The organism is Bacillus pretiosus, from assembly GCF_052947655.1.
The window spans coordinates 4,177,748-4,293,090 of record NZ_CM129593.1 but is presented as its reverse complement, the minus strand read 5'-3'; the positions used below and the strand labels follow the sequence as shown (position 1 = coordinate 4,293,090).

The following is a 115,343-nucleotide window of genomic DNA, read 5'->3' as shown; positions in this document are numbered from 1 at the left end:
AAATGGTAGTGAAAATAAGAATTATAAAAAAACTCTTGTCATTATTTTAAAACTATGTAAATATAGGTGTCAAGACAGTTGAAAAGTGTAAAGTAGGAGGCAACAATTATGCCAAGTGCAGATGTCTTAATTATTGGAAGTGGCGTTGCGGCACTTCGTGTTGCGAAAGAGATTTGTCACGAAAAGAATGTGATTATTATCACAAAGGAAACAAATCGTAATAATAATACATATTTAGCGCAAGGTGGAATTGCCGCAGCAGTTGCAACATATGACAATCCAAATGATCATTTTGAAGATACGTTAGTAGCAGGATGTCATTATAACAATGAAGATGTGGTCCGTTATTTAGTCGAGGAAGGACCGAAAGAAATGAATAATCTCATTGAAAATGGAATGAAATTTGATGGAGATGAAACGGGTCCTCATCTTGGAAAAGAAGGCGCACATCGAAAGCGTCGTATTTTACATGCAGGTGGCGATGCAACAGGAAAGAATTTATTAGAGCATTTCATTCAAGAAGTAGCTCCGCACGTTACGGTAGTGGAACAGGAAATGGTGCTCGATTTTATTATAGAAAATGATAAATGTGTTGGAGTTTTAACAAGAACTAGTGAAGGGAAGTTGAAGCGTTACGTTGCAGATTATACGGTGTTAGCAACAGGTGGGATTGGCGGTTTATACGCCTTTACTTCTAACGATAAGACAATTACGGGTGATGGACTTGCGATGGTGTACCGCGCAGGCGGGGAGCTCGTAGATTTAGAGTTTGTACAGTTTCATCCAACAATGTTATACGCGAACGGGCGATGCTGCGGCCTCGTCTCTGAAGCTGTCCGTGGTGAAGGAGCTGTCCTTATGAATGGAAAAGGGCAGCGTTTTATGATGAATATACACCCTGATCACGATCTCGCACCACGTGATGTAGTAGCAAGAGCGATTCATGAGCAGCTTTTGGCGGGTGAACAAGTGTATTTGAATATCGAGTCTATTCAAAATTTCGAAGGACGTTTTCCGACTGTATCATCATTGTGTGAAAAGAATGGTGTCGATATAAATGAAAAACGCATTCCAGTCGTACCCGGTGCTCATTTTCATATGGGCGGCGTGAAAACGAACTGTGATGGGGAGACGTCCATTCCAAATTTATATGCGGTCGGTGAAGTAGCTTGTAATGGTGTTCATGGAGCAAATAGATTAGCAAGTAATTCATTATTAGAAGGTCTTGTGTTTGGAAAAAGAATAGGACAACATATTTTAACGAAAGCGACAAAAGAAAGCTGGAACAACGTGGCTGGGAAGGAAAAGAAGTTTATCGTTCTGAATCATTTGCCGGCGAAAGAAGAAATACAAGAATGCATGATGAAATATGTTGGGATTGTGCGAACAGAGAAAAGTTTATCTTATGCAAAGAGATGGCTTAGTAAGTACGGTGTTCGAAATATGATATTACAACATGATGCTCTTACAAATGAAGAGATAACGCTTATTAATATGTTAACAGCCTGTGAGCTTATAGTCGTGTCAGCTTTGCAAAGAGAAGAAAGTATTGGTGGCCATTATCGAAGTGACTATCCAGATAGAAATAGCGTAAAAAAAGAGATCGTTCGAGTGAAAAGAAAACTACAACTTGTGTGATGAAGGGAAGAGGGGCTCTATGAACACGATAAAAGTGAAAGAAGCATTAAATCGATTTTTTCTAGAAGATATAGGAGAAAGAGATGTAACATCTCAGCTTATTTTTCCAGACAATTTACTTTCAAAAGGAACGTTTCTTGCGAAGGATACAGGTGTCTTTGCGGGGCGTTTAGTAATTGAAGAAGGATTTAAATTAATTGATGAAAAAATTGAAGTGGAGCTTCATAAAAAAGATGGAGATCTTGTAGAAAAGGGCGAAATAATAGCAACTGCGCAAGGACCAATTGCTTCGTTATTGACGGCAGAGCGCGTTATATTAAACGTTATCCAGCGTATGAGCGGGATAGCTACGATGACACATAAAGCTGTTCTTGCTTTAGATAGCGGCCATACACGTATTTGCGATACGCGAAAAACGATGCCAGGGCTACGCATGTTTGATAAGTATGCAGTCGTGTGCGGAGGCGGATTTAATCACCGTTTCGGTTTATATGACGGTGTCATGATTAAAGACAATCATATTACTTTTGCTGGTTCTATTACGAAAGCTGTTACATCGGTGAAAGAAAAATTAGGACATATGGTGAAAGTAGAAGTGGAAACAGAAACGGAGGAGCAAGTGAGAGAGGCTGTAGCTGCTGGTGCAGATATTATTATGTTTGATAACCGTACGCCAGATGAGATCCGGGAGTTTTCAAAGATTGTACCAAGTGCCATCGTTACGGAAGCATCAGGAGGCATTACAATTGAAGATTTATCGAAATATGGAAAAACAGGGGTCGATTATATTTCACTTGGAGCGTTAACACATTCAGTGAAAGCACTTGATATTAGTTTCAATATTGAGGCGTAAGGAAAGTGGCTTAGAGGGGGAGAAAGGAATATGCGTATTTTAGAAAAAGTGCAACCGATTGAAACGATGTTACCAGAGCGTTATTACACGATGACAACAGAAGAAATGGAAAAGCGTGTTCGTGAAATTAAAGAAAAAATGGGGAAAACACTATTTATTCCAGGACATCATTACCAAAAAGATGAAGTGGTACAATTTTCTGATGCAGCAGGAGATTCACTTCAGCTTGCACAAGTTGCAGCGAGCAATAAAGAAGCGAAATATATTGTATTTTGCGGTGTACACTTTATGGCAGAAACAGCAGATATGTTAACGACAGATGATCAAATCGTTATTTTGCCAGATATGCGTGCAGGTTGTTCGATGGCAGATATGGCAGATATTGAACAAACAGAAAGGGCATGGAAAGAGCTCGCAAAATTATTTGGAGATACGATGATTCCGTTAACATATGTTAACTCTACAGCTGCAATTAAAGCGTTTTGTGGTCGTAATGGCGGAGCAACAGTAACTTCTTCTAATGCAAAACAAATGGTGTCTTGGGCGTTTACACAAAAAGAGCGTCTTGTCTTTTTACCGGATCAACATTTAGGAAGAAATACAGCTTACGATTTAGGTATCCCATTAGATAAAATGGCAGTATGGGACCCACATACAGATTCATTAGAGTACGATGGAGATATAGAAGAAATTCAAGTGATTTTATGGAAAGGGCATTGTTCGGTTCATCAAAACTTTACAGTGAAAAACATTGAGAACGTACGGAAAAATCATCCGGATATGAATATTATTGTACATCCAGAATGTTGCTATGAGGTCGTTGATGCTTCGGATTACGCAGGATCAACGAAATATATTATTGATATGATTGAAGCAGCGCCACCTGGAAGTAAATGGGCAATTGGTACAGAGATGAATTTAGTGAACCGAATTATTCAGCAACATCCAGATAAAGAGATTGTTTCACTTAATCCATTTATGTGTCCGTGTTTAACGATGAATCGAATTGATCTGCCGCACTTATTATGGGTGCTTGAAACGGTAGAAAGAGGAGAAGAAATTAACGTTATTAGCGTAGATAAACAAGTGACTGAAGAAGCGGTTCTTGCATTAAATCGTATGTTAGAGCGTGTGTAAAGCAACGGTATTTCTGTTGCTTTTTTTCATGCATATAATCATAACAAGAACAAAATGGGCATACATTGTTTTGAAGAAATCATTGTGATTTTCTTATGCTTATTCCACTTCTAATGATATTGAAAATCGAAGAAGTGATACAAGTGAAAAGAAGTTAGCGTTATTTAGAAAGGGTTACTTCATGAGATTTGTTACTTATAGATAAGTTATACAGGAGGGGGAAAATTTGAAAATTCATATCGTGCAAAAAGGGGATACCCTTTGGAAAATTGCGAAAAAGTACGGAGTAGATTTTGATACGTTGAAAAATACAAATACACAACTTAGTAATCCAGATTTAATCATGCCAGGTATGAAAATTAAAGTACCATCAAACAGCGTTCACGTGAAACAACATGCTGGAGCAGGTTCATCACCTCCAAAACAATACGTAAAAGAAGTACAACAAAAAGAATTTGCAGCAACGCCAACTCCGCTTGGAATAGAGGATGAGGAAGAAGTTACGTATCAATCAGCGCCGATTACACAGCAACCTGCTATGCAACAAACACAAAAAGAAGTGCAAGTAAAACCACAGAAGGAAGTGCAAGTAAAACCACAGAAGGAAATGCAAGTGAAACCACAGAAGGAAATGCAAGTGAAACCACAAAAAGAGGTACAGGTAAAACCACAGAAGGAAATGCAAGTGAAACCGCAAAAAGAAGTGCAGGTAAAGCCACAAAAAGAGGTGCAAAAAGAAAAGCCAATTCAAATAGAAAAACCAGTTGAAAAACCGTCTGTTATTCAAAAACCAACTGTTATAGAAAAACAAAAACCAGCAGAAAAAGAAAACACAAAGTTTTCGGTAAATGTATTACCACAGCCGCCGCAACCACCAATAAAAGCAAAAAAAGAATATAAAATTTCAGATGTAATTAAAAAAGGAAGTGAGTTAATTGCTCCTCAAATTACTAAAATGAAACCTAATAACATCATTTCTCCGCAAACGAAAAAAGATAATATCGTGTCACCGCAAGTAAAGAAAGAAAATGTAGGAAATATCGTGTCACCACAAGTAAAGAAAGAAAACATAGGAAATATCGTGTCACCGCAAGTAAAGAAAGAAAACATAGGAAATATCGTGTCACCGCAAGTAAAGAAAGAAAATATAGGAAATATCGTGTCACCGCAAGTAAAGAAAGAAAATGTAGGAAATATCGTGTCACCGCAAGTAAAGAAAGAAAATGTAGGAAATATCGTGTCACCGCAAGTGAAGAAAGAAAATGTAGGGAATATCGTGTCACCAAATGTAACGAAAGAGAATGTAGTTATTCCACAAGTAATACCGCCAAATATTCAAATGCCAAACATCATGCCAATGTTGGATAATAATCAACCACCAAATATAATGCCAATCATGGATAATAACCCAATACCAAACATCATGCCGATCATGGATAACAATCAAATGCCGAATATGATGCCAATCATGGATAACAACCAAATGCCAAATATGATGCCAATCATGGATAATAATCAAATGCCGAATATGATGCCGATAATGGATAACAATCAAATGCCAAATATGATGCCGATAATGGATAACAATCAAATGCCAAATATGATGCCAATCATGGATAACAATCAAATGCCAAATATGATGCCAATCATGGATAACAATCAAATGCCAAATATGATGCCAATCATGGATAACAATCAAATGCCAAATATGATGCCAATCATGGATAACAATCAAATGCCAAACATGATGCCAATCATGGATAACAATCAAATGCCAAATATGATGCCAATCATGGATAACAATCAAATGCCGAATATGATGCCGATAATGGATAATAATCAACCACCGAATATGATGCCATATCAAATACCATACCAACAGCCTATGATGCCGCCAAATCCGTATTATCAACAACAAAATCCATATCAAATGCCATATCAGCAAGGGGCACCGTTTGGACCGCAATATACGTCTATGCCAAATCTAAATATGATGCCAATGGATAATAATATGCCACCGCTCGTGCAAGGAGAGGAAGATTGTGGATGCGGAGGAGAGAGTAGGCTATATAGTCCGCAACCTGGAGGACCACAATACGCGAATCCTTTATATTATCAACCAACTCAATCGGCATATGCGCCACAGCCAGGAACGATGTATTATCAACCAGATCCACCAAATGTATTTGGGGAGCCGGTTTCAGAAGAAGAGGACGAAGAGGAAGTTTAAAAAAGGCGGGATTATTCCCGCCTTTTTTGTATGTAGAGTCGTTCTGAAAATGGAAGATTTACATCAAATGTTAGAAAATCCCCAGTGAAATATTAACAGTGTAAAAACCTTCTCTGTTACTCATCATAAGAGGGAGCTTTTCAGAAGAGAAGTTCATTCTAACAGAGGGGGTTTTTGTATTGAATACGAAAGTAAAAGTGATTGCTGCTTCTTTGTTAGTTACCAGTGCATTAGCTGCATGTGGTACACCAAAAGATAACAATGCAATGGATGGACGTAACTACAACTATAAGCATACATCTTATAATGATACACACCAGTATCGTGATAATGTAGCGCGTAATGATCGCTATACAGATTATGTAACATATAGAAATGGTCGTAACGATACAGGATATAACAATTATTACCGCGATGTAAATTACAACGGACAAATTGCTAATCCGCATCCAACTCGTAATATTACAATGAACAATTCATACATTAACAATGATGGTAAAACAGCTGAAAGAATAACGAATCGTGTGAAACGTATGAATAACGTAGACCGCGTGTCTACAGTTGTATATGGAAACGATGTAGCGATTGCAGTAAAACCACGTAATACAGTGACAAATGAAACGGCGATGGCGAACGAAATTCGTCAAGCGGTTTCAAATGAAGTTGGAAACAGAAACGTATATGTTTCTGTAAGAAATGATATGTTTACTCGTGTCGATGCAATGAGTACACGCCTACGTAATGGTACAGTTACAAACGATTTTAATCGTGATATAGGGAATATGTTCCGAGACATTCGTTACGGTTTAACTGGTACTATGCGATAGCAAAACAAAAGAGGAAGGGGTAGCCCTTCCTCTTTATTCATCGTTGTCGTGTAAACGACGTTTTTTAATGAAATAACTAATGGAATAAGAAATTAAAAAGCATATAAAGAAAATACTACCTGTTAGAATAGCCTCAAAGAGAGGTCTTTCTGGACTGAAAATGATATAAATAATGGCTATAATAGTTCCTGCAATAAGAGAGCGTAAAATAATTTTGTAATAAGGAGTTAACTTTATATCCTTTTCGCCTTCTTCTACATCGATAGAAACGCTTAACTGTAAATAACTAAGTACGATACTTGTAAGGATAAATAATAACCATAATGGAGATTTCGTAGCTTGATCCATTCCTTCAGTGAATCCGATATATCCTAAAATGCCAATTATACCAAGCGATTGAAAAAGAAAGGCAATACGTATGTTTTTTAATGTTTTCAGAATGAGACGTTCATCCTTTATTTTTTTCACAATATCCATCTCCTGTTTATTATGATTTCGCTATTATATTAATTGTAACATATATATTGCATTTATCAATTTATAATTTACACGAAGTTCGTTTGAGTAAAAGAGGAAATAAAATATTTTTATAAACATGTTGCACTTATACTTTATTAATGTTATATTAGCAAAGCGATGAGCTAATTTACGTAAGACGAGAGATATGCTTAAGTGCTAAACACGCGAATGTGGTCGCCTGGTCTCTCGCCGTAAACGCATCAAGACGCCTGCTTTGCAGGCGTCTTTCATTTTATATAAAAACAAATGCTAATGCAGATAAAGATAAAACTTTATCTGCATTTTTTTATTTTCGAGAGAAATGTAATATGGTCATTTATATGGATAAAACCTCCATTTCCGGAAAAACTACTAATGAAAGTTTGATCTTGCCTAAAAGAGGTGAACGGAAATGAAATGGATACTGATTACGATGCAAGCTTTCGTTATGATGTTTTGTTTCGTTTATGAAACGAATGTGAAGGCGGAAGGGCCAGTACCAGAAGTAACAGAAAAAGAGCCTGAAGTTACAATTTTATTAGAGCGAATGTATGTTGATGGAGAAGTAAGTGAGGAAATCTTTACAGAAAAAGTAGCGGACTTAGAAAAGTTTTTACAGCAGTATAAAGAATGGCAGCTCGTTGATCGTGATGATGTACAAATTGTATTACAAAAGAAAGTTGATGATATTTCTCCGTTATTAAAGACGAGCGGTTATTTTGGTGTGTCAGAGGAAGGAATATTACAAATTTTCAAAGGTGTACCGAAAAGTGATAATGCGATTCATTCCTTCTTTCAAATTGATATGAAAAAGCTTGAGAGCTATGAGCGTGCGAAGTTGAAGCGTGGTATTCGTATTAAATCAAAAGAAGGTTTTGTGAAGACGATTGAAAAAATGAAGCAATACGCAGTGCAAAATAAGAAAAAAAGCAGCTCATGGTGAGCTGCTTTTTTTACTTGTTTTTATCTAAAATTTGTTTTGCGATTTCATCAATTAGCATATCTTTTCCGATTGGATTGAAAGCTTTCGTATTGAAGATTTCATTTGATACTTCATATACGTGATTGTTTTTAACTGCTTTATTGTCTTTCCAAACGGCACTGTTTTTGTAGTCTTCGTAAACTTTATCAGCTTCGCCGCCAAAGTTTACAATAAACATTTGATCAGGTTGGAATGCAACAAGACCTTCTAACGATACTTGTGCCATCGTTTGTTTTAAATCTGTACCTTTTGTTGCTGGAAGTTTTAAGTCATTAAAGATGATGTCACCGTATCCGAAGCTACCGTATACACGGAAGTTTTGTGGTGTAACTGCGACGAACATAAAGTTCTCATCTTTTGTTTTTTCTTTAATTTTTTTAGAAAAAGAGTCTGCTTTTTTATCGTAGTCTGCAATCCATTTGTCTGCTTTCTTTTCTTCGTCAAATAGTTTACCTACTTCTTTAAACTTACCGCGCCAGTCTTCTAAGTTTGTTTCTAAAACAACTGTTGGTGCAACCTTTTCTAATTGATCATAGATCTTCAATTGACGATTATTTAAAATAATTAAGTCTGGTTTTAATGCAGTAACAGCTTCTAGATCAACTTTAGGTGCCCAGTACCACCCTACTGCTTTTACTCCGTCTAATTTTTCTGTTAAATGATTTTGGATTTTATCTTTATATGTGTTTGCTGTACCAACAGGTTTGTGTCCAAGAAGTAATAATTCTTCTGTTGATCCAGACAGGTCAACAATTCTCTTTGGATTTACTGGAATTGTAGCCTCCCCTTTAGTGTGTTTTACAACTTTTGTTTTCAGTTGTTCTTTCGCTTTCGATTCTTCTTTTTGAGAAGAACAGCCAACGATAGAAAGAACAACTAGCATAATAGTAAATAAAATAAATAGCTTCTGTTTCATCCTGATGTAACCCCTTTAATTAATATTGATAATCATTATCGGCTTCTGTATATTAAGGTGCTTCATACTTTCTGTCAATGGAAAATAACAGAAGTTTCAAATAGGGAACATTTGTTGGGGTAGTCTCGCTTTTCTATCATTAAATATGTTAAAATGGAATACATGATTTAAGAGGGAGAGATCGTATTTTGTTTGAATATGTTACAGGTTACGTGGAGTATGTAGGACCGGAATATGTCGTAATTGACCATAATGGAATTGGTTATCAAATTTTCACACCAAATCCGTATGTATTTCAAAGAAATAAGCAAGAAATCCGTGTCTATACATATCATTATGTGAGAGAAGATATTATGGCACTTTACGGGTTTAAAACACGTGAAGAGCGTTTATTATTTACAAAGTTGTTAGGTGTGTCTGGTATTGGACCAAAAGGCGCTCTTGCAATTTTAGCGTCTGGTCAAACAGGACAGGTCGTTCAAGCGATTGAACACGAAGACGAGAAGTTTTTAGTGAAGTTCCCGGGCGTCGGAAAGAAAACAGCACGCCAAATGATTTTAGATTTAAAAGGAAAACTAGCTGATGTCGTGCCAGATGCATTTGTTGATTTATTCTCAGACACAGAACGTTTTGATGAGAAGAAAGGTTCATCAGTTGAGCTTGATGAGGCGCTGGAAGCTCTGCGCGCACTTGGATACGCAGAACGAGAAGTTTCTCGCGTTGTACCAGAGTTATTAAAAGAATCATTAACGACGGATCAGTATATTAAAAAGGCACTTAGTCTTTTACTAAATGGTAAGAGGTGAGTATAATGGACGAACGTCTCCTTTCAGGGGAATCTGCATATGAAGATTCGGATTTAGAATATTCATTACGGCCACAGACGCTCCGTCAGTATATTGGCCAAGATAAAGCGAAACATAATTTAGAAGTGTTTATTGAAGCAGCGAAAATGCGTGAAGAAACGTTAGATCATGTGCTTCTATATGGACCACCAGGACTTGGTAAAACGACGCTTGCCAATATTATTGCCAATGAAATGTGCGTAAATGTTAGAACAACTTCAGGTCCAGCAATTGAAAGGCCGGGAGATTTAGCAGCTGTATTAACAGCACTTCAGCCGGGTGATGTATTATTTATTGATGAAATTCATCGTTTGCATAGGTCAATTGAAGAAGTGTTATATCCTGCGATGGAAGATTTTTGCCTTGATATCGTAATTGGAAAAGGGCCATCAGCACGGTCTGTACGTTTAGATTTACCGCCATTTACATTAGTTGGAGCAACGACCCGTGCGGGGGCATTATCAGCGCCGCTTCGTGACCGTTTCGGTGTACTTTCAAGATTAGAGTATTACACAGTAGATCAGCTTTCTGAGATTGTTGAACGTACAGCAGAAGTATTCGAAGTTGAAATTGATTCGTTAGCCGCACTAGAAATTGCAAGACGTGCTCGTGGTACACCTCGTATTGCGAATCGTTTATTACGACGTGTACGAGATTTCGCACAAGTTCGTGGTAACGGAACGGTTACGATGGAAATTACACAAATGGCGTTAGAACTACTGCAAGTAGATAAATTAGGTCTAGATCATATCGATCATAAATTACTGCTTGGTATTATTGAGAAATTCCGTGGTGGCCCAGTCGGGTTAGAAACGGTTTCGGCAACGATTGGAGAAGAATCTCATACGATTGAAGATGTATATGAGCCATATTTATTACAAATTGGCTTTTTACAACGAACGCCAAGAGGCCGAATCGTAACGCCGCTTGCATATGAGCATTTCGGAATGGAGATGCCAAAAGTATGACGGAGATGCCAAAGCTGCTTATTACAGCTGGTATTTTGCTCATTGTTGTTGGATTAGCTTGGAAGTTCATAGGAAGGCTTCCAGGCGATATTTTTGTGAAAAAAGGTAACGTTACCTTTTATTTTCCTATCATTACATGTATTGTGTTAAGTATTGTATTATCTTTTATTATGTATATAATAAATCGATTTAAATAAGAAATAGGTGGATATAGTTATGGATATTAATCTGTTTGATTTTCATTTACCAGAAGAACTTATTGCACAAATCCCATTAGAAGATCGTGAAACATCAAGATTAATGGTGTTAGATCGTGAAACGGGCGATATTGAGCATAAACATTTTACAGACATTCTTTCTTACTTACATGAGGGGGATTGCTTAGTTTTAAATGAAACGAAAGTTATGCCTGCTCGTTTGCACGGTGTGAAAGAAGATACAGGCGCGCACATTGAAGTACTTCTTCTAAAACAAGAAGAAGGCGATAAGTGGGAAACGCTTGTTAAGCCAGCGAAACGTGTAAAAGAAGGAACTGTTATCTCTTTTGGCGAAGGGAAATTAAAAGCAACTTGCATAGGAACTGCAGATCAAGGTGGACGTCATCTTGAATTTTCATATGACGGCATCTTCTATGAAATTTTAGATGAACTTGGGGAAATGCCACTTCCTCCATATATTAAAGAGACGCTAGAAGATCGCGATCGCTATCAAACAGTATATGCGAAAGAAATCGGTTCAGCAGCAGCGCCGACTGCGGGACTTCACTTTACAGAAGAGTTACTGGAGAAGTTAAAACAAAAAGGCGTCGGGTTAGCTTTCATTACACTTCACGTAGGACTTGGAACATTTAGACCAGTTTCTGCAGATACGATTGAAGAACACCATATGCACGCAGAATATTACCATATGTCTGAAGAGACAGCTGCGTTATTAAATCGCGTGAAAGAGAATGGTGGACGTATTATTACGGTAGGTACGACTTCAACTCGTACGTTAGAAACAATTGCGACAGATCATAACGGTAAGCTTTGTGCTGCTTCTGGATGGACAGACATTTTTATGTACCCAGGTTATGAATTTAAAGCAATTGATGGTTTAATTACAAACTTCCATTTACCGAAATCAACATTAATCATGCTTGTAAGTGCATTTGCAAATAGAGATAATGTACTTCATGCTTATAATGAAGCAGTAAAAGAAAAATATCGTTTCTTTAGCTTCGGTGATGCAATGTTCGTTGCATCTCACGCTAAAATGGGAAACAAATAAAAGGAGTAAATTATGACAGCAATTCGTTATGAATTTATTAAAACTTGTAAACAAACAGGTGCCCGTTTAGGACGTGTACATACGCCGCACGGTTCATTTGATACACCAACATTTATGCCAGTTGGTACACTTGCAACAGTTAAGACAATGTCACCAGAAGAATTAAAAGCAATGGATTCTGGCATTATTTTAAGTAATACGTATCATTTATGGCTACGCCCAGGTCACGAAATTATTCGTGAAGCAGGTGGTTTACATAAATTTATGAACTGGGATCGTGCGATCTTAACGGACTCTGGTGGTTTCCAAGTATTCAGTTTAAGTGACTTCCGTCGTATTGAAGAGGAAGGCGTTCACTTCCGTAACCACTTAAATGGAGATAAATTATTCTTATCACCAGAAAAAGCGATGGAAATTCAAAATGCATTAGGATCGGATATTATGATGGCATTTGATGAGTGTCCACCTTTCCCGGCTACTTTTGAATATATGAAGAAATCTGTAGAACGTACAAGCCGCTGGGCAGAACGTTGTTTAAAAGCGCATGAACGTCCACAAGATCAAGGTTTATTCGGTATTGTACAAGGCGGAGAGTTCGAAGAGCTTCGTCGTCAAAGTGCAAAAGACCTTGTTTCAATGGACTTCCCTGGTTACGCTGTAGGTGGTTTATCTGTAGGTGAACCGAAAGATATTATGAACCGTGTACTTGAGTTTACAACACCACTTCTTCCAGATAATAAGCCACGTTACTTAATGGGAGTAGGTTCTCCTGACTCGTTAATCGATGGTGCAATTCGTGGTATTGATATGTTTGACTGCGTACTTCCAACTCGTATCGCTCGAAATGGTACATGTATGACAAGTGAAGGCCGTCTAGTTGTAAAAAATGCGAAATTTGCAAGAGACTTCGGTCCGCTTGATCCAAATTGTGATTGCTATACATGTAAAAATTACTCTCGTGCGTACATTCGTCACTTAATGAAATGTGATGAAACGTTTGGAATTCGTTTAACGTCTTATCACAACCTTCATTTTCTGTTAAACTTAATGGAGCAGGTGAGACAAGCTATTCGTGAAGACCGTCTTGGCGATTTCCGCGAAGAATTCTTTGAACAGTATGGCTTTAATAAACCGAATGCTAAAAACTTCTAATACATAATTTAAAAGGAGGAACAAAAGATGAATCCAGGTATGATGAATATCGTTATGATCGTTGCGATGTTTGCGATTTTCTATTTCTTATTAATTCGCCCGCAACAAAAGCGTCAAAAAGCAGTTGCTCAAATGCAAAATGAGTTAGCAAAAGGTGATGCTATCGTAACAATCGGTGGTTTACACGGTACAATCGAATCAGTAGATGAGACGAAAATCGTTATTAAATCTGGTGGTTCACACTTAACTTTCGATCGTAATGCGATTCGTGAAGTTGTGAAAAACTAATGAGAAAGGCCCTGCATGAAATGTGCAGGGCCTTTTTTAGTTGTTTTGTTTTGACATATTTACCCCGAAAATACCACCGAGTGTACTCGCGCCCATTAATGCTAATTGATAAAGTAACTGGGAGTTCGATAAAGTTTGAGAGAAGCCTAAATAGTTAACTAGAAAAACAAGTATAGCGAATGTAAGACCTGTTGTGAAACCTACTAGCCAACCTTTCCCTTGTGCTTTTTTGCCGGCAGTAAATCCGGATATAAGCATAGATAAAAGAGCTAGTATAAAAATAGTAACGGCTAATGTCTCTTCAGTCATATCTGTAAACTTTAATAAAAGAGCCATAACCATGCTAATAATTGATGCAAAAATTAATAAGGTAATGATACCAAAGCCGATTGCGGTTGATAATTTTTTCGTTCCATCCATTTATACATTCCCCCTTTTTAATACAAGCATATTTTCTTTTTGCCCAAGTTAGACTAGTTTATTTTTTATAGGGGAGTCTATACGTAAAAAAGGAGATGTAGAAATGGAATGGGTATCAATCATTGGCCGGACGATGCTTTTGTATATCATCATATTAATTATTTTTCGTCTTATGGGTAAACGTGAAATTGGAGAGTTAAGTGTATTAGATTTAGTCGTATTCATTATGCTTGGGGAAATGGCTGTAGTCGCAATTGAAAATACCGATAAATCACTTTGGCACCAATTAGTTCCGATGACTTTTCTTATGTGTATACAGATTATTCTGTCAGTCATTTCATTAAAGTTTCAACGATTTCGGCATTTAATAGAAGGTGAGCCGGCTATTCTTGTAAATGCGGGGAAAATTGATGAAAAGAAGATGAGAAAGCAGCGTTATAATATAGATGATTTATTGATGCAATTAAGGGAGCAAGGAGTTGGAGATATCCGAGATGTAGAATACGCTATTTTAGAACCATCTGGGAAGTTATCTGTCTTTCAAAAACAAAAAGGTAAACAGGATACATTGCAGTTTACTCTTCCTCTTATTATTGATGGAGAAATTCAATTGAATCATTTACAAATGATTGAACATACAGACGAATGGCTCATTGGAAAATTAAAAAACTTAGGTTATAACGATATCACACAAATTTTATACTGCAGCTTTCAAAACGGACAATTTTTTGTTGATTTGAAAGAAAACTAGAGGCTTACTATATGAAATAGTAAGCCCGTTTACTTCAAAAATGAAAGTTTTCGAATGATTGGAAGTCGACTCAACTCTTCTTTTCGAATGAGTTTGAAAGTGAAGAGGAGGATAATATAAACGATTGTTGTTAAAGTGATTTCCCATAATGTTTGTACGCCGAGTGAATGAGAGAAAATTATATATTTATGAAGGTAAAAACCGAAAGCGCCTGCAATACCGATAGCAAGTCCGCCGAAAATGTAGTCTTTTGCGTAAATGGTAAATGTAATTTTCTTTAAAACAGTAGCGTAATGAAGGAATGTTACCGTCACTATATTTGCTGCAATTGCAAGGGCAACCCCCATCATTTGAAAATCTGGCCTTGAAGCTAGTACAAAAATAACGATTAATTTCACGATGGCGCCAATAAATGTATTCATCATTGCAGCTCTTGCTAAGTTTAAAGCTTGTAAAACAGAGGTAAGTGGACTTTGAAAGTAATGAAATAAAAAGCAAGGTGCAAGAAGCTGGATAAACGCTGTTGCACTATCCGATCCATACATAAGAGTTAAAATAGGAGAAGCGAATACGTATAATATAACGACTGACCACCCACCAGTAATTAATGAGATCCGAAGAGCTTGTTGGAGGCGGTGTTCCACTAATTTATGCTGTCTTTTAGCCATCGCTTCACTAATAGATGGAACGAGTGCTGTAGAAAGAGCGTATGTAATAAAGGCTGGCAGTGATAGAAGTGGGAATGCATAACCGTTTAATATACCGTATTGCTGGGTTGCGACAGAGGCAGCAACTCCGGCAATCGCTAAGCTTTGCATAACAACGATAGGTTCAAAAAAATATGAAACGGAACCGATTAAACGACTTCCTGTAGTTGGAAGGGCAATATCCATAAGAGAATAAAATGTACCCTTGCTCTCCTTTACAGTAGTGAAAAATCCAGAGCGTATAGATAAATGTTTTTCGCGCTGGAATAAAGTGAGTAAAAATAATAACGATGCAACTTCACCGAGAACGGCTGATAACATAGCGCCAGCTGCAGCATATTCTACACCGTAAGGTAAAAATAACTGAATGCATATAGCGATAATTGTAATGCGGACAACTTGTTCTATAACTTGAGCATAAGCGCTAGGTTTCATATTTTGTTTCCCTTGGAAATAACCGCGTAAAACAGAAGAAACAGCAATAACAGGAACGACAGGTAAAATGGCCATTATTGGATAGTACGTTCGTTCATCAGTTAATAATGTTTTTGCTAAAATAGGTGTGAGGAGCATAATTCCAATTGTTAAAATGATACTAATAACGGATGTAACAGCTAATGATACTGTTAATATTTTTTTAACTCTTTGTTTATCGTTCACAGCTTCCGCTTCTGCTACAAATTTTGCGATTGCGACAGGAAGGCCGATTTGTGTTAATGTAATTGCTAGAATGAATGTAGGAACGGCCATCATATAAAGGCCAACACCTTCTTCCCCTAAAATACGTGCCATTACAATCCGGTTAATAAATCCAAGGATTTTGGTAATAAATCCGGCTATCATTAAAATAAATGCGCCTTTTAAAAAGCTTTGTCTCGTCATGGTCTTCTCCTACCTTCTCAAAATCAGTGGAATGATTTACAATAATTTATATGCACGTATGAGACAAGAATGACAAGCATTTAAGAGAGTGAAGTATGAGCGTGCTCTTGAAAGTAGTTATTGCTGTCCATTAGAGCGGGATTAAAAGCGACTTTTCGTGCTGAAATAAGAAGGAGATGTTTATGTATGTTAGAAAAAGAGGCTTTGGTAGAATCATACCGCGGACAGTTACAAGTCGTTTTAGAAAGCAAAGTAGAAGAGTTTCACATGTTCGGTTATGACCGAGTAACAGATGATGATATTTGGAAGTTTCTTAAAGTGAAGAAGTGGAAAAAAATAAACGGTGATGTTAGATTATATGAATTAGTAAATGATGTATTAAGAGTAAGTACTAATGAATATATGAATTATTTAACTGTTGAAGCATATCAAGCGCCACTTTGGTCATTTGATGAATATGAAAATAAATAACCGACTGCAATTGGTTTGTTCTTCCTTTTGCAGTATAATGATAGGTATTGATAATGAGGAAATAATTATGTCTAAGATTATATATAAAGGGGGTAGTGAAGAGAAAAAATAAATAATGAAAGTGTAGGTATTGTGAAAAACTTACCGACACAGCTAGTGATGAACTAGCAAAATTATAGAAAGGAAGTCTACTAACTAGGCGTATGCACACGTGTAAAAGTAAATCGTAAGAGATTTATTTAAAGTGTTAGTAGCAGAAAGAGGGTACATATGGCAAAGCGTGGTACGAGAATTGCCGCCTTTTTCCTCATCGTTTTATTAATCGGTGGAGTAATTGGTGCGGCAGGAAAAGACATAGCAAAAGGAATTAGTCTAGGACTAGACCTTCGCGGTGGTTTTGAAATTCTATATGAAGTAAAACCAGCCAAAAAAGGTGATAAAATCGATCGAGACGTACTTGTAAGTACAGTAGGCGCTCTTGAAAATCGTGTCAATGTTCTCGGTGTAAGTGAGCCGAACATTCAAATCGAAGGGCAAGATCGAATTCGCGTACAGCTTGCTGGTGTACAAGATCAGCAAAAAGCACGTGAAATGTTATCAACACAAGCGAAATTAACATTCCGTGATGTAGATGACAACCTTCTTATGGACGGAACGGATTTAAAAGGCGGCGGAGCGAAGCAAACATTTGATGAGCAAGGCCGTGCGAGCGTAGGTCTTACACTAAAAAGCGCTGATAAATTCCGTGAAGTAACTGAAAAAATTTCAAAAATGCCACCACCAACGAATTTAATGGTAATTTGGCTTGATTTTGAAGAAGGAAAAGATTCGTATAAAGCAGAATCGGCAAAAAACAATAATCCGAAGTTTTTATCAGCAGCAACAGTAAGCCAAGTGTTTAATCAAGCTGAAGTATCTATCGTAGGTGGAAACTTCACAGTTGAAAGTGCGAAACAACTTTCATCTTTATTAAATGCAGGCGCACTTCCTGTTGATTTAAAAGAAATGTATTCAACATCTGTTGGAGCGAAATTTGGACAACAAGCATTAGAACAAACAATTTTCGCTAGTGCGATCGGTATCGCTCTTATTTTCTTATTTATGCTTGTATTCTACCGTTTACCAGGAATTGTAGCGGTTATTATGTTAGGTTTATACATTTTCGTTACATTACTTGTCTTTAACTGGATGCATGCAGTTCTTACGTTGCCAGGTATTGCGGCGTTAGTGCTCGGGGTAGGTATCGCAGTTGATGCGAATATTATTACGTACGAGAGACTGAAAGAAGAGCTAAAAATTGGTAAGTCAATGATGTCAGCATTTCGTGCGGGTAACCATCGTTCATTAGCAACAATTCTAGATGCGAACATTACGACACTTGCAGCAGCTGGTGTGTTATTTGTTTATGGTAATAGCTCTGTAAAAGGATTCGCAACAAGTTTAATCGTAAGTATTTTAGTTGGTTTCGTTACGAACGTATTCGGTACTCGTTTCTTACTAGGATTACTTGTAAAGAGCCGTTACTTCGATAAAAAACCAGCATACTTTGGTGTGAAACAAAAGGATATTATTCCATTAACAAAAGGTGTAGTACATCCACCGACAAGATTTGATCGTATTAACTTTGTAAATATCGGTCATAAATTCCTTGTTTTCTCGATTGTAGTTGTAATTGCAGGTGCAATTATTTTACCAATTTTCAAATTGAATCTTGGTATTGATTTTGCGAGTGGTACACGTATCGACTTGCAATCAAAACAATCAGTTACTGTATCAGATGTTCATAAAGATTTTAAAGAATTGAACATTGATGTGAAGGAAGAAAATATTGTACCTACTGGAGATGACAATAAAGGTTTCGCCGTTCGTACTTTAGGTGTTCTATCAAAAGATGAAATTGCGAAAACAAAAACATTCTTCCATGATAAATACGGTACAGATCCAAACGTAAGTACAGTTTCACCGACAATCGGTAAAGAGATTGCACGAAATGCATTTATCGCAGTATTAATTGCTTCTGCGGTTATCATTTTATACGTAAGTATTCGATTCCGATTTACGTACGCATTATCTGCAGTGCTTGCATTATTACATGATGCGTTCGTTATGATTGTTATATTTAGTATTTTCCAATTAGAGGTAGACTTAACGTTTATCGCTGCGGTATTAACAATCATCGGTTATTCTATTAATGACTCGATTGTTACATTTGATAGAAACCGTGAATTATACAAACAGAAAAAACGAGTTCGCGATATAAAAGACTTAGAAGAAATCGTAAATGCAAGTATTCGCCAAACGCTTGGTCGTTCAATTAACACCGTATTAACAGTGTTATTCCCAGTAATTGCGTTACTTATCTTCGGTAGTGAGTCACTACGTAACTTCTCGTTTGCGTTACTTGTTGGATTAGTTGTAGGTACGTACTCTTCTGTTTTCGTTGCTTCTCAAATTTGGTTAATGCTTGAAAACCGTCGTTTGAAAAAGGGTAAAAACAAGAAAAAGGTTGAGAAAGTAGAATCTGAACCGCAAGTATAAAAAAGATGATGTCTCTTTATGAGGCATCTCTTTTTTCGTTTGTGGATACAATAAGATAGCAACTTTTTAATAGAAGGGATATGGAAAAAATTGGTGTTGTTATCGCTGTTTTTGTTACAATAAAAAGATAGGTTAAGAAAAGAAGGGATTTTAATTATGGAAAAAGATGAACGTTTTAAACAGGCCGAGTTTGGTGCTATTGTTGGGATCGTTGGTAATATTATATTAGCGATTGTAAAGGCGGTAATTGGTTATATTGGGAACAGTAAAGCGCTATTAGCGGATGCCGTGCATTCTGCATCAGATGTAATTGGTTCGCTAGCTGTATTGTTTGGATTGCGAGCAGCGAAGCAACCGCCCGATGAAGATCATCCGTACGGTCATGGTAAAGCGGAATCGATTTCAGCAATTATTGTTGCAGTATTATTATTTATTGTGGGAATCGAGATAGCGATTTCGTCTATAAAAGCTTTTTCGCAGGAACTAGAACCACCGAAGGGAATTACGATTTTTGCTGTTGTTCTTTCAATTATCGTGAAAGAAGGAATGTTTCAATATAAATTCCGATTAGGGAAGAGGGTAAATAGTGATGCAATTATTGCGAATGCATATGAACATCGTTCGGATGTATTTTCTTCAATTGCAGCTTTAATCGGTATTTGTGCAGCGATTATTGGTGGTAAGTTCGGGTTAGATTGGCTTGTATATGCCGATCCAATTGCAGGATTATTTGTTTCACTTCTTGTTGCAAAAATGGCATGGAGTATTGGGGCAGAAGCAATTCATGCAACGCTTGATCATGTTCTTCATGAGGAAGATGTTGTTCCGCTTAGAGAAGCAGTACTTCAAATAGACGGTGTGAAAAAAATCGGTTCTTTATATGCAAGGGAGCATGGTCATTACGTTATTGTCGATATTAAAGTTTCTGTAGATCCATACATTACTGTAGAAGAAGGGCACCGCATTGGAAAGCATGTGAAAGAAACGCTTATGGAACAAGATAACGTACAAAATGTGTTTGTACATATAAATCCGTATTCTCCAAATTAAACATTATTAACATTTTAGTATATAGATATTGCAGCGTAGTTTGCATTATATTGTCACCCCTTAATCTGTCTTGTATAATGAACAGGTTAAGGGGTGATTTCGTGTTACAACCGAAGACGCGTTGGAAAGAAAAAGAATATAATGACGAGCGAGTGAGTGAATTAGCAAGTAAATTAAAATTATCACCACTTGTCGTTTCGTTATTCCTCGGTAGAGGACTAGATACAGAAGATAAGATTTTAGATTTTTTAAATACAGAAAATCAAGAATTTCATGATCCATTTTTATTAGAAGGAATGGATAGAACGGTAGAACGTGTCAATAAGGCGATTCAAAATGGAGAGCAAATATTAATATTTGGTGACTACGATGCGGACGGAGTAAGTAGTACGACTGTGTTATATCTTGCTTTGCAAGAATTAGGTGCAAATGTAGAATTTTATATCCCAAACCGTTTCACAGAAGGTTATGGACCAAACGAAGAAGCATTTCGTTGGGCGCATAGCGCAGGATTCTCACTAATTATTACTGTCGATACTGGTATCGCAGCAGTACATGAAGCGAAGGTAGCGAAGGAGCTTGGAATAGATCTTATTATTACAGATCACCATGAGCCACCACCAGAATTGCCAGAAGCACTTGCGATTATTCATCCGAAATTAGATGGCGGTGTATATCCGTTTCACTATTTAGCTGGTGTAGGTGTTGCATTTAAAGTTGCACATGCACTACTAGGTCGTGTACCAGAACATTTATTAGAAATTGCAGTAATTGGTACAGTAGCCGATTTAGTGTCACTTCATGGTGAGAATAGATTGCTAGTGAAGCGCGGTTTAAAACATATGCGCATGACGAAAAATATCGGACTAAAGGCGCTATTTAAAGTTGCTAACGTTTCGCAAAGTGAAATTACAGAAGAGAGCATTGGATTCTCACTCGCACCGCGTATTAATGCAGTTGGCCGTTTAGAAGATGCTACGCCGGCTGTACATCTTTTATTATCAGATGATCCAGAAGAAGCGAAAGAGCTAGCTGAAGAAATTGATGAGCTGAATAAACTGCGAAAAGATATTGTAAAGCAAATTACAGAAGAAGCTATCGCTGAAGTGGAAAATAATTTCCCCCCAGAAGACAATAAAGTACTAGTACTGGCAAAAGAAGGCTGGAATCCAGGTGTAATTGGAATTGTCGCATCTAAATTAGTGGAACGTTTTTATCGTCCAACGATTGTATTATGCATTGATCCTGTAAAAGAAACAGCAAAAGGTTCAGCACGTAGTATTGCAGGATTTGATTTGTTTGCAAACTTGTCAGATTGTAGAGAGTTATTGCCACACTTCGGAGGGCATCCGATGGCAGCGGGAATGACGCTACATATGAATGATGTAGATGAATTGCGCCGCCGCTTAAATGAACAAGCAGAGGTAATTTTAACAGAAGAAGATTTTATTCCAATTACAGCTGTTGATGTCTTTTGTAAAGTGGAGGATGTAACACTGGCAGCAATTGAAGACATGCAAAAGTTAGCGCCATTTGGTGTTGGAAATCCAAAACCGCGTATTGCAGTGAAGGATGCAGAGTTAGAAAGTATTCGTGCAATCGGATCAGATGGCTCTCATTTGAAAATGGCTCTTCGCGATGGACAAGCGATACTGGATACAATCGGATTTGGATTTGGTGCGTATGCGAAAGAAATTTCTCCAGTTGCAAAGGTATCTGTAATAGGGGAAGCATCTATCAATGAATGGAATAATTTTAAGAAGCCGCAATTAATGGTACAAGATATTGCTGTAGAGGCGTGGCAATTATTTGATTGGCGTAGTATGCGTAACGTAGAAGCGAATGTATCAGAACTTCCGAAAGAAAAAATAACGATGGTGTATTTTTCTGAAGAGGTATTGAATAAATTTTCTTTAGAAGACTTTAAAGAGCATATAATGCATGCATCAGAAGTAACTCATTTAGACGATCAATACATCGTGTTACTTGATTTGCCAAAAGGAACAGATGAATTACGAGATTTATTTAAAGTGGGGTTCCCGTCGCGAATTTATACGCTATTTTATCAAGAGAATAATCATTTATTTAGTACTGTTCCAACGAGGGAACATTTTAAATGGTACTATTCGTTCTTGAGCCAAAAAGCACCATTTTCTTTAAGACAATATGGAGAACAACTATGTCGACATAAAGGTTGGTCAAAAGATACAGTAAATTTCATGACACAGGTGTTTTTTGAGTTAGAATTTGTTACAATAAAAGATGGCGTCATTTTTATGGCAGACAAAAAACAAAAGCGTGATTTAATTGAATCGAACACATATCGTGAGAAAATGAACCACTTACAATTAGAAAAAGAATTGGTTTATAGCACATATCAGCAACTATATACATGGTTTGAAACGATTCGTAATCATAAAGAAGTAGAACAGTTAGGGTAAAGGATTTGTATTTACAAACCTTTTAGATCTGAGGAGGATTCAGAAATATGGATTTCAAGCAACATATCGCAATTGTACCGGATTATCCAAAAGAAGGTATTGTATTTAAAGACATTACACCGTTAATGAACGATGGTAAAGCATACAAAGCAGCAACAGATGCAATCGTTGAGTATGCAAAGAAAAGAGACATTGACGTTGTAGTAGGGCCAGAAGCACGTGGCTTTATTATCGGTTGCCCAGTTTCTTATGCGTTAGAAGTAGGTTTTGCACCAGTTCGTAAATTAGGGAAATTACCACGTGAAGTAATTACAGTTGATTACGGTAAAGAATATGGTAAAGATGTTTTAACAATCCATAAAGATGCAATTAAGCCAGGTCAACGCGTATTAATTACAGATGATCTATTAGCTACAGGTGGAACAATTGAAGCGACAATTAAGCTAGTTGAAGAACTTGGCGGAGTTGTAGCAGGAATTGCATTCTTAGTAGAGCTTACTTACTTAGATGGTCGTAAAATGTTAGATGGTTACGATGTATTAGTATTAGAAAAATACTAATCACTATATAGGTAAAACTACGGTGATAAAAAGTACCCGTGAATCTCTTGGAGAGGAGCGGGTACTTTTGTATAATTGCACAAAAAAATAAGGTAAAATGTCAGTAAAATCTTTTCCTTTTCACAATTCACAATCATTAGGTTATAATGATAGAATATAATTTATTCTACTTAATTAAGATAAAGTCAATTTTCAATAAAAGGTGATTCGATGGCAAATGAGCAGGTACTAACAGCTGAACAGGTACTCGAGAAAGCAAGTCAATATTTAGCAGATGAAGATATTGAGCTAGTGGCACGTGCCTATGAATATGCACGTGATGCGCATAGCGAACAATACAGAAAATCGGGTGAACCGTACATTATTCATCCAATTCAAGTTGCAGGTATTTTAGTTGATTTACACATGGATCCAGCTACAGTATCAGCAGGTTTCTTACATGATGTAGTGGAAGATACAGAAATTACATTAGAAGATATTGAACGGGAATTTAATAAAGAAATTGCTATGCTTGTCGATGGTGTAACAAAGCTCGGAAAGATTAAATATAAATCTCATGAGCAACAACAAGCAGAAAACCATCGCAAAATGTTTATTGCAATGGCTCAAGATATTCGAGTTATTTTAATTAAACTAGCTGATCGTCTTCATAACATGCGTACATTGAAACATTTGCCTCAAGAGAAGCAGCGTCGCATTGCAAATGAAACGTTAGAAATCTTTGCACCTTTAGCACATAGACTCGGAATTAGTACTATTAAATGGGAGCTAGAGGATACGTCACTTCGCTATTTAAATCCACAGCAATACTATCGTATTGTAAATTTAATGAAGCGTAAACGTGCAGAGCGTGAAGAATATTTAGACGAAGTAATGACTGGTATTCGTGAGAAATTAAAAGAAGTTGCAATTCAACCTGAGATTTCTGGAAGACCAAAGCATATTTACAGTATTTATCGTAAAATGGCACTGCAAAATAAACAGTTCAATGAAATTTACGATTTATTAGCTGTACGTGTCGTTGTAAATAGTATTAAAGATTGTTATGCGGTACTTGGAATTATTCATACGTGCTGGAAGCCGATGCCAGGTCGTTTTAAAGATTATATTGCGATGCCGAAAGCAAATCTATATCAATCTCTTCATACGACTGTAATTGGGCCGAAAGGTGATCCGCTTGAAGTGCAAATTCGTACGAAAGAAATGCATGAGATTGCAGAATTCGGGATCGCGGCGCACTGGGCGTATAAAGAAGGAAAAACAGCAGAAACAACAGGTACATTAGAGAAGAAACTTACATGGTTCCGTCAAATATTAGAATGGCAAAATGAAGCTTCTAATGCAGAAGAGTTTATGGAGTCATTAAAAATTGATTTATTCTCTGACATGGTATTCGTCTTTACACCGAAAGGCGACGTAATGGAATTGCCACTTGGATCTGTTCCGATTGACTTTTCGTATCGTGTCCATTCGGAGATTGGAAATAAAACAATTGGTGCAAAAGTAAACGGCAAAATGGTGACGCTTGATTATAAATTAAAAACTGGTGACATCATTGAAATTTTAACATCGAAACATTCGTATGGGCCAAGTCAAGACTGGGTGAAACTTGCTCAAACATCTCATGCGAAAAACAAAATACGTCAATTCTTTAAGAAGCAACGTAGAGATGAAAATATTGAAAAAGGCCGTGAACTTGTTGAAAAAGAAGTGCGTAGCCTAGAGTATGAGATGAAAGAAGTGTTAGCTCCTGACAATTTAAAACGTGTTGCCGAGAAGTTCAATTTTGCAAATGAAGAAGATATGTTTGCAGCAGTTGGATATAGCGGGATTACAGCGTCGCAAATTGTTACGCGACTAACGGACAAATTCCGTAAGCAACGTGAAGAAGAAGAAATCGTTGAAGTTAAAGAAGTTCGTAAACCGATGAAAATTCGAAAATGGGATTCTGGCGTTAAAGTAAGTGGTGCGGATAATTTATTAATTCGTTTATCAAAATGCTGTAACCCAGTACCAGGTGATGATATCGTTGGGTATATTACGAAAGGCCGAGGTGTATCGATTCACCGCCGTGATTGTGTAAATGTTCATACAGAAGAAGCTATAGAACGTTTATTGGAAGTAGAGTGGGAAGGTAGTCCTGAAAAAGAAATTGAGTATAACGTTGATATTGAAATTTCAGGTTACGATCGCCGTGGCTTATTAAATGAAGTATTACAAGCTGTTACAGAGACGAAAACGTATATTTCGGCAGTTTCTGGTAGAAGTGACCGTAATAAGATGGCGACAATTAATATGTCAATCTCTATTCGTAACTTACAGCACTTGAAAAAAGTAGTAGAACGCATTAAACGTGTTCCAGAAATTTATGCAGTACGACGCATGATGCATTAATAGGGAGTGTAGAAAAGATGAGAGTTGTTTTACAACGATCAAAAGAAGCGTCTGTCACAGTAGACGGTGAGATCGTAGGACAAATTCCGTTCGGTTTAACATTACTAGTTGGCATTACGCATGAAGATACAGAAAAAGATGCAACTTACATTGCAGAAAAAATTGCGAACTTACGTATTTTTGAAGATGAGAGTGGAAAGATGAACCATTCTGTACTTGATGTAGAAGGACAAGTTCTATCAATTTCGCAATTCACATTATACGGAGATTGTCGCAAGGGAAGACGTCCCAACTTTATGGATGCTGCCAAACCTGATTATGCAGAGCGTTTATATGATTTCTTTAATGAGGAAGTTCGTAAGCAAGGATTGCATGTAGAAACAGGGAAGTTCGGAGCAATGATGGATGTTTCTTTAATCAATGATGGTCCGGTGACCTTAATTGTGGATAGTAAATAGTGTTGCTTAAAAAAGAGGGGATTATATAATCCCTTCTTTTTTATACATTGTTGTATGTTTTGTTCATTTATCTCGCTATTTGTGGGAGATCCACTGCCCGTCGAAGCCTGATTAGTGAGGGCTAATAATGAGTGGCGATGGACAAAACCCTTATTCATTAAAGTTTTACTTTATTTGGAATTAATAGCTGTTTCAGTTATGTATAACTCTTTCATCAATATGGAACAATAAAAAGTAAAACATCTATATTGAATGTGAGGGATATACGTATGCGTATGAACGAAAAAGGGCATTCTGTTACAAATGGTGCAAATCAACTGTTTAACGTAAATTTTCATGATTTTATTTCAAAAGAGCAAAACAATACTTCAATGGAACTTGCTTCTGAGTTTGGGATTTCTCTTCAAGATGTAAAGCGTCTAAAGAAGCAGATTGAACGCTCTTAGAGTACTTGACAATCCTACTCAACAAACGTATAGTAATTTTATATTTACATATGAATATAACCGTTGATAGAGAAGAGTAAATGAGACACACATGGAAAGAGAAGAAATGTCTTAGGCTGAAAACATTTTTGCATGATGACTGATTGAATGACACTCTAGAGGTTTCAACTTGAACGGCATATATGCTTAGTAGGGATGAACGCACATTTAAGCGTTATTAAAAAAGTGGAAGCATACGTGCTTCAATTAGGGTGGCACCACGGGTATAATACTCTCGTCCCTACTGTTCAAACAGTAGAGGCGGGAGTTTTTTTATTTTTATTAAGATTAAAACAATTTGAGGAGGAACTGAATATGTCTATTCAAATCCCACGCGGAACGCAAGATATTCTTCCAGGTAGCGTTGAGTTATGGCAGTATATCGAAGGGCAAGCACGCGAAATTTGCCGTCGTTACAACTATAAAGAAATTCGTACACCAATTTTTGAACACACTGAGCTATTTTTACGTGGTGTTGGTGATACGACAGATATCGTACAAAAAGAAATGTACTCATTCCAAGATCGTGGAGAGCGCAGTTTAACATTACGTCCAGAAGGTACTGCACCTGTTGTACGTTCTTACGTTGAAAACAAAATGTTCGGTGATGCAACACAACCAACGAAATTATACTATATTGGTCAAATGTTCCGTTACGAAAGACCACAAGCAGGTCGCTATCGTCAATTCGTACAATTCGGTATTGAAGCAATCGGTAGTAACGATCCTGCGATTGATGCAGAAGTAATTGCACTTGCTGTAGAGTTTTACCGCGGCATGGGCTTAAAAAATATTAAAGTTGTATTAAACAGCTTAGGTGATGCGGCGAGCCGTCAAGCGCACCGTGATGCGTTAATCGCACACTTCGAGCCACGTATCGGTGAGTTCTGTTCTGACTGCCAATCTCGTTTAGAAAAGAATCCTCTTCGTATTTTAGATTGTAAGAAGGACCGTAACCATGAATTAATGGGAACAGCACCATCTATTACAGAATACTTAAACGAAGATTCAGCAGTATACTACGACAAAGTTCAAGAACTATTAACGATGATGGATGTTCCATTTGAAAAAGATCCGAACTTAGTACGTGGTTTAGACTACTACCAACACACTGTTTTTGAAATTATGAGTGAGGCAGAAGGTTTCGGTGCTATCACTACATTAAGCGGTGGTGGACGTTATAACGGGCTTGTACAAGAAATCGGTGGACCAGAAATGCCAGGTATCGGTTTTGCGATGAGTATCGAACGTTTAATTATGGCGCTAAAAGCTGAAAACATCGAATTACCAATTGAACATAGTATTGATTGCTACGTTGTAGCGCTTGGTGAAAAAGCGAAAGACCATGCTGCGAAAGTTGCGTTTGATCTTCGTAAAGCTGGATTATCAGTTGAAAAAGATTATTTAGACCGTAAAATGAAAGCACAATTTAAATCAGCAGATCGTCTAAAGGCGAAATTTGTAGCTGTATTAGGGGAAGATGAGCTAGATAAAGGCATCATTAACTTAAAAGATATGGCAACAGGGGAACAAGAAGAAGTAGCATTAGATGTATTTGCTTCATACGTAGCAGAGAAATTAATATAGGGGGAACTTACAGTGGCTGAAAGAACACATGCATGTGGAAAAGTAACAGTAGAAGCAGTTGGACAAACAGTTCAATTAAAAGGTTGGGTACAAAAACGCCGTGATTTAGGTGGATTAATCTTTATCGACTTACGTGACCGTACAGGTATCGTGCAAGTTGTATTTAACCCAGAAACATCAAAAGAAGCGTTAGAAATAGCAGAAACTATTCGTAGTGAATACGTATTGCACGTAGAAGGTACAGTTGTTGAGCGTGGTGAAGGCGCAATTAATGACAATATGGCAACGGGTCGTATTGAAGTACAAGCAACGAAAGTAAACGTATTAAATGCAGCAAAAACAACGCCAATCATTATTGCTGATGATACAGATGCATCAGAAGATGTGCGTTTAAAATATCGTTATTTAGACTTACGTCGTCCTGCAATGTTTAACACATTCAAAATGCGTCACGACGTAACGAAAACAATTCGTAACTTCTTAGACACAGAAGAGTTCTTAGAAGTGGAAACACCAATTTTAACGAAGAGTACACCAGAAGGAGCTCGTGACTATTTAGTACCAAGTCGTGTACATGATGGTGAATTCTATGCGTTACCACAGTCTCCACAATTATTTAAACAGCTTCTTATGGTCGGCGGATTTGAGCGTTACTATCAAGTAGCACGTTGTTTCCGTGACGAAGATTTACGTGCAGACCGTCAACCAGAATTCACGCAAATCGATATCGAAGCTTCATTCTTAACACAAGATGAAATTTTAGATATGATGGAGCGCATGATGACGAAAGTTATGAAGGATGCAAAAGGTGTAGAAGTGAGTGCACCATTCCCTCGTATGAAATATGCTGATGCAATGGCTCGTTACGGTTCTGATAAGCCAGATACACGCTTTGAAATGGAACTAACAGACCTATCTGAATTTGCAGTAGGTTGTGGTTTTAAAGTATTTACAAGTGCTGTAGAAAGCGGCGGACAAGTAAAAGCAATTAATGCAAAAGGTGCTGCGAGCAAATACTCTCGTAAAGATATCGATGCATTAACTGAATTCGTAAAAGTATACGGTGCAAAAGGTCTAGCTTGGCTTAAAGTGGAAGAGGACGGCTTAAAAGGACCGATTGCGAAATTCTTCGGTGAAGAAGAAGCAAACGCGTTAATGGCTACATTAGAAGCTACTGCTGGCGACTTATTACTATTCGTAGCAGATAAGAAGAGCGTTGTTGCAGATAGCTTAGGTGCACTTCGTTTACGTCTAGGTAAAGAGCTTGAGTTAATTGACGAAAGTAAATTTAACTTCCTATGGGTAACGGATTGGCCACTTCTTGAGTACGATGAAGATGCAGATCGTTACTTCGCAGCTCACCACCCATTCACAATGCCATTCCGTGAAGATGTTGAGTTATTAGAAACGGCACCAGAAAAAGCACGTGCACAAGCATATGACCTTGTATTAAATGGTTATGAGCTTGGCGGTGGATCACTTCGTATTTACGAGCGTGACGTACAAGAAAAAATGTTCAAAGCACTTGGATTCTCACAAGAAGAAGCACAAGAGCAATTCGGATTCTTATTAGAAGCATTCGAATACGGTACTCCACCACACGGTGGTATCGCATTAGGTTTAGACCGTCTTGTTATGTTACTTGCAGGCCGTACGAACCTTCGTGATACAATTGCATTTCCGAAAACAGCAAGCGCAAGCTGCTTATTAACAGAAGCTCCAAGCCCAGTAGCAGAAGCACAGCTTGAAGAGTTAAACTTAAAATTAAGCTTAAAAGAAGAGAAGTAAGAATAAAGTCTAGATGGTTATACTATAGCCGTCTAGACTTTTTTTGAGAGGTTGTTTAAAAAGTCCGGTTTAGATAACTGTCGCATCTCATCGTTACGTATGCTAGTCCGGTGCTCGAGTAGTACTCCTACACTGCGCTCCTCCTAGCATACGTGCCTCGATCTGCTCGGTTCTCTAAATCCTCCTTTTTAAGGGTATATTGAAAGGGTTGTTTAAAAAGTCCGGTTTACACTATGTTTTTATTCTCGAAATATGTATTTTTAGGAATTCTATAACTTTTTCTATACAAATAGTCGGAAAAACGCTAGAATACATGATAGACCATTTTTGTAATAGGAGTGTAGAGCTGAATGTTACATCAATTTTCACGTAATGAATTAGCCTTTGGTAAAGAAGGACTTGAAATATTAAAAAATAGTACAGTCGGTATTTTAGGAATTGGCGGCGTAGGGTCATTTTCGGCAGAGGCGTTAGCACGTTCTGGCGTAGGACGTCTCGTATTAGTCGATAAAGACGTTGTAGATATTACAAACGTAAACCGTCAAATTCACGCGTTAGTATCTACTGTAGGACGTTCAAAAGTAGAATTAATGAAAGAGCGTATCGCAGACATTAATCCAGAGTGTGAAGTAATTGGACTAGAAATGTTTTATACTGATGAAACATATGAAGAGTTCTTCAAACATGGATTGGATTTCGTAGTAGATGCATCTGATACGATTACGTTCAAAATTCATTTAATTAAACAATGCTTACGTCGAAAAATTAAAATTATCTCATGCATGGGTGCAGCAAATAAAATGGACCCAACTCGTTTCCGTATTGCGGACATCTCTAAAACACATACAGATCCAATTGCGAAAGTAATTCGTACGAAGCTTCGTAAAGATGGTATTAAAAAAGGTGTAAAAGTTGTCTTCTCTGACGAAAACCCAATCGTAATTCGTGAAGAAGTACGTAAAGAAATCGTACCAGACGAAAATGCAAAAATTCGTAAAGCGAAATTACCACCTTCATCAAATGCATTCGTACCATCTGTGGCAGGCCTAATCATGGCAAGTCACGTTGTACGTGAACGTATTAAAAACGTTGAAGTGAAGCGTGTAGGGCAAGAATAAAAAGAAAGCATATATCCGTCAAGGGTATATGCTTTTTCTATTATGTTTTAAAGAATTGCATATATTTGCAATACTAATAATTCGAATGTAAGTAATCCTAATAAAGAATAATCGTATTTATCCGACTTATAGGCGGAAGTCTTTTTTAAACTCTTAATGGTAAAAAGGCCTAATATTAGAACGAGAATACCGAGTGTTATTTTGAAGACTATTAATGAAATAGCAACCATCTCCTTTCAAACATATATCTTTATAGTAACATTTAAGTAAGTAATATCCAATTATTCCCTGGTGTTTCCTTGTGTGAACTTGAGGTCTATTGTTGTCAATTTTTTCTATAAATCTATATAATTATATTCACAAATATTATTTTTACCGAAGAAAAAAAGATGCCACACAGTCAGAAACCCCGACTAGGTGACATCCTTTTTAATTTTCTGCAGAATAAATAATATCTAAATTTCCATTTTGATCTGTTTTGAAAATTGGAGCGATCTGTTCCTCTTGTTCTTCAACCGAAACGAGTTTTCGAGCACGGTCCATAATTCTAACAAGCATTGCATAATCTTCTTCGATTGCTTGTTGTTTTTTTGAGAGTACCGCTAATTTTGCTTCCAGTTCATGATTCGTTTTTTTCAAAGTCGTGAGCTGAGCTTGTAATACTTCATTTTCAGTTTGTAACTTTGCGAGTGAAGGGTTGGTATGCTCTAAGTTTTGCAAAAACGAGATGACATGTTGCATTGTAAGATTCTGTTTGTTTGGCATAATATCTTCTGAAAACTCGGCATCAATTACGAGTTGTTTCGTTTGCGTGAAATGCTCTTTTTCTATTTTAGCTTCAGAGCGTTTTAATTCTTTACGTTGTTTTTTTGCAAGTTGCACCGCATCTTCGTAATTCGGTCTTACTTCAGCATTCCATCTAAATCCGCAAGCTGCGGAAGTGCGGTTCAATGTATCGCCGACTTCATCGAATGCTTTTATTTGTGTGCTACCGCTGCGAATATGTCGTAAAACAGTTTCTGCTAAAAGGAGATCGTCTTCTTTTGTCCATGCATCTTGACGTGTTTTCATAAGCGAAGCCTCCATAATGGTGACGTTTTCGCTTAGGTTACCCTTTATTTTTCGTTTTATTCGAACTTTGTAATCTTTCATATACAGTAGAAAGTGCTTGCTCAAATTTCCCTGTCGTTTTCGGTTTATAATATTGTTTGTTTTTTATTTTATCAGGTAAGTATTGTTGTTGTACCCATCCATTTGGATGGTCGTGTGGATACAAGTATCCAATGCCTCTTCCAAGTGATTCTGCGCCTTTGTAATGACTATCTTTTAAATGACTTGGAATGTCGCCTGTTTGACCGTTACGTAAATCGTGTAATGCAGTATCAAGTGCTTTGTAAGCTGAGTTTGATTTTGGTGATAAGCAAAGCTCGATAACAGCATTTGCAAGTGGTATGCGTGCCTCCGGGAATCCAACTCGTTCCGCTGATTCTATAGCTGCTAGTGTACGCGGTCCGGCTTGTGGGCTAGCAAGTCCGATATCTTCATATGCCATAATAAGAAGACGTCTACCAATGCTTTGTAAATCACCAGCTTCAATAAGACGTGCTAAATAATGAAGTGCTGCATTTACATCACTTCCGCGCACCGATTTTTGAAATGCCGATAATACGTCATAATGAGCATCTCCACCTTTGTCGTGAACGAAGCTCTTTTTTTGCAAGCATTCTTCTGCAATTTCTAGCGTAATTACCGCAGCTTTTTCGTCCGTTGTAAAGCTAGATAAAACAGCTAGTTCAAGTGCATTATAAGCAGAACGCATATCTCCACCAGATGCATTTGCAAAGTGATGTAATGCTTCCGGCGTAACCGTTACATCATATTCCCCAAGACCTTTTTCTTTATCTTCAAGTGCTCGTTTTAAGCCAATTAAAAGATCATCTTCTGTTAATGCGTGTAATTCGAAGATTTGACAACGACTTCGAATAGCAGAATTAATAGCATGGAACGGATTACTCGTTGTTGCACCGATTAAGGTAAGGAGTCCGCTTTCTAAATGAGGTAATAGAAAATCCTGTTTTGCTTTATCTAGACGGTGTACTTCATCTAAAATTAAAACGAGGTGTCGATGCATCTTTGCTTCTTGTACAACAACTTCCATATCTTTTTTATTATGAGTAACAGCGTTTAATAGGCGAAAAGGGGTTCCAGTACTTCCTGCAATTGCGCTCGCAATGGATGTTTTTCCTGTGCCTGGAGGGCCGTATAAAATCATAGATTGAAAATGATTTGCTTGGACCATTCGCCATAAAATTTTTCCTTCACCAACTAAATGTTGTTGTCCGATAATTTCTTGAATATTTGTAGGGCGCATTCGATGTGCGAGTGGCTGTTTCATTTTTACCGTCTCCCTTAATGTATAATCTCTTTCTATCGTATCATTTTTTTTAGTGGAATTTGAAATAGGATGCTGTTTTGTGGGAAAAATGAATATAAATATTTTCATTTTTCTTTCAATTGTAATAATTTCCGAGTTTTTCAATGTGATTTTATGTTATCATTTTGATACACAAGTTGAAATTTCTTATAATACTATATTATGCTATAATTTCATAGGATTTTAAATTGTGTTCTTTTATAAATAAGATATAACCAATAGAAGTGAAAATTTGAAAAGAGGTGCAAAATAGATGAAGATTTCAACGAAAGGCCGCTACGGCTTAACAATTATGATCGATCTTGCAAAAAAGTTTGGTGAAGGTCCAATTTCCTTAAAATCAATTGCGCAGGCACATGATTTATCGGAACATTACTTAGAGCAATTAATTTCACCACTTCGTAACGCTCGTCTAGTAAAGAGTACGCGCGGGGCATATGGCGGATATGTATTGTCTGATCAGCCAGCTAACATTACAGCTGGGGATGTAATCCGTGTATTAGAGGGTCCGATTAGTGTTGTAGAAATGATAGAAGAAGAGGAACCGGCACAACGCCAATTATGGATGCGTGTTCGTGATGCGGTGCAAGAAGTGTTAGATAGTACAACGTTAGAAGATTTAGTACGTTATGAGGAAGAAAATCACGGGGGCTATATGTTTTACATTTAATTCCTTGTGAAACGATTTGGAAAGAAGGAGATTTAATGGAACGCATTTACTTAGATCATGCTGCGACATCTCCGACTCACCCAGAAGTGGTCGAAAAGATGATTCCATATATGACAGAAACATTCGGGAACCCGTCTAGTATTCACTTTTATGGACGTCAAACGCGCCATGCAGTAGATGAGGCGAGACGCGCGGGAGCACGTAGCATTCATGCGAATCCGAATGAAATTATATTTACGAGCGGTGGTACAGAAGCTGATAATTTAGCGCTTATAGGTGTAGCACGTGCGAATCGTCATAAAGGTAACCATATTATAACGACGCGAATTGAACATCATGCAATTTTGCATACGTGTGAATTGTTAGAGCGCGAAGGGTTTGAAGTGACATATTTACCTGTTGATGAAACAGGACGCGTTCAAGTTTCTGACATACAAAATGCATTAACAGAAGAGACGATTCTCGTATCCGTTATGTTTGGGAATAATGAAGTCGGGACGATGCAACCAATCGCGGAAATAGGGAAGTTGCTAAAAGAGCATCAAGCTTATTTTCATACAGATGCGGTACAAGCTTACGGATTAGTAGAAATAGATGTGAAAGAGTTCGGCATTGATTTATTATCGATTTCAGCTCATAAAATTAATGGACCAAAAGGTGTAGGGTTCCTATATGCTGGTGCAAATGTGAAATTTGAACCGTTATTAATAGGCGGGGAGCAAGAAAGAAAACGCCGTGCTGGTACTGAAAATGTACCGAGTATCGTTGGTTTGCAACATGCAATTTTGTTAGCTGAAAAAACTCGTGAGCAAAAAAATGCCCAATATGAAGAGTTTAAAGATATAATGGTATCTGTCTTCAAAAATGAAGACATTACTTTCGAGGTAAACGGAAACTTAGAATATCGCTTACCACATGTGCTTAATATCAGTTTTACAGGAATGAACATTGAACCGTTCCTTGTGAACTTAGATATAGCTGGCATTGCAGTGTCAAGTGGCTCGGCGTGTACAGCTGGTTCGATTGATCCATCACATGTATTAGTAGCGATGTTCGGAAAAGACTCCGATCAAATACGTTCATCCGTACGCTTTAGTTTCGGACTTGGAAATACGAAAGAGCAAATTGAGAAAGCGGCGTACGAAACAGTGAAAATCGTGAAGCGATTAACACAAAATTAGCATGGGAGGTGACATGATGAACAAACTACCTCAAGAAACACGCGTTGTCATCGGGATGTCCGGTGGCGTCGATTCATCTGTAGCAGCTCTTTTATTAAAAGAGCAAGGTTATGATGTAATCGGAATTTTTATGAAAAACTGGGATGATACAGATGAGAATGGTGTCTGCACAGCAACAGAAGATTACAATGATGTAATTGAAGTGTGTAACCAAATTGGCATTCCATATTATGCAGTAAACTTTGAAAAACAATACTGGGATAAAGTATTTACGTACTTCTTAGATGAGTACCGAGCTGGTCGTACACCAAACCCAGATGTAATGTGTAACAAAGAAATTAAATTTAAAGCATTTTTAGAGCATGCGATTGCGCTTGGTGCTGATTATGTAGCGACAGGTCATTATGCACGCGTTGCTTATATGGACGGCGAATATAAAATGCTTCGCGGCGTTGATGATAATAAAGACCAAACGTATTTCTTGAATCAATTAAGCCAAGAGCAATTATCAAAAACAATGTTCCCATTAGGTGAATTAAAGAAACCGCAAATTCGTGAAATGGCGACAGAAGCTGGTTTAGCGACAGCGGCGAAGAAAGATAGTACTGGTATTTGCTTTATCGGTGAGCGTAACTTTAAAGATTTTTTAAGCAACTATTTACCAGCGCAACCAGGTGTGATGCAAACATTATCTGGTGAAGTGAAAGGGAAGCATGACGGTTTAATGTACTATACAATTGGACAACGTCATGGCCTTGGTATTGGTGGTAACGGTGATCCGTGGTTTGCTGTTGGGAAAGACTTGAAAGAAAACATTTTATATGTTGATCAAGGATTCCATAACGAGCTTCTATATGGTGATGAAGTTATTGCTACGAATATCGGCTGGGTAAGTAATGAAGCGAAAGAAAAAGAATTTAAGTGCACAGCGAAATTCCGTTATCGTCAAGAAGACAATAAAGTAACGGTTCAAATCGTTGATGAAAATACAGTTCGTATTCTTTGTGATGAGCCAATTCGTGCAATTACACCAGGACAAGCAGTTGTTTTCTATGATGGAGATGAGTGCTTAGGCGGTGCTACAATTGATGAAGTATATCGTAGTGGTAAGAAATTGGATTATTTAGGATAAAATGAGAAGCCTCTGCCGATTAGCGGTTAGAGGTTTCTTTTACATAAAGCGAATTTTCGTTCGCTTGGAAAATACATTCTTTGTTATAATTTGTTGTAGAGGTGAAGGACATGTCAAACAAACTTGAAACAGGTATTCAATATATGCAAGAAGGAAACTGGGAAGAAGCTGCTAAAAATTTCACAGAAGCAATCGAAGAAAATCCGAAAGATGCGCTTGGATACATTAATTTTGCGAACTTATTAGATGTACTAGGTGATAGTGAAAGAGCAATTTTATTTTATAAACGTGCATTAGAATTAGATGATAAATCTGCGGCTGCTTATTATGGATTAGGAAATGTATATTACGGTCAAGAGCAATTTGCAGAGGCAAAGGCTGTATTTGAACAAGCGATGCAAGCGGGATTACAATCAGCTGATGTAACATTTATGTTAGGTATTACACATGTGCAGCTTGGAAATGATCGTCTTGCACTTCCATTTTTACAAAGAGCAACAGAATTAGATGAAAACGATGTAGAGGCTGTGTTCCAGTGCGGACTTTGCTTTGCACGTTTAGAACATATTCAAGAGGCGAAACCTTATTTTGAAAAGGTATTAGAAATGGATGAAGAGCATGCAGATGCGTATTATAATTTAGGTGTTGCGTACGTATTTGAAGAAAATAACGAGAAGGCTCTTACTTTATTTAAGAAAGCAACTGAAATTCAGCCAGATCACTTTTTAGCTGGTAATGGTGTTCGTTTATTGGAGCAAGAAGCTGAATAAGATGAAAATATAGTTTAATGGGTAGTTATCCCTCATCTAAATAGGTGGGGGATGTACTGCTCATTAAAGTGAAACGAACCGGAAAGGAGAGGAAAGATGGGAAATCAACATGCAATGGATTTGTTTGAGGAAGATAAAAAGTTTATAAAAGCGCAAGTTCTTCACACCATTTTCCACAACGAAGAAAACCTCTATTCCGTTGTCAGTATGAAAGTCATTGAGACGAATGAAACGTACGACGAAAAAAAAGTGATGATAAACGGTCATTTTCCCCGCATGCATGAAGATGAAGTGTTTACATTGACAGGGCATTTTAAAGACCATCCGAAGTATGGGAAACAATATTTAGTTGAAACATTTAAGAAAGAATTGCCGCAAACAAAAGCTGGTATGGTGCAATATTTAGCGAGTGATTTATTTAAAGGGATAGGAAAGCGTACAGCTGAAAAAATTGTGGATCATCTTGGGGAACATGCCATCTCTAAAATTATGGATGATCCAGATGCGTTAAACGGTGTTGTCAATAAGCAAAAAGCTCAAGAAATATATGAGACAATTGTTGAACATCAAGGACTAGAGAAAGTAATGAGTTTTTTAAATGGTTACGGTTTTGGAACGAAGCTTTCTATTAAGATTTACCAGCAATATAAAGAGATGACATTAGAAGTGATTCGTAATAATCCGTATAAGCTTATTGAAGAAGTGGACGGGATTGGATTTGGAAGAGCGGATGATATAGGACGTGCGTTAGGTATATCGGGTAATCATGATGACCGTGTACGTGCGGGTTGTTTTTATACGTTAGAGAATGTTTCATTGCAACTTGGTCATGTTTATATGGGGAAAAATCAACTTGTAAGAGAAACGATGTCACTTTTAAATAATCAAGAAGGAAGAGTGACCGAGGAAGACATTGTAGCTTGCGTTGAAATGATGCAAAGTGAAGGGAAAGTTATCATAGAAGAAGAACGAGTGTATTTAGCATCGTTATTCTACTCAGAAAAAGGTGTTGTAAAGTCTATTCGCAGGCTTATGAATCAGGAGGAAACACCCTCATTTCCTGAAGCAGAAGTGTTAAAGACGTTAGGTCAAATTGAAGAACAACTGAATGTACAGTATGCACCGTTTCAACAAGAAGCGATTCAAACGGCACTTCATAAACCGATGATGTTATTGACAGGTGGACCAGGAACAGGGAAAACAACAGTTATTAAAGGAATTGTTGAAATGTATGCGTCACTTCACGGGCTATCGTTAAATCCGAATGAATACAGTGACGATAATCCATTTCCGATATTATTAACGGCCCCAACAGGAAGAGCAGCGAAGCGAATGAGTGAATCAACAGGGCTTCCAGCTTGTACAATTCACCGTTTACTTGGCTGGACCCCAGAAGGGTCTTTCCAGCGTAATGAAACGGATCCGGTACAAGGGAAATTGCTTATTATTGATGAATTTTCAATGGTTGATATTTGGCTTGCAAATCAGCTGTTTAAATCATTGCCGACTAACATTCAAGTTATCGTTGTAGGTGATGAAGATCAATTACCATCTGTAGGACCTGGACAAGTGTTGAAAGATTTATTGAATGCAGGTGCAGTTCCAACAGTGAAGCTTACTGAAATTTATCGTCAAGCTGAAGGCTCATCTGTTATTCAACTCGCCCATGCGATAAAAAATGGAACGCTTCCACCAGATTTAGCGCAAAATCAAAAAGATCGTTCATTTATCGGCTGTACAGGAGCTCAAATTGTTGAGGTTGTTAAGAAGGTTTGTGAAAATGCTAAGACAAAAGGGTTTAGCGCAAGAGATGTACAAGTACTGGCCCCGATGTATCGTGGCCCTGCCGGTATTAATGTACTAAACGAAGCGTTGCAAGAAGTGTTTAATCCGAAAAGGGAAAAGAGTAAAGAAATTGCTTACGGTGATGTTGTATACCGAAGAGGCGATAAAGTACTGCAACTCGTTAATCAACCGGAGAGCCAAGTGTTTAATGGTGATATCGGAGAAATTGTTTCGGTGTTTTATGCGAAAGAGAACGTTGAACAACAAGATATGATTATCGTTTCATTTGATGGAATTGAGGTAACGTATACAAAGCCAGACTTAAATCAAATTACACATGCCTATTGCTGTTCGATTCATAAATCGCAAGGTAGTGAGTTTCCGATTGTGATTATGCCGATAGTGAAAAGTTACAATCGTATGTTACGTCGTAATTTAATTTACACTGGTATTACAAGAAGTAAAAAGTTCCTCATTATTTGCGGGGAGGAAGCAGCTTTCCAATCTGGTGTAAATCGCCTTGATGATGCAATGCGTCAAACGACTTTAGCGAATCGTTTGCAAGAATCACAAGGAGAAGTACAGATGGTAACAGTTAATGGCGAAGAAATGGACGTGGAAAACATTTCACCGTATGATTTCATGTAACAAGGTGAAATTATATAGTGAAACTTTCAAACGTATATCGTTGAAAGGCTCCAGTAATGTATAAATGAATGCGGTTTGGACATAATGGCGAATAGAATCTGGGAGACTGTAAGGAGATGAAAGCCATATGTTCATTTGTCCAAATTGCAAAGGGAAAGACATTGGAAAAATAGGTGTCAACCAATTTTATTGCTGGAATTGTTATATCGAATTATCGGTTTCAAAAGGGAAAATCCATACGCATCAAGTAGAGGAAGATGGTTCATTAAGCTCTCTTGATGATTTATTTGATGAGAACGAAAGAACGATCGGATAACGAAAAGGGGGATTTACTTTGAATCTACGCAATTCATTAATCGCATTAGGTGTTGGAGCGGCAGCATATCAATATGCTCGCAAGCAAGATGTATTTTCAAAACGCAATATGAAAAAAGCACGTAAGATGATTAAATCTTATTTATAAGCGCAAAAAACTCCCTTCATAATAAGGGAGTTTTTTTATGCACTTGTATGTAAATATAAAAGTCCAATTTCAGAGAAGAGATACGATAGGCCGTAACATCCAACGCCAAGCATTCCGTAATGAAATAACTGCTTCGCCCTTTCTTTTCGGGAGGAACGAATAAAGAAACCTTTCCAAATCCCAAACCCGATACAAACCCATTCAAGAATCATAAAAAGTGCTGATAATACGAGCATAAATAAAACCATTATTAGCCCTCCTGATTATATTGTTTCATGCTGCATTCTCAGGGGTGGTTGTCCTTGTTATGTTATGTATATGTATGTCTTTACAAAACAGTATGGTCTGCACGAAAAGATTTTAAAACTTTTGCACATAACCTACCCTGTTTATTTTCAAAATAAAGGTGGAGGAGGTTTTTCGTGTGAAGAATCTTAAAATCATTTGGATATATCGTTTAGGGTTATTGTTACTTGTATTTCTTTGTTTACTTGTCTTTTTAAAAATTAAGCCGCTATGGGCACCGATTATTTTTGTATTTAAAGTGGCAATTACACCGTTTCTTATTGCATGCTTTATTGCGTATTTATTGCATCCTTTAATTGAAAAAATTCATAAAGAGGGGATGCCACGTACACTTGCTATCTTGCTTATTTACATCCTTTTCTTTGGCGGAATTGGTTATGGGATTTATAAAGGAACGCCAGTTGTTATTAAACAGTTACAAGAGATTAATGAACAATTTCCGCAGTTTACAAAAATGTATGATTCTTGGATGGATGGCGTCACAGAACAAACAGCAAATTTCCCATCATTTATTCATGAAAAGGTGAAACAAATTTTTGTTGGTGTAGAAACGAAGATACAATCACTTTTAAATAAAGTGATGAGTACGGCTCGTGGCGTACTGGATTCGTTGCTTATTATTTTCTTAATACCGTTCATTGTATTTTACATATTAAAAGATTACGGTGAATTTTATCACATCTTTTGGAAACTAGTCCCAAGTAAGTGGCGTAGTACAGGGCAAATGCTGGCGAAAGAAATTGATAAGTCACTCGGAAGTTATATTCGAGGACAGTTATTTGTTTGCTTAGTATTAGGGGGAGTATCTGTTCTTTCCTTTTGGTTTATCGGTATGAAATATCCACTATTACTCGGCATTATTATTGGGGTAACGGATATAATCCCGTACTTCGGTCCTATTTTAGGGGCGATTCCGACATTGATGATTGCGGCAACGGTATCAACGAGTTTACTCATTAAGGCGGGAATTACGATTGCTATTTTGCAGTTTTTGGAAAGTAACATTTTATCACCTTACATCGTTGGTAAGTCACTTCGTATGCATCCTGTTATTATTATGCTTGCATTACTAGTTGGAGGAGAGATAGCTGGGATTGTAGGATTACTAATATCAGTTCCAATTTTAGCGGTTATTCGTACAGTGATTGTTCATGTAAGACCTCTTTGGAAAAAAGAAGATGTGTAATATGAAAGCCCTCTACTTATAAAAGTAGAGGGCTTTCATTATTTAGAGAGTTGCTCGTGTATTTGTTGAACGAGAGAGTTTACATCATTTGTTTGAATATGCTTTATTTTTTTCCATTCATTATCGTACATAAATATAATTTGATTGCTGAAAAGCCGCTTTTGCTCTTTTAGATTAGAAATGTTTGCAAAAGAGTACTCTTCAAATATTGGGTTCTTACTTACATCTGGTCCATAAAAGAAGAGCCGTTTGTTCGTTAAAATTAACAGTCCTGGTCTTGCAACGGAACGATAAATAAATATATCTAATGAACATGCAGTGTAAAATAATATCGTTTCGTCAGTCGTTAATATGTTTTTAGCCTTGTTCAATAAAGTTGTCATTTTGCTCACTCCTTTATTATTGATAATTTAATTATAACAAAAAAATAATATTCTGAAAAAAATATAGAGGTAGTACAATTTATTAATAAATGCATAATATATTGAAAGGCTGTTAAGAATGAATAGTAGAATAACTATGGTTAATGCAATATAAATGATTATCTACATTGACAAACTTAAGAGAATTCTATTATATTTAGTCATATAATACATTAAATCAATGACGGAAAAAGTACGTTACAGTCCATTTATAGAGAGAAGCTTCCATATGGCTGAAAGAAGCTTTAAATGAAGGGTAACAGAAAGCTAATCCTGAGAGCAGCTAATCACTGCCGTCTTGCCACGTTACGGCACCATGAGGTGATGAATTGATTGTTATAATAATCAATTCATAATTAGGGTGGTATCGCGAGTTAACTCTCGTCCCTTTTATAGGGGCGGGAGTTTTTTATATTTAAGGAGGAAAATATAATGAAACAACTAACAGGCGCACAAATTCGTCAAATGTTTTTAGACTTTTTCCAAGAAAAAGGACATGCAGTAGAACCTAGTGCATCACTAGTTCCGCATGAAGATCCATCTCTGTTATGGATTAACAGTGGTGTAGCGACATTAAAAAAATATTTTGATGGACGTGTAATCCCGCAAAATCCACGTATTACAAATGCCCAAAAATCAATTCGTACAAACGATATTGAAAACGTAGGGAAAACAGCTCGTCACCATACATTCTTTGAAATGTTAGGAAACTTCTCAATCGGTGATTACTTTAAAGAAGAAGCAATTACTTGGGCTTGGGAATTCTTAACGAGCGACAAATGGATCGGATTCGATAAAGAATTACTATCAGTTACAATCCATCCAGAAGATGAAGAAGCATTCACAATTTGGAATGAAAAAATGGGTGTTCCAAAAGAGCGCATCATCCGTTTAGAAGAAAACTTCTGGGATATCGGTGAAGGACCAAGCGGACCGAATACAGAGATTTTCTATGACCGCGGAGAAGCTTATGGTAATGACTTTAGTGACCCAGAATTATATCCAGGCGGAGAAAACGAGCGTTACTTAGAAGTATGGAACCTTGTATTCTCTCAATTTAACCATAATCCAGACGGTTCATATACACCGCTTCCTAAGAAAAACATCGATACAGGGATGGGTCTAGAGCGTATGACATCTATCGTTCAAGATGTACCTACAAACTTTGATACAGACTTATTCATGCCGATGATTGGCGCAACAGAATCAATTTCTGGTGAGAAGTATCGTAATGGTGACTTAGAAAAAGATATGGCGTTTAAAGTAATTGCTGACCATATCCGTACAGTAACATTTGCTGTAGGTGACGGTGCTCTTCCATCTAACGAAGGCCGTGGTTATGTATTACGTCGTTTATTACGCCGCGCGGTTCGTTATTCGAAGAAATTAAACATCAACCGTCCATTCATGTTTGAATTAGTGCCGGTTGTTGGAGAGGTAATGAAAGACTTCTACCCAGAAGTACTTGAAAAGAAAGATTTCATAGCAAAAGTTGTGAAAAATGAAGAAGAGCGTTTCCATGAAACACTTCATGATGGGGAAGCAATTTTAGCTGAAGTTATCACAAAAGCAAAAGAGGAAAAAACAACTGTTATTTCTGGAGTAGATGCGTTCCGTCTATATGACACATATGGTTTCCCGATTGAATTAACAGAAGAATATGCAGAAGAAGCTGGTATGACAGTTGATCAGGAAGGCTTTGAAAGTGAAATGGAAAAACAACGTGAGCGCGCACGTGCTGCTCGTCAAGACGTTGATTCTATGCAAGTTCAAGGCGGTGTCCTTGGAGAAGTGAAAGTAGCGAGCGAGTTCGTTGGTTACGGTACAGTTGCAACAGAAAGTAACGTTGTTGCACTTGTGAAAAACGGCGAATACACAGATAGCTTACAAGCTGGTGAAGAAGGGCAATTAATGCTTGATGTAACACCATTCTATGCTGAGAGCGGTGGACAAATTGCAGACCGTGGTTACCTTCTTGCTGACGGCGTGAAAGTACTTGTAAAAGACGTACAAAAAGCACCAAATGGTCAAAACTTACACAAAGTTGTTGTTGAAGAAGGTACATTAACGAAAGATGCGGCTGTGAAAGCTATTATCGACACGAAAAACCGTAGTAGCGTTGTGAAAAACCATACAGCAACTCACTTACTACACCAAGCATTAAAAGACGTACTTGGAACGCATGTTAACCAAGCAGGTTCTCTTGTAACTTCTGAACGTTTACGCTTTGATTTCTCTCACTTCGGTCAAGTACAAGCTGACGAATTAGAAAAAATTGAGCGTATCGTAAACGAGAAAATTTGGGAAAGTATTGATGTTGAGATTTCTCAAAAAGCAATTGAAGAAGCGAAAGAAATGGGCGCAATGGCATTATTCGGTGAAAAATACGGTGATGTTGTACGCGTTGTACAAGTAGGCGATTATAGCTTAGAGCTTTGCGGTGGTTGTCACGTTGATAACACAGCTTCAATTGGTATTTTCAAAATCGTTGCTGAGTCTGGTATCGGTGCAGGAACGCGTCGTATTGAAGCAGTAACTGGTAAATCTGCATACGAATTAATGAACGATCAAGTAGGTTTATTAAAAGAAGCAGCAGGAAAAATGAAAACAAACCCGAAAGATATTTTAACAAGAGTGGATGGTTTATTTACTGAAGTAAAACAACTTCAAAAAGAAAACGAATCTCTTGCTGCAAAATTAAGCAATATTGAAGCTGGAAACTTAACTGATTCAGTAATGACAGTTGATGGCGTAAACGTATTAGCAGTGAAAGTAAACGTTGCAGATATGAACAACTTACGTACGATGATGGATGACCTGAAAAATAAATTAGAGTCTGCAGTTGTCGTATTAGCGTCTGTAAATGATGATAAAGTAAACATCTTAGCTGGCGTAACGAAAGATTTAATTAGCCAAGGTTACCATGCTGGTAAACTTGTGAAAGAAGTAGCTTCTCGTTGTGGCGGCGGTGGTGGTGGCCGTCCTGACATGGCTCAAGCAGGCGGTAAAAACCCAGCGCAAGTTGAGGAAGCTTTAGCATTTGTACAAGAGTACGTTAAATCTGTTTCAAAATAAAGAGATAGTAGTGTACAATGGTAGGGAGAGGAGAAGTTCTTCTCCCTATACTTACTATATAAGTGAGGTGCTTGAAATGGACGGTTTTGATAAAACAATGAAGTTTAGCATTCAAGATGAAAAACAGAGTGTCCATGTAAATGATGTACTTTTAACTGTGTATGATGCACTTCAAGAAAAAGGCTATAATCCGATTAACCAAATCGTCGGTTATTTATTAAGTGGAGACCCAGCATACATACCTCGCCATAAAGATGCACGAAGCATCATTCGCAAGCTTGAACGTGATGAGTTAATTGAAGAGCTTGTGAAGTCGTACTTGAAACATCATCGTGAGGAGTAGTTTATGCGGATATTAGGTTTAGATGTAGGTACAAAAACAGTCGGAGTTGCAATGAGCGACGAAATGGGCTGGACAGCGCAAGGGCTGGAAACAATCAGGATTAACGAAGAACGAGGCCACTTTGGTTTTGATCGTATTTCTGAGTTAGTAAAGCAATACAATGTGGACAAAATAGTAGTAGGTTTACCTAAAAATATGAATGGTACAATTGGCCCACGTGGTGAAGCGTGCCAGCAATTTGCAGAAAACCTGCGAAATCTGTTACAATTAGAAGTTGTAATGTGGGACGAGCGTTTGTCAACGATGGCAGCGGAACGTCTGCTCATTTCAGCTGATGTGAGTCGTAAGAAGCGAAAACAGGTAATTGATAAGATGGCTGCAGTCGTAATCTTACAAGGATTTTTAGATAGTAAATAAGAGGTGACCAAAATGGAAGAAAATCAAATTACAATTGTAGACGAAAAAGGTAACGAACATTTATGTGAAATTATTTTCACTTTTGATGCTGAAAAATTTGGCAAAAAATCATACGTAGTCTTCTCTCCAATCGGTGAAGTAGACGAAGATGGAGACCCAATTTATGATGCAATGGCTTATGAGCAAAATGAAGAAGAGGGCGGAAGTTTACTTCCAATCGAATCTGAAGAAGAGTGGGAAATGGTACAAGAAATGTTCAACACTCTAGCTGATGAGCAAGAAGCTGAATAATAAGTACTGAAAAGGTGGACGACATACAGTCCACCTTTTTTTATATGTAAAATGAAAGATTTTTTGTCGAAACCGTGTAATCCTTTGTAGTATAATGAGACGGATTGTAGAAAAATAAAATGTCTATCTAAAAAAAGATAAATAAATTTATTGTGTTTTTATATCGTGTTGTATAGAAAGATATACATACGGTCTACAATTTAATTAAGGAGGAAGAGTGTTGATAGAGAATCAAGTGAAAAAAAAGCGTAGACGTCTTTTTTTATTTTCGATTATTGCACTGCTTTTAGTTTGTGGTTCAGTCTATGCGTATATTTCATCCGCATTAGGACCAGTTGATAGCGGGAATAAAAAAGAGATTGAAGTAGAAATTCCAAAAGGATCATCTACTAGTAAAATTGGTGAGATTTTAGAAGAAAAAGGTGCTGTGAAAAACGGTACAGTTTTTAGTTTTTATACAAAGGCTAAATCTAAAAATTTACAAGCGGGTACATATTTATTAAATCCTTCAATGAGTGCCTCAGATGTTATTGAACAAATGTCATTTGGTAATGTACATCGTCCAGCTCTTTATAAAGTGACGATAAAAGAAGGTGCACAAGTAACTGAAATTGCAGAAACGGTTGCAAACGAATTAAAGTGGAATAAAGATGATGTCGTACGTCAATTAAACGATAAAGCATTTATTCAAAAAATGCAGCAAAAGTATCCGAAGTTGTTAACGGATAAAATCTTTGATAGCAATATTAAATATCCATTAGAAGGTTATTTATATCCTGCGACGTACTCTTTCTATAAAAAAGATACGACGTTAGAAGAAATTGTAATTCCAATGCTTGAGAAAACGAATGCAATCATTGTTCAAAACGAGGCAAAAATGAAAGCGAAAAACTGGGATGTTCATCAGCTTTTAACATTGTCTTCACTTATTGAAGAAGAGGCAACAGGCTTTACAGATCGGCAAAAAATCTCTAGTGTCTTTTATAATCGTTTGGAAAAAGGTATGCCCCTGCAAACTGATCCAACGGTATTATATGCACTTGGAAAGCATAAACAACGTGTATTATACGAAGATTTAAAGATCAACTCACCGTACAATACGTATGTTGTGAAAGGATTGCCGGTTGGTCCGATTGCAAACTCTGGTAAACATTCAGTGGAAGCGGCGTTAGAGCCTGCACAAACAGATTATTATTATTTCTTAGCTGCACCAACTGGTGAAGTGTACTATGCGAAAACATTGGAAGAGCATAATGCATTAAAGCAAAAATATATTACGAAAAAACAGTGAAATGGGGAGGGATAGCGAAAAATGTCGCACATCCCTCTTTTTTGTGGTAAAATATATCGGGTTAAAAACTGGCAGAAGAATCGTTTTTAATATCAAAACGGGACGTACAAGCTAAGGATGAAGCTGGCTTGTATTTTTATTGCATTCTATGTGTGAAAAGACGTCATAGAGGCACTTCTCCATGTAAATAAGGAGGACCATTATGGAGGATGCAGTTAACGAGTACCTATTATCATTTATTGATCCGAAAGATAAATTAATTCTTGAAATGGAAGATTATGCGAAAGAAAATCATGTGCCGATTATGGATCGACTTGGAATGGAATTTATGTTGCAATTTTTACGTTTAATTGGACCAAAAAGCATTTTAGAGCTTGGTACAGCAATTGGTTATTCTAGTATTCGTATGATGCAAGCTATTCCAAATTCTCGCATTGTGACAGTTGAACGCAATCGTGAGCGATATGAAAAAGCACTTGAATATATAGAACGTTCATCAGTTAAAGAGCGTATTTCTGTTATTTACGGTGATGCGTTAGAAACAGGTGAGCAAGTAGAAGAACATGGAACGTTTGACGTTATTTTTATTGATGCAGCAAAAGGACAATATCGTCGCTTTTTTGACTTATATGAACCGTTATTAAACCCTGGTGGGGTAATTATTTCAGATAATGTTATGTACCATGGTCTTGTAACGACAAAAGAGAAAATTGAAAACAGACGTACACGTGGTTTAATCCGTCGTATTAAGACGTACAATGAATGGCTTATGAACCATGAAGGATATGATACAACGATTTTCCCAATTGGTGATGGAGTAGCTGTTAGTAAAAAGAGAGGGTGACCAAGGTATGAAGAAACCTGAATTGTTAGTAACGCCAAAAGCAGTAGTGGATATCGAACCTCTTGCGAAAGCAGGAGCAGATGCGGTAATGATCGGTGAGCAAAAGTTCGGTTTACGTTTAGCAGGGGAATTTTCACGTGAAGATGTGAAACAAGCTGTGAAGATTGCGCATGAAAATGGTGTGAAAGTATACGTAGCAATGAACGCTATGTTCCACAATGATAAAGTAGACGAATTAACAGATTATGTTGCATTTTTAAACGAAGTAAGTGTAGATGCAATTGTTTTCGGAGACCCAGCAGTATTAATGGCGGTCCGAGAAGTAGCGCCAAATATGCAATTGCACTGGAATACAGAAACAACAGCAACAAACTGGTTTACTTGTAACTACTGGGGACAAAGAGGAGCAAAACGCGCTGTATTAGCTCGTGAGCTTAGCTTAGATGAAATTGTTGAATTAAAAGAAAATGCTGAAGTGGAACTTGAAGTACAAATTCACGGTATGACTTGTATGTTCCAATCGAAGCGTTCCTTAGTAGGAAACTACTTTGAGTATCAAGGACGTAATCTTGACATTGAAAAGAAAAAATATGAAGAGAATATGTTCTTATATGACCCAGAGCGTAACAATAAATATCCAATTTATGAAGATGAAAATGGTACTCACATTATGAGTCCAAACGATATTTGTTTCATCGATGAGTTAGAAGAACTAATTGACGCTGAAGTCGCTAGCTTAAAAGTTGATGGTGTACTAAAAAGCTCTGCATACATTATTGAGGTAACGAAGAAATATCGTAAAGCAATTGATTTATGTGTAGAAGATCGTGATGCGTATTATGACGTGAAAGACGATTTATATAAAGAGATAGAAGAAATGCAACCAGTAAATCGTCCGTTAGATACAGGATTCTTCTTTAAAGAGACGGTTTACTAAACGAGGAGGGTGTAGGAAATGACTGTACAAGAAATTTCACGAGTAATCGATGGCAAACGCGTTATTGTGAAGAAACCTGAACTGTTAATCCCTGCGGGTAACTTAGAAAAATTAAAAGTAGCTATCCATTATGGGGCAGATGCTGTATATTTAGGTGGACAAGAATTTGGTCTTCGTTCGAATGCAGGTAACTTTACACTGGAAGAAATGGCAGAAGGTGTTGAATTTGCAAAGAAATATGGAGCAAAAATATATGTAACAACAAATATCTTTGCACATAATGAAAATATGGACGGGCTAGAGGAATATTTAAAAGGGATTGAAAAAGCTGGCGTAACGGGAATTATCGTTGCTGATCCGCTTATTATTGAGACTTGTAAACGTGTAGCGCCTTCTGTTGAAGTGCATTTAAGTACACAACAATCACTATCCAACTGGAAAGCAGCACAGTATTGGAAAGAAGAAGGTTTACATCGTCTTGTATTAGCTCGTGAAGCAAGCTATGAAGAAATGAAAGAAATTAAAGAAAAAGTGGATATTGAAATTGAAGCGTTCGTCCATGGTGCAATGTGTATCGCATATTCAGGCAGATGTACGTTAAGTAACCATATGACAGCACGTGACTCTAACCGTGGTGGTTGTTGTCAATCTTGCCGTTGGGACTATGATTTAGTTCAAACAGTATCACAACATAAAGATGCAAAAGAGCTTCCTCTATTCCAAGAAGAAGATGCTCACTTTGCAATGAGTCCAAAAGACTTAAATTTAATTTTATCAATTCCCAAAATGATTGAAATTGGAATTGATAGCTTAAAAGTTGAAGGACGTATGAAATCAATCCATTACGTAGCAACTGTAGCAACGGTATACCGTAAAGTAATTGATGCGTATTGTGCGGATCCGGATAATTTTGAGTTTAAACAAGAATGGTTAGATGAGCTTGATAAATGTGCAAATCGTGATACAGCTCCCGCATTCTTTGAAGGGGTTCCAGGACATCAAGAGCAAATGTTTGGAAATCATAGTAAGAAAACAACGTATGATTTCGCTGGTTTAGTGTTAGATTATAATGAAGAAACAGGCATCGTAACGATTGAGCAACGTAATCATTTCAAACCAGGACATGAAGTGGAGTTCTTTGGGCCAGAAATAGAAAACTTTACGCAGACGGTGGAGAAAATTTGGGATGAGGATGGAAACGAATTAGATGCAGCGAGACATCCGCTGCAAATCGTGAAATTCAAAGTGGATCAACCAGTGTATGTGAATAATATGATGCGCAAAAGCATACTTCAATAAGAAAGAGTTGATAGTCGAATGGGGACGAATAAGCCTGTTGTAATTGGAATTGCTGGTGGTTCGGGATCAGGTAAAACGAGTGTAACGAAAGCGATTTTTGACCATTTTAAAGGTCATTCTATTTTAATCTTAGAGCAAGATTATTATTACAAAGATCAAAGCCATTTACCAATGGAAGAGCGTTTAAAAACAAATTATGATCATCCGCTTGCGTTTGATAATGATCTGTTAATTGAACATTTGCAGCAGTTACTTGCATATGAGCAAATTGATAAGCCTGTATATGACTATACATTGCATACGCGTTCAGAAGAAGTTATTCCAGTTGAGCCGAAAGATGTAATCATTTTAGAAGGAATTCTTATTTTAGAAGACCCACGTCTTTGTGAGTTAATGGACATTAAGCTATTCGTTGATACAGATGCAGATCTTCGTATTTTACGCCGCATGCAGCGTGATATTAAGGAACGCGGCCGTACGATGGATTCAGTTATTGATCAATACGTAAGTGTTGTACGTCCAATGCACAATCAATTTATTGAGCCTTCTAAGAAATTTGCGGATATTATTATCCCTGAAGGTGGACAAAACCATGTTGCAATTGATATTATGGTGACAAAAATTGCAACAATTCTTGAACAAAAAGTAAATTTGTAATAGCATAGTAAAAGATATACGATAGGAAGGGATTTTTTCCCTTCCTATCGAATACAATGAAACATGCAACCTCATCTATATATAGGTGAGGGCATATTTATATCAACTTTCCATACATATCTTCTTTATATAAAGAGGAATTGGGAATACGGGGTTGTATGTGACAACTCCGCTAGTACAGGCGTGCTAGAAACCTCCGCTATACATATAAGTGGGGGAGTTTTCATATGGAACTCCTCTTTTTTTCGGGGGATTGGTATATAAAAGGAGTGGAAAATATGGCAACAGAAAAAACATACCCTATGACGCAAGAGGGTAAGCAAAAGCTAGAGAACGAACTTGAAGATTTAAAAACGGTAAAACGTAAAGAGGTTGTAGAGCGAATTAAGATTGCACGTAGCTTCGGAGATCTTTCTGAGAACTCTGAGTATGATGCAGCGAAAGATGAGCAAGCGTTCGTAGAAGGACGTATTACACAATTAGAAAACATGATTCGTAACGCAGTTATCATCACAGATAACGGCGAAGAGTCTACAGTTGTTACATTAGGTAAAACAGTAACATTTAAAGAGTTACCAGGTGGAGATGAAGAATCTTACACAATCGTAGGTAGCGCAGAAGCAGATCCATTTGAAGGAAGAATTTCTAACGATTCTCCAATTGCAAAAAGCTTATTAGGTAAGCAAATTGGTGAGAAGGTAGCAATCCAAACTCCAGGTGGAGAAATGCAAGTAGAGATTATCTCTGTAAAATAATAAAAAATCACTCGTGTAAAAGCGAGTGATTTTTTTATTTGTATAAAAGATGAAACACTCCGTCCAAACTATAATAGACGAGGTGTTTTTTTATGAAAATAAAACGGAGAATTACAATTGTTTTAATTTTTTTTATATGTATCATGTTTATTTTACTTTGTCGTTTAATTCAAATACAAATTATAGATACAGAATCATTTACAGATCGTAAGATAAATTTAATTGAAAAAAGTGTTACACAACGGACGCAGTCCATTACGGTAGATGATGGACGAGGCCATTTTATAGATCGGAACGGTAAGGGAATAGGTGAGAAAAAGTATCCTGTTTTAATTGTTTTTCCATTTCTACAAATAAAAAATGACATGTTAGAGAAAATTGCGCATATCATTGGTGTGTCGAGACAAGAGATTGAAAGTCAAATGAAAGACAAGAAAAGTGCATTTATCATGCAAAGGGGAAATGGTCCATTTCGCTTGGCACGAGAGCAGATGGAGAAGGTAAATCAATTAAATGTATTAGGTATTGTAGCAGCTGAAGTTCGTTTACGGCAAACTGGCAGGGTGAATCATTTAATTGGCGATGTGGGGGAGAATGAACGAGAATTTCAAAAACGATACGGAGAAGTAAGAAAAATTTCAAGGCAAACGCCAATTGGTATTTCAGGATTGCAGCAATCATTTGATGAATTTCTTTTGACCGATGGAGAGGCAAAAGTATTGTATCAAGTGGACCGACAAGGGGAACCGATTTTTGGAAAACAAGCGAAATATACTGCGCCTGGAAATCCGTTTTATCCAGTGACGATTCAAACAACTTTACATAACAGGTTACAGCAAAAAGCAGAAGAAGTGGTTGAAGCAAGCGAAATAAAGAAGGGGGGATTAGTATTACTTGATGTAAAGACAAATGAAATTTTAGCGATGGTCAGTAAACCATCTGTGCAGGTGAAGGATGAGCGTTTATATACAACTACACTTGAAAATCAAATGTTGACACCACATTTTCCCGGTTCTGTTTTTAAAACAATAGTTGCAGCGGCAGTGATTGATCAAAATGAAAATGTGTTTAATCGTACATTTAATTGTAATCAAGATTTATATGGTGAAGACCACCCACAAGTTATGATGGGTACACTTAGTTTTAAAGAGAGCTTTGCTAGAAGCTGTAACAGGACATTTTCAGAGTTAGGTAATGAGCTAATACAAAAGGATAAGATGGTGTTAGAAACTTACGTAGCAGCGTTAGGAGCCGCTAGTAAGGTTGGATGGAAAGGTTCTGTATTTCATACAACTCATTTTGAGCAAATGCCAGAGGAGAAGAGGGTTACGATTTGGGGTAGTGAAGGAAATAAGAATAGTAAAAAGGCGGTAGCGCAAACAGCAATTGGACAAAAAGATGTACGTATGTCACCTCTAGCGATTGCAAATATGATGGCGACGATTGCTAGAGGTGGAGAAAAGATGGAAGTGAAAGCTGTGGAAAAAATAATGTATAAAAATGGAACGGACTTCTATACATTTGAAGACCATACATTAGGTGGAAAACAGCTTTCCTATGAAACGGTGAAAACATTACAAGAGTTATTAAGGGGTGTTGTAACAACGGAGAAAGGAACAGGAGCAGCATTCAGGTCATTACCACTAAGTGTTGCCGGAAAATCTGGGACAGCGCAAACAGGAAAAGGGATGAAAGTGAATCGTTGGTTTGCGGGTTATTTTCCATATGAAAATCCAAGATATGCTTTAGTTGTCGTGGATATAGAAACGAATAGCAATGTAAATAAAGTTACACCTATTTTCAAAGCTATCGTAGAATCAATCTATCGATTAGAGAATGAAAAGTAATCTTGCAATTCATAGTGAAATGTTTTCATTTCGTGAAAATATTATTGTAAATGTTCAACCTTTCTAGATTTAATGTTACAATAGCAAGTATGAAAAACTGCATGGAGGTTTGAAGAATGGCAGGAGGATCTAGATTCCAACAGAAACAACAAAAACGTCGTCAAAACGGTGTTTTAAATATTGCAATTGCAATTGTATTAATATTAGTAGCTATTGTATCATATCAATTGTTTGTTCCTGAAAGAAAAGAACAAGCGTCTTCTAGTGATAAAAAAGTAGCTCAGCAAACAACAAAAGAGAATAAGTCTGAGAAAGCTAAAGGCAAAGAAGAGACGAAGAAGAACGAGCAAGATAAGGCAGAGGCTAAGAATAAGGAAGAAGAGAAGCAAAAGGCTGAAGAAGAACAGAAAAAAGCTGAAGAAGAAGCGAAAGCTAACGAGAAAGTACCAGCTGAAAAAACACAGCCAAAGGCAACTGACGCTTATACGAAGTCTTCTTGGAAGCCAGTAGGTACAGAGCAAGGTGCAACACCTGCGATGACGTTTAAAAAAGGTACAGCAGATTGGAATGAGATGAACCAAGCAATTTCAGCTGCAATTGACGTTCCAGTAGAGCAATTAGTTATTCATCGAATCGGAAATAACGGTAAAAATAAAGCTTACGGTAACGTACAAGATAAACAATCAGGTAAAAAATATTATGTAAATATTGATTGGGTAGAGAATGAGGGCTGGAAACCAGTACTTGTTCAAACTCTAAACTAAAAAAGAGAGGCTCCTTAGGAGCTTCTCTTTTTTGTTAACGCAATTTTTTTAATTTAAAATGAACAACCGCGCTATAATACGGTCTTTTGCTTTCAGGATCCATAACCATTTGATGTGAGATGTGATGAACTTCAAGCATAAGTGCTTTATTATTATCAATTTGTTCACTAATTTTTCGTTCTAAAGAAGCTAAGTCTCCCGCTTCAAAAAATTCTACTTTATCTTCTAACATTTCAAAGGTAAATGACATGAAGACGGCCCCTCTCCTGTTTAATCAACTATAGTGTAACAAAGAAAAGAAGGAAATACCATGTACATTTCAATTGACATTTTTAGAAAGAGGGCATATTATACTGATAAAACCGATAAGAAAAAGGGGGATTTTTATGGGTACAGAATTTAATGGTTTATTTGATGAGTGGGCTCATACGTACGACTCATTTGTACAAGGCGAAGATATACAATATAAAGAAGTTTTCGCCCATTATGAGGACATTCTAGAGGATGTAGTTAACAAGTCATTTGGTAATGTATTAGAATTTGGTGTTGGTACTGGCAATTTAACAAATAAATTATTGTTTGCTGGACGCACAGTTTACGGTATAGAACCGTCACGTGAAATGCGCATGATTGCAAAAGAGAAATTGCCAAAAGAATTGTCCATTACAGAAGGTGATTTTCTTTCGTTTGAAGTCCCAAATTCAATTGATACCATAGTAAGCACCTACGCATTTCATCATTTAACAGATGATGAAAAAAATGTAGCGATTGCGAAGTATAGTCAATTGCTAAACAAAGGTGGTAAAATAGTGTTTGCTGATACGATATTTGCAGATCAAGATGCATATGATAAAACTGTTGAAACAGCAAAACAAAGAGGTTTCCATCAGTTAGCAAACGATTTGCAAACGGAATACTATACACGTATTCCAGTCATGCAGTCTATTTTTGAAAACAATGGCTTCCATGTAACGTTTACGAGATCAAATCATTTCGTTTGGGTAATGGAGGCAACTAAGCAATAGAAAGAGGGATTAGATTGAGAATTGCTGTAATTGGAGCAATGGAAGAAGAAGTACGTATTTTACGTGACAAATTAGAACAAGCAGAAACAGAAACGGTTGCGGGTTGTGAATTTACGAAAGGACAATTAGCAGGACACGAAGTAATCTTGTTAAAGTCTGGTATTGGTAAAGTAAATGCAGCGATGTCAACGACAATTTTATTAGAAAGATATAAGCCTGAAAAAGTAATTAATACTGGTTCAGCTGGTGGCTTCCATCATTCTCTAAACGTTGGAGATGTAGTTATTTCAACAGAAGTTCGTCATCATGACGTAGATGTAACAGCATTTAACTATGAGTATGGTCAAGTACCAGGAATGCCGCCTGGATTCAAGGCTGATGAAGCATTAGTTACATTAGCTGAGAAATGTATGCAGGCAGAAGAAAATATTCAAGTTGTAAAAGGTATGATTGCAACAGGTGATTCATTTATGAGTGATCCGAACCGCGTTGCAGCAATTCGTGATAAATTTGAAGACCTTTATGCAGTAGAAATGGAAGCAGCAGCTGTTGCACAAGTATGCCACCAATATGAAGTTCCGTTTGTTATTATTCGTGCGCTTTCTGATATTGCAGGTAAAGAATCAAATGTTTCATTTGATCAATTTTTAGATCAAGCAGCTCTTCATTCTACAAACTTTATCGTAAAAGTACTAGAAGAGTTAAAGTAATGTAACAAAAAGGCAACTGTCTCATATAAAGAAAATACATACAGTTGCCTTTTCTTTATTGGCAAATAAGGGGGAGAACACGATGAATGTATATCGTGGAGTTCATGAGTTGATTGGTCATACACCAATTGTAGAAATTACTCGTTTTTCACTTCCAGAAGGGGTCCGTTTATTTGCAAAGCTTGAATTTTATAACCCAGGTGGAAGCGTTAAGGACCGTTTAGGAAGAGAATTAATCGAAGATGCGCTAGAAAAAGGGCTTGTTACCCAGGGTGGAACAATTATTGAACCAACTGCTGGAAATACTGGTATTGGACTGGCACTTGCAGCGTTACAACATGATTTACGCGTTATTGTTTGTGTACCAGAGAAATTTAGTATTGAAAAACAAGAATTAATGAAAGCACTAGGCGCAATGGTCGTGCATACACCGACTGAGCAAGGAATGACCGGCGCAATTGCAAAAGCAAAAGAATTAGTAAATGAAATACCGAATTCATACTCTCCAAGTCAGTTTGCGAATGAAGCAAACCCGCGTGCTTATTTCAAAACACTAGGTCCTGAACTGTGGGATGCACTGAACGGAGAGATTAACACATTTGTTGCAGGAGCAGGAACTGGTGGTACATTCATGGGAACTGCATCTTATTTGAAAGAAAAAAATATAGATATAAAAACGGTTATTGTCGAACCAGAAGGATCTATTTTAAATGGTGGTAAAGCTGGTTCGCATGAAACAGAAGGGATTGGCCTTGAATTTATCCCGCCATTTTTGAAAACATCTTATTTTGATGAAATTCATACAATTTCTGATCGAAATGCATTTTTACGAGTGAAGGAATTAGCGCAAAAAGAAGGACTGCTCGTTGGGAGCTCTTCCGGAGCAGCATTTCATGCAAGTTTACTTGAAGCAGAGAAAGCGGCGCCAGGTACAAATATTGTAACGATTTTTCCTGATAGTAGTGAGCGTTATTTAAGTAAAGACATATACAAAGGATGGGAATAAAAAATGAGAGCAAAGACAAAGTTAATTCATGGTATTCGCATAGGAGAACCTTCAACTGGATCTGTAAATGTACCGATTTATCAAACAAGTACGTACAAACAAGAAGCAGTTGGTAAGCATCAAGGATATGAATATTCACGTACAGGCAACCCAACACGTGCAGCTTTAGAAGAAATGATTGCAGTATTAGAAAACGGTCATGCTGGTTTTGCATTTGGTTCAGGAATGGCTGCTATTACAGCTACAATTATGTTGTTCTCAAAAGGTGACCACGTTATTTTAACAGATGATGTGTATGGTGGAACGTACCGCGTTATCACGAAAGTATTAAATCGCTTCGGCATTGAGCATACATTTGTAGATACAACAAACCTAGAGGAAGTTGTAGAAGCGATTCGTCCAAATACGAAAGCGATTTATGTGGAAACACCAACGAACCCATTACTGAAAATTACTGATATTAAGAAAATATCTACTCTTGCTAAAGAGAAAGATTTATTAACAATTATCGATAACACATTCATGACGCCATATTGGCAGTCGCCGATTACTTTAGGAGCAGACATTGTACTTCATAGTGCAACGAAATATTTAGGAGGTCATAGTGACGTAGTTGCAGGCCTAGTAGTTGTAAATAGCCCGCAATTAGCAGAAGACCTTCACTTTGTACAAAACTCAACAGGAGGCATTCTTGGCCCACAAGATAGCTTCTTACTACTTCGTGGTTTAAAAACATTAGGAATTCGAATGGAAGAGCATGAAACGAATTCACGTGCAATTGCTGAGTTTTTAAATAACCATCCAAAAGTAAATAAAGTATATTACCCAGGTCTTGCATCACATCAAAACCATGAACTAGCGACAGAACAAGCAAATGGATTTGGTGCTATTATCTCATTTGATGTAGATAGTGAAGAAACATTAAATAAAGTACTAGAGAACTTACAATACTTTACACTTGCTGAAAGTTTAGGGGCAGTAGAAAGTTTAATTTCTATCCCATCTCAAATGACACATGCATCAATCCCAGCAGATCGTCGTAAAGAGCTAGGAATTACAGATACATTAATTCGTATTTCTGTCGGTATTGAAGACGGTGAAGATTTAATTGAAGATCTAGCACAAGCGTTAGCATAGTAAAAATGCACTGCTCATATAGGCAGTGCATTTTTATTACATCTTTTTGTGAAAAACTTCACAAAATAGACATACACAAATGAAATCATTTCATGTATATTAAGTTCATGAAGTGTTACTCACGAACAAACTTGTGAAATATTTCACAAACAATGAGGTTCATGTAGGAAAGCAACTCTATTTTTTTTGCGCTAATCGGGACTCATTATGACCTATAGGGTCTTATTTAGTCCATGATAGCAGAATAGGAGGAATTTACATGGTAGTCAAAGAGAAAGTTGTAAATGAAATGCAGGAAGTAAAAGAGATGATTGATACGTTAGTGAATAACGGTCGAAAGGCTTTACAAGCATTAGAAAGTTTTACACAAGAGCAAATTGACAACATTGTTCATGAAATGGCATTAGCAGGTGTTGATCAACATATGCCGCTTGCGAAGTTGGCTGTTGAAGAAACAGGTCGTGGTGTATATGAAGATAAATGTATTAAAAATATTTTTGCTACTGAATATATTTGGCATAGCATAAAAAAAGATAAAACAGTAGGGATTATTCACGAAGATCCTCATGAAGAAATAATAGAAATTGCGGAACCTGTCGGTGTAGTAGCTGGGGTAACGCCAGTAACGAATCCAACGTCGACAACAATGTTTAAAGCATTAATCGCGATGAAAACGAGAAATCCAATTATTTTCGCATTTCATCCTTCAGCACAAAACTGTTCCATTGCAGCGGCGAAAACAGTATATGATGCAGCGGTGAAGGCCGGGGCACCAAAACATTGTATTCAGTGGATTGAAAGACCTTCTGTCGAAGCAACGAAACAATTAATGAACCATGAAGGTGTTGCGCTTGTTTTGGCAACTGGAGGAGCAGGTATGGTGAAATCAGCTTATTCTACTGGAAAACCAGCGCTAGGTGTAGGTCCTGGTAATGTACCATGCTATATAGAGAAATCAGCGCATATAAAACGAGCTGTTAATGATTTAATTTTATCAAAAACATTTGATAACGGTATGATTTGTGCATCAGAACAAGCAATCATTGTAGACAAGGAAATTTATGATGATGTGAAAAAAGAAATGATTGCAAACAATTGTTACTTTGTAACAGAAGAAGAGAGAAGAAAATTAGAAAAGCTTGTTATTAATGAAAATACATGTGCAGTAAATAGTGATATTGTAGGGAAATCAGCACAGTACATTGCCGCATTAGTTGGAATTACTGTGCCTGAAAATACAAAAATGCTTGTAGCTGAAATACAAGGTATCGGAGGAGCATATCCACTATCTCGTGAGAAACTGAGTCCAGTATTAGCTTGTGTAAAAGCAAATTCACTAGAAGAGGGACTTACATATTGCGAAGACATGTTAGACCTTGGTGGTTTAGGACATTCAGCAGTCATTCATTCTACAAATAAAGAAGTACAAAAACAATTTGGATTACGTATGAAAGCTTGCCGTCTTATTGTAAACGCTCCTTCATCACAAGGTGGAATCGGTGATATATATAATGGATTTATTCCATCACTTACGCTCGGTTGCGGCTCGTATGGGAAAAACTCAGTTTCTCAAAACGTAACAGCGACGCATTTATTAAATATAAAAAGGTTGGCAAATAGAAAAAAGAATATGCAGTGGTTCAAATTACCACCAAAAATTTATTTTGAAAAACATGCGACAGCATATTTAGCAAATATGCCTAACATTTCACGTGCATTTATTGTAACGGATCCAGGAATGGTTGAGCACGGATATGTAGATACGGTTACGCATTATTTACGTAAACATGCAAATGATGTAAAAGTCGAAGTTTTCTTTGAGGTCGAGCCAGATCCATCAGATGAAACTGTGTTTAAAGGTGCGGAAATGATGAGAAGTTTTAAGCCAGATGTAATTATCGCACTTGGTGGTGGTTCAGCTATGGATGCAGCGAAAGGGATGTGGCTTTTCTATGAGCAACCAGAAACAACATTCTATGGAATTAAACAGAAGTTTTTAGATATAAGAAAACGTACATGTAAATATCCGGAATTAGGAAGTAAGGCGCAGTTTGTTGCCATTCCAACAACATCAGGAACAGGATCAGAAGTAACACCATTTGCGGTTATTACAGATAAGAAAAATAATATAAAGTATCCGCTCGCGGATTATGAATTAACACCAGATGTAGCAATTGTTGATCCACAGTTTGTAATGACAGTACCACCACATGTAACAGCAGACACTGGTATGGACGTATTAACGCATGCAATCGAGGCGTATGTGTCTGTTCTAGCAAATGACTATACAGATGGATTAGCATTAAAGGCCATTGATCTCGTATTTAAATATTTACCAAGAGCATTTAAAGATGGAAATGACGAAGAAGCACGAGAAAAAATGCATAATGCTTCTGCAATCGCAGGGATGGCATTTGCAAATGCTTTCTTAGGTATTAATCACAGCTTAGCACATAAAATTGGACCGGAATTTCATATTCCGCATGGGCGTGCGAATGCAATTCTTATGCCGCACGTAGTTCGCTATAATGCTATTAAGCCAAGAAAACACGCATTGTTCCCAAAATATGAGCACTTTGTGGCTGATGAACGCTATGCACATATTGCGAGAATGCTCGGGCTTCCAGCAGGCTCGACAGCAGAAGGTGTGGAATCCCTCGTCCAAGCAATTATTGAGCTTGGAAAAAGCTTAAATATAAATATGAGTATTGCAGGACAAGGAGTTGCTAAAGACCAATTTGAAGAGGTTGTTGGATTATTAGCAGAAAGAGCTTTTGAAGATCAATGTACAACAGCTAATCCGAAATTACCTCTCATTTCAGAGTTGAAAGAAATTTATATGGAAGCATATAAAGGGGAGTAATGGGTATGAAAGAGTCGCAATAAAGCGGCTCTTTTTCATTTGGAAAACATCTCCCAGAATGGCTGTATTTACTGGTCTTTAAGTTTAATGGAATATGATACAGTGAAATAGAGGAGTGAGAATATAATGAAAGAATTACAAGGGAAAATAGAAGATTATACTCGGTTCGGACAAATCCTTCTCGCTGTAAGTACATTGTTAATGGTTGGCTTATTGATTCCGAATGGAGCAAAAGAAGCAATACAATCTTTTGTTATGATGGGGAGTACCGTTATATTTTTAAGTTTATCATTCTTTTTCTTTCAGCGTGTGAAAGTGATGCGAGAACAGTTAGAGGGAAACGAATGTGAGTAATATTATGAAATAGAGCACTACGAAAAGAACGAATCTTTTTGTAGTGCTTTTTGTTTTTGTAAAAAATGTATGCGGTTTATATTGACAATGATAATCTTTATCAATTAAAGTAGAATAGTAGTTAATGATTATCATTATCATTTAGAGGTGAAAGAATGAAAAAATCTATTACGCTATTCACAGCGATTTTATCTATTTTTTTCTTGTTAATAGGTTGCAATGCAAAGGGAGACGAAAAAGCATCTGCAACAAAAACAGAAAAAGGAAAAGAGAAAATCGAAGTTACCGACCTATCAGGAAGAAAGGTAACATTCGATAAAGTGCCAGAGAGTTTTGCAACATTAAGTATGGGGGACATGAATATTATTCATGCTTTAGGCGGAAAAATAGTAGGTCGTCCGGATGCAAAAATAACTCTTCCAGAGGATGTAAAGAAAGTACAAGTAATCGGGAATGCACATCAACCGAATTTTGAGCAAATCGCTAGTTTAAAACCGGATGTACTTATTGCTAACAATGGGTTTCAAAAGAATGTTCCAACGGTTGAAGGACAAGGAACGAAAGTAATGATTTCTTCTGCGAATTCTGTACAAGATATTCAAAAGAATATTGAACTATATGGAACGATAATGAAGAAAGAAGATAAAGCAAAAGAACTTAATCAAAAAATTAATGATCAAATGAAGACATATGAGAAAAAGAGTGATGTGAAAGCACTGTTAGTATACGGAGCACCAGGTACTTATTTAGCAGCATTACCAACATCTTTATCAGGTAATATTTTAGAAAAAACAGGCGGAAAAAATATTGCAGCTGATTTTCCGGAAATGAAGGAATATCCGCAATATGCGCAGCTAAGTGTAGAACGTATTATTGAGGCAAATCCAGATGTGATTTATTTAATTACACATGGAGATCCAAATAGCGTTAAAAAAGCATTTGAAGGCGAAATGATGAAAAATGAAGCGTGGAAAAATTTAGATGCAGTAAAACAAAATCGTGTAGTTATTTTGCCACCAGACTTATTTGGATCAAATCCTGGAACAAAAGTTACAGAAGCAATGGACTTTATGTATAAAAGTATACAAGATGTAAGGAAATGATACGTATGGAAAGTAGTGAAGTAGTAAGGGAAAAGGAACATCCTTTTGCGAAAAAAAGATGGATAATAGCAGTTACTTTAGTTGTATTAACGATTCTAGGTCTTTTTTACGGTCTTTTCGCAGGAAGCCTATCCTTTTCTTTACGAGAAATTCTAACAGGGATACAAGATGAAGGTTCGACGGTTCATCGAATTGTATGGGACCTTCGTATACCGAGAGTGCTCGTTGGATTTATAGTAGGAACATGTTTAGCAGCATCTGGTGCACTGCTGCAAGGGGTTATGAGAAATCCTCTTGCAGACCCTGGTATTATCGGGGTTTCATCTGGAGCAGGCCTTGTAGCAATTGTAATTATGATTTTATTCCCTCAGCATATGGCATTTTTACCGCTCGGGGCGTTTATAGGAGCTTTCATAACGGCGATGGTCATTTATGCTTTATCGTGGCAAAAAGGGGCACCGCCTTCAAGGATTGTCTTAGTAGGTGTATCAATCAATGCATTAATTGGTGCAGCGACGTCAGCGTTAATGTTATTACATAGTGACAAAGTACAATCGGTGTTACCTTGGTTAGCAGGTGGCATTGGTGGTGTAAGTTGGGCACATTTAAACATGATTATTTATTATGCAATATTCGCTATTATATTAGCCTTCTTTGGTATAAAACATATTCGAGTATTAATGCTTGGAGATGAAATGGCGAAATTATTAGGTCATAACGTGGAGAGAAGCCGGTTTTATTTAATAGTAGTAAGTACGTTACTAGCTGGAATTGCAGTTAGTGTTTCTGGTCTTATTGGATTTGTCGGTCTTGTCGTACCACATATGTTACGTTTATTAGTTGGAAATGACTATAAATATTTACTGCCATTATCATGTCTTGGCGGAGGGATATTACTTGTTTTCGCGGATGCGATAGCTCGAAGTTGGTTCGATCCAATTGAATTGCCTGTTGGTATTCTATTATCCTTCTTAGGCGGTCCATTCTTCTTATATTTAATTCATAGAGGAGGGAAACAGAGTGATTTCCGTTAACAAAGTGTTTTATGCACATTCTGAAAGGTTTCAAATGCAAAATATGAATGTACATATTAAAGCTGGAGAGGTCGTTAGTTTAATTGGGCCAAATGGATCGGGGAAATCTACTTTGCTTCGTTTAATGGCAAGACTACTTAAACAAAGCGAAGGGGATATCATTTTAGATGGAAAAAGTATTCATACGATGAAAAGTGCCGATGTAGCGAAGCAATTAGCGATGTTACCACAAATGCATGATCATCAATTAGATTTAACAGTGAAAGAATTAATCGAATTTGGAAGAGGACCTCATAAATCATGGAGAGGTCGCTTAAATAAAGACGATGAAAAAATTGTTGATTGGGCATTGTCTGTTACAAATCTTGAAGGGTACGAATATCGCCTTTTGCAATCTTTATCAGGAGGAGAAAGACAACGTGCCTGGATTGCAATGACGCTAGCACAACGTACAAATGTCTTATTATTAGATGAGCCAACAACCTTTTTAGATATCGTTCATCAGTTGGAAGTAATGGAACTTGTGAAACGGTTAAACGAGGAGTTTGGCATGACAATTGTAATGGTTTTACATGATATTAACCAAGCGGCTCAATATAGTGATCGTTTACTCGTATTAAAGCGAGGGCAGCTTCAGTATGACGGTATACCAGAAGAAGTGTTATGTCATGAAATGTTTCAACGTGTGTTCGGTATAGAGGTAGATATTTTTCAAGGAAGTGACAAGCCATTTTTTACACCAAAACGAATTTCTAAAAAAGGAGGAGCAAGATGCGAACAGAAGAATGTATTACCACTGAGTTAGTAAGAGAATTTGTTATGGCAGCTCACGGAGATTTAGAAAAAGTACAAGAACTGTTGGCTGAATCGCCAAGCTTACTTCATGCCTCTTACAATTGGGGCGGATCAGATTGGGAAAGTGCGTTAGGAGCGGCGGCACATGTAGGTCGTAAAGATATTGCTCTCTATTTACTAGAAAAGGGTGCTCGAATGGACATTTTCGCGGCCGCGATGCTTGGAGAATTAGAAGTTGTACAAGCTATTTTAGTAGCACGACCAGAGGCATTGCGTGCATCGGGTCCACATGGTATTTCCCTTCTTCAACATGCACGAATGGGTGGAGAACAGGCACAGCGTGTATTTGAGTACTTAACGGTGATCTCTTAATGACCGCAAAGGTTCTTATGTGCGGTAAACTTTTCACTTTCATATAATTGAAAAGTTTACCGCCCGTTAGAACGGGATAAGTATCTAGTATATTTGAAAATCCTACACCCCCCTCAATTGTAGTTTTCTTTATGCTAGTTATGATATGGATGCAGTAGACAACATTTGTCTACTGTCTTTTTTAGATTCTTGAGGGATTGAATATTCTGTATTTTATTCTTGGTTCATTTATAATAGATAGTAACATTTAGTATACATACAAAACATGATCGTGTAGTTAAGTACAAATTCGTGGGAAGGAGTGCAGAGATGTTTCATACAGATCGTTTACAAATTCGCAAATATACAATGGATGATTTGCAGTTCTATGCTTCGCTATGGGGAAATGAGAAGGTGATGCGCTATATTGGAAATGGGACGTTAAAAACATATATGCAATGTAAAAAAAGTTTGGAGGAGTGGGTGATTCCTAGCTATAAAAACGGTCTTGGTTTATTTGTATTGATTGAAAAGGAAACGGGAATACGAATTGGTCATGCAGGGTTAGTAAAGCAGCAGATAGATGGAAAAGAAGAAATTGAAATTGGTTATTGGTTATTACCTCAGTATTGGGAAAAAGGGTATGCGAAAGAAGCAGCGGCAGCATTTCGAGACTATGGTTTCCAAGCGTTACGAATGAATAAATTAATTTCTCTTATTAATCCGGATCACCCCGCCTCAATCTTTGTTGCTAGAAAAACAGGGCTTAGTTATGAGAAAACAACTTCATTTCATGGGATGGACGTTCTTGTTTATTCCATTAAACGCGTTGGATGAAAAAAGGTAAATTGCATCTTTTGAAGAATGGTATATAAAAATAAAGGGGGGATTACATGTATATTTATCATAATGGCCTTATTATTCGTGAGGGAACGAATGGTGTGCCAGCATATGCAATTAAAACTTTATTCGAAGATGCTGGTTGGAGTAATGATGATATCCCTTCTTGGCAAATTGAAAAATTCACGATAGCATTTGAAAATTCAACATGGGCATTCACAATTTGGGATGAAGAAGAGATGATTGCGATGGTTAGAGTCATTTCTGATGGAATCATGATCGCGAACATAGTAAATTTAGTTGTGAAATGTGAATATAGAGGGAAGGGATTAGGTAAGAGACTTGTCGCTCTTTGTTTGCAAAAGTTGCCACATGGAGACTGGTTTGCACATACATCTGCGAGTAATTTTGATTTTTATAGAAGTTGTGGTTTTGAGGTGAGAGAATTATCGAGAAATGGAACATGTGCGTACTACGGGTATCAAGTAGCAAAAAAAGATGGGCACCGATAAAAGTAAGATAGTGTAGAAAAAGGATGCTATTTAATAATATAAACTGAACTGAGACTCATTTTATGATAAAATAAAAGAAAATTCTGTTTATTAAACGGGGGATAAAAATGAATGTAAAAGTTGGGGATGTATTTAAATACGAAAGAAGATTTACTGAGGAAGAGGTTTTTGAATTTGCAAATATTACAGGAGATAAAGGTAGGCATCATATGGAATATGATGAAAAAGGACGTTTAATGGTTCATGGTTTATTAACTGCTAGTATTGGAACGAAAGTAGGAGAAGAATTACATTACATAGCAAGAGAATTAGTAAGTGAGTTTATTAGACCGGTTTTTACAGGAGATACGATCACTTGTGAATTAACTTTAACAAATATTGAACAGATGGAAGGATATAAAAAGGTTTCAATCGAGTCAGTTTATCGCAATCAACATGAAAAGACTGTACTAGTTGGAACAAGTTATGGCGTTATAAGGGGATAAAAAAGAAGCCTGATTTACAGGCTTCTTTTTTATTTAATAAACACGTTTTCGATTTTCTGCATGACTAGAGATGAGTAATAATGCAGTTTCTTCCCCTATATTACGAACGATATGAGGAACACATGCATTCCAGGAGAAAGAATCACCTTCTTCTACTATTGCAATATCTTCTCCATGTTGAACTTCTAGTTTTCCGCGTAATACAAGGTGACATTCTTCCCCTTCATGGGCATTTGGTATATTTTCTTTCGGAAACCCAGCAGGAATTTCCACGAGGTTTAGGCGGAGGCCACCTTGCTCTGCAACATGTTCAATTCTTTGTTCATCTTTTCCGTATACACTGTATTTACGCTCTACCTTTTTGACAACTTTCAACCGATCTTTTTGTTCTAATAATAAATAGGGAAGGGGAACGTTTAAAAAATTGGAGATTGTTTCTAAAGTTGAGATAGATGGTGATGTTTTATTATTTTCAACCTGACTCATAAATCCTTTAGAAAGACCTGTTCCCTCACAAATTTGTGCGATTGTTATGCCTCTACGTTGACGAATTTCACGTATTGCAGAACCAATATTCATAAAATCAAGCTCCTTTTTGTAAACAACTATTTGTATCATAGCAAAAAAAATATATTTTTTCCCAGTGAAAATGAATTGACGAATAAAAAAAATTAGTGTATGTTTTGTAATGTAAATAAAAGTTTTGTATAAGAAAACTATAAAGGAGAGAATGAAATGAATCAACATATCGGTAACTTAATTATTCGTATCGTGTTAGGGGTAACATTCTTTATGCACGGTTTAACAAAATTCCAATCGGGGATTGACAATATTGCAGGGTGGTTTACAAGCATTGGTTTACCAGGAGGTCTTGCATACGGTGTAGCAACAGCGGAAGTAGTTGGTGGTATATTGTTAATTCTAGGTTTAGGTGTAAGATATATTGGATTATTATTTGCACTTGTAATGGTTGGAGCAATTGTAAAAGTAAAATGGTCAGCTGGTTTATTAGGGGATGGAAAAAATCCTGGCTTCGAATTAGAACTTGCATTGTTAGCAATGGGTGCGTACTTATTTGTTGCGAAAGCAGACGGTTTTGTAGATAATTTCTTAAAAGAGAAAATGTCAAAGAAGAACTAAATTAAATGGGGGGCTAACAAGATGAGTTTTCAACTTCATCCCGATACAACACTTGATGTTGTTCATTTATATGTATCAAATATAAAGAAATCACTAGAGTTTTATACAGAAGTACTAAGTATGAAAGTACTAAAAGAAGATGAAATGGTCGTTACATTTGGGAATGAAAATAACGAACCACTCCTTATCATTGAAGAAAAGAAAGAAGCTTTACCAAAGCAAAGAGGGAGAACGGGGTTATATCATTACGCAATTTTACTACCACGTAGACAGGATTTAGCGAATATTCTTCGTCATCTTGTAGAAATGGTATATCCACTGCACGGCGGAGCCGACCATTACTTTAGTGAGGCCCTCTATTTAGCTGATCCAGATGGAAACGGGATTGAAATTTATCATGATCGCCAAAAAGAAGTTTGGCGTGATGAGAATGGAGAACTACCATTTGTTAGTAACCCGTTAGCTGGTGAAGAATTATTGCAGCAAGGAATTGCGTGGAATGGTTTTCCAGCTGGTACTGTGATGGGGCATATTCATTTCCATGTAGCTGATTTGGAAGAAGCGAAACGTTTCTATGTGGATGGTCTTGGTTTTGAAGTAACAATCCCAGCTCGTAATGGCGCGTTGTTCGTATCGGCAGGTGGCTATCATCACCATATCGGTTTAAATACGTGGCAAGGTGAAGGAATACCGCCGCAAATGCCAAATTCTGTTGGCTTGAAATATTTCACAATTGTACTAGCAGATGAAAAACAAAAAGAGCAAGTATGTGAAAGCTTAAAAAATATTGGAAAGATTGCTACGTACAAAGATGGAATATTACAAGCCCAAGATCCATTTGGACATTGTATCCATTTCAAAATTAAAGGAGAAGCCTAAAAAAGGCTTCTCTTTTTTTACTTTCTTATAATTGCTTTTTCGTTTTGTAAAAATAGTTCATTAAACTGCTTTGCAAGCTCAAAATCTAGTTTCGTTAAACCTTTTGCATTCCAAGATGACAAAGTAATAATGACTGCTTTATACTGGATAAGGATAAATGGATGGTGATTACGTTCTTCTGATAGTTTGGCGGCTTCAGAGACAAATTCGACTCCTTTTAAGTAGTCGGAAAACATATATTTTCGTTCAATCCATTTTTCATCTTTTATCATCCATTTATCCACCTTTAATAATTCCCCTTGAACTTCTTCTTCAGTTAATCGTAGCATCATTTTTCACATCCTTTACATGCAGTAGTGCAAGACCATTGTTAATAAGGCGTGTTACAGCTTCGTCAGTTGTGAAAGTAGAAAGTTGTTGTAATAATGCTGCTGATGTTTCGTGTCCTTTGTTATGCTCTAAAAGTAATTCTAATATTTCAAGGCGAAGCAGCCATTCTTTCAGATAAAATTTATTTAATACCTCTTGAATTGCTACTAATTGATCGACATGTGCGTCGTGTAAAATACCTCCACCTCGAATATCACGAACTGTTTGATACATACGATCCAGCTCAGTTAATGCAAGAGGTGCTGGAGTTTCCTCTGTTTCTTCATCAATTGGGAAAAATGATGCTGCATCTGCTGCTCCTGGGAATACTGAAATGATTTGTGAGCCAACAGCCATATCAAATGCGCCCCATGAAGCATCAAATAATACGCGGGCGTTATAAGTAACTGTGCAATCGATAAAGGAAATAAGAGCAATTTTCTTATCGTTTTTTATAATATCTGTTACTTTTCCTTTTACATGAATACCACTTGCAAAAGTAAACTCAGCAATATTTCCAATTGTAATTCCTAATGATTGTAGTTGTTCATCTGTACAATTTTCTAATGCAATATTTTCAGTGAGTAATCCAATTGGTGTTCCAAAGCCGTCACTGTGTATAGATGTAGAATGATTCGCTAGTTGTTTATTATGAATTGCTAATGCAGTTGGTGAATTTGTTCGCATGTAAATCACTTTACCTGCATCGTTTTCAATTGTCTCGCTGAATGTACCTGTAATCTGTAATCCACTAGTTAGTTCAGCAGTTGCATAGTTTTCAGAGCGAATCGCTTTTTCTAAACCTTCCTTTCCACCTGTTTTAAAGGCCATCGTTTCAGCAAATGTCTCAAGTGCTTCAGTCAGCTCTTCAAATGATTCACAAACAAATAGTTGTGGTTGCATTTTTGTTACGTCATAAGTTGTACCTGTACATGCCTCGATAGAGAATGGAACCTTTTCTACAGCGTCCGTTAAGCAATGTTTGCTTTCGCCAACAGAAGAAAGGAGACCAGCACCATATATTTTTGGAGCATCTATATTTCCGATTAACCCATATTCTACTGTCCACCAGAAAAGACGTGAAATTTGTTCAGCTTCTGATAAACCAGAAACTAATTTTTGTTTTTCAATTACAGTATTTTCAGCAGCGGCAACTTCGTCAGGAGTAGAAGTAGGGCTTTCTTTTACGATTGTTAATGTACGAACAGCTTCAAAAGCATCATGTTCTTCTTTTGTGGAGAAAGCTTTCGCACCAATTTGTCCAAAGCGTTTCACATACTTCGCATATGTAGGATCCAGTAAAATAGGTGCGTGTCCTGCTGCTTCGTGTACGATATCTGGAGCTGGTGTATACTCGATATTTTCTACTTTGCGAATATCTGTTGCGATTGGTAGTAATCCGTGTCCTTGGAAATCAAAGAATGCTACGCCGGGAATAAGTCCATCAATTGTTACAGCTCCCCATCCGCTTGGTGCTAAACAGTCATTCATTTCTTCTACCTTTGGAATTGCATCTATATTTATACCAGATGATTGTAGTCCGTTCACATAGGCTGGATGAGCAACGTCTTTTAAGAAACTATGATTTTGTCTCATAATGTAACGCCAAACAGCGTGATTCACCGGTGTATATTGATCATAATGCTGCGTGGATACGAATGGTTTTAAATGCGATGGAATTTCTGTTTTCTTTGTCATTTAGACATCCTCCTTGTTTTCTATAAAATTGAATATTGGTTGGGTATAGCTGAAACCACCACCTTTCAAAATTGTAAGCGCTTATAAAATTTTATCATAAGATTCGGAATTATTTAACATTTGTTTCTGTGAGAAATAGAAAAAGCCCCTATCGGAAAATCCGATAGGGGCGAAAGAATCGCGGTACCACCCTATTTGTAAGTGAAAAAATACTTACATCTCAATTAATGATAACGGAAAAACTCCGTCTTTTCCTTCATGCGTACAAGCACTACGAAAAAGAAGCTCCAGAATTGTAATTCATATTTATATATGTGCTAATTTCCACCGACCATTAGCTCTCTGTAACAGGGATATAAGATATTACTGCGATTCTTTCAACGCGTATATATGAAATTGTGCAAAAGGGAAGGACGCAAAAAAGCCCCTATCGGAAAATCCGATAGGGACGATAAAAACCGCGGTACCACCCTAATTGTAAACAGAAAAATTGTTTACCACTCACTTTAAGATAACGGAAAGATCCGTCTTTCTCTTCATGCATTATGTGCACTACGGGAAAGAAGCTCCAGAATTGTAATTCACGCTTGTATATGTACTGATTCGCACCAACCATCAGTTCTCTGAGACAGGGATATAAGTCGCTACTAGTATTCCTTCAAAGCCGATATATAATTCGTTCAACTAAACTATGTTTCGTATTATAAAACTATTTTTAAAAGATTGTCAACAATAATTTTATCTCGCTATTTGTGGGCAGTAAAACTCCTACCTCAAAATTCGGCCGGAGCAAAGAAGTTAGATGGAAGCTTTACTGTCCGTAAACGTCCGATTAGTGAGGGCTGATTAAAGTTTCACTTTATTTCACTTCTAAATCAACATTTAAATTAGATGTATTTCCAGCTGCATCAGTTGCTACAATATGAATAGTATTTTTTCCTTCTTGTAATTGGTTACGATCGAAATAAATGTCGTAACTTTTCTCCCAAGGATTCAGGAACGCACTTTCCCACACACCATTGCCGTTAATTTCATATTGCATTCTCACTGGAATACCAGGTGCAACCCAACCAGATTCTGTCATCCAATCTAGTAGGATATCGTCAACTTTCCCTCTAATAACAAGATTTTCTTGATCAATTTCGTGTGTTAACTTAGGGGCTGTTCGGTCGATAAATACAGCTCCTGTTTGCTTTGTTTCTCCACCCGAGGTAGAAGCGACAGCTTCGATTTGGTATAAGCCATCAGGTAGAGGAGATCCATCAGTTTTTGTACCATTCCATTTGAAAGATTTATAACCTGGTGTTTCGTTTTTACCTTGATATACCGTACCTTGATATGTCACACGGTCTTTCGTGATTAAATTGGCATGAAACGCTATATCTTCAACTGGTGTAACTAAATAGTAATTGATTAGGTTGTCATCTAATATTTTGTCATTATTTGGACTGAAAGTAGAATTAACGATTTCAAGGCCATCAATACGTTTGTATTCTTTCGGATCGATACTAAATGTAAATGGAATACGCATTTCTTCAGTTTTCCCTTGCTCTTTTACATACAGATTCCCTGTATATACGCCTTGCGGTAAGGAGCTATCTACAGTAATAGTAAAAGGTTTTTCAATATTACTATTCGGTTTCATACTAATAGAAGAAGGGAAAGAAGTTTGGATTTTTGTTTTTGTATCTAGTAATTCAATACGAGTTGAAAAGTTTTTCTTTTTGTTAGAAAGATTTTGTAACGTAATATTTTGTGTTAGTTTCACTTTGCCGCTATTCGGTTTAATAAGACCGAAACTTATATTGTTCGGTTTTACTAACGCATCCGTTTGAGCTGCTTTCGGAATGTTAATTAAACCTGATCCTTGTGCCATAACAGGATATGTATTTTCCTTGACATCTTTTAATGTTTTTGCAGTGTTGGCAAGAGCAGATTTCAATTGTTCTGTCGTCCAATCAGGATGCATTTGACGTAGTAAGGCAACAGCTCCTGCTACTTGTGGCGCAGCCATACTTGTTCCGTTGTGAGATTCATAGCCACCCCTTGGTACCGTACTAGTAATTTGTACGCCAGGTGCAACAACATCAGGTTTTATGAGCCAACTTCCTTGTGATGGTCCTCTTGAGCTGAAGTTACCAATAAGTTCTGTTTTGTTCGGTTGTCCAATCTTTATATTTTTCTTTCTTTTTGTAATTAAATTTTTCAATTCTTCGCCATTTGTACTTGATAGTTGCATAACTGGAAGAGCTATCTCTTCACGGCCAAAATATTCAGGCATAATATTAATTTCTTTTTCATTAGAAATTAGTAGCACTCCGATAGCTCCAGCTTGTTTCGCTTGTTCTGCCTTTACTAACGTGCTCGAAGTTCCTTGTAAAACAAGGGCGAACTTCCCTTTCACATCTTGTTTAGCGTAATCACTTGAATTACCGTAGCCAACATAGACAAGCTGAGCATCGTTTCCTACTTGGAAATCTGCTTTTGATAACGGTAATCCTTGGTAAGATTTATTAGAACCAGCTACTTGGAATGTTGGGAATGGAATAGAAACAGTCGATGCGCCAACAGAGATGACACTACTTGCGTTACCAGGAGCATCAACAGACCAAGGTTTTGGTCCATCATTTCCATTTGAAACGACTGCAGTAACACCAAGTTTTGCTGCGCGTTCTAACGTCATTGTTACAGGTTGATCAGGGACATTCAAATCTTGACCGAGAGATAGATTTAAAACATCTGCACCATCTTGAATAGCGCGCTCAATACCTTGAAGAATATCTTCGGTCGTACCAGTACCGCTATCATTCATTACACGATAGGCTAGAATAGACGCATTTGGAGCAACGCCTTTAATTTTTCCGTTACCAGCAATAATACCAGCTACATGAGTACCGTGTACGTTACCATCCATCGGATCGTTATCCTCATCGACTGTATCGTATCCACCGATATAGTTTGCTTGTAAGTCGGGGTGTGTATAGTCTACGCCAGAATCAATAATAGCGACTTTCATACCTTTTCCATCAAGCGGTTTGCCAGATGGATCTTTTAAATTCCATGCTTCAGGTGCACCGATTGTCGGTCCGCCAATATTTGGCGCTTCTTCTTTAGTAGCGCTTTTTGCTGTTTCATGCAATTTATATGTTAAGTTCGGATAAACAGCTTTTACTTCGGGTAAAGAAGCTAAAGCAGCAACTTGATCTCCTGGGATAGAAATAGAGAATCCAGAAAATAACGTGCTATACGTTTCTTTTATCTTTGCTTTTGGTGCTTTTTCTTTAATTTTCTTTGTTGTATCCTCTTGCGCCTTTTTTAGTTGTGCATGGTATGATTGCACATTTCCATTTTTTAAATCTGGAGCATGCTGAATGTTACTTTGTGAAGCGAGCGGAGCATGTTGCAATTCTACAATGACTGAAATTTCTTTTGATGTTTTTGTTTCAACATTTTGCGCGATTTTGTTTTCTCCCCATTGCTCAATATTCGCTTTTAACTGTGGACTAAATTGCTTCTCCTTTTGCAGCGATTCAGCATGCGCGCTTAAAGCTCCAAAACTAGAAAAGACAAGCGCCATACTTAATAGTGCAGATGTAGTTTTTTTCATTGAAACTCCCCCTAGTAAAAAGTGCTAATATTCCGAAAAGTTATCTTACATTTTTGTTCTGAAATATGAAATCGAATGTTGGCTAAACTATACTTTCGACATAATTCATACCAATCCTCTTTGAATTAAAAATTTCTTGGGAAATTTTTTGGAATTATGTCGAATGGCTCATACACAGTGGGGGGGAAGCACATCCTTACTGAGTATAAATCCACAACAATTTTGCAATTAATATGGAGCGAAATTAGCATATAGTAAGCGGAATATGAGGAATGCTATAAGAAAAATGGAGGGACGTATGAAAAAAATTATCGTGAGTAGTAGTGTGGTTTTGTTTATTTTTTTATCTTCAATTTTTAGTACTAGTGCGGAACATAATGGGGTGAAGGTTGCTTTTATTCGTCATCATGACCTTTGGATTAAAATTGATGGGAAAGAAAAACAAATAACAAAAGGTGAGTACATAACAGGGCCAAAATGGTCCCATGATGGAGAATGGCTTGCCTATGCTAAAGGAAAGAAGCAAAACACCTTGGAGTTGTACCAACTGGAAGATGGAAAGAAAGTTAGGCCATTGCAATCTGAAGTATCGAATTATCAATGGTCACCGAAAGAGAATATAATTGCATTTGTATTTATGAATACATTAAATACGTTTGATGTCAAAAATAAGAATACAGATTTTGAAAATGTATCGGCTGGTGTAGGTGATTATGCATGGTATCCTGATGGAAAGAAGTTTCTTGTATCTTCTGAGGCACACTTACTTCCAACAGGATGGACAGGAGCTCAGCTATATGAAGTGCAAAAAGATGCACATATGAATCCTCATAAAATGAAGCATTTGTATGCATTACCAAATGAACATGATGATTTTTTAGCACTAGTTGCAAGTGGGTTTGAGTGGTCGCCAGATCAAAGGTGGATTTCATTTTTAGCGGTACCGACAGCTTCATGGTCAGCTGATAGTAATACGCTTTGCTTAGTTCGAGCAGATGGCAGTCGATTTGAAAAAGTAGATCAAATGTTATTAAACACACAATGGTTCAAATGGGCGCCATCCAAGAATATTTTAGCTTATATTGAAGGAAGCGGAAGAGTTGCGTTAGAGAATAAACATTTAAAAGTAAAAGAGCTGCCGGCACTTCAGCAGAACACCTTTACGCCGAAAGGATATGTCGATTGGGATTTTGCATGGAAGAACGATAAAGTAATGATCGTTTCACGAGCAAAAGAGGCAGGGATAGAAACTCCGCCAGAAAAAAGGCCACTGCCATCCTTATATGAGATCGATAGTACAAGCGATAAACAACAGCAAATCACAAAGCCACCTCATAAGCAAGGTGACTATCATCCCATCTTTATGAAGAAGAACAATCAATTAATATGGATACGCTCAGACCGTAAGAAAGCCAATGTATGGCTGTCCAATAGTGATGGGAAACAGGAAAAGAAGTGGATTGAAAATATAGATGTACCAGAATGGTATTATGAGAGATGGAATTGGGGAAATGTTATCTCGGTGAAAGAAGAATAAAAAAACGTGCCTAAAAGATAATTTTAGGCACGTTTTTTATTGTTATTTATGTGTTTTATTTGGCTTTTTTTTCGCGGGGTTTCCGTTCCCCTGACGCTTTCTATTTTGTTCATCTTTTGCTTGTTTTTCATGTAGTGTATCTAAAAAGTCATTCGAGTTACTCATTTTTATATCGCTCCTTTCATTTCGTCCTAATTACTATAACCATTTAGGAGGATAATCATGAGATAAAAGTTAAGCGCTTAATTTTCTTCGATAGTATACGTAAAATATGCCATACGTAATAAATAGCATAGATAAAATTTGTAACTCTACATTTTCTTTTAAAATAGTTGCGACAGAAGATGGTAAGTAGGCTGATGTATTGCTCGTTCCTACACCTAACCATTTGTTTAAGAGGTTAATGAAACAAAACATAAAAACACCAGACCAGCTTGCAATAATTGCCTTCTGCTTAATTTTTGTTTCACGTTCATCATCTGTAATCCAAGGATTAGCAGTTTTATCACTACTAAAAAATCCATTTATATATCCCCATATAATCATTCCAATTAAGATGGTTATCCATTTCATATTTGTGATTCCCCTCTCTCTCTTGTAAAAAGTATTTTACATATATAATTGTAATATTTTCCAAAATGTTATATCAAATATTTTTTACATATTGATTTTTCATATGGCAGGAATAATGGATGAGATAGGGAAGAAATTATGTTGAAGGATTTCATAGCGAGAGGAGGTTGGGTATGAAACTAGTCTTTGTTCGGCACGGTGAAGGAGAACATACAAAAGATTTACCGTCAAGTTTACAAGTGTTGCATCCACCATTGACGAATGAGGGAAGGAATCAGGCTAAATTCATTCAATTCGATGTACCATTGCAAGAAACGGATATATTAATTGCCAGTCCTACACGTAGAACTTTACAAACAGCGGCAATATGGAGTGCGAAAGTAGCTTGTCAAAAAATCGTCCATCCATATGTATCCCCACGTATTTTTCCTTATCGAGAAGGAGCGAAAACATTACCATGTGATTACATAGTAGATCAGGGAATGATAACAGATTTATTTCCACATTTTTCGATAGAGAAAAGTACAAATAAGCAGTTATGGACGGAAGGTATAAATACTATTTCAGAGAATCGTTTTCAGCAAATAGTAGATGAATTTCTTCTTTGGTGCTATGAGCTAGGCGCTGAAAGAATTTGCATTGTATCTCACGACGGGACAATTACAGCGTATAGGCAATATGTACAGAAAGTCGTTTTAACTAGATCTGATTTTTTGCAAGAAACAGGTATATATGAAATGGATGTATCTTTTAAAAGTCTGATTGATGAGATCTAATTATAGGATGGAGGGTGTATGTTGAATGTTGCATTAGTAGTTGGTTTTAATTCGGATTTAGAGGCGCAATCAATCCGAGCATCGCTTGAATATTTTGGGGCAAAAGTTGTAACATACTGGATTGGTAGACCGAGAGAGTTCATTAATATTCTTTCTGGAAAGGGTTTATATAATGATATCAATTATGTTATTTTTTGCTTTCATGGTGAGGAAGGAAAGTTTGTCATGGAAGAGTTAGGTGAAGATATATATGAACAAGATGAACCGAGGGGATACTTTGGTGCAGCAGAAATTTATAAATATGCAAAATTGCATAATACACATATTGTAAATAGCGGGTGTACGTTAGGGGAGCGAAAACTAGCAGAATCTTTCTTACATAGTGGGGCGAAATCGTATATTGGATCGATAGATTATGTAGATGGGAATGCAGCACTTATGTTTACAATACGCTTATTTTATGGGCTTATTAGCCATGAAAAAACGTTAGAAGATGCTTTTCAAGAGGCGAAATTAATCGATGAGGAGACACGTACATTTCAATTCTATAAATAGTGAAAACGCATTTATTCTATATTTGAATAAATGCGTTTCACACTTAACTCACATTTTTTTTACATTTTCTTCAATGAAAATGATTATCACCTATGGTATGATATGTTCAAGTTTTTACAGGTAATAGAAGTTACTATATATTAGTATTTAATGTTTTTTATGTATGTCACAAATTATTCATGATTAACATTTTAAAAATAAGTAACTAATGATATTATATTATCTGTAACTAACTTAATTACAACTTTAGGAGGAAGATATGGTTATTCAATTTTTAAGAGAAAACAAAGCAGTTTCTTTTGTGTTGGCAGTAATTCGAGTGTATCTTGGTTATACATGGTTAATGGCTGGAATCGGTAAACTACAAGGAAAAGGGTTCGATGCAACTGGTTATTTACAAGGTGCAATTGAAAAATCTAAAGGAGCACAACCGGCTGTTCAATCTTGGTGGGCATCATTTTTACAAGATTTCGCAATTCCAAACGTTGATCTATTTAATACACTTGTAACGTGGGGAGAAATTTTAGTCGGAATTGGTTTAATTGTAGGCTGTTTAACAAAAACAGCGGTCTTTTTCGGTCTTGTAATGAACTTTTCCTATATGCTTAGTGGGTCAATTGGTGTAAATCCTGAAATGGTTATCCTATCAATGTTCGTTCTAGTCTCTGGTATGAATGCTGGTAAATTTGGAATAGATGGTTTCGTTATTCCGAAAGTATTAGGATCAAAAACTCAAAAGCGCCAAAAGCAAGCTGCTTAATATATGAAAGCGGGTATCTCAAAATGAGATACCCGCTTATGTTATTTTTCAACTTTATTGTTCTTAAAGAATTCTTTTACATAACCTACAAATTCTTGTGGCTCTTGACGAAATGGTGCATGATAACCTTTTTCGATAATATGGAAAGTACTATTTTTTAAGAATTGATGATACGTTTCTCCTTCTTTCCAAGAAACGCTACTATCATTTCTTCCCCATATAATTAAGGTTGGTTGTTTAATTTCATTTGCATTGATTTGAAGACGTCTAGGCCATAATTTCATTTTATTGTAATGCTCTTCATCATTACGCTTGGATTTAACTTTGTTTTCATCATAATCTGCAATAGTAGAAACAGTATTTAAATCAGTCGACAACTGTGGTTTTGGTGAACCTTGTTTATTAACGAATGTATGAGGACCGCCTGTAGCATCAGTTAAAATAAGGTGGGTAACGGCTTCAGGATATAAATAGGTTAAATTAAGAGAAATTTCTCCGCCCATTGAGTGTCCTAGTATTGCAAACGAATCATAACCTAGTTTTTTCATTAATTTATAATACAAATTTGCATGGGTTGGGAAAGAATAGTAAAAATCCATTGGCTTAGATGAGCGCCCGAATCCTAAAGCATCTACAGAAATAATTGTATGATCTTTTGCTAAGTCTGAGTAAATCTTTTGAAAACCATCTGACGATCCTCCAAATCCATGGATCATAAGTAAAGGTGGTTTTTCATTACCAATCTTTTTAAAGTAAATGGTTTGACCATCTATTTCTACCATTTTTTCCTCGGTAGCTAGTTTCGCTGTAAGTGTATTTTTCACTTGTTTTACTTGCTCTACTGGCTTTTCTGCTGCACTACATCCTACTAATAGTGTAAGAGTAAGACAACCTACCATAAAATAGCTAAATCGCTTCAATTAGGTGTCCCCTTTCTAACATAACGCTGTGTCTATCATAGCAAATAGCATATTACGATTTCCAGGAAGTTGGCTACCATTTTTCATCATAAGAGGTGAAAGGAGCGTTTCTTGGGAATTTTCTGTTTGAAGAAATTTACGAAATGAAAATTGTGAATGTGGGACATCAATTCTTACTGTGCCATTCCAACATTCACAGATTCTCTTGAATAATTGAATAGCATCCTTCTCTTGTTTTGCGATAAGTGGAGTGACGCATAATATATTACCTTTTTGTATACATAAGGAAAAAGCTTCTATACAGTTATTTCTCTCAATTTTAAAAGAGTGTATAGCTCTTGGTAATAGCGATGAGTAAAGTAAGGAACGATTAGCTCCAGTTGTAATTTGATCGAGAAAAATAAGTGAGACAAGATCTTGTTCTTTTACTTGTTGTGTATGAGCAATATGTGTCTTAGTAGTTTGTTTTTCAAAACGATGAATCGTCGTTACTGTTTGAAATTCGCATGATGTATAAAGAGGCTCGCCAGCTTTTGTTGCAATAAGTACAATTGGTTGTTTTGGATGAGTGTGTTCTAAGCAACAATTTAGCAAAATACGTCCGATGCCTTGGCCTTGAAAATTAGGATGGACGATTAACATGCCAATAGTAGAAAAACTATCTTTAAAAGGAAATACTCCTCCAGCTGCAATCAGTTTATTTTCATGCATATAACCGATAAGTGTGCCGAGAGAAAGATACATTTCGAATTGTTTTTTCATAAATTCTTTATCTTGTAACCATCCAATAGCTTTACAAAGGTCGAGTAAATCAAAAATAAAAGATTCATCTAGCTTTATTGTTTTCATAAATAGGCCCCACATTTCTATTAATTTTCATAAAAGTAGATTGAAAATGTTAAATAAGAGATTTACGTTACATGAAATCCAACTTGTTTATATTTTAATTGTAAAGGGGAAGAAGGTTGATACGAACAGACAAACTTATACAAATTATAACTGATATTTACATAAGTTAACAAAAAATTTACATATAACTAATTTTCTCTTAATAGTCTTCTATTAAATTTGATAGTGGGAAATGAATAACCTAATTAGGGGGACAAGACAGTGAAAAAGTTTGTGAAAAAAGCATGGCCATTTGCAGTTGTGGCGTCGTTAGCAGTTACTTCGGTGGCAACATGGAATTTTACACGTTCTAGTGAAGTGAATGCAGATGAGAGCGGAAGCAATGCAAAGATTAAAAATGTTATTGTGTTAATTGGAGATGGTATGGGTCCTTCATACATGACGGCTCATCGTTATATGAAAGATAATCCAAAAACATTCGAGATGGAATCTACAGAGTTTGATAAGCATCTTGTAGGAACACAAAAAACATATCCGGAAGATGAACATGAAAATATCACAGACTCTGCATCAGCAGCAACAGCTATGTCAGCGGGAATTAAAACATATAACGCGGCAATTGCAGTTGATAATGATAAAGCAGAAGTGAAAACTGTTCTTGAACAAGCGAAAGAAAAAGGGAAATCAACGGGACTCGTTGCTACTTCTGAAATTACACATGCAACACCAGCTGCTTTCGGTGCGCATGACATTAGTCGTAAAAATATGGATGCAATTGCAAATGATTATTTTGATGAAAAAATTAAAGGGAAGCATAAAGTAGATGTTATGCTTGGCGGCGGTGTAAAAAACTTTGTTAGAAAAGATCGCAATCTTACAGAAGAGTTTAAGAAATCTGGTTATAGCTACGTAACAGATCGAGATCAATTGTTAAATGATAAAAACGATCAAATTTTAGGTTTATTTGCACCAGGCGGTTTAGATAAAATGATTGACCGTAATGAGAAGACACCTTCATTAGAAGAAATGACAAATGCAGCAATTGAGCGTTTGAACAAAAATAAAAATGGTTTCTTCTTAATGGTTGAAGGAAGTCAAATCGACTGGGCTGGACACGATAATGATATCGTAGGTGCAATGAGTGAAATGGAAGACTTTGAAGAAGCATTTAAAGCAGCGATTGAGTTTGCGAAAAAAGATAAAAATACGTTAGTCGTTGCAACGGCAGACCACGCTACTGGCGGATTATCTTTAGGTGCGAATGGTGAGTATAACTTTAAAGTAGATCCAATTAAAGCTGCAAAACGCACACCAGACTTCATGGCAAATGAGATTGCAAAAGGTGCAAATGTAGAAGAGACATTAAAAAAATATATTGATTTACAATTAACACCAGAAGAAATTAAAGCGGTAAATGATATTGCTCCTTCAAAAGATGTAACAAAGATTGATAATGCGATTGAGGATATTTTCAATAAGCGTTCGGTTACAGGATGGACAACAGGTGGACATACGGGGGAAGATGTAAACGTATATGCATTTGGCCCTGGTAAATACTTGTTCTCTGGCGTTCAAGAGAATACAAATATCGCTAAACGTGTCTTTGATATTGTTGGCGGTGGCGATCCGAATAAAGGAAGACGCTAATTATCAAGAAAAGTGAGGCGAAATGCCTCACTTTTCTTTTTAGGAGATGGGAAAGATGAGGACTTTTTTCAGAGGGATAGGAGCCCTTCTAATAGGTGTATTATTGCTAGTTGGATGTCAATCCAAGGAGAATTATATAGAACAAAAATCTACTACTAAAAAAATTGAGGAGAAGGTACAAATAACGAAAGAAGAAGAAAAATCGATTCAAGATGTTATGGAGAAATTTGTACGGACGACAAATGAAAAAAATCTTGCTGAACATATGGAGTTATTCTCAAAGAAGCTGCCTAGTGCTGAAGACTTAAAAACACAAAAAGAAGCCGCTTTTCAAAAGGGAAATAAGAAAATTGAATTGGAACATATAGACATGAAAGCTAGTAAAGCAGGGTATGTTGTAGTTGAAACAAAGGAAAAGGAAATAGATGGGGAGGTCACTCTTCAGAAAAATGTACAGTATGCGCTTGGAAAAGAAGAAGATGGCTGGAAAATTGAAGAGGTTCGCACGATAGGGAAGAAATAAAGTGAAACTTTAATCAGGGAGTCTTACTGCCCGTAAATAGCGAAATAAAAAAGGTTCTCATTGGAGAGAACCTTTTTATAGTGGTAATAGAATTTGATTTGAACATGCTTCGATATCATCAATATCTTGGCGAATTGTTGCCATTTTATTATCAAGATCTTCAGCCTTCATTGCCGCATCATGTAGTTCATCTTTTAAATACTCAGGTATTTTCCCTTCATATTTATAATAAAGTTTATGTTCTAAACTTGCCCAAAAGTCCATAGCAAGTGTACGTAACTGGATTTCTGCAAATACATCTTTTGTACCAGAATTCAGTGATAAAGGATACTTAATGATCATGTGTAAACTTTTATATCCGTTTCCCTTTGGATTAGCGATATAATCTTTTACTTCTATGATTTCCATATCCTCACGCTTTTGAATGACTTCTTTTAAATGATAAATATCTTCTACGAAGCAACATGTAATACGAATGCCGATGATATCTTGTAAATGTGTTTGCGCATTCTCAACTGTCGGTAATAAATTTTTACGTTCAAGCTTTTTAATAATACTTTCAGGTTGTTTTAATCTTGTTTTTATATGTTCAAACGGGTTGTAATCCTCTAAAAATTGAGCTTCCCGGTTCATAATTTCAAATTTAGTTTTTAACTCTTCTAAAGCAAATGTATATGGTAGTACAAAAGCTTTCCAGTAGTTAACTGTTGATTGATTATATTCCATTTATATACACACCTTTTCCTATTTACAAGTGAGGTTGTTATTATACTAAATACCAAAGCATATAAGCGCAAGCAGCAAATGAGGAGATCATAAAACGATATTTAGTTTTCATATTTTCAACTCCTTTCGAGTAAGATTCTATATGAATAAACGTGATTGTTAATAAATTCACTATGTACAATTCTTATAGTAATAGATTCGTGTGAATTTCGTATGAACTAATTGTTTCAGATTTTTGTCTTTTTTTTGTAATTGACAAATAGAATAAACTTATATAACATATAAATCGTAATCATTACGTTTTAGTTTGCGATCTTTGAAAGAAAGGAGAATTACATATGCGTGTAAATATTACATTGGCTTGTACAGAGTGCGGTGATCGTAATTATATTTCTAAAAAAAATAAACGAAACAATCCAGAGCGCATCGAACTAAAAAAATATTGTCCACGATTAAAGCGAGTAACGCTACATCGTGAGACGAAGTAGAAGACTAGAGATATCTCTAGTCTTTTTTGTTTATAGCCATTTAGTTTTATTTGTTATAATTACCTTAAATTGTAATGAAGGAGAGGTATGATGAATCAAAAAGATAAAGAAGGAAAAGGGCAAGTGGCTCATATTATTGACATTTCAGATGATTATAGGCTTGTCGTAGATGATCAAGAAGGTGTGGATGACCCATATCATCTATTATGGTGGGAACATAAAGAGGATGAGGAGAGAACGATACAAATTACGCTGAATAGACATACTGGTAATTTAATCGAATTTAGTATAGATGATAAAAAATATTTTTCGAGTTCGAGTGGTAAGGAAGCGATAGGAGAGAATAAAGCAAGAGAGATTGCAAATGCATTCTTAAAAAAATATACAAAAGAAGGATATGAATTTTATACATATGTAACGGTTAAGGACGACAGGCGTGGTCGGAAAGAAGTAAATTATATGCAAGAAGTAAATGGCTATCCATTGCCGAATACAGGGTGTGTTGTGCGAGTTCATCCTTCAGGGAATGTTGTGCATTTTCGTTATAATGGACAAAAAGCTATCGAGAAAAAACCGTTATGGCCAAGTGAATTTGTTGAGGAGAACGTCGTTTTAGAGAATTTAAAAGCTAGACAAGATATGAGACTTGTATTTGTAGATTTAACACATTCTTCATGTGAGTATGAAAATGGAGAAGAAGTAACAGGGAATCATCTTGTATATGAACCAGAACCTAGTCATACGTTTATTAATGCAAGTACAGGTAAAGATTTATTTGGGCCCGATCATTATAAATTGCCTTCAACTGTAGCTGTTGAAAAACCGAAAAAAGGTAGCCGGCCAGACGATATATTCGATTTGTTTGAATGGAATAAAGAAAATTTTACAAAAGTAGCTGAGACGGAAAATGATGATGAAATAAGAATGAAATTTGTTCCGAAAGAGGAATTACAAAAACAGAAAGAAGAAAAGAATCCATATTTAATGAATGAATTCTTTAAAAAGCATTTACCGATGTTAAAATATAATAATTTAATTGGCATTACGGTTGATAAATCTACCAATGAATTAACTGGTTTTATAAAACTGACAGACGATAAAGAAGTAAAGCAAATATTTCCTAGAGAGGAATGTTTACAAAAAGCACTTCAATTTTTGGAACAAGTTATTCCAGATGTCACACAATATCTACGTCTTTGGGAAGAACGTGAAGAAGCAGAAGATGGGATTGAAAGATTTACCTTTTCCGTATATGTGAATGGCATTCCGGCAGAGTATAAGCAATTTATGGTTAATATCAATGCGGGAAATGGGGCTGTGGTGCATTATTCCGGAGAGTCTAGCAACCTTATAAAAGAATTGCTTACATACGAAACAACACCAAAAGTAAAAAAGGAAAAAGCGTTAGCAATATACAGAGGGGCCATGCGAGTTAATTTAGAATGGTTTTTAGAAAATGACGTAGAGGAAACGAACTACGAACTACTGTATAAACAAACGACGGATGAAAATTATAAAGAATCCTTTGATTGTAGTCGAGAAATTCGTTATATTGATGCGCATACGGGGGAAAAGATTTGGAGTGAATAGTTTTATGAAAAGCCAATCGAGAATCTCGATTGGCTTTTAGTTATATGAATAAGAGATATTAGTGGATTTTAAGTACGCCTTTTTGAGCTTCATACCAATCATATATATTTCCATCCGAACCTACTGCAAAGTTGTAAACGCGTTGGCGCTCGCCCTCTCCACGTGCATAGAAAACATCGTATAGTTTAATTCCGTTGATTATTCCGATAGGTTCAGTTGTGGCGCCATAGTGTAGTTGAGCTGTTTGAGGTCCCATCGTTTTTTCTAAGATTTTTATGGCATCCTCACTTGTGAATGTAGTAATATCGGCGGGTTTGTTTATTGGTTCATTCGATTGTTTCCCAGTTTGTTTATTAACTTGTTGATTTTCTTGTGTATTTTTAAATTCTGATTCAGTTAATGTGCTACCGTCACTCCCATTAACAATAATTTCTCCTGTTTGTTTATGAACAGAAAAGGTGAAATCAGCACGATAATTATCAAATTGAGGCGTGAAAGTATAGTAATCAGTACCCAGTTTATTATTAATTTTATTTTTTGCCGAGCTTTCACTAGGTAGAAGATTGTATGTAACTTCATTTTTATCTAATGTTCCGAATTTTCGGATGAGGATTTCTTTAGCCTTGCTTGCTGTTATGTTTATATTTGCAGCGTTGTCTTGTTTTTCTTTAATTTTTGTCTGTTCTTCAGGTTTTACTGGATCTTCAGGCATTGCTTGGTTTTTAGTTTTTGTTTGATTTTTAGCTTTTTCCTGTTCTTCGGGTTTGTTCTTGTTTTCGGTGTTTGTATTATCTTTTGTTGTCACAGTTTCCTTTTTGTTGTTATCAGTTTGTGTATTTGTATTTTGTTGTTCACAGGCTGAAAGTAGGAAGAGTGATAAAATGAGTACGATAGAGTTTCTGATTTTTACAGTTGAGTATGGCATGAAAACACCTCTTTCTAATTTTTCGCACTTTGTAAATTATAATATAATGAAAATATAATTCAATCGATAGGGTTCATTTAGTTCTCCAATAAGTTAAGGGTTCCATATTTGCTTAGTACAGACACAAACAACCTCACGCCCACATACACATAGTAAAGACCACTATTTTGGCGGAGGTGAAAGGTTTGAGTCTATTCGCCGCAATTGGATATATGGTTCGAGAAGTGTTTGTCTTTGTTTCTTATGTGAAGAATAATGCGTTTCCGCAGCCGTTATCATCAGACGATGAGAGAAAGTACTTAGAGTTAATGGAGCAAGGTGATGCTCAAGCGAGAAATCTGTTAATTGAACATAATTTACGGCTTGTAGCTCATATCGTTAAAAAATTTGAAAACACAGGGGAAGATGCAGAAGATTTAATTTCAATTGGTACAATTGGGCTCATTAAAGCGATCGAGAGCTATTCGGCAGGAAAAGGCACAAAACTTGCGACGTATGCAGCACGCTGTATTGAAAATGAAATTTTAATGCATTTACGTGTACTGAAAAAAACGAAAAAAGACGTTTCACTTCATGATCCAATCGGGCAAGATAAAGAGGGGAATGAAATATCGCTTATCGATATATTAAAATCAGAGTCTGAAGATGTAATTGATATGATTCAGCTTAGTATGGAGTTAGAAAAGATTAAAGAGTATATCGATATTTTAGACGAACGAGAGAAAGAAGTAATCGTGAAGCGTTTTGGACTGGGGCTTGATAAGGAGAAAACGCAACGAGAGATTGCGAAGGCACTTGGTATTTCCAGAAGCTACGTATCAAGAATTGAAAAGCGCGCTTTAATGAAAATGTTCCATGAATTTGTAAGAGCTGAGAAAGAGAAAAAAGCGAAAGAATAATGTACATTGCAAGCAGCCATATTTTAAAATGGGCTGCTTTTCTTTTTGTAAATAAGGAAAGAAAAAGAGTTGTGTTCAGAAGAAATCTATGTTCACTGTTGAAAATGACGGATTCTATCTGTAATATTAGAGGGTGCTAAACAATTTAAGAATAATACCATACTTAGTTTTCCGCATGTATAATGAAACAGTTCTATATGATATGTGGGAATAAGAACCAATTTTACATATGATATAGAAGGAAAAGAAGGGGAAGCTAAAGTTATAGACTGATTAGGAGGTTTCGCAATTTGCGACGTACATTATATCGACTTATGATCGAACTTACAAATGGTCGTTTTACTTCTTATATATTACGTAAATTTGCACAATCTCGTTTGAGCTCTATCATTATTCCATCGTATGCGAAAGTTTTTCAAATTAACCAAGATGAGATGGAAAAGGGTTTGAAGGAATATAGAACATTGCATGAATTATTTACGCGTAAGCTAAAAGAAGGAAAGCGTAGTGTTGATACAGATGCATCGAGTATCGTTAGTCCTGTTGATGGTGTTTTTGCTGATCACGGTCCTATTGAGGACACAAAAACATTTGATATTAAAGGTAAGCGTTATTCAATCGTGGATATGCTAGGTAATGAAGAACGTGCAAAGCGATATGCAGGTGGTACATACATGGTTATTTATTTAAGCCCAAGTCATTATCATCGTATTCATAGTCCGCTTTCTGGTTCTGTGACTGAAAGGTTTGTACTTGGTAGAAAGTCATATCCGGTAAATGCAGCTGGTATGGAATATGGGAAAGAGCCATTGTCAAAAAATTATCGCTCTGTTACAGAAGTAAATAGTGACGGTAAACATATGGCACTTGTAAAAGTAGGAGCTATGTTTGTTAATAGTATTGAGCTGTTGCATGAAAGAGACACTGTTCAAAAAGGTGAAGAAATGGCATACTTTACATTTGGCTCAACAGTTGTGTTATTGTTTGAAAAAGATATGATAGAAGTAGTGCAGGAATTGAAGAGTGGACAAGAGCTTCGTCTTGGTGAAAAAATTGCTACTCGTTCGGCTCATAAGTAAAGAAAACATTTTATAACTGTAAGCAAGAGTTATGGACAAAGATGCTTAATGATGAAATTCCCTAGATGGGAGTACTTGTTTATTCGAGAGCCATCGCAGGATGGCTCTTTTTACAAGTTAGCTCATTAAAATTTCACTTTATATGTAATCAAGACGATTTGACAAGCTTGTCCTCTAATGAGCGTCTAATCATTTCTTGTTTTATAAGTAAAATGAAGTCGGGATTTAATTTTAGTTCTTTTGCTTTATAATAAGACTCAGTGAGTAACTCAGTAGACAACTGTTCCATATATTTTGTTTTCAAGGTGAGTCACCTCCTAATAATTTAAGGATTGATTCGTTGTTGCATTTAATGTACCAAAAAAATATGACAGTCACAAACGAGTGGTTATCCACATACCTAGGTGGATAAAATGTGTATAGATTGTTAGTAAATTCCAAATTAGCTGAAAAATTAATGTGGAAAATGTGTACAATTTTATCCACAGGTCATATATCGAAATATGTTGTCGAAAAATTTTTATGAAAACTCCTCAAAGAGGTGAAAGAAATTGAAGCTATTTTTACCAAATGAATATGTGAAAAATGTATATCATGTTCAACCAGAAGATTTGAAAAAACGTGGAATTAAAGGTGTCATTACTGATTTAGATAACACGTTAATTGAATGGGATCGTCCAAATGCAACGCCACAACTTGAAGAATGGTTTTTGAAAATGAAAGAGCAAGGTATTCAAGTAACGGTCGTTTCAAATAATAATGAGCAACGTGTGAAAGACTTTGCTGATCCATTAGGTATTCCATTTATTCATAGTGCGCGTAAACCATTTGTTCGCGCGTTTAAGCGTGCGATACAAGAGATGCACCTGCAACCAGATGAAGTTGTAGTAATTGGAGATCAGTTACTAACGGATGTTTTAGGTGGAAACCGAGTGGGACTTCATACAATTTTAGTTGTACCGGTAGCACAAACGGACGGATTAGTAACGCGCTTTAATCGAAAAATTGAACGAAGAATTATGAGAAATATGAAGAAAAAAGGTTTAATTAACTGGGAGGAATAAAGTTTGACTGAAACAATTAAATGTATTGGTTGCGGTGTAGAAATTCAAACAGAAGATAAAAACGAAGTGGGATATGCTCCTACCTCATCTTTAGAGAAAGAACAAGTAATTTGTCAACGCTGTTTTCGCTTAAAACATTATAACGAAATTCAAGATGTATCATTAACAGATGATGACTTCCTACGTATTCTAAATGGAATTGGAAAATCGGATGCGCTAGTAGTTAAAATTGTAGATATTTTTGATTTTAATGGTAGCTGGTTACCTGGCCTACATCGTTTCGTGGGAAATAATAAAGTATTACTTGTTGGAAATAAAGCTGATTTAATTCCTAAGTCAGTAAAACATGATAAAGTAAAGCATTGGATGCGCTATAGTGCAAAGCAGCTAGGATTAAAGCCAGAAGATGTCTTTTTAATTAGTGCAGCGAAAGGGCAAGGGATTGCTGAGCTGGCAGATGCTATTGAGTATTACCGCGGCGGAAAAGATGTTTACGTTGTTGGATGTACGAATGTAGGAAAATCAACATTTATTAATCGTATGATTAAAGAATTTAGTGATGAGACTGAAAATGTAATTACAACATCTCATTTCCCAGGAACAACACTTGATTTAATTGATATTCCGTTAGACGAAGAATCTTCTTTATATGATACGCCAGGTATTATTAACCACCATCAAATGGCTCATTATGTTGGAAAAGAAAGCTTAAAACTTATTACACCAACAAAAGAAATTAAGCCAATGGTGTTCCAATTAAATGAAGAACAAACATTATTCTTCAGTGGATTGGCACGTTTTGATTATGTAAGTGGTGGTCGTCGTGCATTTACTTGTCACTTCTCGAATCGTTTAACAATCCATCGTACAAAGCTTGAGAAAGCAGATGAATTGTATAAAAATCATGCTGGGGATTTACTAAGCCCGCCAACACCAGAAGAATTAGAAAATATGCCAGATCTAGTGAAATACGAATTTAATATTCGTGAACCAAAAACGGATGTTGTATTCTCTGGATTAGGATGGGTTACTGTGAACGAACCGGGAGCAAAAATTGTTGCACACGTACCAAAAGGAGTAAGTGTTTCGCTACGTAAATCTTTAATTTAATATGGAGAGGGATTTATGAAACAATTATATGGTGTAATCGGAAATCCAATTGGACATTCATTATCGCCTGTTATGCATAACGATGCATTTGAACACTTGAATATGGATGCCCATTATCATGCATTTCTTGTTAAAGAGGAAGTGCTAGGGGAAGCAGTAAGAGGTTTAAAAGCATTAGGTATTTCAGGATTTAATGTAACAACGCCGCACAAAGTTGCTATTATGGATTATTTGGATGAGATTGACCCGCTAGCAAAACAAATTGGTGCAGTAAATACAGTGGTTCATAAGGATGGGAAATTGATTGGTTACAATACAGATGGAATTGGTTTTGTCCGAGCGCTGCAGTCAATTAGTAGTGAACCACTTCAGGAGAAACGTATTTTATTGCTTGGCGCAGGTGGTGCTAGTCGAGCTATTTATTTTTCTCTTGCTGATGTAGGTGTGAAAGAGATTGATGTAGCTAATCGTACAGTAGATAAGGCGAAAGAACTTATTGCTGCATGTACAGCTACTGTTAATTCTGTTGCTTTATCGTTAGAAAAAGCAACAGAAGAACAAGGGAATTATGATATTATCATTCAGACGACAACAATAGGTATGCATCCACGCGTCGAATATACGCCATTACAAATTTCTTCGTTAAAAAAAGGGACGATTGTATCAGATATAATTTATAATCCATTTGAAACGAAAATTTTATATGAGGCAAAAGAGCAAGGTGCAATGATTCAAAATGGTATTGATATGTTTGTTTATCAAGGTGCGCTTGCATTTGAAATGTGGACAGGGCGTGTACCGAATATCGATAGAATGAAACAATTAGTTATAAGAAAGCTTGGAGGCTAACATATATGTTAACAGGAAAACAAAAAAGATTTTTACGTGCACAAGCACATCATTTAACACCTATTTTTCAAGTAGGAAAAGGCGGAGTAAATGAAAATATGATTAAACAAATCGCAGATACTTTAGAAGTTCGTGAACTATTTAAAGTAAGTGTGCTACAAAACTGTGAATTCGATCGTCGTGAAGTTGCAGAAGAACTTGCAAAAGGCGCACGTGCTGAAATCGTTCAAGTAATTGGAAGTACAATCGTTTTATACAAAGAATCTAGAGAAAATAAACAAATTAAACTTCCGCGATCAAAAGAATAGCATATGCTATTTTTTATCGTTAGTGCGTAATGATGTAGAGAGCGAAACCAATTGAACTTTTATTAACAGTGAACTCTCTTCGGATAGGAATGAAGAGAGTTACTGTAGGTAAAAGGAAGGGGCGTTTCTTTTGAGAAAAATTGGCATCATTGGCGGTACATTTGATCCGCCACATTATGGGCATTTGCTAATTGCAAATGAAGTATATCATGCTTTGAATTTAGAAGAAGTATGGTTCTTACCGAACCAAATTCCACCGCATAAACAAGGGCGGAATATTACAAGTGTAGAAAATCGCTTACAAATGTTAGAGTTTGCGACTGAGGCAGAGGAACATTTTTCTATTTGTTTAGAAGAGCTAAGCAGAAAGGGCCCATCGTATACGTATGACACTATGTTACAATTGACGAAGAAGTATCCGGATGTGCAGTTTCACTTTATTATTGGTGGAGATATGGTTGAGTATTTACCGAAGTGGTATAACATTGAAGCGTTACTCGATCTTGTGACGTTTGTTGGGGTTGCAAGACCTGGTTATACATTGCGTACACCTTATCCTATCACCACTGTGGAAATTCCGGAGTTTGCAGTTTCTTCATCTTTATTGCGTGAGAGATATAAAGAGAAGCGAACATGTAAATATTTACTTCCTGAAAAAGTACAGGTGTATATCGAGAGGAATGGGTTGTATGAATCGTGAGAAAGCACTTCATATTGTCAAACAACAAATGCATGAAAAACGTTATATACACACAATAGGTGTAATGGAGACAGCAATTGAACTTGCTAAGTTATACGGTGTGGATGAAAAAAAGGCTGAAGTTGCAGCTATATTCCATGATTATGCGAAGTGTAGAGCGATTTCTGAGATGGAAGAGATTATTAAAAGTGAAGATTTGCCGAAAGATTTACTTTGTTATAACAAAGAGTTATGGCATGCACCTGTTGGGGCATACTTAGTAGAAAAAGAAGTAGGCATTACGGATCCTGAAATCCTGCAAGCTATTACATATCATACAAGTGGTCATGAGAAAATGACGATGTTAGATAAAGTAATTTATGTAGCTGATTACATTGAGCCTGGGCGAAAGTTTCCAGGGGTGGAGGAAGCTCGTAAACTCGCATATACGGATATAAATCAAGCTTTATTATTTGCGTTAAAGCGAACAATTCAATTTTTAATGGAAAAAAATCAAACGATTTATCCATTAACATTCCAAACATACAACGCAGTTATCAAGGAGGAAATTAGTAAATGAAAGATAAAGAGTTATTAGTATTAGCAGCAAAAGCAGCTGATGATAAGAGAGCAGAAGATATGGTTGTCCTAAATATGCAAGGTATTTCACCAATTGCAGATTATTTCATTATTTGTCACGGTAACTCAGATAAGCAAGTGCAAGCAATTGCACGTGAAATTAAATCAAAAGCACATGAGTTCCAAATCGACGTACAACGTATGGAAGGCTTTGACGAAGCACGCTGGGTACTAGTTGACCTTGGAGATGTAGTTGCTCATGTATTCCATAAAGATGAGCGTAATCACTATAATTTAGAGCGTCTTTGGGGCGATGTGCCACGTGAGGATATTACAGACGAGCTAGACCAATGAAATACGAACAATTTGCATTGTTGTACGACGAACTAATGAATGATGTTCCTTATGATAAATGGGTGGAATTTACAGAGGAGAGTTTACAGCAAGCGGATATGAAAGAGGCGAAGATTCTTGATGTAGCATGCGGTACTGGTAATGTAACACTTCCGCTTGTACAAAAGGGTTACGATTTAATCGGTGTCGATCTTTCAGAAGAGATGTTAACGGTCGCTCAGCAAAAACTAGGCGGAGAAGGATACTTTATTCCTTTTTACCAACAAGACATGCGAGAGCTTGACGTTCCAGGTGAGTTTGACTGTGTAACGATCTTTTGTGACTCATTAAACTATGTATTGCAAGAAGATGGAGTGCAAGAAACATTTCGAAGAGTGTTTCACCATTTACGTCAAGATGGTTTGTTTTTATTTGATGTACATTCTTTATATAAAATACATCATGTATTTCAAAACGAAACATACACAGTGAATGGAGAAGAAATATCTCTTATTTGGAATTGCTTCCCTGGTGAAGAATCAAATAGTGTAGAACATGATTTAACATTCTTTGTTCAAGACCCAGAAGAAGATGTGTACCATCGTTTTGACGAATGTCACGTGCAACGTGCATATCAGGTCGAAGAGTTAACGAAATGGCTTGAAGAAGCTGGTTTTACCGTGCTTCGCGTCACTGGTGACTTTGAGCGACTTGAAGTTACAGAACAAACAGAGCGTATTTTCTTCATGGCGAAGAAAAATGGGTAAAACAAAAGCAACCGAGAAGGTTGCTTTTGTTTTGTAAAGAAGTTGTAATTTTAGTTCTAGCATAATAAGAAGATGATATACGTGAAGTATGAAAATACTAGTTTAAGTGAAAATGTAATGTAAAAAAGTAAGTATTTATAAAAAGGATTTGGAATGACGATGACGTATTTATTATGTGTGTTTATTGAATTGCTGATCGACGCATTTTAAATCTTCATCAAATTTCTCGTGTGTCCGCTCAATTAATTTATGAAACATATCCCCAACATGTTCTTCTAAAACACGAATGCCTTCTCCTGTAACGCCGCCTTTAACACATACTTTTTCTTGTAAAGTAGGCAATGTGAAAATCTCTTTTTCAAGTAGTTTCCCCATTCCAACGACCATTTCACTTACTAAAGTAGTGGCTTCTTCATGTGTAATATTTGTTTTATCTACAGCAGCGTTAATGAAACATTGTAATAAATAACTAAAGAATGCAGGGCCGCAGCTTGCTATATCAGATGAAACGCGCGTTATATCTTCTTCTATCATAAGAGGAGTAGAAATGTTTTTGAATAGGCGAAATAGCTTTTGTTGCCACTCTTCAGAGCATTTACTTCCAAATGTAAATAGTGATGCGCCAGACAGGGCGCGGTTTGTAATGCTCGGAATGATACGTGCAATGTGGCAAGGTACAAGCGTCTCTAATTGTGACGGAGATATTGGACTTGTGATAGAAACTAAGCACTTTTCATCAGAAAAATGTTCAGCGTATTTTTGTAGGATCGGGTATATATCTATCGGCTTTACGCAAATAAAAATAAGATGTGATCGTTTGATTACCTCATCGATAGTTTTGGCTATATGAACAGAAGGGTGTTTTTCCTTTATATGATATGCTTTGGCGGGCGTTCGATTAATCATTGTAAGGCACGAAGGTTTGACAGCACGGGTTTCTAAAAATGCGTCGATTAGTATATTCCCCATGTTCCCTGTCCCTATAATTCCTATGTTCAATGTTTCATCCCTCCTTCGTAACAGCTTTCTCCTAAACAATATGAATGATGTTATAAATTTATGATTAGAGGTGTAAAATGATGTGGGATTTTCCAAAGAAATGGTTAGGATTAGTAGCTATTATTGGAACTGTACTTTTTCTTCTTTTTTGGAAAACGAACCAGCATACAGAGCGAACGGTCATTGCAACGGATGTTCAAGCGAAAGAGCTAGAGAAGAAAAGTAAACCAAAAATATCGGATACAAAGCAGCAGAAAAAAATAATTGTAATTGATATGAAAGGGGCTGTTGTTAAAGAGGGGGTGTATGAAATGAAAGAAGGGGACCGGGTCAAGGAGGCTATTGAAAAGGCAGGTGGTTTTTTACCCGAGGCAGATAGGAAGAAGGTGAATTTAGCACAAATGGTACAAGACCAAATGATCCTTTATGTACCGAATGAAAACGAAAAAGTGCAAGAGGTAGCTGCTATTTCAAAGGGGGAGGGGAAAGTTCAAATAAATGCGGCTTCTAAAGAACAACTTGAAAAAATTACAGGCATTGGTTCTCGGAAAGCAGAAAGTATTTTGAAATATCGAGAAGAACATGGTCCTTTTCAGAAAATAGAAGATTTGTTAGAGATTGATGGGATCGGTGTGAAGTCATTGGAAAAAATAAAAGATCAAATTATTATTCCGTAAAAGATTGACGAAGTTTTTCTTCATTCGCTACACTACAAGTAGACAAAAAAGTAGGTGAAAAATATGGAACGAATTTCATGGGATCAATATTTTATGACGCAAAGCCATCTGCTATCTTTACGTAGTACATGTACAAGGCTTGCAGTAGGAGCGACAATCGTTCGTGATAAACGAATTATTGCTGGTGGATATAATGGTTCAATTAAAGGTGGCGTACATTGTATAGATGATGGATGCTACGTTATTGATAATCATTGTGTTCGTACAATTCACGCAGAAATGAATGCTTTATTACAGTGTGCAAAATTCGGTGTGAAAACGGAGGAAGCGGAAATTTATGTTACGCATTTCCCTTGTTTACAATGCTGTAAGGCGATTATTCAAAGTGGTATTACAGCAGTTTATTATGCGCAGGATTATAAAAATCATCCATATGCCGTAGAGTTATTTGAAAAAGCGAATGTAACAGTGAAACACGTTCCGCTAGAATATAATATTGCAGCATTAGAGGATCAAAAGCGTCATATGGAGTTAAAAGAACTATTTGCATCTTTAGAAAAAGAAAACTTATCAATGGAAGAATTACAGCATGTATTCACGAAAGCAAAAATGATGCTATAAGGAGTGAGTATAGTTGTATGGACAATGGGGTTATGTTGCAATCTCATTTATCATAGGGATTGCAATTGCCTTTTCCACTTCAGTTTTACTGCTGACTTGTTTTCTCGTTTTGTATGTTTTCTATTGTTTATACCGTACTTCGCGTAAAACCTTCTTTTTTTGTATGTTAGCGTGTTTTAGTGGCGCTATGTACACTACGTATATTCAAGGGCAAAACAAGCCTCTAGGAGAGTCTTACGAAGTTACAAGGGGGCTAATACAAAATACACCTCTTATTAACGGGGATCGCCTAACATTTCAAGTTGAAGATCAGAATAAAAATATAGTGCAGTTAAGTTACAAAATTAAATCGGCCTTGGAAAAGAAACAACTGCGACAATTACACGCAGGAGTATCATGTGTATTCGAAGGTGAGAGGAAAGAGCCACCAATAGCTCGGAACTTTCATGGTTTTAATTATCGTGATTATTTGTATAAGCAAAATATTCATTTCATATTGGAGGCTACATATATTTCTGAATGCCAAAAAACATCGTTGTCACTCGTGCAATGGATTCTTCTTTTGAGACAGCAAGCAATCTCGGGCGTTACAGAAATGTTTCCGGAGCAATCAGGTGCTTTTATGAATGCATTAGTATTTGGTGATAGACAACAAATGACATTTGAAGTTGAAGAGCAATATCAGCAATTTGGTCTTGTACATTTGTTGGCGATTTCAGGATCGCATATCGTATTGTTAATGGTGATTGTGTATTTTATTTTGCTAAGAAGTGGTGTGACGAGGGAGATAGCGACAGTATGTCTTATCTTTTGCATTCCTCTATATATGATTTTAGCAGGAGCATCACCGTCTGTTATAAGAGCTTCTATAACAGGAGTGTTGATGTTGATTGCTTTCATATGTTCTATTCGTTTATCTAGCTTAGATGCTTTAAGCGTTACAGCTATATGTATGCTTATATTTGATCCGTATCTTGTCTTTAATATTGGCTTTCAGTTTTCGTTCGTTGGTAGTTTCGCCTTGCTTTTGTCAGCCCCGCTTTTACTAGATAGTAGTAATGGAGTAATCGGAAATTCCATTTATATTTCTTTTATTTCACAACTCGTTAGTACTCCGATTTTGTTATATCACTTCGGTTATTTTTCTCCATATAGTATTTTTCTTAATATCCTATACGTTCCGTTTTTATCTCTTATTGTATTGCCGTGTAGTATTATCGTTTTGGTATTTATACCGATCGTCCCGTTTCTTGCGAAAGGACTTGCGAATGTACTATCAATAGGTTTGAATCTTTCTAATGATTTTCTAAGTTATTGTGAAAATTTACCGTTTATCCGCCTTGTTTTCGGGCAAACATCTATACTTCTTGTAGCTCTATATTACGCGAGTATTGTTAGTATATTGATGGTTTGGGAAAGGCGGGTGTCGAAGAAAATTATGTTCGTAGCTTCGGGTATATTTCTTTTCGTTTGTACATGTCATTATGTATATCCGTATTTTCGAGAAAGTGGGAGTGTTACATTTCTTGATGTTGGACAGGGAGACGCAATTTTAATTCGCCTCCCGTACGATAAAGAGATTTACCTCATTGATACCGGTGGCACAATGCGTGCAAATAAGGAAGAATGGCAACGGAAAAAGCATGAATTTTCTGTTGGAAATGATATTTTAATCCCTTATTTACAAAAGGAAGGGATTAAAACAATTGATAAATTAATTGTAACGCATGGAGATGCGGATCATATAGGTGCTGCGCAAGAGTTATTATCAAATATAACCGTAAAAGAAGTTGTATTTGGCCGAAAAGAACAAGATGCGGTATTAGAAAAAGTATTAAAGAAACAGGCATTAGAAAAGGAAGTGAAAATAAGTGAAGTGGGGGAAGGAGAGAGTTGGAGCGTAAATGAAGCGGAATTTTTTGTGTTAGCTCCAACAGGAAAAGCGAGAAGTGAAAATAATGCTTCAATTGTAATATGGGCAAAATTAGGAGGGGCAACGTGGCTGTTTACAGGTGATTTAGAAGAAGAAGGAGAGAAATTTTTAATAGCTACGTATCCAGATTTACGGGCGGATGTTTTAAAGGTTGCTCATCATGGGAGTAATACGTCATCTATAGTGCCTTTTTTGAGCGCTGTACAGCCTGATGTAGCGATTATTTCTGTCGGTGAGCGTAATAGGTATGGGCATCCTCATAAGGAAGTGATAGGGCGTTTGGAGAAGATGGGGATTGAAATATGGCGTACGGATAAGCAAGGCGCTATTTCCTATGTTTTTAAAGTGGAACACGGAACCTTTCGTAGCAAAATCACATATGATGAAACACATGATAGATAAAAAAGAAGACTGCCAGTAAGCAGCAGTCTTTAAGAACCGATAAATTTAATAACAGTTGCAATGATGAAAAGTGTTGCGAAAAAACCAAATGAGACGATAAATCCTACCCCTGAATCAATAGCGTCATTGCGTTTACTTTGAACGTTCTGTTCAAAATCATTCATTTAGAATCCCTCCCCAACATTCCACTTTAGTATAAAATATTGTCAGAAAAAAATCTACAATTTCCATATGAAGAGAAATCGAGCGTTTTTACTACTTTAGATCATTAAGGAACGCGAGTTTTTTGTTTCCAAGCATGTTAACAGTTGGCACTTATACTCGAATTTTTATTGTGAATAATAAAGGGAAGGTGATTACCGCACACCAATAAGAAACCCGGGGCTTATTGCGTGGCGTTTAATATAAATAAAGGAACGGGTCATAAAGCCTGTTCCTTTGTACTTGTAAAACGAAAGCTAGGGCATTAGTATAAATATATATTGCCAAGTTAGGGAGTAGGAAAAAGTATGAGTGATATACATAAAAAGATTAAAAAGAAGCAGTTTGCTCCAGTGTATTTACTGTATGGAACGGAAGCGTTTTTTATAAATGAAACGATAAAGCTTATTACAACAGAAGCGCTTGAAGAGGAAGATCGCGAGTTTAATGTTGTGACATATGATTTAGAAGAAGCGTATTTAGAAGATGTGGTTGAGGATGCACGTACACTTCCTTTTTTCGGGGAACGTAAAGTGATATTAATAAAATCACCACTATTTTTAACTTCACAAAAAGAAAAATTAGAGCAAAATATAAAAATTTTAGAAGAATATATTGGGGAGCCTTCTCCATTTTCTATTCTTGTTTTTGTTGCGCCTTACGAAAAACTTGATGAACGAAAAAAAATTACAAAACTATTAAAGAAAACAGCGGATGTAGTAGAAGCGAATGCGATGCAAGTGCAGGATGTTCAGAAGTGGATTGTTGCTCGTGCAGATGAGGTGCATGTGCATATAGATAATGCAGCTGTTAGTTTGTTGTTAGAGCTTGTGGGAAGTAATGTAACGATGTTGGCGAAGGAAATGGACAAGTTAACGCTATACGTCGGTATGGGCGGAGAGATTACACCGAAACTCGTTGGGGAGCTTGTGCCAAAATCGGTTGAACAAAATGTGTTTGCTTTGACAGAAAAAGTGGTAAAAAAAGATATCGCGGGTGCGATGCAAATTTTGGATGGATTATTTACGCAGCAAGAGGAACCAATTAAACTGCTTGCGTTATTAGTAAGTCAATTCCGCTTGCTCTATCAAGTGAAAGAGTTACAGCAACGTGGTTATGGACAAAATCAAATTGCGTCTCATATTGGTGTGCATCCATATCGTGTAAAGTTAGCGATGAATCAAACGAAGTTTTTCTCTTTTGAAGAATTAAAAAAAGTGATTATAGAATTAGCGGAAGCTGATTATAGTATGAAGACTGGAAAAATGGATAAGAAACTTGTACTTGAGTTTTTCTTAATGCGGTTAAATCATATGTGATGAAACAAAAAGTTCACGTGCTTAGCACGTGAACTTTTTGTATATAAAAAAACGATCCAAATGGATCGTTTTTTAAACGCCTTACGCGTTTACTTGTTTCGCTAAGCGAGATTTTTGACGAGCTGCAGCGTTTTGGTGGATAAGACCTTTACGAGCTGCTTTGTCAAGTTTTTTAGAAGCAGTTTTGAAAGCTTCTTTAGCATTTTCAAGATCGTTATTAGTAACTAAAGCTTCTACAGTTTTAACAGCAGAACGCATGTCAGACTTGATAGAAGCGTTATGTGAACGACGCTCTTCGCTAAGTTTAGCGCGTTTGATAGCAGATTTGATGTTTGCCATACTTTTCACCTCCCTGGTGCAATCGAATGACTCGATTCTTAACATAGAACAAGTGATATTCTATCAAACGGTGAAGAGAATTGCAATAGTATATCAATGAAATTTCACGTAAAGGAAAGAATGACCTTATATAACTTTGGGAAATCTAACGATATTTACTATGAATTACGGAGGAGATACGATGAAAGAACCATTAGATTTAAGTAAATATAGTGTTAGAACGGACCTTGCTGTAGAGGCACATGAAATGCTGCAAGAGAGTCAAGAAGAGCAAAAAGGGATACAAGGAGTTATTGTCAAAGAGAGGGAAGAAGAAGGTATTACCATTACAAAAGTAACGATTGATGAAATTGCCTCTGAATCGATGGGTAAAAAACCTGGGAGTTATTTAACGCTTGAAGTACAAGGCATACGTCAACAAGATACGGAACTGCAACAAAAAGTAGAGCGCATTTTTGCAAAAGAATTTTCTTATTTCTTAGAAGAGGTTGGCGTTACGAAAGAAGCGAGTTGTTTAATTGTTGGTCTTGGGAATTGGAATGTAACGCCAGATGCGCTTGGACCAATCGTTGTAGAAAATGTATTGGTAACGAGACATTTGTTTCAATTGCAGCCTGAAAGTGTAGAAGAAGGGTTTAGGCCTGTTAGTGCAATTCGGCCGGGGGTAATGGGAATTACAGGAATCGAAACGAGCGATGTCATTTATGGAATCATTGAGAAGACGAAGCCAGACTTTGTCATTGCAATTGATGCATTAGCTGCCCGCTCTATTGAACGAGTAAATAGTACGATACAAATTTCTGATACGGGAATTCATCCTGGATCGGGTGTTGGGAATAAGCGTAAGGAACTTAGTAAAGAAACATTGGGTATTCCTGTTATCGCGATTGGTGTTCCGACTGTGGTTGATGCAGTTTCGATTACAAGCGATACAATTGATTTTATTTTGAAACATTTTGGACGGGAGATGAAAGAAGGAAACAAACCTTCCCGTTCTTTGTTGCCAGCCGGTTTTACATTTGGAGAAAAGAAAAAATTAACAGAAGAAGATATGCCGGATGAAAAGAGTCGGAATATGTTTTTAGGTGCTGTAGGTACACTGGAAGATGAAGAGAAGAGAAAATTAATTTATGAAGTGTTATCTCCTCTTGGTCATAATTTAATGGTGACTCCGAAAGAAGTGGATGCTTTCATAGAGGATATGGCGAATGTAATAGCGAGTGGTTTAAATGCAGCCTTGCATCATCAAATTGACCAAGATAATACAGGAGCATATACACATTGATGGGAAGAGACGATAATCGTTTAAGCCGTTTTTCGCTTTTATGTATATGTAGTGCGGCCTTATGTTTACTTATGATAATAGCAGGGGTGGCACTTGCTAATCATGGTTTGAAAAGTATGAAAGGTTATCAGCAAATGTCGTATGAACAAATCGCTCATATGACAGGAACAGAGGGTGCGGGTGCTGAATCAGAAATTTTGGGAAGTTCGTTTTCCGTTGCTGAAAAACAAAAACAATTAGAAAGCTTAAAAAGCTTTAATGTTGTAGAAGGAATTGGTATGGCAATAGCAAGTGCTACTTATGAAGTAACAAAGTTTGGAACGGATATAGTTGTTGGGAAAGTGAGAGAGATTTTTAGTTAAGGGTAGCAGGAAGAACGGTTGTCTTACCATTTTGTACGACAGCCGTTTTTAAATTTGAAAAAAGTTTGTCTCTTATGGTTTGTTCGCATAAGATATAGATAGAATGATTTGTATTGTAAGCAGCACGAGTTTTCATTGAATCTTTGCTGCTCTATTGATATAATCAGTGCTAGTGTATATTGGCGAGACTATTAGGAGTTGAGAACATAGATGAACAAAGAAGAAAGAGCAAAAAGACAGTCCAAAATCCGTAATTTCTCTATCATTGCTCATATTGACCACGGAAAATCAACGTTAGCAGACCGTATTTTAGAGAAAACAAACGCGTTAACACAACGTGAAATGAAAGCTCAATTGCTTGACTCTATGGATTTAGAGCGTGAGCGCGGTATTACAATTAAATTAAATGCAGTACAACTAACGTATAAAGCGAAAGACGGTGAAGAGTATATTCTTCACTTAATCGATACTCCAGGACACGTCGACTTTACGTACGAAGTATCTCGTAGTTTAGCGGCTTGTGAAGGTGCGATTCTTGTTGTGGATGCAGCACAAGGGATTGAGGCGCAAACATTAGCGAACGTATATTTAGCGCTTGATAATAATTTAGAAATATTACCAGTTATTAATAAGATCGACTTACCAAGTGCGGACCCAGAACGTGTACGTCAAGAGGTAGAAGATGTAATTGGTTTAGATGCATCGGAAGCTGTACTTGCTTCAGCGAAAGCTGGTATTGGTATTGAAGATATTTTAGAACAAATCGTTGAAAAGGTACCAGCTCCAACAGGGGATTCAGAAGAGCCTTTACAATGTATGATTTTCGATTCTTTATATGACCCGTACCGCGGTGTAATTGCATATATCCGTGTTGTAAATGGAACGGTAAAAGTTGGCGATAAAGTACGTATGATGGCAACTGGAAAAGAATTTGAAGTAACAGAAGTAGGTGTGTTTACACCGAAAACAACGCAACGTGACGAGTTAACAGTAGGTGATGTAGGTTTCTTAGCAGCATCTATTAAAAACGTAGGTGATACACGCGTAGGTGATACAATCACACATGCAAAACGTCCGGCTGCAGAGGCGTTAGCAGGTTATCGTAAATTAAACCCAATGGTATTCTGTGGTTTATATCCAATCGATTCTGCACGTTACAACGACTTACGTGATGCGTTAGAAAAATTAGAGTTAAACGATTCTGCTCTTGAGTTTGAACCAGAAACATCTCAAGCGCTAGGATTTGGTTTCCGTTGTGGTTTCTTAGGACTTCTTCACATGGAAATCATTCAAGAACGTATTGAACGTGAATTTAAAATCGATTTAATTACAACAGCACCAAGCGTTATTTATAAAGTTTATTTAACGAACGGTGAAGATGTTATTGTTGATAATCCATCTAATATGCCAGATCCACAGTCTATTGATCGTGTAGAAGAGCCGTTTGTGAAGGCTTCAATTATGGTTCCGAATGACTATGTTGGAGCTGTAATGGAAATTTGCCAAGGGAAACGTGGAACGTTTATTGATATGCAATATTTAGATGAAACACGTGTTACACTAACATACGAAATCCCGTTATCAGAAATCGTATATGACTTCTTCGATCAGTTGAAATCAAATACGAAAGGATATGCATCGTTTGACTACGAGTTAATTGGCTACAAACCATCGAAACTTGTGAAAATGGATATTCTTTTAAATAACGAACAAGTCGATGCTCTATCATTTATCGTACACCGTGATTCAGCGTATGATCGTGGTAAAGTAATCGTAGAGAAATTAAAAGAATTAATTCCAAGACAACAGTTCGAAGTACCAATTCAGGCGACTATCGGAAACAAGGTTGTAGCACGTTCTACAATTAAGGCGATGCGTAAAAACGTACTTGCGAAATGTTACGGTGGTGACATTTCTCGTAAGCGTAAACTTCTTGATAAGCAAAAAGAAGGTAAAAAACGTATGAAGTCTGTTGGTTCTGTAGAAGTACCGCAAGAAGCATTCATGGCTGTACTGAAAATGGATGACAACTAATAATTGATTGTTATTTCATGCGGATTGAGATAAAAAAAGAAGTCGTTTATACGGCTTCTTTTTTATGTATAATTACTTTTTAGACAACGTAGCTTCTCTCATTTACAATAGTGAGGTGGCTATATTTATGAATGATTGATATAGAGTTAGGAGACTATTAATGTCCGAAAATATTCGAAAAGATATTCACGAAAAAATACAAAATGGCAATTTTAATTGTGAAAAGGAATTGACGCTTTCTATTATTAGCGGGAAGTGGAAAGTTGTGATACTGTGGCATCTTGGTGTGGAAGGACCTCATCGTTTTAGTGAATTACAACGATTATTCCCAAGCATTTCTCATAAAGTTTTGTCGAACCAATTAAAAGAGTTAATGGAAGATGGGATTGTTGACCGAACAGTATACCCAGAAATTCCTCCGCGAGTAGAGTATTATATGACGGAATTAGGCATGTCGCTTTTACCGATCGTTGAAATGATGTATGATTGGGGAAAAATGCGAATGGAACAAATTCGTAATACGTTAGAGAAGTGAAGATTCCTCCGGAGTGCGGAGGTTTTCTTTTTAGAAAGGTAGGAGTTATATTTGGTTCAAGCTGCATATATTCATATTCCATTTTGTCAGCATATTTGTCACTATTGTGATTTTAATAAAGTGTTTATTGAACGCCAACCAGTCGATCAATATTTAGAGTATTTAGAGAAAGAAATAATAAATACAGTTCAAAAAGTACCGTTTGATAGTATGAAAACGATTTTTGTTGGTGGAGGAACTCCGACAGCGTTAAATATGGAACAGACAAAAAAGTTACTAGATATTATAAACCGTCGCTTACGTCCGTTTGCTCCAAATTGTGAATTAACATTTGAAGCGAATCCAGGTGATTTACCAAAAGAGAAGTTAAATGTATTGCTAGAAGGTGGAGTGAACCGAATTAGTTTTGGTGTGCAAACATTTCGGGATGAGTTGCTTGAGAAAATTGGGCGTAAGCATACGAGGGAAGATGCATTTGTAGCAATTAGAGAAGCGCAGGAAGTGGGCTTTAAAAATATAAATGTAGATATTATTTATGCTCTGCCAGGGCAGACGATAGAAGATGTAAAAGAAACATTAGACATTGCTTTTACGCTTGGTGTACAACATTTCTCAGCATATTCATTAATTGTGGAACCGAAAACTGTGTTTTATAACTTAATGAATAAAGGGAAATTAAGACTTCCAGGTGAAGATCATGAAGCAAAAATGTATGAAATGGTAATGGATGAAATGGAGAAACACGGCTATAGCCAGTATGAAATTAGCAATTTCTCAAAAGGTGATAATGAAAGTAGACACAATCTCACATACTGGAATAATGAGGAGTATTATGGATTTGGAGCTGGAGCGCATAGTTATGTAAATGGAGAACGTATCCAAAATGTAGGGCCGCTCAAGCAATATTTCAATAAAATCGATGAAACTGGATTTCCGTATTTAGATGTTCACGCGGTGACGGAGAAAGAAAGAATGGAAGAAGAGTTGTTCTTAGGACTTCGAAAAACACAAGGTGTATCTAAAATATTGTTTCAAAAGAAATTTAATATGGAGATGAATCAAGTTTTCGCGAAGCAGTTGCAAAAAAATCAAGAACAAGGCTTGCTTGAAGAGAAAGATGGATATGTTCGTTTAACGCGAAAGGGAAAATTATTAGGGAATGAAGTATTCCAATCATTTTTGATTGACTAATTAAATGTTCCATAAACGTGAAAAAGTTTCATTATTTCGTGACGTTTCCGTTGACAATTGAATGTCAATTTTGGTAAGTTATTAATAGATTTAGCACTCGAAGACAAAGAGTGCTAACAGAGGTGATGATGAGATGCTTACGGAACGTCAGCTCTTAATTTTACAAACAATTATTGATGACTTTATTGGATCAGCGCAACCTGTTGGGTCGAGGACGTTGGCTAAGAAAGATGAAATTACGTTTAGTTCAGCTACTATTCGAAATGAAATGGCTGATTTAGAGGAACTAGGATTTATTGAGAAAACGCATAGTTCTTCAGGACGTGTTCCTTCTGAAAAAGGATATCGTTTTTATGTAGACCATCTTTTAGCGCCGCAAAACTTACCGAACGATGAAATTGTACAAATTAAAGATTTATTTGCTGAAAGAATTTTTGAAGCGGAAAAGATTGCACAGCAATCTGCTCAAATTTTATCAGAGCTTACGAATTATACGGCCATTGTTCTTGGACCGAAGTTAAGCACAAATAAACTTAAAAACGTACAAATTGTACCGCTTGATCGTCAAACTGCAGTCGCTATTATTGTAACTGATACAGGGCATGTACAAAGTAAAACGATTACCGTTCCGGAATCTGTTGATTTATCAGATTTAGAAAAAATGGTTAATATTTTAAATGAAAAGCTGTCGGGTGTACCAATGGCAGAACTGCATAACAAAATCTTTAAAGAGATTGTTACAGTTTTACGTGGATATGTTCATAATTACGATAGTGCAATAAAAATGTTAGATGGTACATTTCAAGTTCCTTTATCGGAAAAGATATACTTTGGAGGCAAAGCAAATATGCTTTCGCAACCAGAGTTCCATGACATTCACAAAGTAAGATCCTTGCTGACGATGATTGATAATGAAGCCGAGTTTTATGACATTTTGCGTCATAAACAAGTAGGTATTCAAGTGAACATTGGTAGGGAAAACTCTGCGACGGCCATGGAAGATTGCAGTTTAATTTCTGCAACATATTCGATTGGAGAAGAACAGCTTGGAACAATTGCTATTTTAGGTCCGACAAGAATGCAATACTCTCGGGTAATTAGTTTGTTACAGTTATTTACGAGACAATTTACTGATGGACTTAAAAAGTAAATGAGAGTAATACATTCGCTCAAGTAATGAAATTTTCATTGCTGTGTGTAATATATAATGCTTAAGGAATTGTGTTCAGCATAATACCTAATACCTTTTAAGGAGGTGAATATTGTGGAAGAGCGTAACGAACAAGTGGTAGAAGAAGTAAAAGAAGCGCAAGTTGAAGAAGCTGTCACGACAGAAAACAGTGAAAAAACTGTAGAAGAAAAAAGTGAGGCTGCTCTTTTACAAGAAAAAGTAGATGAGTTACAAGCGAAGCTAACGGAAACGGAAGGTCGCACATTACGTCTACAAGCTGATTTTGAAAATTATAAGCGTCGTGTCCAAATGGATAAACAGGCTGCTGAAAAATATAGAGCACAAAGTCTAGTTTCAGATATTTTGCCAGCTCTTGATAATTTTGAAAGAGCGATGCAAGTGGAAGCAACTGATGAGCAAACGAAATCCTTGTTACAAGGTATGGAAATGGTGCATCGTCAATTGCTAGAAGCGTTGACTAAAGAAGGCGTTGAAGCGATTGAAGCTGTTGGTAAACAGTTTGATCCTAATGAACACCAAGCTATTATGCAAGTGGAAGATAGTGAATTTGAATCAAACGCGGTAGTTGAAGAATTCCAAAAAGGTTATAAACTAAAAGACCGTGTGATTCGCCCATCAATGGTAAAAGTAAATCAATAATTTACATAAAAGTAGGAGGATTCGCCATGAGTAAAATTATCGGTATTGACTTAGGTACAACAAACTCTTGTGTAGCTGTTATGGAAGGTGGAGAACCAAAGGTTATCCCAAATCCAGAAGGAAACCGTACAACACCTTCTGTTGTAGCTTTCAAAAATGAAGAGCGTCAAGTTGGGGAAGTTGCAAAGCGTCAAGCAATTACAAACCCAAATACAATCATGTCTGTTAAACGTCATATGGGTACAGACTACAAAGTAGAAGTTGAAGGTAAAGATTATACACCTCAAGAAATTTCTGCAATCATTTTACAAAACTTAAAAGCTTCTGCTGAAGCATACTTAGGTGAAACAGTAACGAAAGCTGTTATTACAGTACCTGCATACTTCAACGATGCAGAACGTCAAGCAACAAAAGATGCTGGTCGTATCGCTGGTTTAGAAGTTGAGCGTATCATTAACGAACCAACAGCAGCAGCGCTTGCTTACGGTTTAGAAAAACAAGATGAAGAGCAAAAAATCTTAGTATATGACTTAGGTGGCGGTACATTTGACGTATCTATCCTTGAGTTAGCAGATGGAACATTCGAAGTTATTTCAACTGCTGGTGACAACCGTCTTGGTGGAGATGACTTTGACCAAGTTATTATTGACCACTTAGTAGCTGAGTTCAAAAAAGAAAATAACATTGATTTAAGCCAAGATAAAATGGCACTTCAACGTTTGAAAGATGCAGCTGAAAAAGCGAAAAAAGATCTTTCTGGCGTAACACAAACACAAATTTCATTACCATTCATTAGTGCTGGAGCTGCTGGTCCATTACACTTAGAATTAACGTTAACAAGAGCGAAATTCGAAGAGATTTCAGCAGGTCTTGTTGAAAGAACGTTAGAGCCAACTCGTCGTGCATTAAAAGACGCTGGTTTTGCTCCAAGCGAATTAGATAAAGTTATCCTTGTTGGTGGATCTACTCGTATCCCAGCTGTACAAGAAGCTATTAAACGTGAAACTGGTAAAGAACCATATAAAGGTGTAAACCCTGATGAAGTTGTAGCATTAGGTGCTGCAGTTCAAGGTGGCGTACTTACTGGTGATGTAGAAGGCGTACTATTATTAGACGTAACTCCACTTTCTTTAGGTATTGAAACTATGGGTGGTGTGTTCACGAAATTAATCGAGCGTAACACTACAATTCCAACAAGTAAGTCACAAGTATTCTCAACAGCTGCTGATAACCAACCGGCAGTAGACATTCACGTATTACAAGGTGAGCGTCCAATGTCAGCTGACAACAAAACATTAGGTCGTTTCCAATTAACAGACCTTCCACCAGCACCACGTGGTATTCCACAAATCGAAGTAACATTCGATATTGATGCGAACGGTATCGTTAACGTACGTGCAAAAGACTTAGGAACAAGCAAAGAGCAAACTATTACAATCCAATCTTCTTCAGGTCTTTCTGATGAAGAAGTAGATCGTATGGTACAAGAAGCGGAAGCAAATGCTGACGCTGACCAAAAACGTAAGGAAGAAGTTGAACTTCGTAACGAAGCTGACCAACTTGTATTCCAAACGGATAAAGTTGTAAAAGATTTAGAAGGTAAAGTGGATGCGGCTGAAGTTGCAAAAGCAACAGAAGCGAAAGAAGCATTACAAGCTGCGATCGAGAAGAACGAGCTTGAGGAAATCCGTGCGAAAAAAGACGCTTTACAAGAAATCGTACAACAATTAACTGTTAAATTATACGAGCAAGCTCAAGCAGCTGCAGGGCAAGCAGAAGGTGCACAAGGAGCACAAGATGCTGGCGCGAAGAAAGACAATGTAGTAGACGCTGAGTTCGAAGAAGTAAAAGAAGATAAGTAATATAAATAAGTAAGATGACAAAAAGTCAAAGTCAAGCGTGCCTTGACTTTGGCTTTTTTCACGAATGAAAAGAAAAGTGTGAGGTTCTTAAGTTTTTTACTTTGCATACTGTAAGTGAGGAAACTTTGTTGCAAAGCACTTTCTTTCGGTGTTAAAATTACGTTTATGTGAAAGATTCGGGGGTTGTAAATTTATGAGTAAACGAGACTATTATGAGATCCTTGGACTTAGCCAGGGTGCTTCAAAAGATGAAATAAAAAAAGCGTATCGTCGTTTGGCTAAAAAATACCATCCAGACGTAAGTAAAGAAGAAAATGCAATTGAAAAGTTTAAAGAAGTACAAGAAGCATACGAAGTATTAAGCGACGATCAAAAGCGCGCGCAATATGATCAATTTGGTCATGCTGGTGCAAATCAAGGTTTCGGTGGCTTTGGCGGCGGAGGAGACTTCGGCGGTGGCTTCGGTTTCGAAGATATCTTTAGTTCGTTCTTTGGCGGCGGTGGCGGTAGACGTCGTGATCCAAATGCTCCGCGTCAAGGTGCTGACTTACAATATCAAGTTACTTTAGAGTTTGAGGAAGCTATTTTTGGTAAAGAATTAAATGTTGAGATTCCAGTAGAAGATCCATGTGATACTTGTAAAGGTAGCGGAGCGAAACCAGGAACTTCAAAAGAAACATGTAAACATTGTTCAGGATCAGGGCAAGTAAGTGTAGAACAAAATACACCATTTGGTCGTATCGTAAACCGTCAAGCTTGTGGTCATTGTTCAGGAACTGGTCAAATGATTAAAGAAAAATGTACGACGTGTCACGGTTCTGGTAAAGTACGTAAACGTAAAAAAATCAATGTTAAAATTCCAGCAGGTATTGATAATGGTCAACAAATTCGTGTATCTGGAAAAGGTGAAGCGGGCGTAAATGGCGGACCGGCAGGAGATTTATATGTTGTTGTTCATGTGAGAAATCATGAATTCTTTGAGCGTGAAGGAGATCACATTATTTGTGAAATGCCATTAACATTTGCGCAAATGGCACTTGGTGCTGAAGTGGAAGTTCCTACTGTTCATGGGAAAGTGAAGCTAAAAATTCCAGCAGGAACACAAACCGGAACAGAATTCCGCTTAAAAGGAAAAGGTGCTCCGAACGTACGTGGATACGGTCAAGGAGATCAATATGTAGTCGTTCGTGTTGTTGTACCGACGAAATTAACTTCACATCAAAAAGAGTTATTACGTGAATTTGCGGGACAAGAAGAGCAGGATGATAGTTTATTTGGAAAGCTTAAACGTGCTTTCAAAGGGGAATAATGGAAATAAAAAATGGAGTTGGTAAATTGTGAAATGGTCAGAAGTTAGTATTCATACAACAGAAGAAGCAGTAGAAGCTGTCTCTCATATTTTACATGAAGCTGGTGCTAGTGGAGTTGCGATTGAGGATCCAGCGGAGTTGACGAAAGAGCGCGAGCAACAATATGGTGAAATTTATGCATTGAACCCAGATGAATATCCGGCGGAAGGTGTATTAATAAAAGCATATTTCCCACAAACGGATTCTTTACAGGAAACGATTGCGGGTGTAAAATCATCTATTGATATGCTTCCATCTTACGACATCGAAATTGGTACTGGAAATATTACCGTTAACGAAGTCAATGAAGAAGATTGGGCTACTGCTTGGAAAAAATATTACCATCCAGTACAAATTTCTGATACATTCACAATTGTGCCGACGTGGGAAGAATATACACCAGCTTCTCCGGAAGAAAAAATTATTGAATTAGATCCAGGTATGGCGTTTGGGACAGGAACTCATCCGACAACAACGATGTGTATTCGTGCTTTAGAAAAAACAGTTCAGCCAGGTGATACTGTCATTGATGTAGGAACAGGTTCTGGTGTACTTAGTATTGCAGCGGCAAAATTAGGTGCGTCTTCTGTTCAAGCGTATGATTTAGATCCGGTTGCAGTGGAAAGTGCAGAAATGAATGTACGTTTAAATAAAACAGATGATATCGTGTCTGTTGGGCAAAATAGTCTTTTAGAAGGTATTGAAGGTCCTGTTGATCTAATCGTAGCTAACTTATTAGCAGAAATTATTCTTTTATTCCCTGAGGATGCAGCAAGAGTTGTGAAGTCGGGCGGATTATTTATTACATCGGGCATTATTGCAGCGAAGGAAAAGATAATTTCTGAAGCGCTAGAAAAAGCTGGATTTACAATTGAAGAAGTATTACGAATGGAAGATTGGGTAGCAATTATTGCACGAAATGCGTAATATAGATTTTAGTTTATAATGAAAAGGGGAGTCTCTCACTATAAGGTGAGGGACTTGCCGTTTGTTATATGAAAAAATGATAACGTTTCGTTCTTTTCGTAAGTGTTGACTTACGAAAGGAACGAAACTCTACTAAGGTGATTATATGCAACGTTATTTTGTAGAAGAGAAATATGTAAATGAGACAAGTATTCGCATTGTAGGTGATGACGTACATCATATCGCAAGAGTGATGCGTATGTCAGCTGGTGATCACATTTATTGCTGTGTAAACGGAAAAACAGCAGTATGTTCAATTGATGAAATTACCAGTGAATTTATTAATACGGCTATTGTAGAATGGGTAGAGGCGTCAAGTGAACTTCCTGTTTTCGTGACGATTGCAAGTGGACTGCCAAAAGGAGACAAGCTAGAGTTAATTTTCCAAAAAGGAACTGAGCTTGGGGCGGCCGCATTTTTACCATTTCAAGCATCTCGCTCTATTGTAAAATGGGATGCGAAAAAAGCTGATAAAAAAGTTGAGCGTTTAAGAAAAATTGTGAAAGAAGCTGCGGAACAATCGCATAGAAGCGAAATTCCAGAAGTGCATGCTCCGGCATCATTTAAGCAATTGCTTTCAATGAGCAATGAGTATGATGTATGTCTTGTTGCGTACGAAGAGGAAGCAAAACAAGGTGAGAAATCCAATTTTGCTAAAGCTTTAACGACGATGAAACCAGGCCAAAAACTATTGATTGTATTTGGACCAGAAGGTGGTTTAGCGGAGGAAGAGATTACTACGCTTCGTGAACATAAATTTGTACCATGTAGTTTAGGACCAAGAATTTTAAGAACAGAAACGGCGCCGTTATATGCGTTAAGTGCTGCTTCGTATCATTTTGAATTGATGGGGTGATGATCAATGTCAACTGTTGCGTTCCATACGTTAGGTTGTAAAGTAAACCACTATGAAACAGAGGCCATTTGGCAATTGTTTAAACAAGGTGGATATGAAAGAACTGAATATGAAAAGAAAGCTGATGTATATGTTATTAATACGTGTACAGTAACGAATACGGGGGATAAGAAAAGCCGTCAAGTTATTAGACGTGCTGTTCGTCAAAATCCGGATGCGGTTATTTGTGTAACGGGATGTTATGCACAAACATCTCCAGCGGAAATTATGGCGATTCCAGGTGTAGATATTGTAGTTGGTACACAGGATCGTGAAAAGATGTTAGGATACATTGAAGAATTCCGCAAAGAGCGTCAACCAATTAATGCGGTCCGCAACATTATGAAAACACGTGTATACGAAGAACTGGATGTACCTTATTTCACGGATCGTACACGTGCATCTTTAAAAATACAAGAAGGTTGTAATAATTTCTGTACATTCTGTATTATTCCTTGGGCACGTGGTTTAATGCGTTCTCGTGATGGAAAAGAAGTTATTAAACAAGCGCAGCAATTAGTAGATGCAGGTTATAAAGAAATCGTATTAACAGGTATTCATACAGGTGGGTACGGTGAAGATATTAAAGATTATAACTTAGCTGGATTACTTCGTGATATGGAAGCGGAAGTAGGCGGATTAAAACGTCTTCGTATTTCTTCTATTGAAGCGAGTCAGATTTCAGATGAAGTAATTGAAGTGTTAGATAAGTCTGAAGTAGTTGTACGCCACTTGCACATTCCATTGCAATCTGGATCTAATACTGTATTAAAGCGTATGCGTCGTAAGTATACGATGGAATTTTTCCAAGAGCGTTTAGATCGATTGAAAGAAGCGTTACCAGGCCTTGCGATTACATCGGATGTAATCGTTGGTTTCCCAGGTGAAACAGAAGAAGAATTCATGGAAACATACAATTTCATTAAAGAGAATCGCTTCTCTGAGTTACACGTATTCCCTTACTCAAAGCGTACAGGAACACCTGCAGCGCGTATGGAAGATCAAGTTCCTGAAGATGTGAAGAATGATCGTGTTCATCGTTTAATTGAATTATCTAACCAATTAGCGAAAGAGTATGCGTCACAGTTTGAAGGGGAAGTGCTTGAGATCATTCCGGAAGAGCAATTTAAAGAGGGCGACCGTAAAGGGTTATATGTAGGCTATACGGATAACTACTTAAAAATTGTATTTGAAGGATCAGAAGAGTTAATTGGTAAGCTAGTGAAAGTGAAAATTACGAAAGCTGGTTATCCATATAACGAAGCGCAATTTGTTCGTGTTCTTGAAGATGATGTAAAAAAGGAATCAGCAAGCGCATAAAATGAAACTTTAATCAGTGGGGTTTTTGTTCCTCCCCACTAATTATCAGCCGGATTCCTACCTAAGTTCTTTGCTTGTGCTGAATTTTGAGGTGGGGGGGCTTACTGCCCGGCAAATAGCGGAATAAAAAAAGCATGCAAACGGAAACGATTTGCATGCTTTCTTTTTTTCGTGGAGAAGTTAAGTACTGAAAAAGGCAGGTACGTCGAATGAGTAGTTGTTTCGTACATTCCTGCATTAAAAAAGATGTAATGATAAAAATATAGTTGTCTTCAGGGGAAATGGATAATAGCTATCTACGTAGCTTTTGAACAGGAAAGGGCATCTATTCTTCTTTTATTCTGCCAAATAGTTGACCTGAAGTGATAAAATGTATTATAATCGTAAAAGACATGCTGAAGAAGGGTTTCTTTTTGCATGCTGAAATTAGTATGTAAGTGTGATGTTTCGGAGGGAGGGAAAGAGAATGTCAAAAACAGTCGTTCGTAAAAACGAGTCTTTGGAGGATGCACTTCGCCGTTTTAAAAGATCGGTTTCTAAAACTGGTACACTTGCTGAAGCAAGAAAGCGCGAGTTTTATGAAAAACCAAGTGTAAAACGTAAGAAGAAATCTGAAGCGGCAAGAAAGCGTAAATTCTAAGAGAGGGTGTAAGTGATGAGTCTTCTCGGTCGTTTAAACGATGATATGAAACAAGCGATGAAGAATAAACAAAAAGAAAAATTAACCGTTATTCGTATGGTTAAGGCTGCTTTACAAAATGAAGGTATTAAACTGCAACATACTCTTACTGAAGAAGAGGAATTAACAGTTTTAGCTCGTGAAGTAAAACAGTATAAGGACTCCCTCCTTGAATTTAAAAAAGCTGGTCGTGAAGACCTTGTTAATAAACTGCAAAGTGAAATTCAGATTTTAAGCGCATATTTGCCGGAGCAATTAACAGAAGAAGAACTAGCGAATGTAATTAAGCAAGTTATTTCTGAAGTTGGTGCAACTTCTAAAGCAGATAT

116 protein-coding genes, 2 pseudogenes and 4 other annotated features (1 of these 122 cut by a window edge) are annotated in these 115,343 nt (G+C 36.8%); of the genes and pseudogenes, 95 read left to right on the top strand and 23 right to left on the bottom strand.

From position 1 onward, the window contains the following. The first annotated feature begins 108 nt into the window (after positions 1–108). The 5 genes and pseudogenes from nadB (at position 109) to ACU8YW_RS22075 (ending at position 6,685) form a co-directional block, all read left to right on the top strand. Positions 109–1,638, top strand: a complete 1,530-nt coding sequence (gene nadB / locus ACU8YW_RS22095) for an L-aspartate oxidase (protein ID WP_088064470.1) — start codon at positions 109–111, stop codon at positions 1,636–1,638. 19 nt (positions 1,639–1,657) lie between these two features. Then, positions 1,658–2,491, top strand: a complete 834-nt coding sequence (gene nadC, locus ACU8YW_RS22090; RefSeq protein WP_088064469.1) for a carboxylating nicotinate-nucleotide diphosphorylase — start codon at positions 1,658–1,660, stop codon at positions 2,489–2,491. A gap of 30 nt (positions 2,492–2,521) precedes the next feature. Beyond that, positions 2,522–3,628: a quinolinate synthase NadA gene (gene nadA / locus ACU8YW_RS22085; RefSeq protein ID WP_426934073.1), complete on the top strand. Its 1,107-nt coding sequence runs from the start codon at positions 2,522–2,524 to the stop codon at positions 3,626–3,628. 226 nt (positions 3,629–3,854) lie between these two features. Then, positions 3,855–4,011: pseudogene (safA, locus tag ACU8YW_RS22080) on the top strand (SafA/ExsA family spore coat assembly protein); the annotation flags it as partial. Between the two features lie 2,026 nt (positions 4,012–6,037). Continuing rightward, positions 6,038–6,685 (top strand): YhcN/YlaJ family sporulation lipoprotein, encoded by a 648-nt coding sequence (locus ACU8YW_RS22075; RefSeq protein WP_001093539.1) that lies wholly within the window; start codon positions 6,038–6,040, stop codon positions 6,683–6,685. A 33-nt stretch (positions 6,686–6,718) separates the two neighbouring features. Here the strand turns inward: ACU8YW_RS22075 and ACU8YW_RS22070 are convergent, their stop codons facing one another. Next, positions 6,719–7,162: a branched-chain amino acid ABC transporter substrate-binding protein gene (locus tag ACU8YW_RS22070; protein WP_097889246.1), complete on the bottom strand. Its 444-nt coding sequence runs from the start codon at positions 7,160–7,162 to the stop codon at positions 6,719–6,721. Between the two features lie 433 nt (positions 7,163–7,595). On the opposite strand from ACU8YW_RS22070, the gene ACU8YW_RS22065 reads away from it, so the two are divergent. Then, the gene (locus ACU8YW_RS22065; protein ID WP_087985316.1) at positions 7,596–8,126 is read left to right on the top strand and encodes a BofC C-terminal domain-containing protein; all 531 of its coding nucleotides are present in this window, start codon (positions 7,596–7,598) and stop codon (positions 8,124–8,126) included. 10 nt (positions 8,127–8,136) lie between these two features. Here ACU8YW_RS22065 and ACU8YW_RS22060 read toward each other — a convergent pair whose 3' ends face one another. Next, positions 8,137–9,081 carry an iron-hydroxamate ABC transporter substrate-binding protein gene (locus ACU8YW_RS22060; RefSeq protein ID WP_262720053.1) on the bottom strand — a complete coding sequence of 315 codons (945 nt, stop codon included), beginning with the start codon at positions 9,079–9,081 and terminating at the stop codon, positions 8,137–8,139. A 188-nt stretch (positions 9,082–9,269) separates the two neighbouring features. Here ACU8YW_RS22060 and ruvA point away from each other — a divergent pair, with 188 nt between their 5' ends. Genes ruvA through yajC form a run of 6 tightly spaced genes read left to right on the top strand, consistent with a single transcriptional unit; the run spans position 9,270 to position 13,603 of the window. Then, positions 9,270–9,887 (top strand): Holliday junction DNA helicase RuvA, encoded by a 618-nt coding sequence (ruvA, locus tag ACU8YW_RS22055; RefSeq protein WP_088064464.1) that lies wholly within the window; start codon positions 9,270–9,272, stop codon positions 9,885–9,887. 5 nt (positions 9,888–9,892) lie between these two features. Beyond that, a complete protein-coding gene (ruvB, locus tag ACU8YW_RS22050; protein ID WP_088064463.1) occupies positions 9,893–10,894 on the top strand; it encodes a Holliday junction branch migration DNA helicase RuvB in 1,002 nt (333 codons plus the stop codon). Next, positions 10,891–11,091 carry a DUF2905 domain-containing protein gene (locus ACU8YW_RS22045; protein WP_000138162.1) on the top strand — a complete coding sequence of 67 codons (201 nt, stop codon included), beginning with the start codon at positions 10,891–10,893 and terminating at the stop codon, positions 11,089–11,091. The genes ruvB and ACU8YW_RS22045 overlap by 4 nt, the downstream gene beginning before the upstream one ends. A gap of 19 nt (positions 11,092–11,110) precedes the next feature. Further along, positions 11,111–12,163: a tRNA preQ1(34) S-adenosylmethionine ribosyltransferase-isomerase QueA gene (gene queA, locus ACU8YW_RS22040; RefSeq protein ID WP_048541404.1), complete on the top strand. Its 1,053-nt coding sequence runs from the start codon at positions 11,111–11,113 to the stop codon at positions 12,161–12,163. A 12-nt stretch (positions 12,164–12,175) separates the two neighbouring features. Beyond that, on the top strand, positions 12,176–13,315 hold the full coding sequence (tgt, locus tag ACU8YW_RS22035) for a tRNA guanosine(34) transglycosylase Tgt (RefSeq protein WP_000125362.1): 1,140 nt from the start codon (positions 12,176–12,178) through the stop codon (positions 13,313–13,315). 27 nt (positions 13,316–13,342) lie between these two features. Next, positions 13,343–13,603, top strand: coding sequence for a preprotein translocase subunit YajC (gene yajC, locus ACU8YW_RS22030; protein WP_001068064.1), 261 nt, complete (start codon positions 13,343–13,345; stop codon positions 13,601–13,603). A gap of 36 nt (positions 13,604–13,639) precedes the next feature. Here yajC and ACU8YW_RS22025 read toward each other — a convergent pair whose 3' ends face one another. Next, positions 13,640–14,023: a TIGR04086 family membrane protein gene (locus ACU8YW_RS22025; protein WP_000349129.1), complete on the bottom strand. Its 384-nt coding sequence runs from the start codon at positions 14,021–14,023 to the stop codon at positions 13,640–13,642. Between the two features lie 103 nt (positions 14,024–14,126). On the opposite strand from ACU8YW_RS22025, the gene ACU8YW_RS22020 reads away from it, so the two are divergent. Then, positions 14,127–14,774: a DUF421 domain-containing protein gene (locus tag ACU8YW_RS22020; RefSeq protein WP_000455380.1), complete on the top strand. Its 648-nt coding sequence runs from the start codon at positions 14,127–14,129 to the stop codon at positions 14,772–14,774. Between the two features lie 29 nt (positions 14,775–14,803). On the opposite strand, the gene spoVB is transcribed toward ACU8YW_RS22020, so the two are convergent. Next, a complete protein-coding gene (gene spoVB, locus ACU8YW_RS22015; protein WP_446894000.1) occupies positions 14,804–16,363 on the bottom strand; it encodes a stage V sporulation protein B in 1,560 nt (519 codons plus the stop codon). A gap of 186 nt (positions 16,364–16,549) precedes the next feature. On the opposite strand from spoVB, the gene ACU8YW_RS22010 reads away from it, so the two are divergent. The 11 genes from ACU8YW_RS22010 to ACU8YW_RS21960 all read left to right on the top strand — a co-directional run bounded on the left by ACU8YW_RS22010 (position 16,550) and on the right by ACU8YW_RS21960 (position 31,253). Continuing rightward, positions 16,550–16,834, top strand: a complete 285-nt coding sequence (locus ACU8YW_RS22010) for a post-transcriptional regulator (RefSeq protein WP_000890214.1) — start codon at positions 16,550–16,552, stop codon at positions 16,832–16,834. Between the two features lie 270 nt (positions 16,835–17,104). Beyond that, the gene (gene secDF, locus ACU8YW_RS22005; RefSeq protein WP_426933896.1) at positions 17,105–19,372 is read left to right on the top strand and encodes a protein translocase subunit SecDF; all 2,268 of its coding nucleotides are present in this window, start codon (positions 17,105–17,107) and stop codon (positions 19,370–19,372) included. Between the two features lie 156 nt (positions 19,373–19,528). Beyond that, entirely contained in the window at positions 19,529–20,422 is an 894-nt protein-coding gene (locus ACU8YW_RS22000) for a cation diffusion facilitator family transporter (protein WP_000409733.1), read from the top strand. Between the two features lie 101 nt (positions 20,423–20,523). Further along, positions 20,524–22,863 carry a single-stranded-DNA-specific exonuclease RecJ gene (gene recJ, locus ACU8YW_RS21995; RefSeq protein ID WP_426933895.1) on the top strand — a complete coding sequence of 780 codons (2,340 nt, stop codon included), beginning with the start codon at positions 20,524–20,526 and terminating at the stop codon, positions 22,861–22,863. Between the two features lie 47 nt (positions 22,864–22,910). After that, positions 22,911–23,423, top strand: a complete 513-nt coding sequence (locus tag ACU8YW_RS21990) for an adenine phosphoribosyltransferase (protein ID WP_000346221.1) — start codon at positions 22,911–22,913, stop codon at positions 23,421–23,423. A 210-nt stretch (positions 23,424–23,633) separates the two neighbouring features. After that, a complete protein-coding gene (gene relA, locus ACU8YW_RS21985; RefSeq protein ID WP_001262796.1) occupies positions 23,634–25,817 on the top strand; it encodes a GTP diphosphokinase in 2,184 nt (727 codons plus the stop codon). 17 nt (positions 25,818–25,834) lie between these two features. After that, a complete protein-coding gene (locus tag ACU8YW_RS21980) occupies positions 25,835–26,275 on the top strand; it encodes a D-tyrosyl-tRNA(Tyr) deacylase (RefSeq protein ID WP_001266955.1) in 441 nt (146 codons plus the stop codon). A 269-nt stretch (positions 26,276–26,544) separates the two neighbouring features. After that, complete coding sequence (locus ACU8YW_RS21975) at positions 26,545–26,721, top strand: hypothetical protein (RefSeq protein WP_001242605.1); 177 nt, start codon at positions 26,545–26,547, stop codon at positions 26,719–26,721. A gap of 54 nt (positions 26,722–26,775) precedes the next feature. Then, positions 26,776–27,006, top strand: a binding site (T-box leader). Between the two features lie 69 nt (positions 27,007–27,075). Beyond that, positions 27,076–28,347 carry a histidine--tRNA ligase gene (hisS, locus tag ACU8YW_RS21970; RefSeq protein WP_000027073.1) on the top strand — a complete coding sequence of 424 codons (1,272 nt, stop codon included), beginning with the start codon at positions 27,076–27,078 and terminating at the stop codon, positions 28,345–28,347. A gap of 12 nt (positions 28,348–28,359) precedes the next feature. Further along, positions 28,360–30,135, top strand: coding sequence for an aspartate--tRNA ligase (gene aspS / locus ACU8YW_RS21965; RefSeq protein WP_046958824.1), 1,776 nt, complete (start codon positions 28,360–28,362; stop codon positions 30,133–30,135). 350 nt (positions 30,136–30,485) lie between these two features. After that, positions 30,486–31,253, top strand: a complete 768-nt coding sequence (locus tag ACU8YW_RS21960; protein ID WP_000903181.1) for a tRNA threonylcarbamoyladenosine dehydratase — start codon at positions 30,486–30,488, stop codon at positions 31,251–31,253. Positions 31,254–31,682: 429 nt separating this feature from the next. On the opposite strand, the gene ACU8YW_RS21955 is transcribed toward ACU8YW_RS21960, so the two are convergent. Together ACU8YW_RS21955 and ACU8YW_RS21950 are read right to left on the bottom strand one after the other, a co-directional pair. Continuing rightward, on the bottom strand, positions 31,683–32,324 hold the full coding sequence (locus ACU8YW_RS21955) for an RsfA family transcriptional regulator (protein ID WP_088064459.1): 642 nt from the start codon (positions 32,322–32,324) through the stop codon (positions 31,683–31,685). 37 nt (positions 32,325–32,361) lie between these two features. Then, positions 32,362–33,648, bottom strand: coding sequence for a replication-associated recombination protein A (locus tag ACU8YW_RS21950; RefSeq protein ID WP_000812941.1), 1,287 nt, complete (start codon positions 33,646–33,648; stop codon positions 32,362–32,364). A 292-nt stretch (positions 33,649–33,940) separates the two neighbouring features. On the opposite strand from ACU8YW_RS21950, the gene cymR reads away from it, so the two are divergent. The 7 genes from cymR (at position 33,941) to ACU8YW_RS21915 (ending at position 40,336) form a co-directional block, all read left to right on the top strand. Next, positions 33,941–34,357 (top strand): cysteine metabolism transcriptional regulator CymR, encoded by a 417-nt coding sequence (gene cymR, locus ACU8YW_RS21945; RefSeq protein ID WP_000704116.1) that lies wholly within the window; start codon positions 33,941–33,943, stop codon positions 34,355–34,357. Between the two features lie 35 nt (positions 34,358–34,392). Next, positions 34,393–35,538, top strand: a complete 1,146-nt coding sequence (locus ACU8YW_RS21940) for a cysteine desulfurase family protein (protein WP_000439914.1) — start codon at positions 34,393–34,395, stop codon at positions 35,536–35,538. Positions 35,539–35,554: 16 nt separating this feature from the next. After that, positions 35,555–36,670 (top strand): tRNA 2-thiouridine(34) synthase MnmA, encoded by a 1,116-nt coding sequence (gene mnmA, locus ACU8YW_RS21935; RefSeq protein ID WP_088093515.1) that lies wholly within the window; start codon positions 35,555–35,557, stop codon positions 36,668–36,670. A 110-nt stretch (positions 36,671–36,780) separates the two neighbouring features. Then, a complete protein-coding gene (locus tag ACU8YW_RS21930; RefSeq protein WP_000066396.1) occupies positions 36,781–37,440 on the top strand; it encodes a tetratricopeptide repeat protein in 660 nt (219 codons plus the stop codon). Positions 37,441–37,536: 96 nt separating this feature from the next. After that, on the top strand, positions 37,537–39,873 hold the full coding sequence (recD2, locus tag ACU8YW_RS21925; RefSeq protein ID WP_046958828.1) for an SF1B family DNA helicase RecD2: 2,337 nt from the start codon (positions 37,537–37,539) through the stop codon (positions 39,871–39,873). 127 nt (positions 39,874–40,000) lie between these two features. Continuing rightward, the gene (locus tag ACU8YW_RS21920; RefSeq protein ID WP_000469281.1) at positions 40,001–40,189 is read left to right on the top strand and encodes a YrzR-like zinc ribbon domain; all 189 of its coding nucleotides are present in this window, start codon (positions 40,001–40,003) and stop codon (positions 40,187–40,189) included. 18 nt (positions 40,190–40,207) lie between these two features. Beyond that, positions 40,208–40,336 (top strand): YrzQ family protein, encoded by a 129-nt coding sequence (locus tag ACU8YW_RS21915; protein ID WP_001053553.1) that lies wholly within the window; start codon positions 40,208–40,210, stop codon positions 40,334–40,336. A gap of 35 nt (positions 40,337–40,371) precedes the next feature. On the opposite strand, the gene ACU8YW_RS21910 is transcribed toward ACU8YW_RS21915, so the two are convergent. Continuing rightward, positions 40,372–40,584: a hypothetical protein gene (locus ACU8YW_RS21910; RefSeq protein WP_000242555.1), complete on the bottom strand. Its 213-nt coding sequence runs from the start codon at positions 40,582–40,584 to the stop codon at positions 40,372–40,374. 176 nt (positions 40,585–40,760) lie between these two features. On the opposite strand from ACU8YW_RS21910, the gene ACU8YW_RS21905 reads away from it, so the two are divergent. Continuing rightward, positions 40,761–41,828 (top strand): AI-2E family transporter, encoded by a 1,068-nt coding sequence (locus ACU8YW_RS21905; protein ID WP_048541428.1) that lies wholly within the window; start codon positions 40,761–40,763, stop codon positions 41,826–41,828. A gap of 38 nt (positions 41,829–41,866) precedes the next feature. Here the strand turns inward: ACU8YW_RS21905 and ACU8YW_RS21900 are convergent, their stop codons facing one another. Beyond that, complete coding sequence (locus ACU8YW_RS21900; protein ID WP_000209469.1) at positions 41,867–42,211, bottom strand: PH domain-containing protein; 345 nt, start codon at positions 42,209–42,211, stop codon at positions 41,867–41,869. A 211-nt stretch (positions 42,212–42,422) separates the two neighbouring features. Further along, positions 42,423–42,642, top strand: a binding site (T-box leader). Between the two features lie 40 nt (positions 42,643–42,682). Here ACU8YW_RS21900 and alaS point away from each other — a divergent pair. The 12 genes from alaS to ACU8YW_RS21840 all read left to right on the top strand — a co-directional run bounded on the left by alaS (position 42,683) and on the right by ACU8YW_RS21840 (position 54,770). Beyond that, positions 42,683–45,325 carry an alanine--tRNA ligase gene (gene alaS / locus ACU8YW_RS21895; RefSeq protein WP_426933894.1) on the top strand — a complete coding sequence of 881 codons (2,643 nt, stop codon included), beginning with the start codon at positions 42,683–42,685 and terminating at the stop codon, positions 45,323–45,325. 76 nt (positions 45,326–45,401) lie between these two features. Continuing rightward, the gene (locus tag ACU8YW_RS21890) at positions 45,402–45,668 is read left to right on the top strand and encodes an IreB family regulatory phosphoprotein (protein ID WP_000348590.1); all 267 of its coding nucleotides are present in this window, start codon (positions 45,402–45,404) and stop codon (positions 45,666–45,668) included. Positions 45,669–45,671: 3 nt separating this feature from the next. Continuing rightward, positions 45,672–46,085 (top strand): Holliday junction resolvase RuvX, encoded by a 414-nt coding sequence (gene ruvX / locus ACU8YW_RS21885; RefSeq protein ID WP_001221204.1) that lies wholly within the window; start codon positions 45,672–45,674, stop codon positions 46,083–46,085. A gap of 12 nt (positions 46,086–46,097) precedes the next feature. After that, positions 46,098–46,376: a DUF1292 domain-containing protein gene (locus ACU8YW_RS21880; RefSeq protein WP_000392245.1), complete on the top strand. Its 279-nt coding sequence runs from the start codon at positions 46,098–46,100 to the stop codon at positions 46,374–46,376. Between the two features lie 220 nt (positions 46,377–46,596). Next, positions 46,597–47,667 (top strand): endolytic transglycosylase MltG, encoded by a 1,071-nt coding sequence (gene mltG, locus ACU8YW_RS21875; RefSeq protein ID WP_426933893.1) that lies wholly within the window; start codon positions 46,597–46,599, stop codon positions 47,665–47,667. A 202-nt stretch (positions 47,668–47,869) separates the two neighbouring features. Next, entirely contained in the window at positions 47,870–48,511 is a 642-nt protein-coding gene (locus ACU8YW_RS21870; protein ID WP_046956307.1) for an O-methyltransferase, read from the top strand. Positions 48,512–48,518: 7 nt separating this feature from the next. Continuing rightward, positions 48,519–49,448 (top strand): peptidase U32 family protein, encoded by a 930-nt coding sequence (locus ACU8YW_RS21865; protein WP_000742789.1) that lies wholly within the window; start codon positions 48,519–48,521, stop codon positions 49,446–49,448. A gap of 18 nt (positions 49,449–49,466) precedes the next feature. Beyond that, positions 49,467–50,747, top strand: a complete 1,281-nt coding sequence (locus ACU8YW_RS21860; RefSeq protein WP_000217969.1) for a peptidase U32 family protein — start codon at positions 49,467–49,469, stop codon at positions 50,745–50,747. 18 nt (positions 50,748–50,765) lie between these two features. After that, on the top strand, positions 50,766–51,404 hold the full coding sequence (gene udk, locus ACU8YW_RS21855; protein WP_000537082.1) for a uridine kinase: 639 nt from the start codon (positions 50,766–50,768) through the stop codon (positions 51,402–51,404). A gap of 278 nt (positions 51,405–51,682) precedes the next feature. After that, complete coding sequence (greA, locus tag ACU8YW_RS21850; protein ID WP_000179964.1) at positions 51,683–52,159, top strand: transcription elongation factor GreA; 477 nt, start codon at positions 51,683–51,685, stop codon at positions 52,157–52,159. A 92-nt stretch (positions 52,160–52,251) separates the two neighbouring features. Next, positions 52,252–54,006, top strand: a complete 1,755-nt coding sequence (locus ACU8YW_RS21845) for a peptidoglycan D,D-transpeptidase FtsI family protein (RefSeq protein ID WP_088064456.1) — start codon at positions 52,252–52,254, stop codon at positions 54,004–54,006. Positions 54,007–54,122: 116 nt separating this feature from the next. After that, positions 54,123–54,770, top strand: coding sequence for a YrrS family protein (locus ACU8YW_RS21840; RefSeq protein ID WP_060488236.1), 648 nt, complete (start codon positions 54,123–54,125; stop codon positions 54,768–54,770). Positions 54,771–54,804: 34 nt separating this feature from the next. On the opposite strand, the gene ACU8YW_RS21835 is transcribed toward ACU8YW_RS21840, so the two are convergent. After that, positions 54,805–55,020, bottom strand: a complete 216-nt coding sequence (locus tag ACU8YW_RS21835) for a YrzA family protein (protein WP_000010984.1) — start codon at positions 55,018–55,020, stop codon at positions 54,805–54,807. Positions 55,021–55,156: 136 nt separating this feature from the next. Between ACU8YW_RS21835 and ACU8YW_RS21830 the strand changes: the two genes are divergently transcribed. The 13 genes from ACU8YW_RS21830 (at position 55,157) to ACU8YW_RS21770 (ending at position 66,985) form a co-directional block, all read left to right on the top strand. Further along, positions 55,157–55,795, top strand: a complete 639-nt coding sequence (locus ACU8YW_RS21830; RefSeq protein WP_088064455.1) for a class I SAM-dependent DNA methyltransferase — start codon at positions 55,157–55,159, stop codon at positions 55,793–55,795. A gap of 14 nt (positions 55,796–55,809) precedes the next feature. Then, positions 55,810–56,505 (top strand): 5'-methylthioadenosine/S-adenosylhomocysteine nucleosidase, encoded by a 696-nt coding sequence (mtnN, locus tag ACU8YW_RS21825; protein ID WP_048531328.1) that lies wholly within the window; start codon positions 55,810–55,812, stop codon positions 56,503–56,505. An 82-nt stretch (positions 56,506–56,587) separates the two neighbouring features. Beyond that, positions 56,588–57,511, top strand: coding sequence for an O-acetylserine dependent cystathionine beta-synthase (locus ACU8YW_RS21820; RefSeq protein ID WP_088064454.1), 924 nt, complete (start codon positions 56,588–56,590; stop codon positions 57,509–57,511). A gap of 3 nt (positions 57,512–57,514) precedes the next feature. Further along, positions 57,515–58,648, top strand: a complete 1,134-nt coding sequence (locus ACU8YW_RS21815; RefSeq protein ID WP_046956311.1) for a bifunctional cystathionine gamma-lyase/homocysteine desulfhydrase — start codon at positions 57,515–57,517, stop codon at positions 58,646–58,648. A 259-nt stretch (positions 58,649–58,907) separates the two neighbouring features. Continuing rightward, complete coding sequence (gene adhE, locus ACU8YW_RS21810) at positions 58,908–61,511, top strand: bifunctional acetaldehyde-CoA/alcohol dehydrogenase (RefSeq protein WP_088064453.1); 2,604 nt, start codon at positions 58,908–58,910, stop codon at positions 61,509–61,511. Positions 61,512–61,637: 126 nt separating this feature from the next. Beyond that, positions 61,638–61,865: a YrhC family protein gene (locus ACU8YW_RS21805; protein ID WP_048541451.1), complete on the top strand. Its 228-nt coding sequence runs from the start codon at positions 61,638–61,640 to the stop codon at positions 61,863–61,865. A 155-nt stretch (positions 61,866–62,020) separates the two neighbouring features. After that, positions 62,021–62,968, top strand: coding sequence for an ABC transporter substrate-binding protein (locus tag ACU8YW_RS21800; RefSeq protein ID WP_048541454.1), 948 nt, complete (start codon positions 62,021–62,023; stop codon positions 62,966–62,968). Positions 62,969–62,973: 5 nt separating this feature from the next. Then, entirely contained in the window at positions 62,974–64,002 is a 1,029-nt protein-coding gene (locus ACU8YW_RS21795) for a FecCD family ABC transporter permease (protein ID WP_137034970.1), read from the top strand. Next, entirely contained in the window at positions 63,989–64,807 is an 819-nt protein-coding gene (gene fpuC, locus ACU8YW_RS21790; protein ID WP_088064451.1) for a petrobactin ABC transporter ATP-binding protein FpuC, read from the top strand. Before ACU8YW_RS21795 ends, fpuC begins: the two co-directional genes overlap by 14 nt. Next, positions 64,774–65,169: an ankyrin repeat domain-containing protein gene (locus ACU8YW_RS21785; RefSeq protein ID WP_088064450.1), complete on the top strand. Its 396-nt coding sequence runs from the start codon at positions 64,774–64,776 to the stop codon at positions 65,167–65,169. The genes fpuC and ACU8YW_RS21785 overlap by 34 nt, the downstream gene beginning before the upstream one ends. A gap of 237 nt (positions 65,170–65,406) precedes the next feature. Continuing rightward, positions 65,407–65,985 carry a GNAT family N-acetyltransferase gene (locus ACU8YW_RS21780; protein WP_223270625.1) on the top strand — a complete coding sequence of 193 codons (579 nt, stop codon included), beginning with the start codon at positions 65,407–65,409 and terminating at the stop codon, positions 65,983–65,985. Between the two features lie 56 nt (positions 65,986–66,041). After that, entirely contained in the window at positions 66,042–66,500 is a 459-nt protein-coding gene (locus ACU8YW_RS21775) for a GNAT family N-acetyltransferase (protein WP_088064449.1), read from the top strand. A 107-nt stretch (positions 66,501–66,607) separates the two neighbouring features. Next, positions 66,608–66,985, top strand: coding sequence for a hotdog family protein (locus ACU8YW_RS21770; RefSeq protein WP_001101451.1), 378 nt, complete (start codon positions 66,608–66,610; stop codon positions 66,983–66,985). A 33-nt stretch (positions 66,986–67,018) separates the two neighbouring features. On the opposite strand, the gene ACU8YW_RS21765 is transcribed toward ACU8YW_RS21770, so the two are convergent. Continuing rightward, positions 67,019–67,564, bottom strand: coding sequence for a helix-turn-helix domain-containing protein (locus ACU8YW_RS21765; protein WP_001020697.1), 546 nt, complete (start codon positions 67,562–67,564; stop codon positions 67,019–67,021). Between the two features lie 156 nt (positions 67,565–67,720). Here ACU8YW_RS21765 and ACU8YW_RS21760 point away from each other — a divergent pair, with 156 nt between their 5' ends. Both ACU8YW_RS21760 and ACU8YW_RS21755 read left to right on the top strand, forming a co-directional pair. Next, on the top strand, positions 67,721–68,125 hold the full coding sequence (locus ACU8YW_RS21760; RefSeq protein WP_001071550.1) for a DoxX family protein: 405 nt from the start codon (positions 67,721–67,723) through the stop codon (positions 68,123–68,125). 21 nt (positions 68,126–68,146) lie between these two features. Beyond that, entirely contained in the window at positions 68,147–69,004 is an 858-nt protein-coding gene (locus ACU8YW_RS21755; protein ID WP_088064448.1) for a VOC family protein, read from the top strand. 17 nt (positions 69,005–69,021) lie between these two features. On the opposite strand, the gene ACU8YW_RS21750 is transcribed toward ACU8YW_RS21755, so the two are convergent. The 3 genes from ACU8YW_RS21750 to ACU8YW_RS21740 all read right to left on the bottom strand — a co-directional run bounded on the left by ACU8YW_RS21750 (position 69,022) and on the right by ACU8YW_RS21740 (position 74,678). Continuing rightward, positions 69,022–69,336, bottom strand: coding sequence for a 4a-hydroxytetrahydrobiopterin dehydratase (locus ACU8YW_RS21750; protein WP_087985280.1), 315 nt, complete (start codon positions 69,334–69,336; stop codon positions 69,022–69,024). After that, positions 69,317–71,071 carry an aromatic amino acid hydroxylase gene (locus tag ACU8YW_RS21745; protein ID WP_088064447.1) on the bottom strand — a complete coding sequence of 585 codons (1,755 nt, stop codon included), beginning with the start codon at positions 71,069–71,071 and terminating at the stop codon, positions 69,317–69,319. The genes ACU8YW_RS21750 and ACU8YW_RS21745 overlap by 20 nt, the downstream gene beginning before the upstream one ends. Positions 71,072–71,233: 162 nt before the next feature. Next, positions 71,234–71,461: a binding site (T-box leader), on the bottom strand. 51 nt (positions 71,462–71,512) lie between these two features. Beyond that, positions 71,513–71,742, bottom strand: a binding site (T-box leader). 188 nt (positions 71,743–71,930) lie between these two features. Next, entirely contained in the window at positions 71,931–74,678 is a 2,748-nt protein-coding gene (locus ACU8YW_RS21740) for a S8 family serine peptidase (protein WP_106382660.1), read from the bottom strand. Positions 74,679–74,976: 298 nt separating this feature from the next. Between ACU8YW_RS21740 and ACU8YW_RS21735 the strand changes: the two genes are divergently transcribed. Further along, positions 74,977–76,215: a TolB family protein gene (locus tag ACU8YW_RS21735; protein WP_087985277.1), complete on the top strand. Its 1,239-nt coding sequence runs from the start codon at positions 74,977–74,979 to the stop codon at positions 76,213–76,215. Between the two features lie 42 nt (positions 76,216–76,257). On the opposite strand, the gene ACU8YW_RS21730 is transcribed toward ACU8YW_RS21735, so the two are convergent. Then, a complete protein-coding gene (locus ACU8YW_RS21730) occupies positions 76,258–76,380 on the bottom strand; it encodes a DUF4023 domain-containing protein (protein WP_000071861.1) in 123 nt (40 codons plus the stop codon). Positions 76,381–76,449: 69 nt separating this feature from the next. Next, positions 76,450–76,788, bottom strand: a complete 339-nt coding sequence (locus ACU8YW_RS21725; protein WP_087985276.1) for a phosphoglycerate mutase — start codon at positions 76,786–76,788, stop codon at positions 76,450–76,452. Positions 76,789–76,858: 70 nt separating this feature from the next. On the opposite strand from ACU8YW_RS21725, the pseudogene ACU8YW_RS21720 reads away from it, so the two are divergent. The 3 genes and pseudogenes from ACU8YW_RS21720 (at position 76,859) to ACU8YW_RS21710 (ending at position 78,879) form a co-directional block, all read left to right on the top strand. After that, positions 76,859–77,564 (top strand): annotated as a pseudogene (locus ACU8YW_RS21720) (histidine phosphatase family protein). Between the two features lie 18 nt (positions 77,565–77,582). Further along, positions 77,583–78,119: a delta-aminolevulinic acid dehydratase gene (locus tag ACU8YW_RS21715; protein ID WP_088064443.1), complete on the top strand. Its 537-nt coding sequence runs from the start codon at positions 77,583–77,585 to the stop codon at positions 78,117–78,119. A 259-nt stretch (positions 78,120–78,378) separates the two neighbouring features. Then, positions 78,379–78,879, top strand: a complete 501-nt coding sequence (locus ACU8YW_RS21710; RefSeq protein WP_000236605.1) for a DoxX family protein — start codon at positions 78,379–78,381, stop codon at positions 78,877–78,879. Positions 78,880–78,920: 41 nt separating this feature from the next. Here the strand turns inward: ACU8YW_RS21710 and ACU8YW_RS21705 are convergent, their stop codons facing one another. Together ACU8YW_RS21705 and ACU8YW_RS21700 are read right to left on the bottom strand one after the other, a co-directional pair. Next, positions 78,921–79,799: an alpha/beta fold hydrolase gene (locus tag ACU8YW_RS21705; RefSeq protein WP_088064441.1), complete on the bottom strand. Its 879-nt coding sequence runs from the start codon at positions 79,797–79,799 to the stop codon at positions 78,921–78,923. A 15-nt stretch (positions 79,800–79,814) separates the two neighbouring features. After that, complete coding sequence (locus tag ACU8YW_RS21700; RefSeq protein WP_088064440.1) at positions 79,815–80,648, bottom strand: GNAT family N-acetyltransferase; 834 nt, start codon at positions 80,646–80,648, stop codon at positions 79,815–79,817. Positions 80,649–80,909: 261 nt separating this feature from the next. Here ACU8YW_RS21700 and ACU8YW_RS21695 point away from each other — a divergent pair, with 261 nt between their 5' ends. Together ACU8YW_RS21695 and ACU8YW_RS21690 are read left to right on the top strand one after the other, a co-directional pair. Continuing rightward, positions 80,910–82,295 (top strand): alkaline phosphatase, encoded by a 1,386-nt coding sequence (locus tag ACU8YW_RS21695; RefSeq protein ID WP_088064439.1) that lies wholly within the window; start codon positions 80,910–80,912, stop codon positions 82,293–82,295. Between the two features lie 55 nt (positions 82,296–82,350). Beyond that, the gene (locus ACU8YW_RS21690; protein ID WP_048541481.1) at positions 82,351–82,818 is read left to right on the top strand and encodes a hypothetical protein; all 468 of its coding nucleotides are present in this window, start codon (positions 82,351–82,353) and stop codon (positions 82,816–82,818) included. 75 nt (positions 82,819–82,893) lie between these two features. Here ACU8YW_RS21690 and ACU8YW_RS21685 read toward each other — a convergent pair whose 3' ends face one another. Further along, entirely contained in the window at positions 82,894–83,544 is a 651-nt protein-coding gene (locus ACU8YW_RS21685) for a GTP pyrophosphokinase (RefSeq protein ID WP_000456212.1), read from the bottom strand. Positions 83,545–83,882: 338 nt separating this feature from the next. Between ACU8YW_RS21685 and rpmG the strand changes: the two genes are divergently transcribed. Both rpmG and ACU8YW_RS21675 read left to right on the top strand, forming a co-directional pair. Next, on the top strand, positions 83,883–84,032 hold the full coding sequence (gene rpmG, locus ACU8YW_RS21680; RefSeq protein WP_001265617.1) for a 50S ribosomal protein L33: 150 nt from the start codon (positions 83,883–83,885) through the stop codon (positions 84,030–84,032). A 90-nt stretch (positions 84,033–84,122) separates the two neighbouring features. Beyond that, positions 84,123–85,622, top strand: coding sequence for a YcdB/YcdC domain-containing protein (locus ACU8YW_RS21675; protein WP_088064438.1), 1,500 nt, complete (start codon positions 84,123–84,125; stop codon positions 85,620–85,622). Positions 85,623–85,680: 58 nt separating this feature from the next. Here ACU8YW_RS21675 and ACU8YW_RS21670 read toward each other — a convergent pair whose 3' ends face one another. Next, positions 85,681–86,547, bottom strand: a complete 867-nt coding sequence (locus ACU8YW_RS21670) for a hypothetical protein (RefSeq protein WP_088064437.1) — start codon at positions 86,545–86,547, stop codon at positions 85,681–85,683. Positions 86,548–86,732: 185 nt separating this feature from the next. On the opposite strand from ACU8YW_RS21670, the gene sigK reads away from it, so the two are divergent. Together sigK and ACU8YW_RS21660 are read left to right on the top strand one after the other, a co-directional pair. Next, positions 86,733–87,446 carry an RNA polymerase sporulation sigma factor SigK gene (gene sigK, locus ACU8YW_RS21665; RefSeq protein WP_000051382.1) on the top strand — a complete coding sequence of 238 codons (714 nt, stop codon included), beginning with the start codon at positions 86,733–86,735 and terminating at the stop codon, positions 87,444–87,446. Positions 87,447–87,736: 290 nt separating this feature from the next. Beyond that, positions 87,737–88,525: a phosphatidylserine decarboxylase gene (locus ACU8YW_RS21660; RefSeq protein WP_088064436.1), complete on the top strand. Its 789-nt coding sequence runs from the start codon at positions 87,737–87,739 to the stop codon at positions 88,523–88,525. Between the two features lie 148 nt (positions 88,526–88,673). Here ACU8YW_RS21660 and ACU8YW_RS21655 read toward each other — a convergent pair whose 3' ends face one another. Then, the gene (locus ACU8YW_RS21655; RefSeq protein ID WP_000853283.1) at positions 88,674–88,829 is read right to left on the bottom strand and encodes a sporulation histidine kinase inhibitor Sda; all 156 of its coding nucleotides are present in this window, start codon (positions 88,827–88,829) and stop codon (positions 88,674–88,676) included. A gap of 247 nt (positions 88,830–89,076) precedes the next feature. On the opposite strand from ACU8YW_RS21655, the gene ACU8YW_RS21650 reads away from it, so the two are divergent. The 8 genes from ACU8YW_RS21650 to ACU8YW_RS21615 all read left to right on the top strand — a co-directional run bounded on the left by ACU8YW_RS21650 (position 89,077) and on the right by ACU8YW_RS21615 (position 94,214). After that, on the top strand, positions 89,077–89,589 hold the full coding sequence (locus ACU8YW_RS21650; RefSeq protein WP_000765308.1) for a YqeG family HAD IIIA-type phosphatase: 513 nt from the start codon (positions 89,077–89,079) through the stop codon (positions 89,587–89,589). Between the two features lie 3 nt (positions 89,590–89,592). Next, complete coding sequence (yqeH, locus tag ACU8YW_RS21645; RefSeq protein ID WP_088064435.1) at positions 89,593–90,699, top strand: ribosome biogenesis GTPase YqeH; 1,107 nt, start codon at positions 89,593–89,595, stop codon at positions 90,697–90,699. Between the two features lie 15 nt (positions 90,700–90,714). Then, positions 90,715–91,548, top strand: a complete 834-nt coding sequence (gene aroE / locus ACU8YW_RS21640; RefSeq protein ID WP_048541495.1) for a shikimate dehydrogenase — start codon at positions 90,715–90,717, stop codon at positions 91,546–91,548. A gap of 5 nt (positions 91,549–91,553) precedes the next feature. Further along, positions 91,554–91,856, top strand: a complete 303-nt coding sequence (yhbY, locus tag ACU8YW_RS21635; RefSeq protein WP_000955225.1) for a ribosome assembly RNA-binding protein YhbY — start codon at positions 91,554–91,556, stop codon at positions 91,854–91,856. Between the two features lie 130 nt (positions 91,857–91,986). Then, a complete protein-coding gene (gene nadD / locus ACU8YW_RS21630; RefSeq protein WP_060488253.1) occupies positions 91,987–92,556 on the top strand; it encodes a nicotinate-nucleotide adenylyltransferase in 570 nt (189 codons plus the stop codon). Continuing rightward, positions 92,546–93,115, top strand: coding sequence for a bis(5'-nucleosyl)-tetraphosphatase (symmetrical) YqeK (gene yqeK / locus ACU8YW_RS21625; protein ID WP_001078363.1), 570 nt, complete (start codon positions 92,546–92,548; stop codon positions 93,113–93,115). The genes nadD and yqeK overlap by 11 nt, the downstream gene beginning before the upstream one ends. Beyond that, positions 93,112–93,468, top strand: a complete 357-nt coding sequence (gene rsfS, locus ACU8YW_RS21620; RefSeq protein ID WP_000653210.1) for a ribosome silencing factor — start codon at positions 93,112–93,114, stop codon at positions 93,466–93,468. The genes yqeK and rsfS overlap by 4 nt, the downstream gene beginning before the upstream one ends. Continuing rightward, positions 93,465–94,214, top strand: a complete 750-nt coding sequence (locus ACU8YW_RS21615; RefSeq protein WP_000873069.1) for a class I SAM-dependent methyltransferase — start codon at positions 93,465–93,467, stop codon at positions 94,212–94,214. The genes rsfS and ACU8YW_RS21615 overlap by 4 nt, the downstream gene beginning before the upstream one ends. Before the next feature lie 171 nt (positions 94,215–94,385). Here ACU8YW_RS21615 and comER read toward each other — a convergent pair whose 3' ends face one another. Further along, a complete protein-coding gene (gene comER, locus ACU8YW_RS21610; RefSeq protein ID WP_088064433.1) occupies positions 94,386–95,213 on the bottom strand; it encodes a late competence protein ComER in 828 nt (275 codons plus the stop codon). A 77-nt stretch (positions 95,214–95,290) separates the two neighbouring features. Between comER and ACU8YW_RS21605 the strand changes: the two genes are divergently transcribed. From ACU8YW_RS21605 to ACU8YW_RS21595, 3 genes are all read left to right on the top strand, one after another. After that, on the top strand, positions 95,291–95,890 hold the full coding sequence (locus ACU8YW_RS21605) for a helix-hairpin-helix domain-containing protein (RefSeq protein ID WP_426933891.1): 600 nt from the start codon (positions 95,291–95,293) through the stop codon (positions 95,888–95,890). A 63-nt stretch (positions 95,891–95,953) separates the two neighbouring features. Then, positions 95,954–96,511, top strand: a complete 558-nt coding sequence (locus ACU8YW_RS21600) for a ComE operon protein 2 (protein WP_000439786.1) — start codon at positions 95,954–95,956, stop codon at positions 96,509–96,511. Between the two features lie 13 nt (positions 96,512–96,524). After that, a complete protein-coding gene (locus tag ACU8YW_RS21595; RefSeq protein ID WP_088064431.1) occupies positions 96,525–98,846 on the top strand; it encodes a DNA internalization-related competence protein ComEC/Rec2 in 2,322 nt (773 codons plus the stop codon). Between the two features lie 29 nt (positions 98,847–98,875). On the opposite strand, the gene ACU8YW_RS21590 is transcribed toward ACU8YW_RS21595, so the two are convergent. After that, positions 98,876–99,010: a YqzM family protein gene (locus ACU8YW_RS21590; protein ID WP_000997609.1), complete on the bottom strand. Its 135-nt coding sequence runs from the start codon at positions 99,008–99,010 to the stop codon at positions 98,876–98,878. A gap of 345 nt (positions 99,011–99,355) precedes the next feature. Here ACU8YW_RS21590 and holA point away from each other — a divergent pair, with 345 nt between their 5' ends. Then, the gene (gene holA, locus ACU8YW_RS21585; RefSeq protein WP_001279932.1) at positions 99,356–100,366 is read left to right on the top strand and encodes a DNA polymerase III subunit delta; all 1,011 of its coding nucleotides are present in this window, start codon (positions 99,356–99,358) and stop codon (positions 100,364–100,366) included. Between the two features lie 81 nt (positions 100,367–100,447). Here the strand turns inward: holA and rpsT are convergent, their stop codons facing one another. After that, entirely contained in the window at positions 100,448–100,705 is a 258-nt protein-coding gene (gene rpsT, locus ACU8YW_RS21580) for a 30S ribosomal protein S20 (protein WP_001274014.1), read from the bottom strand. Positions 100,706–100,886: 181 nt separating this feature from the next. Between rpsT and gpr the strand changes: the two genes are divergently transcribed. The 14 genes from gpr to ACU8YW_RS21510 form a co-directional block, all read left to right on the top strand. Further along, on the top strand, positions 100,887–101,990 hold the full coding sequence (gene gpr, locus ACU8YW_RS21575) for a GPR endopeptidase (protein WP_000662625.1): 1,104 nt from the start codon (positions 100,887–100,889) through the stop codon (positions 101,988–101,990). Beyond that, the gene (locus ACU8YW_RS21570) at positions 101,987–102,352 is read left to right on the top strand and encodes a YqxA family protein (protein ID WP_002107663.1); all 366 of its coding nucleotides are present in this window, start codon (positions 101,987–101,989) and stop codon (positions 102,350–102,352) included. The genes gpr and ACU8YW_RS21570 overlap by 4 nt, the downstream gene beginning before the upstream one ends. Positions 102,353–102,562: 210 nt before the next feature. After that, on the top strand, positions 102,563–104,386 hold the full coding sequence (gene lepA / locus ACU8YW_RS21565; RefSeq protein ID WP_001030960.1) for an elongation factor 4: 1,824 nt from the start codon (positions 102,563–102,565) through the stop codon (positions 104,384–104,386). Between the two features lie 160 nt (positions 104,387–104,546). Continuing rightward, the gene (locus tag ACU8YW_RS21560) at positions 104,547–104,921 is read left to right on the top strand and encodes a winged helix-turn-helix transcriptional regulator (protein ID WP_001293536.1); all 375 of its coding nucleotides are present in this window, start codon (positions 104,547–104,549) and stop codon (positions 104,919–104,921) included. Positions 104,922–104,972: 51 nt separating this feature from the next. Beyond that, on the top strand, positions 104,973–106,112 hold the full coding sequence (hemW, locus tag ACU8YW_RS21555) for a radical SAM family heme chaperone HemW (RefSeq protein ID WP_000249446.1): 1,140 nt from the start codon (positions 104,973–104,975) through the stop codon (positions 106,110–106,112). Between the two features lie 133 nt (positions 106,113–106,245). Continuing rightward, positions 106,246–107,262: a heat-inducible transcriptional repressor HrcA gene (gene hrcA / locus ACU8YW_RS21550; RefSeq protein WP_000954947.1), complete on the top strand. Its 1,017-nt coding sequence runs from the start codon at positions 106,246–106,248 to the stop codon at positions 107,260–107,262. A 114-nt stretch (positions 107,263–107,376) separates the two neighbouring features. Next, positions 107,377–107,943, top strand: a complete 567-nt coding sequence (gene grpE, locus ACU8YW_RS21545) for a nucleotide exchange factor GrpE (protein WP_000392716.1) — start codon at positions 107,377–107,379, stop codon at positions 107,941–107,943. A 26-nt stretch (positions 107,944–107,969) separates the two neighbouring features. Further along, the gene (dnaK, locus tag ACU8YW_RS21540) at positions 107,970–109,805 is read left to right on the top strand and encodes a chaperone protein DnaK (RefSeq protein ID WP_000034697.1); all 1,836 of its coding nucleotides are present in this window, start codon (positions 107,970–107,972) and stop codon (positions 109,803–109,805) included. 193 nt (positions 109,806–109,998) lie between these two features. Next, positions 109,999–111,114: a molecular chaperone DnaJ gene (gene dnaJ, locus ACU8YW_RS21535; protein ID WP_088064429.1), complete on the top strand. Its 1,116-nt coding sequence runs from the start codon at positions 109,999–110,001 to the stop codon at positions 111,112–111,114. 28 nt (positions 111,115–111,142) lie between these two features. Next, entirely contained in the window at positions 111,143–112,081 is a 939-nt protein-coding gene (gene prmA / locus ACU8YW_RS21530; RefSeq protein WP_000872122.1) for a 50S ribosomal protein L11 methyltransferase, read from the top strand. A gap of 145 nt (positions 112,082–112,226) precedes the next feature. Continuing rightward, positions 112,227–112,976 (top strand): 16S rRNA (uracil(1498)-N(3))-methyltransferase, encoded by a 750-nt coding sequence (locus ACU8YW_RS21525; protein ID WP_064474770.1) that lies wholly within the window; start codon positions 112,227–112,229, stop codon positions 112,974–112,976. Between the two features lie 6 nt (positions 112,977–112,982). Then, on the top strand, positions 112,983–114,335 hold the full coding sequence (gene mtaB, locus ACU8YW_RS21520) for a tRNA (N(6)-L-threonylcarbamoyladenosine(37)-C(2))-methylthiotransferase MtaB (RefSeq protein WP_000108688.1): 1,353 nt from the start codon (positions 112,983–112,985) through the stop codon (positions 114,333–114,335). Between the two features lie 466 nt (positions 114,336–114,801). Then, positions 114,802–114,975: a 30S ribosomal protein S21 gene (gene rpsU / locus ACU8YW_RS21515; protein WP_000048061.1), complete on the top strand. Its 174-nt coding sequence runs from the start codon at positions 114,802–114,804 to the stop codon at positions 114,973–114,975. A gap of 15 nt (positions 114,976–114,990) precedes the next feature. After that, a protein-coding gene (locus ACU8YW_RS21510; RefSeq protein ID WP_000054579.1) for a GatB/YqeY domain-containing protein crosses the window boundary here: on the top strand, positions 114,991–115,343 show its 5' portion. Its footprint extends 91 nt past the window's final position; the window shows 353 of its 444 coding nt (coding positions 1–353); its start codon is at positions 114,991–114,993; its stop codon lies off the right edge, out of view.

What these genes read in the sequence shown, in the direction of transcription:
- nadB (WP_088064470.1), top strand. Translation starts at nt 109, where the DNA reads ATGCCAAGTGCAGATGTCTTAATTATTGGAAGTGGCGTTGCGGCACTT.
- nadC (WP_088064469.1), top strand. Translation starts at nt 1,658, where the DNA reads ATGAACACGATAAAAGTGAAAGAAGCATTAAATCGATTTTTTCTAGAA.
- nadA (WP_426934073.1), top strand. Translation starts at nt 2,522, where the DNA reads ATGCGTATTTTAGAAAAAGTGCAACCGATTGAAACGATGTTACCAGAG.
- ACU8YW_RS22070 (WP_097889246.1), bottom strand. Translation starts at nt 7,162, where the DNA reads ATGGATATTGTGAAAAAAATAAAGGATGAACGTCTCATTCTGAAAACA.
- ACU8YW_RS22065 (WP_087985316.1), top strand. Translation starts at nt 7,596, where the DNA reads ATGAAATGGATACTGATTACGATGCAAGCTTTCGTTATGATGTTTTGT.
- ACU8YW_RS22060 (WP_262720053.1), bottom strand. Translation starts at nt 9,081, where the DNA reads ATGAAACAGAAGCTATTTATTTTATTTACTATTATGCTAGTTGTTCTT.
- ruvB (WP_088064463.1), top strand. Translation starts at nt 9,893, where the DNA reads ATGGACGAACGTCTCCTTTCAGGGGAATCTGCATATGAAGATTCGGAT.
- ACU8YW_RS22045 (WP_000138162.1), top strand. Translation starts at nt 10,891, where the DNA reads ATGACGGAGATGCCAAAGCTGCTTATTACAGCTGGTATTTTGCTCATT.
- queA (WP_048541404.1), top strand. Translation starts at nt 11,111, where the DNA reads ATGGATATTAATCTGTTTGATTTTCATTTACCAGAAGAACTTATTGCA.
- tgt (WP_000125362.1), top strand. Translation starts at nt 12,176, where the DNA reads ATGACAGCAATTCGTTATGAATTTATTAAAACTTGTAAACAAACAGGT.
- yajC (WP_001068064.1), top strand. Translation starts at nt 13,343, where the DNA reads ATGAATCCAGGTATGATGAATATCGTTATGATCGTTGCGATGTTTGCG.
- ACU8YW_RS22025 (WP_000349129.1), bottom strand. Translation starts at nt 14,023, where the DNA reads ATGGATGGAACGAAAAAATTATCAACCGCAATCGGCTTTGGTATCATT.
- ACU8YW_RS22020 (WP_000455380.1), top strand. Translation starts at nt 14,127, where the DNA reads ATGGAATGGGTATCAATCATTGGCCGGACGATGCTTTTGTATATCATC.
- spoVB (WP_446894000.1), bottom strand. Translation starts at nt 16,363, where the DNA reads ATGACGAGACAAAGCTTTTTAAAAGGCGCATTTATTTTAATGATAGCC.
- ACU8YW_RS22010 (WP_000890214.1), top strand. Translation starts at nt 16,550, where the DNA reads ATGTTAGAAAAAGAGGCTTTGGTAGAATCATACCGCGGACAGTTACAA.
- secDF (WP_426933896.1), top strand. Translation starts at nt 17,105, where the DNA reads ATGGCAAAGCGTGGTACGAGAATTGCCGCCTTTTTCCTCATCGTTTTA.
- ACU8YW_RS22000 (WP_000409733.1), top strand. Translation starts at nt 19,529, where the DNA reads ATGGAAAAAGATGAACGTTTTAAACAGGCCGAGTTTGGTGCTATTGTT.
- ACU8YW_RS21990 (WP_000346221.1), top strand. Translation starts at nt 22,911, where the DNA reads ATGGATTTCAAGCAACATATCGCAATTGTACCGGATTATCCAAAAGAA.
- relA (WP_001262796.1), top strand. Translation starts at nt 23,634, where the DNA reads ATGGCAAATGAGCAGGTACTAACAGCTGAACAGGTACTCGAGAAAGCA.
- ACU8YW_RS21980 (WP_001266955.1), top strand. Translation starts at nt 25,835, where the DNA reads ATGAGAGTTGTTTTACAACGATCAAAAGAAGCGTCTGTCACAGTAGAC.
- ACU8YW_RS21975 (WP_001242605.1), top strand. Translation starts at nt 26,545, where the DNA reads ATGCGTATGAACGAAAAAGGGCATTCTGTTACAAATGGTGCAAATCAA.
- hisS (WP_000027073.1), top strand. Translation starts at nt 27,076, where the DNA reads ATGTCTATTCAAATCCCACGCGGAACGCAAGATATTCTTCCAGGTAGC.
- ACU8YW_RS21960 (WP_000903181.1), top strand. Translation starts at nt 30,486, where the DNA reads ATGTTACATCAATTTTCACGTAATGAATTAGCCTTTGGTAAAGAAGGA.
- ACU8YW_RS21955 (WP_088064459.1), bottom strand. Translation starts at nt 32,324, where the DNA reads ATGAAAACACGTCAAGATGCATGGACAAAAGAAGACGATCTCCTTTTA.
- ACU8YW_RS21950 (WP_000812941.1), bottom strand. Translation starts at nt 33,648, where the DNA reads ATGAAACAGCCACTCGCACATCGAATGCGCCCTACAAATATTCAAGAA.
- cymR (WP_000704116.1), top strand. Translation starts at nt 33,941, where the DNA reads ATGAAGATTTCAACGAAAGGCCGCTACGGCTTAACAATTATGATCGAT.
- ACU8YW_RS21940 (WP_000439914.1), top strand. Translation starts at nt 34,393, where the DNA reads ATGGAACGCATTTACTTAGATCATGCTGCGACATCTCCGACTCACCCA.
- mnmA (WP_088093515.1), top strand. Translation starts at nt 35,555, where the DNA reads ATGAACAAACTACCTCAAGAAACACGCGTTGTCATCGGGATGTCCGGT.
- ACU8YW_RS21930 (WP_000066396.1), top strand. Translation starts at nt 36,781, where the DNA reads ATGTCAAACAAACTTGAAACAGGTATTCAATATATGCAAGAAGGAAAC.
- recD2 (WP_046958828.1), top strand. Translation starts at nt 37,537, where the DNA reads ATGGGAAATCAACATGCAATGGATTTGTTTGAGGAAGATAAAAAGTTT.
- ACU8YW_RS21920 (WP_000469281.1), top strand. Translation starts at nt 40,001, where the DNA reads ATGTTCATTTGTCCAAATTGCAAAGGGAAAGACATTGGAAAAATAGGT.
- ACU8YW_RS21910 (WP_000242555.1), bottom strand. Translation starts at nt 40,584, where the DNA reads ATGGTTTTATTTATGCTCGTATTATCAGCACTTTTTATGATTCTTGAA.
- ACU8YW_RS21900 (WP_000209469.1), bottom strand. Translation starts at nt 42,211, where the DNA reads ATGACAACTTTATTGAACAAGGCTAAAAACATATTAACGACTGACGAA.
- alaS (WP_426933894.1), top strand. Translation starts at nt 42,683, where the DNA reads ATGAAACAACTAACAGGCGCACAAATTCGTCAAATGTTTTTAGACTTT.
- ACU8YW_RS21890 (WP_000348590.1), top strand. Translation starts at nt 45,402, where the DNA reads ATGGACGGTTTTGATAAAACAATGAAGTTTAGCATTCAAGATGAAAAA.
- ruvX (WP_001221204.1), top strand. Translation starts at nt 45,672, where the DNA reads ATGCGGATATTAGGTTTAGATGTAGGTACAAAAACAGTCGGAGTTGCA.
- ACU8YW_RS21880 (WP_000392245.1), top strand. Translation starts at nt 46,098, where the DNA reads ATGGAAGAAAATCAAATTACAATTGTAGACGAAAAAGGTAACGAACAT.
- ACU8YW_RS21870 (WP_046956307.1), top strand. Translation starts at nt 47,870, where the DNA reads ATGGAGGATGCAGTTAACGAGTACCTATTATCATTTATTGATCCGAAA.
- ACU8YW_RS21865 (WP_000742789.1), top strand. Translation starts at nt 48,519, where the DNA reads ATGAAGAAACCTGAATTGTTAGTAACGCCAAAAGCAGTAGTGGATATC.
- ACU8YW_RS21860 (WP_000217969.1), top strand. Translation starts at nt 49,467, where the DNA reads ATGACTGTACAAGAAATTTCACGAGTAATCGATGGCAAACGCGTTATT.
- udk (WP_000537082.1), top strand. Translation starts at nt 50,766, where the DNA reads ATGGGGACGAATAAGCCTGTTGTAATTGGAATTGCTGGTGGTTCGGGA.
- greA (WP_000179964.1), top strand. Translation starts at nt 51,683, where the DNA reads ATGGCAACAGAAAAAACATACCCTATGACGCAAGAGGGTAAGCAAAAG.
- ACU8YW_RS21845 (WP_088064456.1), top strand. Translation starts at nt 52,252, where the DNA reads ATGAAAATAAAACGGAGAATTACAATTGTTTTAATTTTTTTTATATGT.
- ACU8YW_RS21840 (WP_060488236.1), top strand. Translation starts at nt 54,123, where the DNA reads ATGGCAGGAGGATCTAGATTCCAACAGAAACAACAAAAACGTCGTCAA.
- ACU8YW_RS21835 (WP_000010984.1), bottom strand. Translation starts at nt 55,020, where the DNA reads ATGTCATTTACCTTTGAAATGTTAGAAGATAAAGTAGAATTTTTTGAA.
- ACU8YW_RS21830 (WP_088064455.1), top strand. Translation starts at nt 55,157, where the DNA reads ATGGGTACAGAATTTAATGGTTTATTTGATGAGTGGGCTCATACGTAC.
- ACU8YW_RS21820 (WP_088064454.1), top strand. Translation starts at nt 56,588, where the DNA reads ATGAATGTATATCGTGGAGTTCATGAGTTGATTGGTCATACACCAATT.
- ACU8YW_RS21815 (WP_046956311.1), top strand. Translation starts at nt 57,515, where the DNA reads ATGAGAGCAAAGACAAAGTTAATTCATGGTATTCGCATAGGAGAACCT.
- adhE (WP_088064453.1), top strand. Translation starts at nt 58,908, where the DNA reads ATGGTAGTCAAAGAGAAAGTTGTAAATGAAATGCAGGAAGTAAAAGAG.
- ACU8YW_RS21805 (WP_048541451.1), top strand. Translation starts at nt 61,638, where the DNA reads ATGAAAGAATTACAAGGGAAAATAGAAGATTATACTCGGTTCGGACAA.
- ACU8YW_RS21800 (WP_048541454.1), top strand. Translation starts at nt 62,021, where the DNA reads ATGAAAAAATCTATTACGCTATTCACAGCGATTTTATCTATTTTTTTC.
- ACU8YW_RS21795 (WP_137034970.1), top strand. Translation starts at nt 62,974, where the DNA reads ATGGAAAGTAGTGAAGTAGTAAGGGAAAAGGAACATCCTTTTGCGAAA.
- ACU8YW_RS21785 (WP_088064450.1), top strand. Translation starts at nt 64,774, where the DNA reads ATGCGAACAGAAGAATGTATTACCACTGAGTTAGTAAGAGAATTTGTT.
- ACU8YW_RS21775 (WP_088064449.1), top strand. Translation starts at nt 66,042, where the DNA reads ATGTATATTTATCATAATGGCCTTATTATTCGTGAGGGAACGAATGGT.
- ACU8YW_RS21770 (WP_001101451.1), top strand. Translation starts at nt 66,608, where the DNA reads ATGAATGTAAAAGTTGGGGATGTATTTAAATACGAAAGAAGATTTACT.
- ACU8YW_RS21765 (WP_001020697.1), bottom strand. Translation starts at nt 67,564, where the DNA reads ATGAATATTGGTTCTGCAATACGTGAAATTCGTCAACGTAGAGGCATA.
- ACU8YW_RS21760 (WP_001071550.1), top strand. Translation starts at nt 67,721, where the DNA reads ATGAATCAACATATCGGTAACTTAATTATTCGTATCGTGTTAGGGGTA.
- ACU8YW_RS21755 (WP_088064448.1), top strand. Translation starts at nt 68,147, where the DNA reads ATGAGTTTTCAACTTCATCCCGATACAACACTTGATGTTGTTCATTTA.
- ACU8YW_RS21750 (WP_087985280.1), bottom strand. Translation starts at nt 69,336, where the DNA reads ATGATGCTACGATTAACTGAAGAAGAAGTTCAAGGGGAATTATTAAAG.
- ACU8YW_RS21745 (WP_088064447.1), bottom strand. Translation starts at nt 71,071, where the DNA reads ATGACAAAGAAAACAGAAATTCCATCGCATTTAAAACCATTCGTATCC.
- ACU8YW_RS21740 (WP_106382660.1), bottom strand. Translation starts at nt 74,678, where the DNA reads ATGAAAAAAACTACATCTGCACTATTAAGTATGGCGCTTGTCTTTTCT.
- ACU8YW_RS21735 (WP_087985277.1), top strand. Translation starts at nt 74,977, where the DNA reads ATGAAAAAAATTATCGTGAGTAGTAGTGTGGTTTTGTTTATTTTTTTA.
- ACU8YW_RS21730 (WP_000071861.1), bottom strand. Translation starts at nt 76,380, where the DNA reads ATGAGTAACTCGAATGACTTTTTAGATACACTACATGAAAAACAAGCA.
- ACU8YW_RS21725 (WP_087985276.1), bottom strand. Translation starts at nt 76,788, where the DNA reads ATGAAATGGATAACCATCTTAATTGGAATGATTATATGGGGATATATA.
- ACU8YW_RS21715 (WP_088064443.1), top strand. Translation starts at nt 77,583, where the DNA reads ATGTTGAATGTTGCATTAGTAGTTGGTTTTAATTCGGATTTAGAGGCG.
- ACU8YW_RS21710 (WP_000236605.1), top strand. Translation starts at nt 78,379, where the DNA reads ATGGTTATTCAATTTTTAAGAGAAAACAAAGCAGTTTCTTTTGTGTTG.
- ACU8YW_RS21700 (WP_088064440.1), bottom strand. Translation starts at nt 80,648, where the DNA reads ATGAAAACAATAAAGCTAGATGAATCTTTTATTTTTGATTTACTCGAC.
- ACU8YW_RS21690 (WP_048541481.1), top strand. Translation starts at nt 82,351, where the DNA reads ATGAGGACTTTTTTCAGAGGGATAGGAGCCCTTCTAATAGGTGTATTA.
- ACU8YW_RS21685 (WP_000456212.1), bottom strand. Translation starts at nt 83,544, where the DNA reads ATGGAATATAATCAATCAACAGTTAACTACTGGAAAGCTTTTGTACTA.
- rpmG (WP_001265617.1), top strand. Translation starts at nt 83,883, where the DNA reads ATGCGTGTAAATATTACATTGGCTTGTACAGAGTGCGGTGATCGTAAT.
- ACU8YW_RS21675 (WP_088064438.1), top strand. Translation starts at nt 84,123, where the DNA reads ATGAATCAAAAAGATAAAGAAGGAAAAGGGCAAGTGGCTCATATTATT.
- ACU8YW_RS21670 (WP_088064437.1), bottom strand. Translation starts at nt 86,547, where the DNA reads ATGCCATACTCAACTGTAAAAATCAGAAACTCTATCGTACTCATTTTA.
- aroE (WP_048541495.1), top strand. Translation starts at nt 90,715, where the DNA reads ATGAAACAATTATATGGTGTAATCGGAAATCCAATTGGACATTCATTA.
- yhbY (WP_000955225.1), top strand. Translation starts at nt 91,554, where the DNA reads ATGTTAACAGGAAAACAAAAAAGATTTTTACGTGCACAAGCACATCAT.
- yqeK (WP_001078363.1), top strand. Translation starts at nt 92,546, where the DNA reads ATGAATCGTGAGAAAGCACTTCATATTGTCAAACAACAAATGCATGAA.
- rsfS (WP_000653210.1), top strand. Translation starts at nt 93,112, where the DNA reads ATGAAAGATAAAGAGTTATTAGTATTAGCAGCAAAAGCAGCTGATGAT.
- ACU8YW_RS21615 (WP_000873069.1), top strand. Translation starts at nt 93,465, where the DNA reads ATGAAATACGAACAATTTGCATTGTTGTACGACGAACTAATGAATGAT.
- ACU8YW_RS21605 (WP_426933891.1), top strand. Translation starts at nt 95,291, where the DNA reads ATGATGTGGGATTTTCCAAAGAAATGGTTAGGATTAGTAGCTATTATT.
- ACU8YW_RS21600 (WP_000439786.1), top strand. Translation starts at nt 95,954, where the DNA reads ATGGAACGAATTTCATGGGATCAATATTTTATGACGCAAAGCCATCTG.
- ACU8YW_RS21590 (WP_000997609.1), bottom strand. Translation starts at nt 99,010, where the DNA reads ATGAATGATTTTGAACAGAACGTTCAAAGTAAACGCAATGACGCTATT.
- holA (WP_001279932.1), top strand. Translation starts at nt 99,356, where the DNA reads ATGAGTGATATACATAAAAAGATTAAAAAGAAGCAGTTTGCTCCAGTG.
- rpsT (WP_001274014.1), bottom strand. Translation starts at nt 100,705, where the DNA reads ATGGCAAACATCAAATCTGCTATCAAACGCGCTAAACTTAGCGAAGAG.
- gpr (WP_000662625.1), top strand. Translation starts at nt 100,887, where the DNA reads ATGAAAGAACCATTAGATTTAAGTAAATATAGTGTTAGAACGGACCTT.
- lepA (WP_001030960.1), top strand. Translation starts at nt 102,563, where the DNA reads ATGAACAAAGAAGAAAGAGCAAAAAGACAGTCCAAAATCCGTAATTTC.
- ACU8YW_RS21560 (WP_001293536.1), top strand. Translation starts at nt 104,547, where the DNA reads ATGTCCGAAAATATTCGAAAAGATATTCACGAAAAAATACAAAATGGC.
- hrcA (WP_000954947.1), top strand. Translation starts at nt 106,246, where the DNA reads ATGCTTACGGAACGTCAGCTCTTAATTTTACAAACAATTATTGATGAC.
- dnaK (WP_000034697.1), top strand. Translation starts at nt 107,970, where the DNA reads ATGAGTAAAATTATCGGTATTGACTTAGGTACAACAAACTCTTGTGTA.
- dnaJ (WP_088064429.1), top strand. Translation starts at nt 109,999, where the DNA reads ATGAGTAAACGAGACTATTATGAGATCCTTGGACTTAGCCAGGGTGCT.
- ACU8YW_RS21525 (WP_064474770.1), top strand. Translation starts at nt 112,227, where the DNA reads ATGCAACGTTATTTTGTAGAAGAGAAATATGTAAATGAGACAAGTATT.
- mtaB (WP_000108688.1), top strand. Translation starts at nt 112,983, where the DNA reads ATGTCAACTGTTGCGTTCCATACGTTAGGTTGTAAAGTAAACCACTAT.
- rpsU (WP_000048061.1), top strand. Translation starts at nt 114,802, where the DNA reads ATGTCAAAAACAGTCGTTCGTAAAAACGAGTCTTTGGAGGATGCACTT.